Source organism: Aeromicrobium panaciterrae (assembly GCF_031457275.1).
In the GTDB taxonomy this organism is placed as follows: Bacteria; Actinomycetota; Actinomycetes; order Propionibacteriales; family Nocardioidaceae; genus Aeromicrobium; species Aeromicrobium panaciterrae_A.
Genome location: NZ_JAVDWH010000001.1, coordinates 1,066,965 through 1,179,947, shown reverse-complemented (window position 1 = coordinate 1,179,947; position 112,983 = coordinate 1,066,965). Strand labels below are relative to the sequence as shown.

Sequence of the window (112,983 nt, the reverse complement as noted above, 5' to 3'; positions counted from 1 at the left end):
ATCGGCGACGTGCCGGTGGTCTACAAGCCTGTCGCCGGCGAACGCCCGTTGTGGGACTTCCCGGACGGCAACCTCGCCCGGCGCGAGACGGCTGCCTATGTCGTGTCGGAAGCGTTCGGCTGGAATATCGTCCCCCGCACCTGGCTCCGCGAGGGTCCGATGGGCGTCGGCATGGTTCAGTTGTGGCAGGACGTCGACCCAGACCAGAACGCAGTCGATCTCGTTCCCGCGGACGCGGTAAGGGAAGGCTGGCACCACGTACTGGACGGGCTCGATGCCCGTGATGTGCCCGTATCGCTCATCCACGAGGACTCCGCCGCACTACGGCGAATGGCCGTCTTCGACATCGTGGTCAACAACGCCGACCGCAAAGGCGGCCACGTACTCGAGATGGTCGATGGTCACCGATACGGCATCGACCACGGACTGACGTTCCACGCCGAGCACAAGCTCCGCACCGTCCTGTGGGGATGGATCGATGCACAGCTCGAGGCCGACGAACTCACGGGCGTGCAGCGCGTCCGCACGGCACTCGACGGAGATCTCGGCGCAGATTTGGCGGAACTGCTCACGGGCCAGGAGCTGGCGTCACTGGGTGCTCGCTGCGACCGGCTCATCAAGAACGCGACGTTCCCCGGCCCGTCGGGAGACATGCCCGCGGTGCCCTGGCCGCCATTCTGAGCGTCAGGCTCGCTGCTCTACGAAGTCGATGATCCAGTTCAGGGCCGTCAGGTCGTCGACCGCGCCAGCGCTGAGCACCTTCGCCGAATCGCCGCCAAGGAGCAGTCGCTTGACCGGCACTTCGAGCTTCTTGCCCGTACGCGTGTGCGGTAGCGCGGGAGCGATGATGATTTCATCGGGCACGTGGCGAGGTGACGTCTGCTCACGGATGCGCGCCTTGATCCGGTCAGGCAGCCCTTCAAGATCGCTACCTTCTGCCGCCACGACGAACATCGGCATCCAGTAGCCACCATCGGGTTGCTCGACACCGACGACGAGCGAGTCCAGCACATCGGGAAGCGACTCGGCCGCAGCGTAGATCTCAGCGCTCCCAAGCCTGACGCCCTGCCGGTTCAGCGTCGAGTCGGAACGGCCGTGGATCACCACCGTCCCGCGCTCGGTGACGGTGATGGAGTCGCCATGTCGCCATACGCCCGGGAAGGTCTCGAAGTAGGCACCCTCGTACGCGCTGCGGTCAGGGTCGTTCCAGAACGACACAGGCATCGACGGCATGGGGCGGGTGATGACCATTTCACCGGCAACACCCGGCTCGACCGGCTTGCCGTCGTCGTCCCAGACCTGGAGCGAGACGCCAAGCGCGATCGCGCTGATCTCTCCGTCGTAGACAGGAGTGGTTGGCGCACTGGCAACGAAGATCCCGACGATGTCCGTGCCACCGCTCAGCGATGCCACCTGGATGTCGGGGCTGATGTGTTCGCGGACCCACCGGTTGCCCGACGGTGGAAGAACGGACCCGGTGATGCCGACGGTCCTGATCCTCGAAAGGTCCACTTCCTTGCCCGGATCGACGCCCTCGCGTTCGCACAGCTGCAGGTAACCCGGGCTTGCGCCGAACACGGTGACCTGCAGTTCCGCAGCGACGCGCCAGAGCGCATCGGAGGTCGGGACGGCGGGGCTGCCGTCGTACAACACGATGGTTGACCCCACGAGGAGTCCGCCGACCTGTGCGTTCCACATCATCCAATTGGGTGAGGTGAACCAGAAGAACACATCGTCGTCGCGCAGACCCACGTGCAATCCAGCCAGGACGAGCTGCTCCAGCAGCGCACCGCCATGACCGTGCACGATGCCCTTGGGCTTGCCCGTCGTGCCGGAGCTGAACAGCACCCACAGCGGGTGGTCGAAGGAGACGGGTACGGGCTCCATCGACCGAGGACCGGAGACCAAGTCAGCCCACGTCGAGGTGTCAGCCATCGCGGGCTCGAGGCCAGCAGTCGGGACGGTGATGACGTGGCGGGCGGTTGGGAGCAATGCTCGCAAGGCTGCGGCCTCTTCGCGCCGGTCGATGACCTGCCCCTTGAACGTATGACCGGTGCCGACGATGAATACGGTCGGCTCGAGCTGGGCAAGGCGATCTGCCGCCGCGGGCGCCGCATAGTCCATTGCTGTCTGCGCCCAGGTGGCCCCAACGGATGCGGTGGCGAGGAACGCCACGACACCCTCAATGCTGCTGGGCAGGTATGCGACCACACGATGCCCGGTTCCGACACCAAGATCAGCCAGCCCCGCTGCGACCACGCCCACCTGGCGTCGCAGCTCCCGGAACGTGATCGACTCTCGCGTGCCGTCGTCGCGCACCAGCACGATCGCGGTCGCCTCGTCGTCACGGCGAAGGAAGTGTTCAGCAATGTTGAGCGTGGACCCGGGGAACCACTCCGCTCCAGGCATTGACTCGTCACCGAGCGAGACGGTGGGCGGCGTCTCGAACGCGACGTTGAAGAACGCCGCAACAGCACCCCAGAAGTCGCCGGGGTTGGCCGCCGACCATGCCTGGAGCTCACCGAAGTCGGTCGGATCGAGGAAGTACGCCTTGCCCTCTGCCTCAAGCCACCGGGCGAACTGCACCACGCGCGAGCTCTCGATGGAGGCACTCGACGGCACCCATGACGGGGCAACGGAGGAAGACTGAGGCGCCATGTCCCACACAATCCCATACGGGCAGTTCTCTGGGCCCGGAGCAGGACTTGACAGATTCGATGATTTGTAACACCGTTCTGACATGACAGAGACTGTGTCCGATAACGCCGCCTATGTCGCTCGCTCCGAGGCAACGTGGCGAGACCCGTGGCCGATGTACGCCGCCCTGCGCGACCACGACCCTGTGCACCACGTCGTGCCTGAATGCGCACCGGAGAACGACTACTGGGTGCTGACCCGCCATGCTCAGGTCCACGAGGCGGCACGCGACTTCACCACGTTCTCGTCAGCCAACGGCCTCACGATCGAATACGACGAGCTCGAGAAGACCGGCATGGCCGACAACCCGCCGATGGTCATGCAGGACCCTCCGGCGCACACCGAGTTCCGTCGTCTCGTGTCACGCGGATTCACCCCGCGCCAGGTCGAGGCGGTCGAGCCTGCCGTACGAGAGTTCGTTCGAGAGCGCCTGCAGCGACTCGCAGATGCTGGCGAGGGAGACATCGTCGAGGAGCTGTTCAAGCCTCTGCCAAGCATGGTCGTCGCCTACTACCTCGGCGTGCCCGAAGAGGACCGTGGCCAGTTCGACGTCTGGACCGAAGCCATCTTCGAGGCATCCGCCGGCGAGGGATTCGCCGCAGGCGGCGATGCCATCGCCGACCTGATGGTCTACTTCACCGATCTGATCGCGCGCCGACGTACCGATCCAGAGGACGACACCATTTCGCACCTCGTCTCCAGCGGTATGGGGGTGGAGGGCGACGACGAGGGCCTGATGTCGATCCTTGGTTTCGCCTTCACCATGGTCGCCGGCGGCAACGACACCACCACCGGAATGCTCGGCGGCGCCGTTCAGCTGTTGACCCAGAACCCGGACCAGCGCGCCCTCCTGCTTGAGGATCCGAGCCGGGTGCCCGACAGCGTCGACGAGTTCCTCCGGCTGACCTCCCCCGTGCAGGCGCTGGCTCGTACCGCCACCAAGGACGTCGAGCTGGACGACAAGGTCATACCAGCCGGACGCAAGGTGCTGCTGTTGTACGGAGCGGCCAACCGCGACGAGCGTGCCTACGGACCCGACGCTGGCGCCCTCGATGTGCTCCGCCGTCCGCAGCAGATCATGACGTTCTCGCACGGCGCCCATCACTGCCTCGGTGCTGCTGCGGCCCGAATGCAGGCACGAGTCGCCCTCGAGGAACTGCTCGCGTTCTGTCCCACCTTCGAGGTCGACATCGACGCCGTCACCTGGGCGCCGGGGAGCTACGTACGGCGACCGACCTCCGTGCCGTTCCGGAGCGCGTCATGACATGGCTGCGTGAAGAGCACTCGGCGATGGCTGCACAGAACATCCTCGACGCCGCCACGACGTTATTTGTCGAACGCGGCGTCAACGTCGTCGGCATGGCCGATGTCGCGAAGGCCGCCGGATGTTCGCGACAGACGCTCTATCGCTACTTCGACAGTCGCCAGGATCTGCACCTCGCATTCGCACAGCGCGAAGCCGTACGCCTGATCGGGCTGGTCTCGGACGAGGTCAAGTCGATTACCGATCCCCCCGACCGATTGGTGGCGATGATCGTCGCGCTGCTGCGCGAAGTCAGGACCACCGATTACCTGGCGGCTTGGTTCCGCAGCGGAGAGCCGGCCTTGGCGGCGGAGATCGCCAACTCCTCCCCCATGATCGAGTCGCTGGCCCTGACGTTCTTCGCGTCGGACCACCCGAGCGAGCACGCAGTCCAGCTGACACGTTGGTGCATACGGGTGACCATGTCGCTACTCATCACGCCGGGCGCCGACGATACTGATGAGCGACGACTGCTCGAGCAGTTCGTCGCCCCGCTAGCGAAGACCGGAGTGAATGTATGACAGCCACGGACGCCGAGCGCATCGCGATCGCAGATTCGTACCTTCAAGCTCTGCTGTCGCGGGATGGTGCATCGGTCCCGTTCCACCCGAAGGCTGTACGCAAGGAAGCCGGGCTGAAGACCGGGTTCTCCGGAGCTCACCTCACGCGAAGTCTGACGTCAGGGCCGCAGTACAAGCTGGTCAAGGGCATCAGCGAAAAGAACTTCTCCGTGGATGGAGACAACGTCCTCGTCGACTTCCTTCTGGATTCGCGTGGCGTACCGAAGCCTCTGCACGTCTACGAAACGTTTCACATCCCCGCTGACGATCCGCGCATTCGACGTATCGACGTGAAGTTCAGGCGCCCGCGCTAGAACGCGTTGGGGCCGAACCGGAAGATCGCGACGACCGCGGCAACGACCACGATCACCACGTTGAAGGTGACCTCAGACCATTCCGACTTGCGGATATGAAAGATCGCCGCCAGCAGCATCAACAGCCCGAGTCCCGCGGCTGCCAGTGGCGACAGCCACACCGCCTTGTCGACGAGCGCCGGAACGACCACGCCGATGGCGCCGAGTACCTCCGCAACGCCCACGAACCGCACGACCGGAGTCGAGAAGTCCTTGACCCACGGCATAAACGACTCGAGCTTGGCACGCGGCTGAGTGAGCTTCAGCGTTCCAGCAGTCAGGAACATCGCAGCGAGAAAGCCCTGGAGGACCCACAAGAAGATGTTCATGCTGTGGGCTCCAATACGGTGCAGCGAGTGCCGCTGTAGATCGTCGGCATGCACTGGTTGCAATGGATGCAGATGCCCTGTGTGGTCTCGCCTGCTTGCATACGGTTGATCAAGTCAGGCTCACGCAACAGCGCACGACCCATCGCGACGAACTCGAAACCTTCTTCCATGGCCCGATCCATCGTCGCCTTGTCGTTGATGCCACCAAGCATGATCAACGGCATCGAAAGGCCCTCGCGGAAGGCCAGTGCCTTCTCCCGCAGGTAGGCCTCCTCAAACGGGTAGGACTTGAAGAAGCTCTTGCCCATTGGCGTCTTGAGCCCGAACCGTACGAACGCCGGCATGTTGGCCGCGAACTCCTTGAGCGGAACGTCGCCACGGAACAGGTACATCGGGTTGAGCAGCGAGCTTCCGGCGCTGAGCTCGAGGGCGTCGAGGTGACCGTCGGCTTCCAGCATCTGCGCGAACTCGAGCGTCTCGGGCATTGAGAAGCCGGCCGGAGAGCCCTCGGTCATGCCGATCTTGGCGGTCACGGCGGCGGCGTCACCGACCTCCTCGCGGACGACGCGGGCAACATCGCGCGCGAACTTTGCCCGGTTCTCCAGCGAGCCGCCCCAACCGTCCTTGCGACGGTTCTGCTTCGGTGCGAGGAAGGAGCTGAGCAGGTAGCCGTGCGCCATGTGGATCTCGAGTACGTCGAAGCCGGCGTCAACCATGATCCGTGCGGTGCGTACGTAGTCCTTTGTGACCCGAGTGATGTCTGCCGCTGTCGCCGACTTGATCATCTGCATGCTCAGCGGGGACGGCATCTTCGAGGCTGCGATCGCGTGCACGCCGTTGGATCGGCCATTGGCGACCGGCCCAGCGTGACCGAGTTGGCCCGCGATCTTGGCGCCAGTTTCGTGGATCGCATCGGTGAGCCGTTGCAGGCCGGGAGCCGACTTCTCGTTGACGACGATGACTTCCTTCTGCGTACGACCCTCCGGTGCGATGGCGAGGTACGCCACCGTCGTGAGACCGACGCCCCCGCGCGCGGGAGCCAAGTGATAGTCGATGAGCTCATCGGTGACGAGGCTGTCTGGAGTGCGCCCTTCGAAGGTCGCGGCTTTCACCGTACGGTTGCGCAACTGGATCGGTCCCAGGGTTGCCGGCTCGAAGACGTTGTTGACCACGGCGTGAGCCTAGCGGTGGCAGAGGCAGATTTCGGTCCGTTCGACACTGTCGGTGAACGGTTCGGGCTACATTCAGGCATGAGCCTGTGGGGCCGCATATTTGCGGCCGGGTACGACCGGATGATGGCTGCGCCCGAAAAAGCCGTTCTGAGCGGACATCGAAAAGAACTGCTGAAGGACGTCACCGGTTCGGTGTTGGAACTCGGCGGCGGGACAGGCGCCAACCTCCCCTTCTACGGCTCGAAGGTCACGAAGCTCGTGGTCACCGAGCCCGAGGAGCCGATGGCTCGCAGACTTGAGAAGAAGCTCGAGAGCTTCTCACTGCCCGCGACGGTCCTGCAGGTTCCCGCAGAAGATTTGCCGTTCGAGGCAGGCAGCTTTGACTTCGTCGTCTCGACGCTCGTTCTGTGCACCGTCGATGATCCCGCCAAGGCCCTCGCAGAAGCTCACCGAGTCCTCAAACCCGGCGGACAGCTCGTCTTTCTGGAGCACGTACGTTCCGACGACCCCAAACTGGCTCGCTGGCAGGATCGCCTTCACGGCGTATGGAAGCGGGCCGGGTACGGCTGTCGCTGCAACCGGCCGACCGAGGACAACATCGTGAACGCCGGATTCTCGGTCGTGGACCTCGAACACGACCGCCTGCTCAAGGCGTTCCCAATCATCCGTCCGTTGATCGCCGGAGCGGCGGTGCGCAGCTGATGCCCACAGCAACGGTCAACGGCGTCGAGCTGTACTACGAGGAGCGAGGGAGCGGCCCTCCCCTGCTGTTGATGCACGGTACGGGCGCCTATGCGGACCTGTGGAATCCGGTGCTCGATGGTCTCGCTCGCACCTACCGGGTGATCGCGTACGACCGGCGTGGATTTGGTCGCTCGTCATCCGCACCCCGTCAAGGCTTGGCGGCTCAGGCCAAGGATGCGGTCGCACTCCTCAAGGCACTGGGTGCGGCTCCCGCGGCCGTGGTCGGATGGAGCGGCGGCGGTGTGGTCGCGCTGGATCTTGCCGCTTCGGCTCCAGAATGTGTCTCGGAGTTGTTCCTTGCCGAACCGGCCGCGCACATGTCGACGCACCTGACCCGCTCCGCGTTCGCGATGCAGACCCGTGCGAGCGTCCAGCGGTATCTGCGACGAAGTCCCGGAGCCGCGGCGCAAACCATGTATCGATGGGCCAGTGGATCCACAAGCGGGGGAAATACGTTCGACACCCTCCCTGAGGCGTGGCGTGACCAGATGACTGAGAATGGTCCGAGCACCGTGCGTGAGATGGATCAGTTGCTGCGACCCTTCCCTTCGCGCAAGGCGATCCGCTCGATTGCCTGCCCGGTCACCATCCTGGAAGGCGAACTCAGCGATCCGGCGTTCAAGATTGCCGACGCCTTCGTCAAGCGATTGATCCCTCACGCCAAGGTGATCTCGCTGCCGGGAGCAGCCCACTTCTTGCACATCGACCAGCCTCAGCTGTGGGTCGACGCCATCACGCCCGCCTCGACCTAGGCCTTGGCCTTCTTGGGTGGTTTCGGCGACTCCGACATCGCGAATGCCACCGCCTCGGTCACCCAGGACTCGACGACCTCGTCCCGGCAGTCCTCGTTCGGCACCAGAACCATGCCGCGCATGGGGCGCCCGGTGAAGCCCATTTCGTGCGCGCCCTTGGTTATCGCCGCCGCATGACCGTCCCTGCCGACGCGGATCATGAGCCCGTCCTGCATCATTCCGCAGGCCATGTGGGTGTTGACCATGAACGCAAGCCCGCCGAACATCTTCTTCTCTTCGTACGGCGCCAACTCGCCCACCCGGTCACGCACCCTTGCCGCGATTTCCTCGTCGTAGGCCATTCACCGATCTTGGAGCGGACTCAGGGCGTTGTCCAGCGTCAGTCGACAGCGCGCAGAGCTGGCGCGACCCAGCGGCGAAGGTACGAGCGCAGCTCCTGACCGTCACGGGCAGGATCACCGGGATCCAGGAAGAACGACTGCAACATGCGGAGCAGATGTTCGACCAGCTCGACCTGCTCGTCCTCGGCGAGACCGAACGCGGACCAGTCGACTCCGAAATCACTCAGGATCTTCACGCCGAGGGCGATCGACGACGGGAGGGTCAGACCAGACAGCGTGCTGCTGATCTGTCCTGGTGCGACCAGACGGCTGAGTACGGGGTCATCCCGCAGATGCTCGTACACATACGCCACGACTTCGACGATGGCTTCCGCAGGATCCCCGGAACCCTGCAGGTGTTTGACCATATGTTCGACGAGATTGTTCTGCAGGTCACCGACGGCGTACAACGACGCGGCATTGAGCAGATCGTTCGTCGTCGGGAAGTAGCGGTAGACGGTTTGGCGGGTGACTCCGAGCAAATCGGCTATCTCGGAGGTGCTGGTGGTGCCGACCTCAGCGATGCGAGCGACCGTCGCGACCAAGATTCGAGCGCGAGCTTCTTCGGCGTCGCACGGGGGCCGGCCGCCCCATCCGTGTGATCTCACTTGACGACCATACACTTTCGTGTTTGTGTACATCCAGTCTTAAAAAAATGTATGCCCAGTCACACTGGCCAACAAGGGAGCACCATGACCGTCGACATCCTGCCCACAGGCTTCGATTTGACCGACCCAGACGTGAATCTCGCCGGCGTCCCGCACGAGCAGTTTGCGCTGCTGCGCAAGGCTGCGCCGATCCACTGGGTCGAGCAGGCCGACAACGCCAGGGCAGGAATGCACACCGACGCCGGAACCGGTTACTGGGCCGTGACGAGGCACGAGGACATTTCTGAGGTGTCCAAGAACAGCAAGGTCTTCTCCAGCCAGGTCAACGGAGCCATCATCCGCTTGCCGGAGACCGCGACCCGCGAGTCGTTGGAGATGACACAGGTCGTGGTCCTCAACCAGGACGCTCCTGTCCACACCGCGCTGCGCTCGATCATTGCCCGTGGCTTCACACCTCGCGCCATCGGCGCGCTGGATGAGGTACTCGAGGAGCAGGCGCGACGCATCGTGACCGAGGCAGCGGCCGCGGGATCTGGCGACTTCGTCGACCAGGTCGCCTCGCAGTTCCCACTCGAGGTCATCGGCGACATGCTCGGCATCCCGGCCGAAGATCGGCAGAAGATCTTCGACTGGACCAACCAAATGACCGGCGCCGAAGACGAAGACATGGCAAGGGAGGACAACGACCCGGAGGCTGCCGCCGCCGAGGTGCTGATGTACTCGATGGGCCTTGCAGCTGAGCGCAAGGCCAACCCGCGCGATGACATCGTCACCAAGCTGGTGCAGTCCGGCGAGGACGGCGGCCGCGGCCTGACGGACGATGAGTTCGGCTTCTTCGTGATCACCCTCGCCGTCGCCGGCAACGAGACCACCCGCAACGCGACGACCCACGGCATGAAGGCGTTCTTCGACAACCCGGACCAGTGGGACCTCTGGGTACGCGAACGGCCCGCCACGATGATCGACGAGGTCATTCGCTGGGCCACCCCGGTCACGTCCTTCCAGCGGACAGCGCTCGAGGACATCGAGCTCGGTGGTGTACAGATCAAGGCCGGCCAGCGAGTCGGGTTGTTCTACGCCAGCGCCAACTATGACGAAGAGGTGTTCGACGACGCGTTCACGTTCGACATCACGCGCGAGAACAACCCGCACCTCGCCTTCGGCGGCCGCGGAGCTCACTACTGCATCGGCGCGAACCTGGCCCGATCCGAGATCAAGCTGATCTTTGATGCACTCGCCGACATCGCTCCCAACATCCGCCCGACGGGTGATGTTGCCCGCTTGCGTTCCGGTTGGCTCAACGGCATCAAGAGCCTGCCCGTCGCGTACAACGCCTGACCACCCCGAGGACCCCTCAGGGTCTGGGTGGGGGTGAGTTCGGCGTTGACCCCGATGTGGTGACATGCCCGTAGCCACGAGGCTACGGAGCATGATCACCATAGATTCCCTCACGAAGAGGTACGGCGGGTTCACCGCCGTTGACGACGTCTCGTTCACCGCCCGCTCCGGACGAGTCACCGGATTCCTCGGCCCCAACGGCGCCGGCAAATCCACCAGCATGCGCGTCATGGTTGGCCTTACCGTGCCGACGTCAGGTCAGGCTCTGATCGATGGCCGACCCTTCGCCGAGCTCCCCAACCCCGGACGAAAAGTCGGCGTTCTACTGGACGCTTCGGCCCAGCACGCCGGGCGAACCGGCCGAGAGATCCTGACGATCGCCCAGCGCACCATGGGACTGCCCAAGCTCAGCGTCGACCACATGCTGCACAAGGTCAGCCTGACCGACGAGGAAGCCGACCGCCGCGTACGCAACTACTCACTCGGTATGCGCCAGCGTCTCGGCATCGCGACCGCACTCATCGGCGATCCCGAGGTACTGATCCTCGACGAGCCTGCCAACGGACTCGACCCGGCCGGCATCCGCTGGATGCGCGATCTGCTGCGCGAGTACGCCAACAAGGGCGGCACCGTGTTGCTGTCCTCGCACCTGCTTCACGAGATCGAGGTCATCGCCGATGACATCGTCGTGATCGGCAACGGCCGCATCGTTGCCCAGGGCACCAAGTCCGAGCTGCTCGAAGCCGCAGGCACGGTCGTACGGGCCGAGTCGCCAGCCGACCTGACCCGCGCTCTGACTGCCGCTGGCATCACCAGCACTGCATCAACAGACGGCGCAATCCGTACCGACGCCGAACCCGCCCTGGTCGGCAAGGTCGCACTCGCGGCCAGCGTCGCCCTGACCGAACTCAAGTCGGCCGACACGGCCGGCCTCGAGGAAATGTTCCTTGAGCTCACGGCCGAAACCCAGCGAGAAGGAGTAGCAGCATGAGCACCGCAACCCTTGAGGCGAAGGCGCCATCTGTTGCGCGTATCGCTGCCGTCGACCAGCCGATCCCGATGACGCGACTTGTCTCGGTCGAACTGCGCAAGATGTTCAACACTCGATCGGGCTTCTGGCTCATGGCGAGCATCGGCATCGCTGCCGTGCTGGCGACCGGAGCGACGATCCTCTTCGCGCCGGACAGCGAGCTGAATCAGAACAACTTCTCGGCGGCGATCGGCGTCCCGATGACGATCATCCTTCCGATGATCGCGATCCTCTCGGTCACCAGCGAGTGGTCTCAACGCAGCGGACTCACCACGTTCACCCTGGTGCCACGTCGCGGACGAGCGATCGGCGCCAAAGTGATCGCAACCGTCGGCGTCGGCGTGGTCTCAATGGTGATCGCACTCGCCGTAGGGGCTCTCGGCAACGTGCTTGGCTCTGCGATTGCAGGTGTCGACACTGTGTGGAACCTGTCGTTCCAGGAGTTCCTGCTGATCGTCCTCGCGAATGTCCTCGGCATGATGCTCGGTTTCATGCTCGGCCTTGTACTCCGCAACTCATCGGCGGCGATCGTGGGCTACTTCGTGGTTGCGTTCGTACTCGCCGGGATCTTCGCGGCGCTGGCCAACTTCCAGGACTGGTTCAAGGACGCGTGGCCGTGGGTCGACTTCAACTACGCCCAAGGGGCTCTGTACAACGGCGACATGGGCGGCGCCGAGTGGGCGCACCTCGGAGTCACCAGCCTGACCTGGCTGATCATCCCGACAGCCATCGGTCTCCGCCTGGTGATGCGCTCAGAGGTCAAGTAGCACCATTCCCGCGGTGGGCGGTGAGCTAGTTGCCTGTACGACGATTGATAAGGCGACTAACCCACCGCCCATTTCGCTGCCGTTTGGTAGCGTCTCAGGACGTTAGTCCTCACGCCCCAGGAGTTTGCCGTGCCGAGTGCAGAGAACACCCAGCGGATCACCGCACCGTTCGAACTGCATGAAGCGGTCAACGCGACGCTGCCGGATGTGAACCAGGATGTTGCACTCCTCCACTTGACCCTGCTCCACCTCGGACGCATCGTCGAGTCCTCGGTCCAGGCCGTGCTGGCGCCGGAAGGGCTCGAGCTGTCCGAGCACTCAGTGCTGTCGGCGCTGTGGTTTGCCGGACCGCCCCACACGATGTCGCCCACCCAGCTCAGCCAGGTGATTCTTCAGACCACGAGCGGGATGTCCAAGACCTTGCGACGGATCGAGCGGCTGGGCCTGATCGAGCGAGTCGCAGATCCCAACGATGGTCGAGCGAGGCTCGTCGTATTGACCAGTAAGGGTCGCGAGACGGCCGAGCGGCCACTGCGGCAACTCGTAGGCCAATGGACAAGCCAGCTGGACGGCGTCAGCGCCGCGGACCTCAGCAGGGTCTCCGATGCCCTTTGGAAGCTGGTTCCTCACATGGACCCGCGCGTCACCGACTAGGGCGCGACTGACATGTAGTCAGCGAAGCCGGTCGGATCGTGTCGACCGACGCTCGCATGCTCGAACAGCCCGTAGCCGACCTGCCCGTTGCACGTCGCCCGCGCGGAGTGATCGATCACGCCCCACGGGAAGCGGCCGATCATGTCCGGCTGGGTGAGGTCGTACGTTCCGGTGTCGACCCAGTCCTTGCCCTTCCACACGCCGTGGTTCCACTCGGGATCTCCGCCGTAGCCGCAACCAATGTGCAGCGGAACGAAGGAGAGGGTCTCCACCTCGATGAGTAGAGCTTCGCCCTGCGGAGTCGTCAGGTGGATCCGAGCACCGGTCGGGATACGCGTTCCCGACGTGTAGTCGATCTCGAACCGCGGCCAGCCCAGCTGTTCAACCCGCCCGTCAGGAAAGATGCGAACGGCGTCATTGAGGCTACGGAAACCGTTCGGCTGCTCCTGCACGATGACGACAACAGCGAAGTCGTCGAACTGCAGCGGTGCGTACAGCCACCAGAATCCCTCGAGCGCCTGCTCGGCCGCGCGTCCGGCCGGCTCTGCCTCGCCGATCGGTCGGATCCCCCAAGAACGGTCACGCGTACCGGTCCAGTCGCTGACCTCGTACGTCGCGCCCCCGACCTGCAGCGAGCCTTCCCACGTGCCGACCTGCGCGAAACGCTGGGCGTCCAGCGTCGGGCGGTCGTTGGCGTCCAGCATGATGTGCCGCTGCTCCAACACCGCCGGGAACGAGCCAGTCCAGGTCAGGTCAAACCCGACATGGTCGTTGTCGCAGGTCAGGCGCAACTTGTTGAGCGGTTCGAGCACCTCGAGTCGCATCGGCCCGACCTGCTGATCGAGCGACCTGGCCTCGAGTGCGTCTGAGAGCCGCAACGAGAACTGCTGGTCCTTGACTCGTACGGTCGCGAACGCGTCGCGCACACCAAGGTTCGGGTACGTGCCGATACCGGCGATCAGGAAGACCTCGCCCAACTTGTCGTGGGCATTGAGGTAGCAGCGGTCGTAGAAGTTGCGGTCGCTGCTGTCGGCCCGTGCGATGGGCAACGGCGCCTGGTGGATCGGGAACTCGTCGAGCTCAGTCGGCATCAGGCCCATTCGTACGTACCTTCCAGGAGTCGCTTGATCAGGTCAGCGTGCATGACGAAGCCATCGGGATCGTCGGGCTGCTGCTCCTCGCCGAAATGGATCATCCGGCGCTTGACCTGGCTCATCACGACGGCGTGGCGAAGCGACGAGTAGACGATGTACCAATCGAAGTCGCGGACTGTGTGTCCGCTGAGCTCCTCGTACGTCGCGATCACGTCTTCGCGACGACAGAAGTCCGGGATGCCGGGCATCTCGAACACGTTGGCAATGTCCTGGAAGAACACGTGCAGGAACACGACCCACGCGACGTCGAGCTCACGCGGGGCGATCGCAGCCATCTCCCAGTCGATGACGGCAGCTGGCTCGAAGCCATCAAAGATGATGTTGCCGGGGCGCGCGTCGCCCCAACTGAGGACACCAGTGCCGGGGTCGGCAGGCCAGTTGGCCTCCAGCCACTCGAACGTCTCCTCAATGATCGGGATGCGCAGCCCATCGGTGGCGCGAGTCCACTCGTAGTAGGTACGCAGGGCGTCAACGTGGGCGCGCAGGGGCTCGCCCTCGGGTGCCAGCGACGAGAACACCGTTGATGCGTCAGCGATGCCATGGATGCCGGCGAGCGCCTTGACGGTCCCATCCTGGAGCTGCCGACGCTCTTCAGGCGTGGCATCCATGAGCCAGCCACCAAACACGTACGGCGGGTTGTCTGTCGGCGTACGGCCGACTACGGCCCTCATCACGCCGAACGGAGCTCCGACGACATCGCCGGTCTCCTCGACGCCGACGATCGGCGGGACGGGCACATCGCTGTGCTCAGCGACGAGCTTCATGATCTCGAACTGCTGGACGATGTCGTACGACGGGAACACCGGGAACGATGTGTCCTCCGGAGGCATCCGAGCGACGAGTGGCTCGGAGTTGGCGTCAAAGAGCAGCGTCACGCTGGACATACCGCCACCTTGCGGCGCGTGCAGGTCGGAGATCGTGACCGGCTCTCCGCCGGTCTCCCCCAGCCACGCTGCGATGGGCTCAGCCAAAGTCGCGAAGTCGCGCTCGTGCACGGTCATTTTTGTTTCGGCGTGCACGTCGTGATCTGACGCAGTCATGTATTCTCCCTAGAAGTAGCGTCCTAGGACGGCAGTAGATCAGCATCCCGTATCGAAGGTCAAGCATTCGAGTAACTGGACACTTGTCTAGTCACTCTTCCAGAAAATGAGAACATGTTCTACCCTCGGCTCATACTTGTGTTGACCCACAGCTCACGAACAGAAGGCAGTTACCGATGACCTCCACGCAACCCGTCTCAGCTCCGGTCACGTCCGGACAGTTCGATGTGGTCAACCCGGGAACAAGCGCCGTCGTCGGCACCTACCCGATTCATACGGCTGACGACATCGCCGACCGACTCGACCAGGCACGCGAGGCGCAGATCTGGTGGGCCGCTCAAGGGTTCAGCGGGCGCAAGCGCATCCTGACCAGCTGGGTGCGTTGGCTGGCTGCCCATGCGGAGGAGATCTATGAGCTGGGCAACGCCGAGACCGCTCGACCTGTCGGTGACATTCAGATGGAATTCATCGCCGGCCTCGAGGACATTCGGTGGACAGCGGCCCACGCCGAGCGCGTACTGAAGCGTCGCAAGGTCGCACCCGGCATCGCCTTCCCCAACTTCGCCGCAGACGTGGTTCACGAGCCCCTCGGCGTCGTCGGCATCATCACTCCGTGGAACGTCCCGATCTACACCGTTCTGAGCGGCGCCGCATGCGCCCTGGCTGCAGGCAACACCGTGATCGTGAAGCCCAGCGAGCTCAGCGCGGGCGCTGGCGCCTTCGTCATCGAGGGCTTCTACAAGGCAAACCCCGACGTGCCGGTGGGCATCATCAGTTACGTGCACGGCCTCGGCGAGACCGGCGCTGCGCTGTGCAAGTCAGGCGTCGACAAGCTGGCCTTCACCGGCTCGGTCCCCACAGGCCGTCGAGTGATGGCTGCGTGCGCCGAGAAGCTCACTCCGGTGGTTCTGGAGCTTGGCGGCAAGGACGCGACCATCGTCGCCGAAGATGCAGATCTCGAAGCGGCCGCCACAGCGGTCGTCTGGGGCGCCTTCTTCAACGGCGGTCAGGCCTGTGTCGGCGTGGAGCGCGTGTACGTCGTCAAAGAGGTCCGCGACGCGTTCTTGGAGCTCGTACGTACGAAGGCCGAGAAGGTCACCGCAGGACTGGAAAGCGGCGCCAGCTACGGCCCGATGATCACCCCGGGTCAGATCGAGATCGTGCGTCGCCACATCGATGCAGCGATCGCTGGGGGCGCAACGGTGCTGATCGGCGGGCCCGAATCAGTAAGGCCGCCGTTCGTGCACCCCGTCGTGCTGGTCGACGTACCCGAAGACAACGCAGCAGTGTGCGAAGAGACCTTCGGTCCGGTCGTCGTGATCAACACGGTCGAGGACATCGACGACGCGATTCGACGTACGAATGGCACGTCATTCGGACTCGGCGCCTCCGTGTTCTCGAAGCGACGTGGCGCAGAGATCGCGAGTCGGATGCGGTCAGGCGGCGTCACGGTCAACGCCGTGCTGTCGTTCGTCGGTATGCCGTCAGTGCCGTTCGGCGGCGTCGGCGACTCAGGCTTCGGCCGCTTCCACGGCGATGCCGGCCTGCGCGAGTTCACGTTCGCCAAGAGCACGGTCCGCAAGAAGTTCAGCATGGGCCCGAACGTGCAGGAGTTCCCCCGCACGGAGGAGCAGTACGACGTCATCCGCAAGACGATCAAGATGCGGTACGAACGGAAGTTCCGCAGCTAAAAAGCCATGAAGAGGATCATGTCTCGGTCGTACTCGCGACCGGGATGATCCGCTTCGAGATGCTCCTGAACCTTCGCTACGAGGTCGTCTTCATCAGTTCCGACGATCTGCAATGAGCACGGGCAGTTCAAGCGTGTCTTCATCCGACTATCCCTTCTGCGCCACCGCAGACGCGGCATGGATACCAGCGCGCCTGCCGAAGAACGAGCCCTCGCCGAGCTGGGTGCCCGAGCAGTAGCCGTTGCCGTCTTGAGCAATGTTGGACGCACACGCGCCCGCTGCATAGAGCCCGCGAACGACTGAGCCGTCCTCACGCTTGGCCTGACCATCGACCGTCGTTGAAATGCCACCGATCGTGAATCCCGCGTAAAGCGCGACGCCGAGAGTGAGGTCGAGGACTGCCCACGGTGCCGTCGTCTGCGGCGCCAGCCAGTCGGGGTGCTTGTGGAAGTCCGGATCCTCGCCGTTCGCGGCGTGGGAGTTGTAGCGATCGAGGGTCCCGCGGAGAACCTCAACGGGGATGTCGAGTCCTTCAGCCATCTCCTCGACCGTCTCGTAGCCGTCCTTGAGCGGTACGAGCGGCATGAGCTGCTCCGCGTAGTGCTCAGCGTCGACGATCAGGTAAGCAGCCGAATCGGGCTGCTTCATCACGTGGTACGAGCTGCGTGCGTGATAGCTGTCCTCGGCGACGAACCGCTTGCCCAGTTTGTTGATGACCAGGCCCTTGACGAGTTGCGACGGCGGATAGAACGGGGCCGTGATGAACGGCTCTTCCATGTGCTCCAGAGCGGCTCCCACGGACTGTCCAAGGCGAATGCCCAGACCGTCGTCGTACGTCGAGCCAAGGGTGAACAGCTTTTCGCCGAGTGCGGGGGTGTACTTCGCTACCATGTCGGGGTTCATGACGAACCCGCCAGCAGCCAGGACGACCGACGAGGATGCGACCGTGCCTGTCTTGTCGAACGACTTCCACGCGACACCCACGACGTCGTCGCCCTCGACCAGGAGGTTGCTCACGCCGGTCTCGTAGCGAACGTCGACTCCGGCTTCCTCGACCCTTGTACGCAGGAGGTCCATCACGATCCTGGTGCCTTCGGTGTCGCCGGGTACGGGAACCTTGTGACCGCGCGGCGCGGGCTTGATCTTGTCGCGGTACGGGTAGACCTTCTCGTTACCCGTGAACATGAGTCCCTGGGTGCCGGGCTGGATGACGGCCTTGTCGGCAAAGAACGAGCGCTCGAATTGGAAGCCGAGGGCTTCGAGCCAATCGAACAGCTCGACGGATCCTTCGCAGTAGGCGCGGATCTTCTCTTCGTCCGGGTCCTTCGTGCTCGCCATCAGATAGGCGGTCATCGCCTCGACGGAGTCCTCGTGGCCTGTCGCCTGCTGCACTGCTGTCCCGCCGCCGAGGTAGAAGTGGCCGCCGGACATCGACGACGTACCTCCGTGAACGGCCGACTTCTCCAGCAGCAGCACGCGCGCCCCTGCGCGCGCGGCCTCGAGCGCAGCGCAACCGCCAGCGATGCCGAAGCCCACGACGACGACGTCAAACGTCTCGTCAGGCTGAACGTCGGAGATAACAGGAGGTACCGCGAGCCCTGCGGGGGTGTTCGATGACATGGTTCTTCTCTCAGAGCTTGGTGGGGATCATTGAAACGGTGCCGCCGTCCACGACGAACTCAGCGCCCGTGGAGAACGACGACTCGTCACTGGCGAGGAACAGCACGAATGTCGCGACTTCCTCGGGCTTGCCCGGGCGACCCAGTGGAATCGGGATCATGTCCTCGGGCATTGCGTCCGTAGCAGGCGTACTGATGCGACCTGGGTGGATCGAGTTCACTCGGATGCCGTGCGGAGCAAGCTCAAGTGCGACTGACTTGGTCAGGCCGCGCAGCCCCCACTTGGAGGCGACGTAGCCGTGGGCCCACGGCGTGCCGCGGAGACCTTCAATCGACGAGGTGTTGATGATCGAGCCACCGCCAGCGGCAATCAACGCGTCAGTTGCGGCGCGCATACCGAGGAAGGCGCCGGTCAGGTTGACGTCGAGCATCTGGTGCCAGAGATCAGCCTTGTAGCGATTGATCGGGCCGCCATTGAAGATGCCGGCGTTGTTGAACAGAACGTCGAGCTTGCCGAACTCCGAGACGGTGAGCTCAACGGCCTTGCGCCAGTCATCGTCGCTGGTCACGTCGAGGTGCACGTAGCGTGCCGCGTCGCCCAACTCCTTCGCGAGCGCTTCGCCTTCGTCGTCCAGGAGGTCACCGATGACCACCTTGGCGCCCTCGGCGACCAGCAACCGGGCACTCGCGCCACCGATGTTGCGCGCACCTCCGCTGATCAGGACTACCTTGCCGTCAACACGTCCCATGGTGGTTCCTTCTTCCGTCTGAGCTAGTTAGCCAGCGTGGTCGCGAAGACGCCACGGGCGGTGTTGAACGGCAGGTCGAGCATCGTTTTGAATCCCGGACCTGCGGCGATGACATCAGGGATGGCGTTGACCATGCGCCCGGCTGCGGTGGCGATCGCCGCGTAGTTGTGGTCGCCGCGCTCGCTCGTCGGGCAGACGTCGACGACGTACGACGGCTCACCGATGATCTCGACGCGGTAGGAGCCGCCCTCCTGGGCCGGCTGGGGCCAGTCGGGGCGGATGCCGTCCATGATGCGTGTCGTGTGGTCGATGACCAGGACTTCCTTGCCGTTGACGACGCCCGCGATCTGGAAGTTCACAGCCGCAACCGTGCCCTTCTTGATGTGACCGACCGCGATGTCGAGCGCTTCTGGCGCGGGCTCCTGCTCGAACCGCTCGACGATCTCGTCGAGCTCGAAGCCGAAGCCCTTGGCCATCAGGCGCAGGCTGACTCCCCAGGCAGCGGTGAGCGTTCCCGGCTGGAACAGCATCGGCAGCTCGCCGATTTCGTTGCCGAAGCCCATCACGTCGAACATCACGGGTGCGCCGTCGTAGGTGGCGTAGTCGGCGATCTCCGAACAGGTGATCTTTTCGACCTTCTGGCAGGTCGACGCGATGGCGAACGGCAGCAGGTCGTTGGCCCAACCCGGGTCGACGCCCGTCACGAAAAGGCTCACGTTGCCGGCCTTGCAGGCGTCCTCGAGTGGATCGATCATGCTGTCGGGCAACAGTCCGTACGGATAGACGAGTGTTGCCGGTGAAGAGCTGACCACGTTGATGCCGGCGGCAAGGATCTTCTGCAGGTCGGCAAGCGACTCGAAGAACCGGACCTCGGCGAGTGCACAGTAGACCGCGCAGTCAGGCTTCAGCGCGATCGCTGCGTCCAGGTCGTCGATCGCCGTGATGCCGGTGACGACATCGATCCGCGCGAGCGCCCCTGCGTCCTGGCCCACCTTCTCCGGATCAGAGACGACGAGGCCGACCAGCTCGAAACGCGGGTCCTCGATCACCTGGGACAACGCGATGCGGCCGACATTGCCAGTTGCAATATGGATCACTCGGATGGGCATGACGCTCTCCTCGGTGGTCAATGCTCGGCCCCGATACGGATCTGCTCTTCGAGATCAGAGATCTTCAGACGCGGCCTGCCGAGAGCTTTGCCCTCTGCGCGCTCGTGGCTGTCGAGCCTCTTCCACGCGACCAGGTCGACGATGGCGACGCCACGTCCAGTGAGCAGCGCGTCGAAGGTCTCCTGGTTGCCACCGGGCTCGGGCAAGCGCCCTTCGTAGTAGTCGTCGAGCAGCGCAGTGGCGGTCTCGACGGCACACGTACGGTTGGTGCCGATCACGCCGGTCGGGCCACGCTTGACCCAGCCAGTCGCGTACGTCGCAGCTACCAACGAACCTGTCGCGGGGTCGGTGACACGGCCCTCGTCGTGGGCCAATCGGCCGGCCTGCTCGTCGAACGGCACACCCTCAATGGCGGTCGAGCGGTAGCCCGTGGCTCGCAGGACGAGACCCGCGTCGATGGTCTCGACCTTCGAGGGGTCGCTCGTATGCGCGAGGGCAATTCCGGCGACTCGGTCCTCCCCCAACACTTCTTGAGACAGCAGAGCCTGAGGAGTGAGGCCGAACTTGAGAACCAGTCGCTTGCCACCACTGGGTGTCGACTCGGCCACTCGTCGCAGCAGGGCCGCCTTTTGGCTGGTGGCGTACGTACCGGCAGTGCGTTCGCTGTCGTCGACGTCAGACAGTGTGGCGAGATCAGCCGGATCGACGATGACGTCGATGCCCGGGTTGTTGACGAGTGCCATGAGCTCGGGCGTGGTGAACGCTGCGTGCTCAGGCCCGCGTCGTCCGACAAGGACAACTTCCTGGATCCCGGAAGCCGCCAGTGCCTCGATGGCGTGAGGTGCCATGTCGGAGGAGCTGTGCAGGTCATCAGTGTTGACCAGGAGCAGACGCGCCATGTCGAGGGCGACGTTGCCGTTGCCGATGATGACGGCACGCTCGTGATCGAGTGCAGGTGCGAGGTCGACGTAGTCCGGCTGACCGTTGTACCAAGTGACGAACTCTGCAGCTGAGTAGCTGCCCGGCAGGTCCTCACCGGGGATGCCCAGCGTGCGACCGATGGCCGCGCCAGTCGCGTAGACCACGGCGTGGTGGTGCTCAAGGAGCTCCTCGTGAGTGACATCGCTGCCGACATTGACGTTGAGTCGTACGGTCGTGCTCTTGTGGCGGGCGATCGTGTCGAACATGACCGACGAGTCTTTGGTGCCCAAGTGATCGGGTGCGACGCCATGGCGTACGAGGCCGTGCGGCGTAGCCAGACGATCAATGACGGTGATCTCGACGTCAGCGCGCCTCGTGGCGGCAAGCTCTTCAGCAACAAACCAACCCGACGGGCCGGAACCGACGACGGCAACGCGCAGCGGCGCGGCCTGGTCCTGAACCTTCGGTCCAGCCGGCGGCGGAGCTGCGGGGAACGGGATGTCCCCTACCCAGGTGAAGTAGTCGGCGTTGATCTGGGCGTAGTCGCTGAGGTGCTCCGGCAGCTCAGAATCTGCGTGTACGGCGCTCACCGGGCATGCGGGAACGCACGCGCCGCAGTCGATGCACTCGTCCGGATTGATGTAGAGCATCTCCGCCGTGGCGAAGTCCGGATCGTCCGGTGCGGGGTGAATGCAGTCGACTGGGCAGACGGCCACACACGATGCATCGTTGCAACACGACTGGGTGATGATGAAGGTCAAGGACCCGAATCCTTTTCGCGCTGTGCTCGGGCGGCCTTGGCGATCGTGTCTTCCACAATGGAGTTGAGACGGGCACCTTGGGGCCAACCGGCGTAATGACTGAGGAAGACAACAATCTCACGAAGCGCTTCGTCGTCGAGATCCCCTGCCCCATATGCAGCCGGAACCTGGATTCCGAGTACATCCGCCGCACCCTGTCCGGCGAGCATTCCGATGAGCAGAAGGCGACGATCCCGGTCGCTCAGACCCGGTCGGCTCCAGATGTCGGCGAACAGGTGATCCGCGGTGTACGCGAAGAAGTCGCCGCCACCGTCGCTCATGTCGAAGCCGTAGACCTGCTCCATCTTGCGCAGACCTTTGGCTCGCAGCTCGGGTAGGTCATCAAACTTCTCAGCCATCGTGATCTCCTTGCAGGCCGAGGGCCGGCCCTAGCCGGTCCGCAGCGAGGCGGGCCAAAGGTACGTCGACGTCGAGCTTCTCGGCCAACTGAATCGCGAAGCCCAGATCCTTCTCGCCCAATGCTCGTACATGGGAGAAGACGCCTTCCCAGAAGTCGCCCTCCGGGATCGGTGCTGTCGTGTCCCGGTGCATGACCGCACCCGGTCCACCAGTGATGGCATCGGTGTGTCGTACGACGTCGCCGAGCACCTTGATGTCGAGCCCCGCGGCCTCGGCGAGACGCGCGGCCTCGGCGGTTGCCGTGAACGAAACGAAATGCAGGAGGTTGCGGGCCAGCTTGAATTTGGTGCCGCTGCCCAGTTCTCCGGCGTGGATGACTTTGGTGCCCATAACCGAGAGCACCGGCTCCACGGCCTTGAACGCCTCCGAGCTTGCGCCGACCATGATCGCCAGCGAACCATCGGCCGCGCCCATCGGACCGCCGGAGACCGGAGCGTCGACGATCTCGACAGCAAATCCGCAGACGCCCATGACCTGATTGACCAGTTCTGCGGGTGTCTCGGGTGCCACGGTCGAGTGGATGACGAACGACACCGGGATGAAGTCGTTGCGGGTCTGGAGGTCCTTGAGGACCTCCCCCAGCACACTGCGTACCTGGTCATCGTCGCGAACCATCACGCAGATGACGTCAGCCCAGTTGCCCAAAGCGCCGATCGACTCGGCCTCCGTGGCACCGGCAGCGACCAGTTCGGCAACGGGCTCGGGAGCGACATCGAAGACCCGAAGGTCGATCGATTCGTCCGCAGCAAGCCTCAGCGCCATCGGCTTGCCGATGTTGCCAAGGCCGATGAAGCCGGTGCGTTTTGGTTTCACGACCGCCACGTCTGGCCACCATCGACTGCAAGGATCTGCCCGGTCACCCAGGACGACTCATCGGACAGCAGGAACAGCGTCGCGCCGACCATGTCTTCGGGCTGGCCCATGCGCTTGAGCGCCATGGTCTTGATGATGTCCTTCGTCGCGTCGCCCGCCTGCACGCGAGTGGCCTCGGTGTCGACGGGACCCGGAGCAACCGCGTTGACGCGGATGTTCATACCGCCAACCTCGTGCGCGAGCTGCTGAGTGAGTCCGTTGACTCCGACTTTCGCCAAACCGTAGAAGCCGGAGTAAAGGTAGGCCGCGGTGCTCGACTGGTTGACGATCGAGCCACCACCGCGCTTCTGCATCGACGGGTAGAGCGCACGGGTCATGACCAGCGCACCATCCATGTTGACGCTCATGAACTTGCGGTAGTAGTCCCAGTCGACCGTGATCAGCAGGTCGAACTCCATGGCGCCGTAGATGGCGGCGTTGTTGACCAGTCCGTCGACGCCACCCCATTCGCCCTCAACCGTTGCAGCGAGCGCAGCGGCGGAGTCTGCCGACGAGACGTCGCACGACACGAACATGGCCGTCCCGCCATCTGCCTCGATGGACTTGGCAACCTGCTCGCCCGACTCCGCGTTGAGGTCAGCGACGACAACCTTGGCGCCTTCAGCTGCCAACGCGCGTGCGTAGGCCTCGCCGATGCCCTGTGCGGCGCCGGTGACGACGATGACTTTGTCTTTGAAACGCACGTTTTGATTAGACACAGTGCTCCTTGAAGTGGTGGTCATGCTGGCTCGGCAATGGTCTTGGTCTCGAGGTACTCCTCGAAGCCTGCGACGCCCATCTCGCGTCCCAGGCCTGACTGCTTGTAGCCACCGAAGGGTGCGTCGGGGCTGAACCAGACGCCACCGTTGACGGCCATGGTTCCGGTACGGATGCGACGAGCAACGGACTTCGCCCGCTCCAGGTCACCTGACTCGATCGAGCCCGAAAGCCCAAAGTCGGAGTCGTTGGCGATGCGTACGGCGTCATCGTCGCCGTCGTGCGGGATGACGACGAGCACCGGGCCGAAGATCTCCTCCTGCGCAAGCCGCGAGTCGTTGCCGAGGTCAGCGACAACCGTCGGCTCGATCCAGAAACCGGGCTGATCGATCACCTTGCCGCCGGTGACGATGCGGCCACCTTCTTCTTCAGCGATCTTGAAGTAGCTCTCGACCCGGTCGCGCTGGAGCTGGGAGATCACCGGACCGCAGATGGCACCGGGATCGGCTGGATCCTTGGCGCCGATCGACTCCATCACCGATGCAGCGGTTGCGACGGCCTCTTCGTACTTCTCGCGCGGCACGATGAGCCGAGTCGTCAGCGCGCAGCCCTGCCCCGCATGAATGGTGGCGGCGAATGCCGTGGCACCGGCCGCGGCTGAGACATCTGCGTCGTCGAGGACGATGGCGGCGGACTTGCCGCCCAGCTCGAGGAACACCTTCTTCAAAGTCGGCGCCGCAGCCGCCATGATCGCCCGGCCGGTCGCAGTAGAACCGGTGAAGGAGACCATGTCGATCCGCGGATCGCTGGTGAGCTGTGCCGCGACTTCGTTCGAAAGCGGTGTCACCACGTTGAAGACACCAGCCGGGATGTCGGTGTGCTCGGCCACGATGCGGGCGAGCTCGCACGCCACCCACGGAGTGTCCGGAGCAGGCTTGAGCACCACGGTGCAGCCAGCCGCAAGTGCGGGGCCGATCTTCGCGAGGTTGATCTGAGTCGGGACGTTCCACGGAGTGATCGCCGCGACCACACCGATCGGCTCGCGTACGACCGTCCGCTTCGAGGTGATGCCCATCGGCGATGCGACGCCGAGATCGGACTCCCACTCGTACGACTCGAGCAGGTCAGTGACCCACTTGAGCCCTTCAACCGGTACATCGAAGCCAGCAGCGCCCATCATGAAGCCGGGCATTCCGACCTCAGCCGTGGTGAGCGCCCGGAACTCGTCAGCGTTGTCGAGCAGCGCCTGATGAAGCTGCCTGAGGCAGCGCACCCGCAGCTCGACGTCCGTCGACCACTCGGACTCGTCAAAGGCACGCCGCGCTGCAGCAATGGCAGCCTCGACGTCAGCCGCCGAGCTGTCAGGTGCCTGACCGATCTCCTCCCCCGTTGCCGGGTTGAGGATCGGATAGGTCTCACCTGTCGATGCAGGGCTGAGCTTGCCGTCGACGTACTGCTGGGCCGGTGCCGAGGTGATGGCGGTCATCAGAGGGCCTTCTGTTCGATGTAGTCGCCGCGCTCGACCGGAGGCGGCCAGACGGTCGAGGGGATGTCCTTGTAGTGATAGTGACCCGGTACGCCGTGGCCTGCGACCGACATCCGCTTCAGGAGGGTGTCGGGAGCCTTGTTGGCCTCGAGGATCTGCATGAAGGTGTGGGCGGTTGACGGCATGTCGAACCAGTCACGCTGCCAGGCGATCATGACCTCGCCGTTTGCCTGACGCTCGACTCCGAACCACGAGCCACCGAGGCCGAGGATCTCGTACTCACTGCCCTCGTCGTCGAGGATGCCGGACTTCTGTTTCCAGAAACCGACGATCATCGCCTTCTGCTCGTCGATGACTGCAGCCTGGTAGTCGTAGTGCCACCCGTCGAGGCCATCCATCTCGATACCGATGGCCCAGTCGCGGATCTGGTCGCGGCCGACCGCCATGAAGTGCTCGTCAGGCGAATACATCCAGCCGTACGTCGCGTCCTCCGCGTAGTGGTCGGCCAACGTACGCCAGTCGCCGGTGCGCTCAGCTTCCCGGTTGGTGGCGAGCCAGGCGTCCCAGAACTCCTGGATCTCGGCACGCGTCAGATCAGACATCTACTTCCTCTTCCTTGGACAGAGTCTCTTCGATTGATAGGGCGAACGCCGGGCAGTACTTGACGGCGGCGGTCACGTCAGCACGACGCGACTCTTCGGGATGCTGCTCGAGGACCACGACAACGTCGGCGTCCTCATCGAAACCAAAAACATCGGGTGCTTCGCCCTGGCACAGCTGGTGCCCCTGACAAACGCTGGTGTCGGCGACAACTTTCATGACGCACGCCGCTTGTAGGTGACGCGACACGGCTGCTCGAGCTGGATCACCATCTTGGTGAAGTCATCGCGGTAGCTGTCGACCGGCTGGGCCGGGGTGAACTCGAAATCGCGGAGGATGACCGAGAAAATCGCCTTCATCTGCATCATCGCGAACGCGTTGCCGACACAGCGGTGTTTGCCTGCGCCGAACGGGATCCAGGTCCACTTGTTCTGCAGGTCTTCCTGGCGGGGGTCGATGTAGCGGCTCGGGTCGAACTCCTCCGCGTTGGGGAAGTCCTCCTCGATCCGGTTGGAGACACGCGGAGAGGCTGCGATCAGCGTTCCGGCCGGGATGGTGTGGCCGAGCAGCTCGAAGTCCTGCTGCACGAGGCGCATCAGGATGATGAGCGGCGGGTGAAGTCGCAGCGTCTCCTTGAGAACTGCCTCAAGCGTCGGGATCTCGCGAAGCGCCTGGAACGACACCTCAGATCCGTCGGCGTACAACTCATCGAGCTCGGCGACGACGGACTCCATGGCCTCGGGGTGCCGCATCAGCTCGATCATGGCCCAGGAGGCCGTACCGCTGCTGGTGTGGTGGCCGGCGAACATCATCGAGATGAAGATGCCGGTGACGAGGTCGGCCGTGAACTGATCCGTGCCGTCCTCGTTCTTCAGGCTGATCAGAACGTCGAGCAGATCGCGATCCTCGCGGGCAACCTTGCCTCGAAGGACTCGCTTGTCGATGATCTGCTGCACCAGGTCGACGAGCTTCAGACGAGCGGCGTCGCGCATCTTGAAGTTCTCGATGTCTGCGTAGGGATCGACGTACGCGATGGCGTCGGTTCCGTGCTCTAGCTCGTGATAGTGGTGAGCGAACGATGCGTCGAGCTCCTCACGGAACGGCTTGCCAATCAGGCATGAGCTCGTCGTATAGATCGTGAGCTCAGCAAAGAAGTCGAGCAGGTCGATCTCACCCTCGTCGCCCCAGTCGGCAACCATGCGGCGAATCTCCGCCTCGATGGTCTGAGCATGCCCGCGCATCATGTCTCCGCGCAGGGCCTGGTTCTTGAGCATCTGTTGGCGCTCTTCGGGGCTCGCGTCGAAGACGACGCCTTTGCCGAAGATCGGGGTCATAAATGGGTAGGCGGCTGCCTGGTCGAGCACTTCCTCCGGTGCGCGGAAGAACTCCTCGTTCGCCTCAGCACCGGTAACGAGCACGACTTCCTTGTCGGCGAGCCGGAAGCGACCGACATCGCCGCACTCCTCGCGCACACGGGAGAACAGGCCGATCGGATCGACGCGCATCTCCGGCAGGTGGCCGGTGCCACGGATAATCTCCGGAACCGAAGGATCCTGATCGTCCAGGCGCGTGGAGACCTCAGGTACGTCGGCCAGCAGGTCTGTTGCTGTCACGGTCATTTCGCTTGCTCCTGAGTCGTCACGGGTGCTTCGGGATTGACTTCGATCAAGTTGAGGTGGACTCCTCGAGGAGCGCTCACCACGGTTGCGATGGCATCGGCCTGGGCCTTGGCCTTCAGGAAATGCGGGTGGCGGGCCAAACCGAAGCGCACCCATTCGTTGAGCACGAAGGCGGCATCTTCCGGGTCCCATTCATTGCCGATGTCGGACCAGGTGGGGCCGGGGCGCACGACAGACGCGCGTACGCCGGTGCCCTCGAGCTCCATCTGCAGTGCACCGACCATGCCCTCGAGCCCCCACTTGCCGGCTGAATAGCCCGCCATAAAGGGCCGAGGACGTACGACGACGTCGGACGACACGAAGACGATGTCTCCGCGCTGGCGCTCGATCATGCCGGGTACGAACGTTCGAATGAGCCTGTGGGCGCCGACCAGGTTGAGATCCAACTCGCTGGTGAGTCGCTCGGAGCTGATCTCGGCAAGCTTGCCTGGAGCGAGGGCTCCGGCGTTACTGATGACCACTTCGATGTCGCCGAGATCGGCTGCGACCTTGGCACTGAAGTCTTCAACAGACGCGTCATCCGTCATGTCGAGCTGATGGGCGACGGCCTCACCGCCGCCGTTCCGGATCTCGGCGGCAAGCGCTTCGCAGACCTCCAGGCGTCGCGCGCCGAGGGCGACGGGATGGCCTGCCGCTGCCAGTGCCTTGACTGTCTCGGCACCAATGCCTGACGAGGCGCCGGTGACGACTGCAGGGCGACGATCAGGGTGCGCGTACTTGGGCATCAGGAGCTCACCCCGGAGAACGTCACGGGCAGGTTGCGGAAACCGCGCACGCTCGTGGAGTGCACACGCACTGCACGATCGGAATGCACCTGGAAGCTCGATGTACGACGGATCATCTCGTCGAGGACGACCTTGGCTTCCAGCCGTGCAAGGTGGGCGCCGAGGCAGAAGTGGCGCCCGGTGCCGAAGCTGAGGCTCTGTCCCAGCTCATCCTTCGCCCGATGGATGTCGAAGACATCGGGATTGCTGAACACCTCTTCGTCGCGGTTGGCCGAGCCGAGCAGGACGAGCAGCTTCGATCCGGCCGGCACCAGCTGACCTCCGACCTCGACGTCGTCGAGGACATAGCGAGCCAACATCTGGCTCGAGGTGTCGTGGCGCAGGGTTTCTTCGATCCAGTCCGAGACGAGGTCTTCCGGTGCGGCGTAGACCTCCTTCTGCTGCTCGGGGCTGGCTGACAGATGGAACAGTGCATTGCCCAGCAGCTTGGTCGTGGTCTCGTTGCCGGCCACCACCATCAAGAACAAGAAGGCGTTGATCTCCTCGTCGGTGAGCCGGTCACCGTTGCTCTCGATCATCGTGAGCGCCGAGGTGAGGTCGTCCAAGGGGTTCTTGCGGCGCTGCTTCACCAGGTCAGCGAAGTAATCGATGAGCTCGAAAGCGGCCAGCATGCCGTCCTCGGGCACGTCGCGTACGCCGTCCTCGCGGTGAACCGTGAGGTCAGCGAGTCGGCGAGCCTCGTCGCGCTCCCCCTCGGGCACACCGAGGAGCTCAGAGATGACATCCATGGGGAGCCGACCCGCGAACTCGGTGATCCAGTCGACTTCGCCGTGCTCGGCATTCGCCGCAAAGGTCAGGTCGAGGTAGTGCTTGGTGAGTCGCTCGATCTGCGGCTCGAGATCACGCACGCGTCGCGGAGTGAAGGCGCCTGAGACTAGCTTGCGCAGCCGGGTCTGCTCATCACCGTCGAGAGCCAGGAATGACATGACCCGGTGGGCTTCGGTCGTCCAGGCGCTGGCGTCGAGCGAGACGCCCATCTGGTTGGAGTAGCTCCGGTCATCACGGAGCACTTCGCGTACGTCCGCATGGCTGGCGACAACCCACAGATCGTCGGCAGGCGCGTGGAAGACCGGAGACTCCGCACGGAGACGTGCATACAACGGGTACGGGTCCTCGTGGAACGCGTAGTCGTACGGATCAAACACCAGCGGGGACGAAACGGCGGTCATACGTTGCCTCTCAGGATCACGGCGAAAGCGGATTCGAGGCGCTCGGCCATCTGGTCGTAGCTCATGGTGTCCATGCCGACCTGGAGAAGCGCACCGAAGAAGGTCAGGATCAGCACTTCGAGAACTGCTGGGTCAACGGGCTCAGCCGGCTGTGCAGGATCGCGCAGGGCAGCTTCGAAGCGCGACACGAACTCACTGCCGATGCGCAGCCGCAGTCGTACGACATCCTCGTCACTTCCAAGGAGTGCCGGAGTGACCGCGGCCGTGAGCTCGGGTTCGGCCACGAGGAGGGAGACGACGCCCTGTGACACGTTCTGGACGCGCTCAGTGACGGTCGCGCCTTCGACTGGCGCGTCATGATCCTGGGCGATGTGACGCAGGAACAGCTCGGCGAAGAGATGGTGCTTCGAAGCAAGGTACGTGTAGGCCGTCGCCGGTGAAACACCAGCGCGCACAGCGACGGTTCGAATGGTCAATGCTTCGTGACCAACCTCCCGCAGCTCCTCCTGACCTGCCGCCAGCAACCGCTCAACGGTCGAGCGCTGACGGGCATTGAGCCTGCGTCGTGGCGATTCGCTGGTCAACTGACTGGACATGTGTCCAGTCTAAGCGCGACGCACGCTCAAGGCAAGGGTTTGTGCGAACTCACCAGCCAGCGGGGAGGTTGGCGAAGTCCGGTGCCCGTCCCTCAGCGAACGCCGTCAGCGCCTCGGTGTTGGCTGGCCCACCCATGAGGTCGGCGAAGCACTGATTCTCGCGAAGTCGAGCTGCTGCGATCCCCTCGCGCAGTGGCTCCATCATCGTGCGCTTGATGGCTCGCAGACTCGAGATCGGCAGCGCGGCCAACGTCGTGGCGTGCTTCCGGGCGGCGTCCAGGAGCTCATCCGGTTCGCACACCCGCCAGACCAGACCCGCCTCCAGCGCCTCGGGAGCGTGGATCCACTCCGAGGACATCAGGATCCACGCCGCATTCTGTCGGCCGACCAGCTGCGGCAGCAGATAGCTGGACGCTGCCTCCGGAGCGACGCCGAGACTGGCGAACGGGCACTTGAGCTTTGAGGCGGTCGACATGAAAGCCAGGTCAGCGAAGCCGATGATCGTCACGCCGATTCCCAAGCCCAACCCGTTGAGCGCCAGGATCAGCGGCTTGTCGAACTCCTCGAGAGCGTCGACCAGCCCAGTGAACCCGTGCTTGCCCGGCACGAAGTCGGGGTTGCTCACGCGTGCTGCCATCTCGGCAAGATCCGTGCCGGCGCTGAACGCCCTGCCTGCACCGGTAAGGAGAACGACGGCCACCGAGTCATCGGCCGCCGCCGCACGCAACGCCTCGGTCAGCGCGTCATACAACGCCTCGTTGAACGCGTTGAGTGCGTCCGGACGGTTCAGGGTCACGGTGCGTACGCGGTCGCAGTCCTCGACGAGAAGGATCGTCATTTCGCGTCCTCCTCAGCAACGGTGTGCGCCCAGCGATAATCGGCTTTGCCTGACGGCGAACGCACGATCTTGGGTACGTAGACCCAGCCCTTCGGGATCTTGTAGCGCGCGATCCGCTCACCGGCATGCTCCGCCAGCTCGTCATCGGAGATCTCCGCACCTTCCTCGAGCTCGATCACCGCGACAACCTCCTTGCCCCATCGCTCGTGCGGACGGCCGACGACCAGGACGTCACGCACATCAGCGTGGCTGGTGATGGCGGCTTCGACCTCTTCGGCGAAAACCTTCTCGCCACCCGTGTTGATCGTGGCGGACTCGCGGCCGAGCACCTCGACCTCGCCGTTCGCGAGGAGACGCGCACGGTCGCCCGGCACCGCGTAGCGGGTGCCGTTGATCATCGGGAACGTTTTGGCGGTCTTCTCGGCGTCGCCGAAGTAACCGAGCGGAACCCACCCCGCCTGTCCGAGCCAGCCGATGCCGTCGTGCCCGGGTTCGAGCAGTGCAGTCAGGTCCTCGTTGACGACGACAGCACCAGGACCGACGGCGAATTTGCCGGTCGAGACGTTGCCCTTCGCCGAGAGATGCGAGGCCTGAGCGCCGGTCTCGGAAGCACCCATCGAGTCGTTGATGAAGATGTTGGGCAGCTCTTCGAGCACCTGCTCCTTGAGTTCCGGAGACAGGGCCGCGCTTCCGTTGCCGATGATGACCAGCGACGAGAGGTCGTACCGGCCCGTCTTGATCTCGTCGAGCAGTGGGCGTACGACCGCGTCGCCCACGACTGTGATGGTTGCTGCGCTCTCGCGATCGATCGTGCGGAGGATGTCTGCCGCGTCCATGTGGGTGTTCTCGTTCGGAATCACGATCTTCGTGCCGCCAGCCATCATGATGAACGACGACCACTGCGCAGCACCGTGCATGAACGGCGGGACCATCACCATCGTGCCGTTCGAGGCCGCACCCGCGACTGCACGCTCGACGAACTCGTCGTACGTGGAGATCGCGTCCCACACGCCAGGAACCTGGCCGCCCATCGCCGACATGAAGATGTCGTGCTGGCGCCAGAGCACGCCCTTCGGCATTCCGGTGGTGCCACCCGTGTAAAGGATGAACAAGTCGTCCGGCGAGTGCTGGACGTCAGGCATTTCGTCAGGCACTGAGGCCAGCGCCTCTTCGTAGTCGACCGCACCCGGCAGCAGCTCGTTGCCTGAGCCGTCATCGACCTGGAGCAACACCTCGAGGTTCGGCAGCGCGTCGAGTACGGCGGCGAGCTTAGGAGCGAACGTGCCGTGATAGATCACGGCCCTCGCATTGGCGTTGCCGAACAGGTAGCGCAGCTCCTCGCCGACATAGCGATAGTTGACGTTGATCGAGGCGCAGCGGCTCTTGAAGCAGCCGAGCATGCCTTCGAGGTACTCGGTGCCGTTGTGAAGGTAGAGCGCGACGTGGTCCTGGCCCGACTCGTGATTGGCGAGGTCGGCCCGCTCGGTGTGGGCGCCGAGGCCCGCGCGATGGAGATAAGTCGCAAGTCGACGGCTACGAGAAGCGAGGTCTGCGTACGTCAGACGGCGATCGCGAAAGACGAGCACCTCGTTGTCCGCCAGCGCCTCTCCCAGCAGCTCGTGCGCGAGACCGATGTTGAACTCTGTGGTCATACCTGGTCCTTGTTCAGAATGAGATCAGCGCAGCGTTCGCCGATCATGATGGAAGGAGCGTTGGTGTTGCCGCCCGTGACCGTCGGCATGATCGAAGCATCTGCGACCCGCAGCCCTTCGATGCCGCGAACCTTCAGGTCAGGATCAACCACGGCGCGGCCATCTGAACCCATCCGGCAGGTGCCGACCGGGTGATAGACGCTGTGCACGATGTTCGGCAGCAGCTTCCGCAGAGCGTCCGGGTCGAAGTAGTCCGGACCGGGCACGATCTCGCCCTGGCTGTCGCCTACGCCGACCATCAGCTCGCGAACCATCGCAATGCCCTCGAGCAGCACCTCGGTGTCCTGTTCGGCCGACAGGTACGCAGGGTCGATCAGCGGCGCGAGCGTCGGGTCAGAACCAGCGAGTCGTACGGTCCCTCGGCTCTCGGGGTAGATCAGGGTGGGGAGAACACAGATGCCCGGCTTGGTCGTGGGCGGACGCACGGCCTTGTCGCCATCCTGGTTGGGGAACGGGTAGATCCAGTAGAGGCCGTGCAGCTGCAAGTTGGGAGCCGCCCCTGAGTGGGAAGTTCGTACGAATCCAAGGGTCTCGAACTGTGCGCCGGCGGCCCAGCCGGACCGGCGGAAGCGGGCCTTGGCCAGACCCCGCAGGAAGTACAAGGGGGTCGGGCGGCGAACAGCCGAGTCCATCCGGAACGAGATCGGGACGAACAGGTGATCCTGGAGGTTCTCTCCCACCGGCAGGTCAGCGACCGCCGTGATCCCGTGATCCTTGAGGTGATCTGCGGGTCCGATCCCGGAGAGCATGAGGAGCTTCGGGGAGTCGAACGTGCCGGCGGACACGATGACCTCACGGCCGGCGTGAATCGTCTCGACCGTTCCGTCAGCTGCGATGATCTCGACACCCGTGGCGCGCGAGCCGTCGAGGACGATCTTGGTCGCCCGCGAGTGGGTGAGCACGACGAGGTTGTCCGGCGGATCGGTACGAAGGTAGCCACGCGCTGCGGAGTAGCGGACGCCGCGATCAGCGCTGAGCTGAACGAGTCCGATGCCTTCCTGCTCGCCGCCGTTGTAGTCCTCGAGGAACGGCACGCCGAGTCGATCGACGGCCGCTTTCAGGTACGACTTCGCCGCCTCGGTCATGCCGGTGTGGCGACGCACCTTGATCGGTCCGCCGGAGCCGCGGGCCGCGCTGGCGCCGTCCTCCCAGTCCTCCATCTTCTTGAAGAAGGGAAGGACGTCGTCGTACGACCACCCCGGGCAGCCATCCGCTGCCCAGTCGTCGAAGTTCTGCCGATTGCCGCGCACGAAGAGCATGCCGTTGACCGAGCTCGAGCCGCCGACGACTTTGCCGCGAGTCATCGGGATAACCCTGTTCAGGGCGTTCGTCTGCGGGACGGACTTGTAACCCCAGTCGACGCGCTTCTTGAGCTGCGGTGTGGAAAGCAAGGCTGCAACCGCGCCGGGGATCTCGATCAGGTTCTTGAGTCCACGAGCGGTGTCGCTTCCGCCAGCTTCGAGGAGGACGACGCTGGCCCCGCTCTCCGCCAACCGCCGGGCCAGGGCGCACCCTGCACTACCGGCACCCACGACGACATAGTCAGCCTGAATCACCGGCACACCTCTCTCGAACCTTCCAAACTAGACAAGTGTCCAGCCGGTATTCCGAGATAGTAGAACAGGTTCTACAGTGAGTCCATGCGCAACGGAATTGTTCTCTTCACCTCTGACCGCGGCATCAGGCCGGCCGATCTCGCCAAGGCTGCCGAGGAGCGTGGCTTCGACACGATCTACGTGCCTGAGCACACTCATATCCCGGTGAAGCGCGAGGCGCTGCATCCGACCGGCGGCGAGGAGCTTCCCGACGATCGCTACATGCGCACCCTCGATCCGTGGACGACACTCGCCACCTGCGCTGCTGTGACGACGAAGATCGGCCTGTCGACCGCCGTCGCACTCCCCGTCGAGTCTGACCCGATCACGCTCGCCAAGACGCTGGCCACGCTCGACTTCCTGTCCGACGGACGCCTCACGATCGGCGCCGGCTTCGGATGGAACACCGACGAGCTGACCGACCACAACGTGCCGGCCAACAAGCGCCGCACCGTGCTCAAGGAGTACCTCGAGGCCATGCGTGCGCTGTGGACCGAGGAAGAGGCATCGTACGACGGCCAGTTCGTGTCATTCGGCAAGAGCTGGGCCTACCCGAAGCCCCCGCAGGGTCGCATTCCCGTGATCATCGGCGCAGGTGGCGGCCCCAAAACCATGAAGTGGATCGCGCAGAACGCCGAAGGCTGGATGACCACGCCGATCGAGACCGACACCGCTGCCAAGGCCGAGCTGCTGCGCAAGGAATGGGCTGATGCTGGTCGCGAGGGCGAGCCGGACGTACGCATCCTCGTCGCCAAGAAGCCTGAGCCCGAAGACTTCGCCGACTGGATGGCGGCTGGCGCCACGGAACTCATCTGGGGCGTCCCCGACTCGGATGAGGACAAGGTCTTGGCCTACCTCGACAAGCTGTCATCGCGCATGGGTCTGACTGCATGACTCCCCCGGCGAGCCGCTACGCCGACCTGAGTCACGCTGATCTCGCGATCCTGGTTCCGGAGCTGTTGCTGTCAGGACACCTGATCGACCGGTCCGGTATGGCGTGGTGCATCAGCGCCTTTGGTCGCGACGCAATGCTGCAGATCGCGATCGCAGAGTGGGCCGGCGCCAGCCCGATCTACACCCGCAGAATGCAGCGGGCACTCGGGTTCGCGCCCGCCGTCGACGGCCAGGGCGACGTCGTGACGATCTTCAAGGGCATCCAGATGGAGATCGGTGCCCCGCCACAGTTCCTCGACTTCCGCTACACCGTGGACGACCCACACCACGGTGCGTTCCATCTCGACCACTGCGGCGCACTGATGGACGTAGAGCCGATGGGCGAGGACTACGTGCAGGGCATGTGCCACGACATCGAGGACCCGACCTTTGATGCCACAGCCGTCGCATCCAACCCCAGGGCCCAGGTACGGCCGATCCACCGGCCGCCTCGGGTTCCGGCCGGACGTACGCCGGCTTGCGCGTGGACCGTCATCATCGACGAGTCCTACCCCGAAGCCCAGCCGATCCCGGCGGTCGCGATCAATGCCAAGACACAAGCTGCCTTGGTTGAGCTGACCCCGATCGACCAGACCGACGAAGGTCTGTGCGATTACTCCGGCCCTCTGCTGTCCGACCTCGACTTCGCCGCGTTCTCGCGATCGGCGCTGATCCGCATCGCCGACGAGGTGTGCCTCCAAATGGCGCTGCTCGACAACAGCTTCGTCCTCGCGCTCGCCGAGCAAAGTGATGCGGCCGAGCAGATCCTCGATATCCGCCGCAAGCAAACCACCGGCTCAGCTGCCATGTCGGCCTACCGCATCGCCCGCGCCCTCGACATCCCCAAGGACGAGCAGGGGGCCCTGCAGTTGCTCGCGCTGCACCCGATCCTCAACCCGAGCGCGTACGTCTCGGCTGAGATCGGTACGGACTCGATCGTCGTACGCCGCTCGCCTGCCCATGACGATGCTGCCTGGATCTCGCTGTGCGGGCCCGAGTGGTTCGACCCATTGCAGGCAGTCGTACGCGTGCTCGACCCGCATCTCGATGTCGAGATCGAGGCGTTCGCCGACGACGAGTGGGTCGTCACCGCGGTCCGGCGAGACGAGCCAGCTCCCGAGGCTCAGGAGCTCGTGATCGCCAAGTTCAGCACTGGCACGGACTTCGCGTTCGAAGGCCGCCGCTCAATTCCCATCACACCGGTCTAGGAGCCTGACGAGTGTCCAGCCTTTCATCGATGTCCTTCTCGGAATCGCCTCTCTCGACTGCTGAAGTCGAAGCAGCGGAGCGGTTGTACGGCGACCTGGCGCAAGACATTCGCGACGTCCGCGACCTGACCATCCGCACCCGGGTCGACGCGGATCGAGTCGCTGCTGCCCGCGCGCTCGTACAGCAGGCGTCGCAGATCCTCGCTGAGGATGCCCCTCCCGAGCCCGCCGGAATCCACTACAACTCAGACGGCAAGTCCTGGAACTGGGGCAATGCCGTCGTCGGCGTCCGCAATGCCATCGCACCGCCCGTCGTGCTGAGCTGGGATGACAACGACGTGGTGAGCTCAGAACTCGATCTCGGTGTCGCGTACGAGGGCCCTCCAGGCTGTGTTCACGGAGGTGTCTCGTCTCTTCTGCTTGATCACCTCATGGGCGAGACCGCGAGCGATCGCCACACTCGGCTGATCGTCACGGGCACGCTGACTCTTCGGTACGTGCTTCCATTGCCGCTCGGACGCGTGCGGATGAAGGGCTGGATCTCGAAGGAGAACGGCCGCAAGATCACCGTCACAGCGCACATCGGACCGGCAGACAGCGACGTGCCCGCCGTTGAGGCTTCAGGCCTGTTCATCGTTCCGCGCTGGGCGCAATCTGTCTCTGATTCAGCCAACGTCGGGTCGCTCGACTAACACGATTCGAGGGCACTGAACCCCTCTCGTGCAAGCATCAGAACTGAACACGTGGGAAGTTTCGCGCCAATTCGTTGACGCGTGTCTGAACAGTGTTTAGATTCAACGTCGAGTGGCCTAGGTCACTTTGCGCCGGTTCGAGGGAGCCGGAGGGAGCCTGGTTGCCATTCGGCGACCGGAGTAGCGCAAGAGGGAGACCATGAACATCACGACACGTCGCGGCCGCATTGCCGCGCTCACCATTGGTGTCAGCCTTGCGCTGACGCTCACCGGCTGCGCAGGCAGCTCCGACTCAGATGGCAACGAGACCGCGAATGTGGATCTTGGTGCCGTCAACAAGGCCACCGGCTCACCCGTCAAGGTGGGCTTCATCGGTGACGCCGAGGCTGGATCCGGCGCCCTGGGCAACGGCATCGGTGCAGCACAGGCATCGGCCGACTACGCGAACGAGTATCTCGGCGGCCTCGGCGGCAACAAGATCGAGCTCGTCACCTGCTCCACGGAGGCCACCCCGGCAACCGCCACCGCGTGTGCGGTCAAGCTCGCCAAGGAAGGCGTCGTCGCTGTCACCACCGGCGTCACCGGCCAGGATCACGCGATCTTCGAAGCCCTTGAGGGCACGGGCGTCCCGTTCATCGTCTCGCTGACAGCTGACGAGGCGATCATGTCCAGCAAGACCGGCTTTGTCTTCCAGAACCCGCTCGCCATCGCCTCGGCGAGCGCCGCCTTGATCAAGAAGGCCGGCGCCAAGACAGGCGGCTTCATCGTCGTCGACGCACCGGCCGCCACAGGCCCGGTGGAAGCACTGACCAAGCCCCTCTTTGCAGCTCAGGGCATCGGTTTCGAAATGGTGCCACTGTCGCTGCAGGTTGCTGACCCGACATCTGCGATCCAGCAGTCGATCAACAACGGCTCGGACGCCTTCACGATCCTCGGCGACAACGCGTTCGTCACGAGGGCCATCAAGTCGCTCAACCAGCTGGGATTCGACGGCCCGATGATCACCAACATCTCGGCCTTCCAGCAGGACCAGATCGACAGCATGCCCAACGGACTCAAAGGCGTGACGACCATGTCGTCCATCACCCGCATCCCAGAGCGTGAGGGTCTGTCGGAGTTCGGGACGATCATGGACAAGTTCGGCGACGACATCGACACGGGCGCCGACAGCGGCCAGGTCGCCTACCAGACCTTCCTGGGCTTCGTGGAGTCAGTGAACCTGACTCCCGGCGCCGGAACGTCGGCCAAGGACGTAGTCGCTGCACTGAAGCACATGCCCAAGGCAGTGCCGCTCCGACTCGCACCGGGCCTGACGCTCAACTGTGACGGAAAGGCCGTGGCCGTCCTTCAGGGAGTGTGCAACTCGAAGACCATCGCCGCCACGCTCAACGCAAAGGGCTTCGCCACCACGGAGGCCTTGCTCTGATGCAGCGGGTGGACCGGACTTCGGTCCGGTCCACCCTTGCTCAGGGGAGGGAGCCCCAATGGATCAGCACATTCTTTTCTTGTTGTTCGGCCTTGCCAACGGCGCGATCTACGCAGCCCTAGCCCTGACCCTGGTGGTGACCTACCGCTCCAGCGGCGTCATCAACTTCAGTTCCGGAACACTCGCACTGCTGGGCGCGTACACGTACGCGTTCCTCCGTCGCGGGGAGTTCTTGATACCCGTCCCGGGCTTCCCGAAGAGCGTGGACCTGGGCACCGAGCTGGGCTTCGTGCCTGCCGCGGCCATCTCCGTGGCAATCTGTGCCTTCACGGGCTTGCTGATTTACCTGCTCGTCTTCCGCCCACTGCGCGATGTGCCGCCCGTCGGCAAGGCCGTCGCCTCCATCGGCGTGATGCTTGTGCTTTCCGGCATGTTCACACTCCGAATCGGCGTTGACGGCGTACAGACACAGCCCATCCTTCCGGTGGATTCCTGGAAGGTCGCCGGCGTCAACGTCACGAGTGACCGCGTCTGGTTCGCGCTCATCGTCGTGGCGATCGCGGCTGCCCTTGCCGCCGCATACCGGTTCACACGCTTCGGGCTGCTGACTAGAGCAGCAGCCAACACCGAGAAGGGCGCGTACGTCAGCGGCATCAAGCCTGACCGGATCGCCGCCGCCAACTGGATGATCTCCGGTGCCGTCGCGGCACTGGCCGGCATCCTGATCTCGCCGATCCTGCCGCTCACCCCCAACTCGTTCACCCTGCTGATCGTCCCCGCACTTGCCGCGGCCGTCGTAGCGGGATTCGACCGCATCCTGCCTGCCGTCGTGGCCGGTATCGCGATCGGAATGGTGCAGTCGGACCTGACCTACCTCGCCGGTACGTGGACCTGGCTCCCAACCTCAGGTCGCAGTGAGCTGGTAGTCCTCCTCCTGATCCTGTTTGTTCTCGTCGCCCGCGCGAAGCCACTGCCGAGCCGAGGCCTCAACCTGCGGGCATCCCTTGGCCGCGCTCCACGTCCGCAGTCGATCGCGCTGCCAACTCTGGTCAGTTCGGTCGTCGGAGTCGCAGCGATATTCCTCTTCAGCGGCGACTGGCTCGTCGCCCTGATCACCAGCTTGATCTTCGCGATCATCTCGCTGTCTCTCGTCGTGGTCACCGGCTATGCCGGCCAGGTGTCCTTTGCGCAGCTCACGCTCGCTGGAGTCGCAGGGTTCTCGCTCGCAACGCTCACGGACAGTTGGGGAGTTCCATTTCCCCTCGCCCCGCTCATCGCAGCCGTCGTTGCGTCGGTCGTCGGCGTGATCGTGGGTCTTCCGGCACTTCGCGTACGAGGTCTTCCCGTCGCCATCGTCACCCTCGCGACCGCCGTCGCACTCGAAGCATTCTGGTTTGCCAACTCCGACTTCGTCGGCAGCTCCGGCAAGGACGTCACGGGACCCACGCTCTTCGGACTCGATCTCCGATCCCGCGTTGGTCTCGACTACCCACGCGTGCAGTTCGGCCTGCTGGTCCTCACCGTTCTTGTGCTGGTCGGAGTGGCTGTCGCCAAGCTGCGTATGTCACGTCTCGGGTCGCAGATGCTCGCCGTACGCGCCAACGAACGATCGGCAGCCGGTGCGGGTGTGGCCGTCGTACGGGTCAAGCTCATCGCGTTTGCGATCGGCTCGTTCATTGCCGGCCTTGGCGGATCGATGCTGGCCTACTTCCAGGGCAACGTCACGTTCGTCAGCTTCTCCACGTTCATCGGCCTGACATTGTTTGCGACGGCCTACCTCGCGGGCATCACCAGCATTTCGGGTGGCGTCACGGCCGGTCTCATCGGCATCGGCGGCATGGTTCCGCTGATCCTCAACAAGGTCGGCGGACTCAGCGGCGAGTGGTTCGCGGTCATCGCAGGCCTCGGTCTGATCCTCACCTTGATCGGCAATCCCGAGGGTGTCGTCGGGCCAATTCATGAGCGACTGCAGAAACGGCGCCGCGACAAGGCTCCGATCACTGCTGCCTCCGAGCCCCTGGATGGGGACTTGATTGCGCTCGAGCCCGTCCGCGGCGGAGAGGTCGTACTGGAGGCTCGCAACCTGGGCGTTCGATACGGCGGCGTCGTCGCCGTCAGCGGTGTCGACCTTGACGTTCGAGAGGGAACGATCGTCGGACTGATCGGACCCAACGGCGCAGGCAAGACAACCCTGCTCGACGCGTTGTCGGGGTTCACTCCGAGCACCGGCACCATCAAGCTCGACGGAACGGACCTCAAGGGTCAGGCACCGCACCAGCGCGTGCGCAACGCCTTGGGGCGCACGTTCCAGCACGCCGAACTGTACGAAGACCTGTCGGTCCACGAGAACGTCATCGTCGGCGCATCAGCGGCGCACGGGAGAACTGCTCGTACGGTCGATGAGACTCTCGAGCTTCTCGGCCTGGCCGAGGTCGCCGATCTGCCGGTCGCCGAGTTGTCGCAGGGACGTCGTCAGCTTGTCTCGATTGCACGAGCACTGATCGGCAACCCGAAGGTCCTCATGCTCGATGAACCCGCAGGTGGCCTCGACAGCCGAGAGAGCCAGTGGCTGGGAGTGCGACTCCGCAAGATCCGCGACAGCGGCGTGACGATCCTGCTGATCGACCACGACATGCACCTGGTTCTCAACTTGTGCGACGACATCTACGTCCTCAACTTCGGAGAGGTCATCGCGCACGCCATCCCGTCAGAGATTCGCGCTGACTCCCGGGTCGCCGAGGCATACCTCGGATCAGCCCACGCCGAGCAGGAGGTTGTCTCATGACGACGATCGCCGAGAATCAGACAGGCCACACATCTGGGTCGGCTGAAGACCTGCTGGTGTGCACCGGGGTCAAGGCTGGCTACGGCAACATCGAAGTGGTCCGCCAGTTCGATCTCGCCGCGCCTGGCGGTTCGGTTGTCGCAGTGCTCGGTCCGAACGGAGCAGGCAAGACAACCCTGCTCAACACACTCTCCGGCCTGCTGCCCGCTCAGTCGGGAAGTGTCAGCGTTGGCGGTCTCACGGTCAAGAACGGCCGGCCGGCCGACGCGTCCGACGCCGGGATCGTCCTGGTGCCCGATGACCGCGCACTGTTCACCGCACTCACGGTCGAGGAGAACCTCCTCGCCGCACGCGGACGCCATCGCACCACAGTCGACGGCGCATTCGATCGCTTCCCCGCCTTGGCTGTCCGCCGCAAGCTGGCGGCTGGTCACCTGTCGGGCGGTGAGCAGCAGATGCTCGCAGTTGCTCGTGCGCTCATGCAGGAGCCCCGCGTACTGCTCCTGGACGAGATGTCGATGGGACTCGCGCCGATCATTGTCGAAGAACTGATGCCGATGGTTCGACGAGTCGCAAAAGACACCGGTGCCGTCGTGGTGCTGGTCGAGCAGCACGTGCATCTCGCGCTCGAGGTGGCCGATCGCGCCATCGTGCTCGTTCACGGCGAAGTCGTCCTGGATCGCACAGCGGCGGAGCTCGCCGCGGATCCGACGCTGTTGGAGTCGGCTTATCTGGGCGGCTCGATCTCATGACGGGCCGCAGCTTCGTATGACCAACCGTCCCGTCTCGGTTCCACGTCGCGGTCTGAACGACAAACAGGCCGCAACGGTCGAGCGGCTCTACTCCGAGGCCATGGCTTTGCTGAGGGAGGTCGGGCACGAAGACCTCGCGATGCGCGCCGTCGGCCAACGTGCTGGAGTCTCGCCCGCGACCGTCTACACGTACTTCTCATCGAAGGATCACCTGTTCGCGGAGCTCTTCTGGCGCGTGATCGAGCAGCAGGGCGTCATCGGGCTGAAGTCGCCGACTCCGACGGGCCGTCTGCAGGAGCTCGTACGACATCTGTCCGATGTCGTCGCTGGGGTTCCCGAGCTCACCGCGGCCGTACACAAGGCCCTGTTGGCTGGAGACCCCGAAGTTCACCGCATACGAGCAGATATCGGCCTGTGGTGCGTTGGTCAGTTCCACAACGCCGTCGGGCCCGATGCGCGGCTTCCCGCGCAGGTCGTGATGACGCTGTCGTTTGCCATGACCGGCGCGCTGATGCAATCGGGGATGGGGGTCTTCGGCTACGACAAGCTCGGCGACCACCTCGTCGACACGGTTGCGGTCATCATGCGCAACGTCGCGTGAGCCTCTAGCTCTCGTTCAGTGCTACGGCGCTCTTGATGAGCTCGCCGAACGCAGTCTCATCGAGCATGTCGCTCTCGGAGATGTCGATGGCTCGACGCGTGCCTGCATCCATGCTGGCATTGAAGAGCCCGGCGGGATCAGGGAGTGACGCGCCCTTGGCGAACGTCACCTTGACCTTGTCCTTGTAGGTCTCGACCGTGCAGATCAGCCCCGACAGTGAGAACGTCGGCACTCCGTCTGGGTTCGATGCTTTGACCCACTTGACCTCTTCGGTCACGCCCGGAGCCGCCTCGTGGATCAGGTGACGCAGGGAGTCAACGGTCGTACTTCGCCAATCAGCCATGGACCAACTCTAGCCACCGAGAGCGGCGAGCATCTTCTTGCCGATGTCGCTCAGGTTCCCGTGGGCGTCAGCCACGCGGCACCAGTCGCGCGTCATGTCGGCAAACTTCTGCGGGTTGTAGATGTCCTCTTCGCGGATCAGGTTGCCGTCGTCATCGAACGTCAGGATCGTGATGTTCGAGGCTTCGTGCACCGAGCCGTCGCCGGGATCGCGCATGATGTTGCGGATGTCGCAGATGACCCGGTTGGTCGGCACATCAAGCACTGACCACGCCGTCGGAAAGCCGATCATCTCGCTACCCGGGAACGTCGTCATCGTCTTGATGATCCACGGCCGGATCTCCTCACGGCCGTTGAAGTCGCCGTAGGCGTGCTCGCAGTAGGTGGCGTCCTCCGTGAACATGTCGGCGAAGGCCGACCAGTCCTTGGTCTCGCAGATTTCCTCGACCTTGGTGAGATAGCGATCAAAGGCGGACTGCAACATGTTCTCGTTTTCCACGACGACAGCAAACCACATCAGCCGTTCAGTCGTAGATGACCGCCGTACCCTCACGCTGCATCCTGGCCAGGCCGTCCCGCATTCCCTGAATCTGTTCGGGCGTATGTCCCTCCCAGTCGAGGAGCTCGCCGACGATTTTCACGGGCTGGCGGCTCCGGTAGGACCGGGTCGGATTGCCGGGGAGCTTCTTGTCGGTCACGTTCGGATCGTCCTCGAGCTCGCCAGTGGCCTCGACGATGTAGATCCGGCCCGGACCTTCGCCCGCCGCCATCTCAGCACCCCACGCCGCCGCGTCCAGCGTCTCGGTCACGTAAATGTGGTTCATGATCCGCCCGGATTCGAAATTCGATTCGCGCCCAGGCACCAGCAGATCCCCGACCGTGAGGTCCGCCTTCGTCCCGTGAAGCAGCGCGCCGGACTCATGGACTTCAAATGGCGTTGGCATACGCACCCCCTGGACTAGGTCTCGAGACTATCCGGGCACGTACACACGGGTGGTCGCGTGATCTGATGGCTCAATGAAGTTGGATCTGCGTACGTTGCTCTTCCACTCGGTCCTTCGGCGGAGGATCGCCAAGGGCGGTCGCATCGAAACCGTCGCCGAGTACATCAGAGTCAAGCAGCAGCACCCCGATCCGTACGAACCTCCGACCGACAAAGTGTCCAGCGGGATCGACATCTCCACGCAGTACGTCGGAGCCACCCTCGTCTACCGCCTGACACCTCAGCAGAACCCTGCTCCGCGGAGCTTTGTGTACGTGCACGGCGGCTCCTTCATCAGCGAGATCGGCTCCGGCCAATGGCGGCTCGTGATGGAGCTCGTACGGCGCAGCGGCAGCACCTGCCTTGTTCCGATTTACGCCCTCGCGCCCCAAGCCACCGCAGTAACGACTGTCGCCAGCGCATGCGACGTCATTCGCAACGCCGTCGAGGAGTTCGGCGCTGCGAATGTCAGCGTCCTCGGCGACTCGGCGGGAGGCACCATCGCAGTCGCCGCCGCCCAAAACCTGCGCGATGCAGGCGACGTACTGCCCGCTCGGCTGATCCTGTTGGCGCCATGGCTCGACCTCGCAATGACCCACCCGGACCAGGCCACGATTGCGCCGCACGACCTCATGATGCGTCGCGACTACCTCCTGGCTGCGGCACAGGTCTACGCGGGCGATCTCCCACTCGAAAACCCACGGGTGAGTCCGCTATTCGGCGACTTCTCCGGGTTGCCCCCGATGCACGTCTTCACGGGCTCACACGATGTCGTGGCCACAGACTCACGCCAGCTCGTCGAACGCGTTCGTGCCGCCGGAGGAGAAATCACGTACGTCGAGGCACCCGGGATGCAACACGTGTACCCGATCTTCCGGCTGATCCCCGAGGCAACCAAAGCCAGGAAGGCCATCGCAAAGCTGCTGGCCTAAGAGCTAGTTCGGAGGCCCGGCCGCCAGCACTCCTCGTACGGCTTGCTCGATCGCGTAGCGGGCCAGCGGATCATTGCCGGCGCTCATGAAGATTCGCGCCGGAATGTCGACCACGCAATTGCGCATCAACTTTTGCGCGACTTCGTCGCTTCGATCCCATACCTCCGCTGCGAGGTCGCCAACCAACCCATCGGTGAGCGCACGGTGACGGCTCAACTCCTTGACCAGCTGACTCGGAACACCATCCGAACTCACCGCGTCCGGACGACTGGCCACCAGCACCCGCGCGGCCGCGCCATCGACGTCGGCATAGCCTCCTGTCGCCAGAGAGGCAGCGACGGCTGCATCCTCGCGGTTCCCACTTCGACGCGCGGCCTCGATCTGATCAGCTCGAAATGCTCTGAACGCCGTAGCCTCCGCGGCCCAGACCTGGGCGAGGAGATCGTCCCGTGACGCGAAGTGATAGTAGATCGCACCGTTGGAGACACCCGACCGCTCGCTCAGCGCGCGGATCGTCACTGCCGACATTCCACCCTTGACCCAGATTGCGCGCGCATGGGCAAGCAGTGCGTCGACATCTACCTCCTGCGGTCGGCCCATACCCCTCCTTTGGCGCGCCAATGGTCATCGGCGCATGTACGACACGGACTCTACGGCCCGCCGTACTCGCGATTTACTTAGTCTTCCGAATGGCCTCGGCTCAGCCTGCGATAGGCCATCGGGCAGGGGTCATCAGCTCGAGCAACTCCGCCGATTTGAGCGGGAACCGGGACCGGGTACGACGACCACCCTGCCGAGAGATCGAAGGTGGCCAGGAGCCTGGTCATCGTCAAGGTCGTGGCCGCGAGCGAGAAGGGTTGTGCCGGGCACGAGTGCTTGCCGTGCCCGAATGACGTCACCAGTTGAGCGCTTCCCAGCCCACCGGTGTCGGTGAATCGATGCCGGTCCCAGCGCTCGGGATCCCATATGTCGTGACCAAGCTCGGGCGTCCGATTGGTCAGGGGAAGCAGAGTCGCAATGGTGGTGCCATGGCCCACTTCGTACGTCATCTCGCCGTCGTCGAACACGACCGGCGAAAGCACCGTGCGTGCCATGATCGAGCGTTGCGCCAACCGTATGGACTCGAGCGCGCACCGGCTGGCATGTTCCTGGTCTCCGGCGCGAACACGCTGAGCCGCGGATGGATTCTCAACGAGGTCGACCAAGGCCCACCCCAAGGCCGACGCGAGGTTGGACATCGACGCGATGTGAATCAACACCACGTCGTGGGCAATACCCGTACGCCTGACCGAATCTGGTTCGTCGGCCCAAGCCAACGCAATCCGATCGAACAGCACGTGACCGTTCCCCTCAGTGACGACATCGCTCAACAGATCCACGATCTCCGCCAAAGCAGCGCGCTCGTTGGCATAGCCCGACGCTGCGACCGCCTGCATCGCATCGGGGTGGACGAACGAGTCGGCACCGTCCAGCGCATCGAAGGCGCGGACCAGAGCCTCAAACGTTTCGCCTTCTGCGGCACCAGGTCCCGCCCACGAGGCCAGCCCCATACGGTGTCCAAGTCTGCGAGTCAGTCCGAACACGTCAACGCTGCCGGACTCCCGTAGCTCCGCAATCTCAACCTCTAGAGCAGACTCCAGATTGATCAGGTATGACGCCACGTCGCCTTTGCGGAACAGCGTCCCGGGCAGCGTCCTACGTCCGTCGAAGATCTCATCGGGCAGTTTGCGACGCAGCATCAGATAGTCCGCGACACCCTTGCTGGCATCGGCCTCAGGCAACGCGTAGAACGACTCCACACCGGTTGGCGTGAACGTGAACAGGTAGCGATCGCGGCCACTGTCCACGACGAACGTGTCACCGAATGCTGACCTGGCCGCCGCCAGTTCAGCGACAGCATCGGCCACCGGAACGTCCCAAGGGAGTCCAACGCCCTCAGCGACGGGCGGCATGGGCGAGATCTGGTTCCTCGGCATCAGCGCAGCCCCGGGTGACCTTTCGACAGGACTGGTAGCAGCAGCGTCCTGGGTGTCACTTGGGACAGAGCGGCTGCGACGCGGTTGACCTTGCCCGGGATGACCACGAGTCGCCCCTTGGCCATGCCGTCTATCGCACTTTTCGCCACGTCTTCGGCGGACACCCACATCACCGATGGAAGCGCAGCCTCGGCGTCCTCCTTGGAGAAGCCAGCGCGTTCGCCAAACCCCGTGTGGACGGGTCCGGGACAGAGTGTCGTTGCCGTGACGCCGGTGCCGCGCAGCTCACCGGCGAGGCTCTGCGTGTACGAGAGGACAAACGCTTTGCCTGCGCCGTACCCGGCCTGTCCGGGCAGCGGTTGGAACGCAGCCGTCGATGCAACGTTGAGGATTGCGCCCCGTCCTCGCTCGACCATGCCCGGAAGGACTCGGCTGCAGAGATCGGCGACGGCGACGACGTCGACCTCGATCATGTTCATCTCTGCCGTCGGGTCGGACTTGCTGACAGCGCCGAGGGTGGACAGACCTGCATTGTTGACCAGGATGTCGATGTCTCGGCCCTGCTTGCCGACGATCTCGGGCAGCGTGGCACGGCTGGATCGATCGGACAGGTCCATCGCGATCACATCGGCATCGCCCAGCTCCGTTGAAAGGGCTTCGAGCTTGTCGGCAGATCGGGCAACAAGCGTGACGTGATGCCCACGTCGCGACAACTCTCGAGCGATCATGGCGCCGATCCCGGACGACGCTCCGGTGACCACCGCCGTACGGTCTGGGCCCGGCTCAGGAAGAGACATGGCGTCACCCTAGTGCGGACGCTCGTCGTCCCATACGATCTTCACTAGACACCTGTCCAGTTTCAAGCGTTGACGTCGATTCGAGGAGACTCCCCCGTGCCCAAGCCGCCGCTCTCGATGAAGCCCACGGGCTGGTTCCAGGTCGCCTGGGCAGCCGAGGTGGCGGTCGGTCAGGTCCACCGCGTCCAGGCGTTTGGCGAGGAACTGATCGCGTGGCGCGGACACTCCGGCGAGGTGACGGTCATGGATTCGTACTGCCAGCACCTCGGCGCCAACCTTGGGTTCGGCGGCACGGTCATCGACGACACGATCCAGTGCCCCTTTCACGGCTGGCAGTGGAATCTCGCCGGCAAGAACGTGTGCATCCCGTATGAGGACCGGCCGAACATCGGCAAGAAGATCCGGACCTATCCGACGGTCGAGCTCAACGAAGCGATCTACATCTGGCACGACGTCGAGAAGCGAGCGCCCTTCTTCGAGGTGCCGGACATCTTCAACAGCTGGCCTGACGGTCGCAGCGCTGACGACTACCACCAGCCCTACCCAGACTCGATCTTGTTCAACGAGCGCCTCTCACTGCATCCGCAATACGTCATCGAGAACGGCGTCGACTTCGCCCACTTCAAGTACGTACACAAGGTCCCGCTGATCCCGCAGTTCACTCGCCAGGAGTTCGACGCTCCCATCTCGTACGTCGACTTCACCGTCGCGTTCGAAGGCGAGCCGGGCACGATCGAGGAAGTCGACAGTGGCGTCGAGGCGATCAACTGCGGACTAGGACTCGCCATCACCCGCAGCCACGGGATGATCGACAACCGCACCGCGACTGCAGTGACACCGGTCGACGACGAAACCTGCGACGTACGGTTCTCGGTCTGGATCGGACGCGAGCCAGGCCTCAGCGAGGACGAGTCCCGCGCCCGGGCGATCAAGTACGCACGAGGTGTTATCGAGCAGTTCGAGGCTGACATCTACATCTGGTCACACCAGAAGTACGCAGATCCCGCGGCACTCGCCCGAGGCGAGTACGCCGGCTTCACCGCGCTCCGCCACTGGGCGCAGCAGTTCTACCCCGAAAACGAGCGCATCCCTGTCGGCCTCACGCCGCCCACCTGACCAGCCCTTTCGAAAGGCACGACATGACCACCACCCCCATCCGGGTCTTCCAGGTCGCCACCGGCAACGTCGGCAGCGAAATGATCAAGCGGATCGGCACCCAGCCCGACCTCGAGCTGGTCGGCGTCCACGTCTACACGCCCGACAAGATCGGCCGCGATGTCGGCGAGCTCGTCGGCATCGGTCCGATCAACGTCATCGCCACCGGCACAGTTGACGAGATCATCGCCGCCAAGCCCGACGTACTGACCTTCCACGGAGTCTTCCCTGACGAGGACCTGTACCTCCAGGTGTTGGAAGCCGGCATCAACATCGTCACCACGGCGGACTGGATCACAGGGCACCACCGCAACGAGAACCACGCGCATCCATCTGGTCGCCCGTGGACCGAGATCATCGATGAAGCCGCGAAGAAGGGCGGAGTCACCTTCTACGGAACGGGCATGAACCCCGGTCTCAACCAGATCCTTGGTGTGGTCGTCTCAGCCGACGTCGCCAATATCGAGAACGTGACGACCATCGAGTCGGTCGACGTCTCCTGCCACCACTCCGCAGACACGTGGACCGAGGTCGGGTACGGCCTTCCGATCGACGACCCAGAGCTGCCCGGCAAGTTGAAGAAGTACACCGAAGTCTTCGCAGATTCCGTATGGATGATGGCCGACGCCTTTGGTCTCGAGCTCGACTCCGTCGAGTTCTCGTACGAGATGGGCGCGTGCACGAAGGACATCGACCTCGGTTGGTACAAGCTCCCCAAGGGATCTCTCGGTGCCAACTACATCAAGTACCAGGGCATGGTCGACGGCGTATCCCGCGTCGAAACCCACCTCGAGTGGCAGATGACTCCCCACACCGAACCGAGCTGGGACATCAAGGGTTGCTACGTCACCCAGATCAAGGGCGATCCCCAGATCTACAACAAGCACATGATCTTCCCGGCCGAGGGCGTCGACCTGTCAAACCCCGAAGACTTCGCCTCGATCGGCATGACCGTCACCGGAATGCCGGCCCTGAACTCGATCAAGTCCGTCGTAGCGGCTCGACCCGGTGTGATCACCAGCGCCGACCTGCCGCTACGAGGCTTCGCTGGTCGCTTCAAGCCCTGAGCAGCGTCAGCCCATCACTCGCATTTGGTAGTAGCCGCGCGTACGGGCGACGACTGTCCCGGCTTCATCAGTGACCTCGCACGTCAGCTCATAGTTCGACTTGCCGTTTGCGGTCGCTTCCGCCTGCACTCGATCGAACTCTTCCTCCGACAGCGTCGTTCGCGCGGTCACTGCCGTCAGCGCCGGACGGGTGAAGTCGATCTCGACCCGCTTGACCAGCGGCAATGCACCAGGAACATTCATGAACCCAGCCATCAGACCTCCGAGCACCTCGGCCACCGTGAACAGGCAGCCTGCGTACATCGCGCCGAAGTGATTGACGTTCGGCTCGGCCGGGATCCGCGCCGTCGCGCTGTGCGGAGTCACCTCAAGCACCTCCAGTTCCATGGCACCCAGGATCGGGATCAGCGCACGGGCTTGGGCTGTGGGCTCAGGAAGGGCTGCAGGTTCAGTCATGGTCGAAAACTAGCGTCAGAACCAGCGATCAGTTGCATGGGGCAGTGAGGAATGGCGCGTTGTGCTTCCGCATCGCGCCAAAACTTGCTCTGATGTCTCCATGACAACCCATGACATCCTCGGCCAAACCGTCACGATGCCTGTTGAGGTGAGAGACGGCACCAACGCGACCGTGATGTACGACGTGTCCCTCGAAGCCGCTCAAGCGCTCGCGCCGACGGGGTTCGAAGTGATCGAGACCGAGCCGGGTCGGGCTCAATTCGCGCTGGCGCTCGTCGACTACAAGGACAACGACCTCGGTGCCTACCTCGAGATCGGCACCATCTTCTTCGTCCGTCCCGAAGGCGGCGGTCCTGACGGGAACATCATCACCCACCTTCCAGTGACCGAGCACTTCACCTGCGTGGCCGGCAACCAGATCTGGGGCTTCCCCAAGAGCGTCGAGAAGATCGAGGCCACCAACGACGAGTCGACCTCGCGGTGGACCCTCGAGATAGACGGCGAGCTCGTACTGGACATCACCCTCCCGCGTGGCGGGACCGAGGAGATGCCTCCTATGGAACTGGTGTCGTACACACTCATCGACGGACGCCCGCACCGTACGCCGTTCACCCAGGGCGGTTCGGGTACCGGGTTGTTCTTCGGCGCCGACGTAACCCTGTCGCTCGGCAGCCACCCGATCGCGAAGGAGCTGGCAAGCCTCGGCCTTCCCGACGCACCAGTCGTCCTCACCACCTGGACCGAGCAGATGCGCGCTACCTTCGGCGACCCTGAGCCGCTGTGATCGGAGCCGCGCGCTAGCGTCCTCCCATGGATATTTCTGGAGCATCAGCCATTGTCACTGGAGGTGCGTCGGGCATCGGCGCCGCCGTCAGCCGCCAACTCGCAGCCAAAGGCGCGGTCGTCGTCGTGGCCGACCTGAAGGAAGAGGACGGCCAAGCCCTCGCGAGCGAGATCGGTGGCGTGTTCATCCGGGTCGACGTGACTGACACCGAACAGATCAAGACGGCGATCGCCGCTGCGGAGGAGCTCGCTCCACTGCGGGTCCTCGTCAACTCAGCCGGAATCGGCTGGGCTCAGCGCACGATTGGCCGCGACGGCAACTACGACTCCGCACACGACCTGGATGCCTACAAGAAGGTCATCCAGATCAACCTCATCGGCACGTTCGATGCACTCCGCCTAGCGGCCACGGCAATCAGCCGTACCGAGCCGATGGAGTCAGGCGAACGCGGCGCCATCTGCAACCTTGCCTCGGTGGCGGCTTTCGACGGTCAGATCGGCCAGGCGGCCTATTCGTCGTCCAAGGGCGGCGTGGTCGGGATGACCCTGCCGATCGCCCGAGATCTGGCTGCCTCCGGTATCCGTGTCAACACTGTCGCACCGGGCCTGATTGACACCCCGATCTATGGAGAGGGCGAAGCCTCGGAAGCGTTCAAGGCCAAGCTCGGCGAATCAGTCAACTTCCCCAAGCGCCTCGGATTCCCTGACGAGCTTGCCAGCATGGTCGTCGAATGCGTCACCAACTCGTACATGAACGGTGAGACGGTCCGCGTCGACGGCGCAATCCGCATGCCTCCCAAGTAGGCGAGTGCACGACGAAGGCCCGGACCTGTTGGTCCGGGCCTTCTTTGGTAGCGGGGACAGGATTTGAACCTGTGACCTCTGGGTTTTGAGCCCAGCGACTCCGGGCGTACGAGATCTGCGGAACGGGAACTTCGTGGTTTCTGCAGATCGGTACGGGCCGTCGACGATCCTCAGCCGGCCTTGCCGACGGTCAGCAGCACCACGGAGTCCTCCACGGCCTCGAGGGAGTGGCGCGAGTCCGGGATGGTGATCAGGTCGCCCGGCGACCCGTTCCATCTGTTCTCTTCGGCCACGAGGGTCACCCGGCCGTGCAGCACCTGGAGGGTGGCCTCGCCCGGATTCTCGTGCTCGTCGAGGTTTATCCCCGCTTGGAGCGCGATCAGGGTCTGGCGCAGGACGTGCTCGTGACCGCCGTACACGGTGTGGGCGCTTCGACCGCTCGATGTCTTCTTGGCCGTCTCCAAGTGATGGCGGGCAAGCGCGGTCAGTGACTCCTTCTGCATGGGACTCCCTCTTGATACATGGATATGAAGCGATTCCGTGAAGAATCGAGCTGCAGTACCTCAGCCGACCCGATCCCAGCCGCGGCGTGGGCTGTGACTGCCGAGCTGATCGTCACGGCTGCGGTAGACGATGTAGGGGCGAGTCAGGTAGCCCAAGGGTGCGCTGAATACGTGCACCAATCGGGTGAACGGCCACAGCGCGAACAGCCCGAAAGCGACGAGTGCGTGCAGCTGGAAGCCCAGCGGCGCGTTCGCCATCAGCGAGGCGTCGGGCTGGAACGCGAGGAACGAGCGATACCAGACCGAGACGCCCTCGCGGTAGTTGTACTCGCCACCGATCGTCATGATCGAGCCGGCGATCGTGTTCCACATGCCGAGCACGATGACCACTGCCAGGAACGCGTACATCACCTTGTCCATGACGGTCGTCGCGGAGAACACCGGTCCGGTCGTGCGGCGGCGATAGATCAGGATCGCCATGCCAACCACCGTCATCACACCTGCGGCCAGCCCGCCGCCGACCGCCGCGACGTGGTACATGTGCTCGTTGACACCCACCGCATCGGTCCATGACTGCGGCACAAGCAGGCCAATCACATGGCCCCCCACCACGCCGAGCATTCCGAAGTGAAACAGCGGGCTGCCGATCCGGAGCAGCCGGTTCTCATAAAGCTGAGACGACCGGGTCGTCCAGCCGAACTTGTCGTAGCGATAGCGCCACAGATGCCCGGCTACGAACACCGTCAGGCAGACGTACGGGACGACAACGAACAGGAAGACACTCATGAACGCGCCCCCGGGAAGGATGGCATCGGCAAGAGTGTGGATTCAGAGGCAGCACCCGGGCTGAACTCAGGGCTCGCGAACGGAGCAAGGCCTACTTCCTCCTCGGGAGGCCCTTCGGCGGCGAGGCGTCGTACGGCGTCGCGCTCCTCACCTCGCAGCGGGGGAAGGGTCGCGGTGACCGCATCGATCAGCGACGACCATGGCGATGCCATGCCCCGAAGCGACAACCGCAGCAGCTCCAGTCCAGCGCGATGATCGAGCATCAGGTCACGGCCAAGATCGTGATCGATCGTGGCGGCAAACTCGAGCACCACGCACAGGTGGTCGGGCAGCTCCGAATCATCGAGATCGAACCCGGCCTGGATGTAGGTCTGCTTGAAGCGCAGCAGTGCCATCCCTCGCTTGCGCGTGTCTCCGTGCGCGAAGTAGGTCAGGAACAGGTTGCAACGGCGGCGATTGTCAAACGTCTCGACGTAGTCAGCTTGCAGCTCCGGCAGTGGCGTCGACTCCAGGTGGTCGAGGAAATCTCGGATCGACTCGGCGATCACCGGTGACAATTGTTGAGTGGCCTCCCTGATCAGCCCAGCTCGTCCGAGCATCTGCTCATCGGGATAGTCGAGTAGGAGCGATACCGACTGCCACGCGATCGTCAGCTGCGTGGCCGGCATCGTCGCCTTGGCGCGCCGCGCGCTCACGAGTCGTCTCCCCTTGGCGGGAAGATGCCGCTCGGTGAGCCTTTGCCATCCCAGTTGAGCAAATTGACGCGACCCTTCTTGCCGTCGGGACCGGCCATCGAGTCCGAGGTCTGCCGATCCTGCAACATCTGGAAGTTCTCGACCGCAATGGGCGTGGGTGTGCCCGAGCCCTCACCGAAGAGGTCGTTCTGCCCGCCGCCATATTCCGAAACCGCGCACTCGGTGGCCAGCTCCTCCAGCGAGTGAGCTTGTTCTGCGTGTGCAGGAGGGATGACATATCGCTCTTCGTACTTGGCGATGGCGAGGAGCCGGTACATGTCGTACATCTCCTCCTCGGTCATCCCGACCGAAGCCGGGATGGACCCATCTGGTTCGCGACCCATGTTGATGTCACGCATGTACGAACGCATGGCCGCGAGCTTCTTGAGCACGGCGTCGACAGGAACAACGTCGCCGGCCGTGAAGAGCTCGGCGAGGTACTCGATCGGAATTCTCAGGGCGTCGATGGCCGCGAAGAGGTTCCCCTTGTCCTCGGCGTCCTCCCCTGTATCGGCGACCACCTCGACGACCGGCGAGAGCGGCGGGATGTACCAGACCATCGGCATGGTCCGGTATTCCGGGTGAAGCGGCAGCGCGACCTTGAACGTGTTGATCAGCGCGTAGATCGGGGAACGCTGCGCAGCGTCTATCCAGTCGCGGGCAATGCCCGCCTTCTCGGCCTCGCGGATGACCTCAGGGTCGAACGGGTCCAGGAATACGTCACGCTGCGCTTCGTACAGACCGTGCTCATCGGTCGTGGAGGCCGCCGCAAGCACCTTGTCCGCGTCGTAGAGCATCAGGCCGATGTAGCGCAGGCGTCCCACGCACGTCTCAGAGCAGACCGTTGGGAGTCCGACCTCGATGCGCGGGAAGCAGAAGGTGCACTTCTCTGCCTTGCCCGTGCGGTGGTTGAAGTAGATCTTCTTGTACGGACAGCCAGACACGCACATCCGCCAACCGCGGCAGGCGTCCTGATCGACCAGAACAATCCCGTCCTCTTCGCGCTTGTAGATGGCGCCACTCGGACAGGATGCGGCACACGAGGGGTTGAGGCAGTGCTCGCAGATGCGAGGAAGGTAGAACATGAACGTCTGCTCGAACTCGAACTTCACCTTGTCCGCGATCTTCTTCAGCATCGGGTCACGGTGCGTGTTGGCCGTTGAGCCGCCCAGATCGTCGTCCCAGTTGGCCGACCATTCGATCTTCATGTTCTTGCCCGAGATGAGCGACTTGGGGCGCGCGACAGGAGTGTGCTCCTGCGCCGGCGCATCGGTCAGCGTGGCGTAGTCGTACGTCCACGGCTCGTAGTACTCACCGATCGAGGGCAGCTTCGGGTTCGAGAAGATCGTCATCAGCTTCCTGAACCGACCTCCAGCCTTGAGCTTCATGCGGCCCCGCTTGTTCAGCTCCCAGCCGCCCTGCCACTTGTCCTGGTCCTCATAGGTGCGGGGGTAGCCGAGACCGGGTCGGGTCTCGACATTGTTGAACCAGATGTACTCGGTGCCGGATCGGTTGGTCCACGCCTGCTTGCAGGTCACCGAACACGTATGGCAACCGATGCACTTGTCGAGATTCATGACCATTGCCATCTGCGCCATGACCCTCATCAGTACGTCACGTCCTGACTGCGCTTGCGGATGATGGTGACCTCGTCACGTTGGTTGCCGGTCGGGCCGAGGTAGTTGAAGGCAAAGGCAAGCTGGGCATAGCCACCGATCAGATGTGACGGCTTCACCAGCAGCCGGGTGAGCGAGTTGTGGATGCCGCCGCGCTTGCCTGACGTCTCCGCGATCGGTACGTCGATCAGCCGATCCTGCGCGTGATACATGTACACCGTCCCCTCAGGCATGCGATGCGAAACGATCGCCCGCGCGACGACAACGCCATTGCGGTTGACCGCCTCGATCCAGTCGTTGTCGACGATGCCGACCTTGGCCGCGTCCCGATCACTCATCCAGATGTTCTGACCACCGCGCGAGAGTGACAACATGAACAGGTTGTCCTGGTATTCGGAGTGGATCGACCACTTGTTGTGCGGAGTCAGGTAGCGAACCGTCAGACCCTCCACCTCGGTGCCGCCTGCCCCGTCCGAGATGTTGCCGAGCGCCGGCTCGGCAAACAATGCCGCCATGTTCAGGGGCGGTCGGTAGACCGGGAGTCCCTCGCCGAGCTCAGTCATCCAGTCGTGGTCGAGGTAGAAGTGCATTCGACCGGTCAGGGTGTGCCACGGCTTCTTGCGTTCGACGTTGATCGTGAACGGTGAGTAGCGGCGGCCGCCGGTCTCTGAGCCCGACCACTCAGGTGAGGTGATCACCGGCACAGGCGGACCTTGCGTGTCCGCGAAGGCGATCTGCTTGCCTTCGTGTTCCGCGGCCAAGTCAGCGAGCTTCACGCCCGTCCGCTTCTCCAGCGTCTTGAAGCCCTGGGTGGCCAGCGCCCCGTTGGTTGTCCCCGACAGAGCGAGGATCGCCTCGCACACGTTCACGTCCCGCTTCAATGAAGGTCGGCCGTCAGCCACGCCACCGCGTACGGCACCGTTCTTGCGCCGCAGATACTCGACCTGTGCGCCCAGCTCGAAGGTGACGCCTTTGGTGGTCGCACCGAGCGTGTCCACCAACGGACCGAGCGCGTTCATCTTCTCCGCGACCGCCCCATAGTCGCGCTCCACCTCGACGAGCTTGGGCATGGTGACTCCCGGGATGGGCTCGCACTCGCCCTTCTTCCAGTCGCGCACGACGCCGTGTGGGTTGGCCATCGCGTCAGGCGTGTCATGGGTGAGTGCCACTGCGACCACGTCCTTGCGGACACCGAGGTGGCTCGCCGCCAGCTCGCTGAACTTCTCGGCAATCGTCTGCCAGGCGTCCCAGTCGGTACGGGTCTGCCACGGCGGGGCGATGGCCGGGTTGAACGAGTGCACGAACGGATGCATGTCGGTGGTGTTGAGGTCGTGCTTCTCATACCAAGTTGCCGCAGGCAGCACGACGTCGGAAAAGATCGTGGTGCTCGTCTGCCGAAAGTCGATTGTCATGAGCAGGTCGAGCTTGCCCTCGGGCGCCTCGTCCCTCCATCTCACGTCCAGGGGCCGTTGATCTTCGGGCGTCTCAGTGGCTCGGACAGACGAGTCTGTGCCGAGGAGGTGCTTCAGGAAGTACTCATTGCCTTTGCCCGACGACCCGAGCAGGTTCGCCCTCCAGATCGACAGAACTCGCGGATAGTTGCCCGGCGCGTCCGGATCTTCGCCGGCAAACTCCAGATCGCCGGACTTCAACTGTTCGACGACATACTCCCCCACCGGTTTGCCAGCAGCAGCGGCGTCATCGCTGAGGTCGAGCGGATTGCGATCGAAGGTCGGGTATGACGGCATCCAACCCATGCGGGCGCTTTGCGCAATGATGTCGGCCGTCGACTTGCCTGCCAACTGGCCCTTCCCCGTGGTCGCGGAGAGCGTGTCGGCTCCGAACTGGTCGTAGCGGAATTGGTTGGTGTGCAGGTACCAGAAGGCAGTCTGGATCATGTTGCGCGGCGGTCGGTTCCAGTCCAGCGCATTCGCGATCTGCGTGTAGCCAGTGATCGGGCGGACCTTCTCCTGACCGACATAGTGCGCCCAGCCTCCGCCGTTGACGCCTTGGCACCCGGTCAGGTTGGTCAGCGTCAGGAACGCCCGATAGATCGTGTCGGAGTGGAACCAGTGGTTCGTTCCCGCCCCCATCACGATCATCGACCGGCCACGTGACTCCTCGGCATTCTGGGCAAACTCCCGACCAATGCGGGTGGCGGCGTCAGCGGAGACGCCGGTGATCGTCTCCTGCCATGCGGGTGTGTACGGCGCCGTCGCGTCGTCGTATCCGGTGGGCCACTGCCCCGGAAGTCCTTCTCGGCCAACTCCGTACTGGGCGAGCAGCAAGTCGAAGACCGTGGTGACGAGATGCCCCTCGACCCGACGTACCGGCACCCCGCGCGGGAGGTCGGCGGCAGCGCCATCGGCGGTATCGAACCGCGGCATGCGAACCGTGACCCGATCCTCCGCGGTGCCCATCAGCGACAAGGTCGGGTCGACGCTGCCGAGCTCGAGGTTCCAGGAGCCGACGCCAGCTTCGCCGTAGCGGTGACCGAGCGAACCGTTCGGGACGACCGGGTTGCCTGTGTTCGCGTCGATCAACACTGTCTTGAAAGCGGCATTCTCGTCGCCGGCGTGACCCGCCAGGTCTGCGGCGGTCAGGAACTTCCCCGCGGTGTAGGCGCCATCAGCCCCTTCCTCAAGTCTCACCAGGTGTGGGAGGTCCGTGTAGGACTTCACATACTCGGTGAAGTAGGGCGTTGTGCGATCGACGAAGAACTCCTTCAGCACGACATGGCCCATTGCCATCGCGAGTGCGGCGTCGGTGCCCGGCTTTGCTGGCAGCCACTCGTCGGCGAACTTCACGTTGTCGGCGTAGTCGGGGGCAACAGCAATGACCTTCTGACCCCGGTAGCGCGCTTCGGTCATCCAGTGCGCATCGGGCGTACGGGTCACCGGGAGGTTCGAGCCCCACATGATCAGATAACCGGCATTCCACCAGTCACCCGACTCGGGGACATCTGTCTGGTCGCCGAACACCTGGGGCGACGCAACCGGCAGATCGGCGTACCAGTCATAGAAGCTCAGCATCGAACCGCCGATGAGATTGACGAATCGGGCGCCCGAGGCGTGCGAGACCATAGACATCGCCGGAATCGGCGAGAACCCGGCGACCCGGTCCGGTCCGTACTTCTTGATCGTGTGCACATGGGCCGCCGCGACGATCTCGCTGGCCTCCTCCCATGTGGCTCTCACCAGCCCACCCTTGCCACGAGCTGACTTGTAGGCCTTGGCACGCTGCGGGTTCTCCACGATGTGCGCCCAAGCTCGTACCGGGTCTCCATCGTGCTGGGCCTTGGCCTCCCGGAACATCTGAAGCAGGACACCGCGAACGTACGGATAGCGCACCCTGGTCGGCGAATAGGTGTACCAGGAGAACGCCGCACCACGGGGGCACCCGCGTGGCTCGTACTCAGGAGAATCCGGGCCGACCGACGGGTAGTCGGTTTGCTGTGTCTCCCACGTGATGATCCCGTCCTTGACGTAGACCTTCCACGAGCACGATCCCGTGCAGTTGACGCCGTGGGTGGACCGCACAACCTTGTCGTGGCTCCACCTGTCGCGATAGAAGTCGTCCGCGCCCCGGCCCCCCTTCTTGGTCAAGGTCCGCAGGTCTGCTGAGACGGTTCCCTTGGTGAAGAATCGTCGGCTCCGAACCAGCGCATCGGACAGGGCGCCGTCCATCCCTGGGTCGAGGATCGACTTCTTGGAAGGTGGGGTCAACGGGCTACCTGCCCTTGGATGGCGGTACGGCGAACGATGGTGACACTGAGAAGCAGCGCAAGCACGGCTGTGGCGGAGAGCATCCAGAGTCCGATCGCGTACGAGTCGGTGCGGCCGTAGACGTAGCCCATGATCAGCGGCGGGACAAACCCACCCAAACCGCCGGCGGCACCGACAAGGCCGGTGACCCCACCGACCCTCGATGGGTCCGTGACCTTCGCGATCAGGGCGAAGGTAGCTCCGCTGCCAGAACCAAGCGCGGCCGCCATGGCGAGGAACGCCACAGTGCCGATCCCCTCCAGCGGCGGGGTTCCCGCAGAGATGCCAGCACATACAACCACGACGCCGAAGCCGGTTGCCAGCACCGGGATCGCACCGAGCTTGTCAGCAAGCCATCCTCCGACTGGCCGCATGACGACCGCGACGAGCACGAATCCAGCCATTCGGTTGGCCGCATCAGCCGGGGTGAGCTGGTGCGCCGCCTTCAGATAGGCCGGCAGATAGACCGAGAATGCAACATAGCCACCGAAGGCAACCGCATAGAGGAGGCTTGCCTGCCAGGTGATCGGTAGCCGCGCGTTGGCCGAGATCCGCGACATCAAGGACGTGGTGGGCACGACGCGACCGGGGACGTCGCGCATGATCAACCAGGCTGCGATGGCATAACTCGCCAGCACACCGGCGGTGATCAGGAACGGCGACTTGGCGCCCAGGTTGTCGGTCAGCTTGACGGTCGTCAACGCGCTGATCGCGGTGCCGCCCATGCCTGCGCCGAAGATTCCGATGGCGAGTCCGCGCTTCTCCGGCGGGAACCACGCATTGACGAAGGGAACACCGACGGCGAACGCCGTACCGGCGATGCCGAGGAAGAATCCGCCGACCAGAAGCAAGTTGTAGGAGTCCAAAGCGAAAAAGGAGATGAAGAGGACCGGGACGATCGTCACACCCGTGACGACCGGAAACATCACGCGCCCGCCGTAACGATCGGTGAGCCCGCCGACGATGATGCGACCAAGCGATCCGACGACCACTGGAACCGCGACGAGCAGCGCAACGTCGGACTCGCTCAGCGCGCCAATGCTGCCGGTGGTGCGGAAGAGCGGTCCGAGCGGACTGATGAGTGCCCACGCCCAAAAGTTGACCGCAAAGCCGATGGTCGCCATGGCCAACATCAGCCATGGTGATCGCGTCTGGGCGCCGGTGTCAGGCTCGGAGACCGACCGAGTCGTCACGTTCGTGCCCATCGCTTTGGCTGCACAGTCCCACCATGCAACCTCTCGGGTGGTTCTGCCACCGCTCGATCAATAGAGCCACTCACGGCGACACCGCTATTCCTGCTCCTACCGCGACACCAACGAAGCCGGCGAGCTCGAGAAGCCCTATGCGGGCGGGGCGCCACCCATCCCAGTCCGTCTTCAGCGATCGTGCGGTAAGGAACACGAACGGCACCACCAGACCGATGCCGGCCGGCCACCCCCACATCCGCCCGAGATCCACGACCACGACCAGCGAGGCGACCGCGACGACCCGGGACGCAAGAGCGAAGGCTGGGCGACGACGCTCGCGAAGGAGCGACTTCACATGCATCGTTGACCCGACAAGGACCAGCGCACACACCAGGGTGAGCAGCCACACCCGCTCTGGGATGAGACCACCCGGGTGCGCCAGGAGCCACGTCAGCGGCACGAGCGCGACGACCTGAACGATCAGGACGGCGTCATTGATCAGGTCACGCTCGTTGTTTCGGCGAGCGAACCCCACGTTGACCGCGAACAGCGCGGCGTAGCCCAGCCCCACCCAGATCAGCCACGGGTTCGACAGGAGCAGCATCCCGGCCGGGATCGCAGCAGCCAGCGCCCAAAAGAGCAGCGGCCGGCGGAACCGGGCACCCCGCCGAGCACGAGCCAAGCTCAGTGCAAAGTATGACGCCGGATAGCACGTGAAGGCAGCCCACACCAACAAGGGCGTCGACCAAGACGCCGGGGTGACGAGCGCGCCAAGGATCAGCGGAAGTCCGACGAAGGCCCACGCGCCGTGCTGAGGGGGGACGAGAGACGCCCTGCTCCGACCAACACGCGCGTCGCGACTGACCTGCATCAAGGATGGCCCCGTCGACGACAACACACCCTCATCATCTGAGGAGTCGGATCCCCGTCCCTAGGGTCAAAGGTCCCGACAACTCTTCTTCCGTGGATACGGCGTGCAACCGTGATCTGCGAGAGTGGACAGCATGGGAAGCCCGATCACGCGCCCGTGCCAGACCGTGGCTGGAGCCATGCTCACAACCCCGAAGACCCACGGTCTCGAGATCACGGTTTCCGATGCTGAGACAGCCTTCACTGATGCCCATGTCCACATGTTGCTGCTGACGCGCCGAGGCGTTCTGCACGGAACCTTGTTGCGGGCTGACCTCGACCCCCGCCTGGACCCTCGACATCCCGCCCTCGAGTTGGCCGCGCTCGCCGAGCGGACCATTGGGCCAGACCAGCCCATCGACGAGGCCTTACGACTGTTGAGCCGTGGCCAAACGCGTCGTCTCGCGGTCACCGACAGCGACAGCCGGTTGCTCGGACTTCTCTGCTTCAAGCGAGCTTCCAACGGTTTCTGTTCTGAGTCAGACGTCCTTGCTCGAATGGATGAACAGCCTCGCTGACCGCAATCAATCCAACGCCGAATCCACGCACATCGCATGACAAAGGCCCCGGACCATTGGTCCGGGGCCTTCTTTGGTAGCGGGGACAGGATTTGAACCTGTGACCTCTGGGTTATGAGCCCAGCGAGCTACCGAGCTGCTCCACCCCGCGTCGCTCTCGCTACTTTACGGGGCGGCGACCCGCGGATCAAATCCGGGGTCGCCGGGTTTCGATATGCTCCTCGTTCCTCGGAGCTACTCAACCACCGGCTGGCTACTTCTTCGAAGCGTCAACGATCTTCTGGGCTTCTTCCAGCGAATCAGCCATTTGTTCAATTCGACGCTGGTATGTCGCCAAGTTGCCGTCCTTGAGCGCGTCCTGCGCCTGCTCGTAATAGTCGGACGCGTCCGCGAGCAGTTGGGAAGCCGTCTTGGAGTCATCCGGCTTTGACGGAGTTTCGCCTTCGTCAGGCGCGCTGCCTTCCGCCAAACCGAGTGCAACACGCAACGCCTCGTCGAGCGTCGTGCCGAACCCGACGTCCTTGCCGAACGACGCGATGACGAACTGGAGAACCGGGTAGGAGCCCTCGACCGCTGTGCGCTGGATGTAGACCGGCTGGACGTACAGCAGACCGTTGCCGACCGGGAGGGTCAGCAGGTTGCCGTACTTGATCGTCGTGGTCTTGGACTGCTGGTACTGCAGCAAGGCCTGCGAGACGCCCTTGTCCGCTTGGAAGTCGTTCGCGATCTGGCTTGGGCCGGAGATCTGCGTCTCGCTCGGCAACTGCAGGATCTGCATCTTCCCGTAGTTGGCCGTGTCGGTCGCCTCGGAGTTGACCGAGACGAACGCCGCGAGGTTCTGCCGGCTGTTGGGCAGGTAGACGCTCGTCACCGAGAACTTGGGATCGTCCTCGCCTGGCCGTGCCGTCGACAGGTAGTAGGGCGGCTGAAGCGCGTCGGAGCCCGTCGGCGCCGTCGGATCTTCTGGGACCTTCCAGCGCTGGTCGTCGTTGTAGAACGCCTGAGCGTCGGTCACGTGGTAGCGCTGCAGCACATCGCGCTGCACCTTGAACAGGTCCACGGGGTAGCGCAGGTGCTCCAGCAGTGCCGTGCTGATCTTCGACTTCGGCTCGACCACATCCGGGAAGACCTTCATCCATGTCTTGAGCACCGGATCCTGGGTGTCCCATTGGTAGAGCTTCACGCTGCCGTCGTACGCATCGACGACGGCCTTGACCGAGTTGCGAATGTAGTTGACCTGGTCGGTCGGCAGCGCCTGCTGCGAGTCGCCCGTCTCGGTCAGAGTGTCAGCGGTGGCGTCCTTGAGCGAGCGATGCTGCGAGTACGGGTACGAGTTGCTCGTTGTGTAGCCGTCCACGATCCAGACGACCCGGCCGTCAACGACGGCGGGATACGAGTCGCCGTCGACAGTCAGCCACGGCGCAACCTTCTTGACCCGATCGCGGGGCTCACGGTCGTAGAGGATCTTGGACTCGGAGTTGACGCGGCTCGAGAGCACGATGTTGGGCTCGGCGAACTTGAACGCGTACAGAGCCTTGTTGAAGAGGTTGCCGATCGGCACTCCGCCGGTTCCGTCGTACGTGTTCTGGGTGGCGTTGTCCTTCGTCGCCTTGCTCGTCGCGGACGCGCCACCACGTGGCGTGTCGACCTCGATCGGCTCGGCACCCTTGGGCCGGCCGACGATCGAGTAGGTCGGCGACTGCTCACCGAAGTAGATGCGCGGCGGAGTCTTGGTCGTGAGCTCACCGATCTGCGGAATGTCCCTGGCGACAAAGACGGGTTCGCCGTTGGGACCACGCTTGTTGCCGCGAGCGGCGACGACGCCGTAGCCATGCGTATAAACGGTGTGGTCGTTGGCCCAGTTGCGCTGACTGGGCTGGAGGCCCGACAGCTTGAGCTCACGGGCCGCAATGATGACGTCCTGCGGCTGGGCATCGTCACCGAGCTTGTAGCGATCGACGTCGAGCGTCTGCGGCACGGCGTAGTAGCCGCGTACCTGCTGAAGCTGCTCGAACGCGTCGGAGATCAGGGTTGGGTCGAGGAGTCGTGTGCTGACGCGCGACTCGGCAGAGGAGGCCAGCTCAGCGGGTGTGAGCGACGTTGTCGCCGAGTAGGACTCGGCCTTCACGTCGGCGACGTCGTAGGCCTGTCGCGTCGCTTCAATATTTCGGGAGATGTACGGGCCTTCTTTGTCGGGCTCTGACGGCTTGACCTGGAAGCCCTGCATCACGGCAGGCCAGATGGCGCCGATCAGGATCGAGGAGATGCCGAGGAGTCCGAGGCTCATGGCGGGAAGCGCCCACGAACGGATGAAGATCGAGGCGAAGAACAGGATCGCGCACAGGATGGCGACGTAGATCAGGATGTTCTTGCTCGGGATCCGGGCGTTGATGTCGGTGAACGTACCGCCGTCGACAACGCCGCCTGATCCGATGATGAGCCCGAAACGATCCAGGTAGTACGACGCGACCCGAACCAGGATGGCCAGGCCAACGAGGATCGACAGGTGCACCTGAGCGGCGCGACTCAGCCTGGGTCCACGGCCGGAGATGCTGATGCCGCCATAGACGTAGTTGACGAACACCACGGCCAGGATCGTGATGACGATCATCGCGAACGAGAACGAGGTGATGAACCGCAGCCACGGGTACTCGAAGACGAAGAAGCTGACGTCCTTGCCGAATTGCGGATCCTTGATGCCGAACGAGGTGCTGTTGCTCCACATCTTGAATGTGTCCCAGTGGCTCGCGGCCACGGAACCGGCGAATCCGGTGAGCACGACGCCGACGACGATCAGGACTGGGCGAAGGATCGGGGTCAACGCAAGGCGATAGCGGTAGGCCGGATCGTCACGGCGAACCGGTACGGATTCGGGCCGAGAGCGATAGGCGATGTAGAGGTTCGCCACGACGAACAGACCGAAGATCAGGCCCATGACGAGGAACAGCAGGATGCGGGTCGACAGAACGCTTTGGAACACGCCGCTGTAGCCAACCGACTTGAACCACAGGCGATCGGTCCACACGCTCGTGAAGATCGAGCCGAGGAACAGCAGCACGGCGAGGGCGACCAGCGTGGGCACCAAGACACGGCGTCGGCCGTCAGGTGGACGCGGCGCAGATCGCGGTCGGGGTGTTCCGAAGATGTCGCTCACGGTGCTCCTGAGTAGGGGTGGATTAAGACTCTATGCCAGTGTTTGCCGGAGCTGCTCGATCAGCCCAGGAACGAGATCGGGGCCCTCGAGCAACACGGCATCGTCGGGTTCGCGAGCGCGTACGGCGCTATGTGCAGCACCATCGCGAGTGACAGCCGCAATCAGCCGCACCTCTTGCCGATCCGGGTGCGCGGCGGCAGCCATGAACATCTCGTCAGGATCCTCGGGCAACGCCGCCTCGGCCTCCGGCGGAAGCATGATCCGCTCGAGTACGGCAGCGCATCCCAGCACACTGTCGGGCCACGCGATCTCGATCAGCAAGTCCTCGATCGGCCGGTCGACCGGTACGCCGTCCTGCTCGACCAGCGTGATCTCGCCAGAGTCGGCCGACAGCTGATCAGCCAGGTCGGGTTGCTTGGAGACGAGGTCAGCGGTTGCCACCAGTGCAAACAGCCGGGGCGCCTGGTCCCAGCCATCGGCCGCGACGTACGCCTCCATCTCCAGCGCCGCCCTGCGCAGCGGCGAGTCGGGCATCAGCTGCACGACGGCACCTTCGCCTTGGGATCCTTGGCCAGCGCTTCGAGCGAGCTGATCGCGTCCTCGAGCTTGGTGATCTTGATGAGCTTCATACCGAAGTTGTCGCCGTCAGCCGCCTCGGCACAGTTGGCTGCGGGGACCAAGAAGATCGCGGTGTCGTGCTGCGCTGCACCAGCCATCTTCTGGCGTACGCCGCCGATCGGTCCGACCGTTCCATCGGGCGCCATCTCGCCGGTGCCGGCGATCTTCTTGCCACCGGTCAGTGCGCCGGGGGTCAGCTTGTCGTAGATCGCCAGGGCGAACATCGTGCCGGCGCTCGGTCCGCCGATGGATCGGCCAACGTTGTTGTTGACCGTGAAGGGGTACTTGTACTTCGTGCCCAGCGTGACGCCGATGCGCGGGAGCTTGGGGTTGTCGGCCGCCGGTTTGGTCGTGATCGGAATGTCTTGGGCCTTGCCCTTGCGGATGATTGACACGATCACCACGTCGCCAGGCTTGTGCTCGCCAACGACCTTCACCAGCTGCTCGGCGGAGTCGACCTTCGCGCCATCAACTCCTGTGACAATGTCACCAGCCTTGAGCTTGCCGTCCGCAGCACCGTCCTTGACGATGCCGGCGACCTGCGGCGTACCGGTCACCGTGTATCCAGCGGCACGAAGTGCCGCGACGCGTGAGGAGTCCTTGGAGCTGTCGAGCTGAGCGGCGCCCTGCTTCGAGGACTGCTCGGCTGTCTCCTCTTCGGGATAGATCAGTGACTTGGGCACCACGGCATTGTCGGAGCCAAAGTAGGCCCAGACGGCATCTCCCAGCGACACATTGCGGTCAGCGCGAGTGACAGAGACGGTGGTGAAGTCAAGTGAGCCCTCGGTCGGATAGGTCTTCACGCTCTTGTCGAACGTGAACATCGCCTTGCCCTCGAACTCGCCGAGCGTGTCAAAAGCGGGGCCCGGACGCATCATCACGTAAGGAACAGGCACGAGCATCGCAACACAGGTGAGGGCAATGAGTGAGAGCACCGCGACGAGCATCGTCGTATAGCGGCGACTCAACGTTGATGCGTCGGACACAAGCCGAGCCTAGTCAGTGACGGCAAGCCATATTGACGAGGCGTACCGATTCCTCGCAGGGCGAACACGGATTCTGTGGAGTCCCACGAACGGGTGGCTACTGTTGAGATATGTCCGAGGACGATAAAGACGACGCAGCGAACGATCCGCAGAACCCCTTTGCCGGTACGCCGATGGAGCAGATCTTCGGCGCGTTCGCCGGCGGTCAGCTCGACATGACCCAAATCATGGGGCAAATGCAGAAGATGTTCGCCCCGCACGAGGGCAGCGTCAACTTCGATCTCGCAAAGGACGTTGCGCGTCATGCGGCTGCGGCCGCCGGACCCGATCCCACGCCGAACGCTGCGCAGCAGGGTGCCGTGGACGATGCCGTCCGTCTCGCCGAGTCCTGGCTCGATACCGCGACGACCATCCCGGCTGGAGCCACGACCAGCACGGCGTGGAGCCGCGCCGAGTGGATCGAGTCCACGTCCGGCACGTGGCAGACCCTCGTTGAGCCAATCGCCCAGCACGTCGTGAAGGCGATGGGCGACGCACTGCCCGAAGAAGCCAAGGCAATGGCGGGTCCCCTGATGGGCATGCTGAATCAAGCTGGCGGAGCGATGTTCGGTCAGCAGGTCGGCCAAGCGCTAGGCGGTCTCGCTGGCGAGGTCCTCTCGTCGACCGACATCGGCCTGCCGCTCGGTCCCGAGAAGGTCGCCGCCGTACTTCCCGAGGGCGTCAAGGCGTTCGGCGAAGGTCTTGAGCACTCGGCTTCCGACGTCCTCTTGTACGTCGTACTCCGCGAGTGCGCTCATCACCGGCTGTTCCAGCACGCTCCATGGCTCCGCCCCGCGTTGGTCGGAGCGGTCGAGGAATTCGGCCGCGGCACCCGTATCGACGTCTCAGCCATCGAGTCCCAGATCCGCGATATCGACCCTTCTCGCCCCGAGGCGATCCAGGAGGCGATGAGCGGCGGACTGTTCGAGCCCGAAAGCACACCCGAACAGCTCAAGGCGCTTGAGCGGCTCGAGACTCTGCTCGCGTTGATCGAAGGCTGGGTCGACGAGGTCGTCGCCCAGGCCACCAAGGACCGTATGCCCGCCGCTGCCCCGCTCGCTGAGGCGATGCGACGTCGTCGTGGCGCAGGTGGACCCGCCGAGCAGACGTTCGCTTCGCTCGTCGGCCTCGAGTTGCGACCGCGCAAGCTTCGCGAGGCAGCGACCCTGTGGGCCGCGCTGCGTGATCGCCAAGGTGCCGACGAGCGCGATGCGCCGTGGAGCCACCCGGATCTGATGCCATCCTCGGCGGACCTCGACGATCCTCTGGGCTTTGCTCAGGGCGAGAGCAGCACGTCGGGTGGCGACGACTGGGATGCCGCCATTGGCGAGCTCCTCGATGGCGACACTGGGTCCGACTCAAACGGCGACGAGTGACGCTTCACTCCGATGCGCACGGCGTGCTGACACGCTGGGCGGCACCAGACGACGAGCAGGAACGACTGCGAGTCACCTATCTCGCCCACCTCGACGGGCACGCTGACGCGACGAGTCGCGACTGCCATCCAGATCACCTGACAGCCAGCGCACTGATCGTCTCAGCGGACCACCAGCGGGTGCTGCTCACGCTGCATCACGTCATCAAGCGCTGGCTGCAGACTGGCGGGCACATCGACCCTGAAGACGAGTCGCTGGCTGAGGCAGCTCTGCGTGAGGCGCACGAGGAGAGCGGGATCGCGGGCCTCACGATCGATCCCGTACCCGTGGTGCTGTCGCTTCACGAGGTGCCCAAATGCGGGCCGATCCGGCCGTCGCATCACCTCGACGTGCAGTTCGTCGCCGTTGCCCCGCCTGACGCGCAGCACGTCATCAGCGATGAATCGGATGAGCTGGAGTGGTTTGCGGTCGACAACCTTCCGACCGAAACCGATCAGTCGGTGCGAGAGCTCATCGCTGCGTCCATGAGACGCCTTCGAGGAAACCCTTAGCCTTCGTCGCCTCGGGGAACGCGTCGACGAGCGCCCAGAACCGCTTGCTGTGGTTGGGTTCGATCAGGTGCGCGAGCTCGTGTACGAGCACGTAGTCGACAACGTATGAAGGCATGCCCTTGAGCCGATCGGACAGTCGAATGCTGCGATCGGCACTGCTGCAGGAGCCCCACCGCGCGTTCTGGTTGGACACCCAGCGCACGGTCAGCGGCTGCGCTTTGCCGTCGAACCAGGCCTGAGAGAGCTGGCTGGCGCGCGCCATGAGCTCGTCATCACTGGGCCGCGAGCGCTGCTCGCGGCGGTCAAGACGATCGACGAGACTGCGTACGGCTTTGTCTTCTTCCGCCTGGGAGAGGTGCGCAGGCACGAGCACGATGGTCTTGTCACCTTCGCGGTGCGCACTGATCGTCCGCTTGCGCCGACGGCTCCGCCGGATCTCCACCTCACCCATGCCGTAAATCTATCCGTCGGGCTCGACATTTTTTTCTTCCACAGCGGGTCGAGGACGTTTTTGCAGGTCATCACGGCTTGCCCCTGCACACGTCAAACTCGCCGCCCACAGGTTGTGCACGACCTTCCCCACGGTGTCCACACGAAGGGCTGGCTTTCCCCACAACTTGTCCCCACTGTTATCCACAGGCGTGGACAACAGTCTCCCGATTTTGCTTGACGGTAGGTGCACCCAGACCTAGCGTTTCGGGCAATCGAGGCTCTCGGCAGAGTGCGCAGGGGAAGGCACACTCAGCCGGGAGCCTCTTTTTGCGCGAAATTGGCCATTTTGCTCCCCCGCAACTCGCCGGAGAGTTTTACGCTCAGCTGAGCGTGAAACACGCCTGTCACGCGTACGCTCATGGTGACTAGCAACACAACGGCAAGGAGGCCGCAATGTCAGAAACATGGAGTGGCGATTTCTACTGCGTCAAGTGCAAGGAAAAGCGCGAGACGTCAGGTGAGGTCCACGTCAGTGACAAGGGCACTCGTATGGCCAAGGGCATCTGCCCGGTCTGCGGCACGAAGCTGAACCGGATCCTCGGCAAGGCCTGAGTCCCGCACCTTCCCCGAATTTCAATAAAGGCGACCCGCATCCCGCGGGTCGTCTTTATTGTGTTCCAGGACTGTGGACGCTCGGCTGGTCGTCTGCGGGAGTCGGCGTCACGCTGGCCGCATGACATTCCGTCCCGCGCTTCGCCCTGGTGCCCCACTGCTTCGCCGCGACCGAGTGAGCCTGCAGGTCGGCACCTCACCTGGCGTCGTCATCGCTGACCGTCCCGGCCTCATGGCATTGCTTCGGTTGGCCGACGGGACGCGAGATGTCGCGCGACTCCAGACGTACGCGAAGGCCAACATCCCTGAGCTCGCCTGCGACGTCCCGGCACTGATACGCGAGCTGTGTGCCCTAGGGGTCGTCTTCGACGCCTCACGCTGGAGTGCACCGCATCGACGTGGGCTCGACGCCGAGGCTCGGCATACCGATCTCTCAGGCGGCGAGCTGGGACGACTCACTCGTCGGCCCCAGTTCCGCGTGGCATTCCACGCTGACGCGGCGTCCGAGCCGATCGCGGCCGCCGCAAGGACTGTTCTCGCAGATGCGGGCATACGCGATCTCGGCTCGAACGATCCAGATCTGCTGATCATCGCCTCGAGCGGTGAGCCCGCGCGGACGGTGTTCGAGCGACCCACGTTCGCCGCACTCGATCACCTAGTCGTGATGATCGATGAAGACCGCGTACGCATTGGGCCGCTCGTGCGACCTGGACGGACTCCGTGCATGTCCTGCTACGACCGGCACCGAGCCGATTGGGATCACGCCTGGAGTGCGCTGCTCCCCCAATTCGGACGGCACACCGGCATCCTCACCCCCGCGGCACTCGATGCGGTGACCGTGCACGCGGCTGCGCTTGAGGTCGCGATCGAAGTGTTGGCGCATTGCGACGGGCGTCCGCCGCGAACAATCGGGCAGTTCCTCGCGGTCGGGCCCGGGCACGACGAGCGAAACGTCTGGCCCCTGACGTTCCATCACGGCTGCGCCTGCGACCTCCTCAGTGCGGCCTGACGTCAGGCGCTGGCGCCGCCATCGATGACGAGGTCGTGTCCGACCACGTAGGCCGACCGATCAGAGCAGAGCCACAACACCCCATCGACGATCTCGTCGAGAGTGGCAGCGCGCCCCGACGGATTGGTGTCCTTGAGCCGCTCTGACCGGTCTGCTTCCGTCTCACCTGGTCGGAGCGACATCGTGGTCTCGGAGGGCCCTGGGCTGATCGCGTTGATCCGAACACCCTCGCCAATGTGGTCCAAAGCCGCCCCGCGGGTCAGCGTGCTGACGGCAGCCTTTGTCGCGGCGTACGCGGCCATACCTGCACGACGCTGGTGGGCGCCGATGTTGGAGGCAGTGTTGACGATGACACCTCCGCCAGCGGTGCGCATGTGGCTGATCTCGTGCTTCATCGTCAGAAAAACGCCGGTCAGGTTGACGGAGACGAGACGGTTCCAGTCCTCGTCAGTGGTGTCGACCAACGCTCGACCGACTGCGACACCAGCGTTGTTGAACGCGATGTGTAGTCCGCCATGGGTGGCGACTGTTCGGGTAATGAGGTCCTCGACCTCATCTGCCACCGTCACATCAGCCGAATGGGCGGCGGCTCTCCCGCCCCTCTCCTCGATCATGGCGACGGTCTCGTCCAGCGGTCCGGCGCTCCGCCCAGCCACAACGACGGTCGCACCCTCCTTGGCGAATGCCAGCGCGGCAGCACGCCCAATGCCCGAGCCACCGCCCGTGACCAGGGCAATCCGATCGGCAAACTCCTGTGACATGACTCCCCCTCGACGTGATCGAATGCAGAACCTGATCATGCTCGCACAGCCACGTCGGGTCGCCGCGACTATCCTGACTCGGTGGTAGACGACAAGCCCGAAGGACGGCCGCTGAGCGGCAGCGCGTTCGCGCGCACTGCCAGGCTCGCGTCGCTGCCAGTCGGCTTTGCCGGACGTACGACGCTCGGCGTCGGCAAGCGCATCGTCGGTGCGCCGGCACAGGCGGTGATCGACGAGGTGCAACGTCGTACGGCCGATCAGATCTTCACGGTGCTCGGGCAGCTCAAGGGCGGCGCAATGAAGTTCGGCCAGGCCATGAGCATCTTCGAGGCAGCGCTGCCCGATGAGCTGATCGGCCCGTACCGAGAGACGCTGACCAAGCTGCAGGACTCCGCCCCACCGATGCCGCCTGGTGTTGTGCATCGGGTGATGGTCGAGGAGTTCGGCGAAAACTGGCGAGACCAGTTCCCAACCTTCGGTGATGTTCCGGCCGCCTCGGCGTCGATCGGGCAGGTTCATCGGGCGACCTGGCTGGATGGAACTGAGGTGGCGGTCAAGATCCAGTACCCAGGTGCCGCCAAGGCGTTGACCGCAGACCTGCGCCAAATCGCTCGGATGGCTCGACTGTTCGGCATCCTCGCCCCGGCACTGGATGTCAAGCCACTCATCGCTGAGCTGCAGGACCGCGTTGCCGAGGAACTGGACTACTCGCTCGAAGCTGGCGCGCAGAGCGTGTTTGCCGGCGCATTCGCCGACGATCCCGAGGTTGTGATCCCCGAGCCGCTCGCTCACACCGAGCGAGCCCTGGTGTCGGAGTGGCTCGAGGCCGACTCTTCGCTGGCGCAAATCATCGCCACCGGCACACAGGAGGAGCGCGATCGCTACGGCGAGGCCTACGTACGGTTCCTGTTCGCCGGTCCCGAGCGGGCCGGGATGCTGCACGCTGATCCGCATCCGGGCAACTTCCGGATCATGCCGGACGGCCGGCTCGGAGTGGTCGACTTCGGCGCTGTGGCGCGCCTCCCTGACGGACTTCCTGAGTCGATGGGACGTCTACTGCGTCTGGTCGTCGACGGAGACTTCGAGGCCGTCGTCGCTGGATTGCACGATGAGGGCTTCCTCAAGCGCGGTGTCGAACTCGATCCCGACACGATCGCGCGCTATCTCGGACCGTTCGCCGAGCCTGCCCGAGTCGAGCGGTTCACGTTCAGCCGCGAATGGATGCGCGAGCAGATGCAGCGGGTGAGCGCACCGACGGCCGAAGGCATGGGCACCGCAATGAAGCTCAACCTCCCGCCGCAGTACCTGCTGATCCACCGCGTGTGGTTCGGCGGTATCGGCGTACTCAGCCAGCTCGGCGCAACGGCGCCGTTCCGCTCGATCGTCGAGGAATCGCTACCCGGGTTTGCCGAGGCTTGAGGCCGCCTGCGGCCGAACGGCCGAGGCAGGTTGAGCGTGCCGCGCCGTAGGCGCCAGGAAGGTCGAAACCCGGTGACCCGACAGCTCAGCCCTTAACCAGAGCTAGTACGGACTCGGCGTACTTCTCGAGCTTGGCCGGCCCAATGCCTGGGACCGCAGCGAGCGCGGCTTCGTTGGTCGGCTTGACCTCCGCGATCGACTGCAGCGTCGCGTCGGTGAAGATCACGTATGCGGGCTTCGCCTGCTGGGTGGCCTCGGTCGAGCGCCAGGCACGAAGGCGCTCGTAAAGCCCCTCGTCGTAGCTGGGTGGGCAGTCGGCGCACCTACCGAGCTTTCGGTCGGCAACCGCGAGGACGGTGTTGCAGACCCGGCACGTTTTGGATGAGCGCAGTGCGACCTTGCGATCGCGCGGCTGCTTGGTCGTCTGCCGCGCTTCGTGATTGCTCGGGAGCAGGGTGTCGAGGAATCGCGTGGGTCCGCGGTTGCCGCGGCCACCGCGGCGGCGGGTGGTGGCCCACGAGATCATCAGGTCGTTGCGAGCGCGCGTCAGGCCCACGTAGAAGAGCCTGCGCTCCTCCTCGATCGCCACCGGGGTGTCGGCGTGAACGCTCGGCATCATGCCCTCGTGCATACCGACGCAGAAAACGGCGTCCCACTCGAGCCCCTTGGCTGAGTGCAGCGTCGCCAACGTGACGCCGTCGGCGGCCGGGGCGTGCGCCTGATCAGCTCTGCGAGCCAGATCGGCCACCAGCGCATCAATGTCTGCTGCGGGATCAGCCTCCACCAGATCGGCGGCCATCGACACGATCGCGTGCAGCGACTCCCACCGATCACGTACAGCTCCAGCACCGCTCGGCGGCTTGTCGGTGTGTCCCATGCTCGACAGGACCGCGCGTACCTCGTCGACCAGCTCGCCTCCACCCTCGCCGCCTCGGGCCGCTCCACGCAGCAAGGCGACGGCCTGCCGCACCTCGGCGCGGTGGAAGAACCCCTCAACCCCGCGGAGGACGTAGGGAATGCCGTGCTCGCCGAGCGCCTCCTCGAAGGTCTCGGACTGAGCGTTGATGCGGAACAGGATGGCCATCTCCTTGAACGGCACCCCTCGGCGGTTCATCAATGCGATCTCGCTCGCTACGGCCGCGGCTTCGGCCTGCTCGTCGGGAAAGCCCGCGTAGGTCACTGGATTGCCCGGCTCCTGCTGCGACTGGAGGCGTACGCCCTGGTTGACGTCAGTCACCTTGCTGAACACGGCGTTGGCTGCGTCCACGATCTGCGGGGTCGATCGGTAGTTGCGTACGAGTTCGTAGCGCTCGGCACCCTCGTGCTTGCGAGCGAAGGACGCCAGGATCTGCGGCGAGGCGCCCGCGAAAGAGTAGATCGTCTGGCGCGGGTCGCCGACGACGCAGATGTCGTTGCGGCCACCGAGCCAGAGGTCGAGCAGGGTCGACTGGAGTGGGTTGACGTCCTGGAACTCGTCGACGACGAACCAACGGTATTGGCTGCGAACCTGCGCCGCGATGCGCTCGTCATCGGCGAGGATCGCCGCGGTCACGAGCAGGATGTCTTCCATGTCGATGCGCCCACGCTCGCGCTTGACGTCTTCGTAAGCGGTCAGAACGTTGGCCACGTCGTCGTGGTCGAGGTCGGCGACTTCTCGCCGCGCAGCTGCCGCCCTCTCGGCATAAGTCGACGGCGGAATGTTGCTGACCTTGGCCCATTCGATCTCCGACGAAAGGTCTCGGAGCAAGGGTGTGTCACCACGGCGTCCGAGCCGCCGGAGCGCGTCGGCGACCAGCGGGAACTTGGACTTCACGATCTCGGGGAACGGGCCGCCGTAGACATGGGGCCAGAAGTATTGCGCCTGACGCAGCGCCGCCGAGTGGAACGTGCGGGCCTGTACTCCATCGGCGCCGAGGGTGCGCAAGCGTGTGCGCATCTCGCCGGCCGCACGGGTCGTGAACGTGACCGCAAGAACCTCGGTTGGCTTGTAGACGCCGGTCGCCACTCCGTACGCGATCCGGTGCGTGATCGCCCGGGTCTTGCCGGTGCCTGCACCCGCGACGACACTGACCGGTCCGCGCAGCGCCCGAGCGACATCAGCCTGCTCGGGGTCGAGACCCGTCAGCAGGTCGTCGGCATCAGGCACACGGGCTCCTCAGGGGAATGCGGTGGATCGGTCAGGTGTTGAGACAATGAAGACTAGTCGTCAAAGGAGACAGTTCATGTCGAGCACGTTCACCCTCTACTCCACCCCGTGGTGTGGCTACTGCCATCGCCTCAAGGGGCAGCTGAAGCGAGAGGGCATCGAGTTCGACGAGGTCGACATCGAGGCTGTTCCTGACGCGGCTTTCGTCGTTGAGCAGGCCAACAACGGCAACCAGACTGTCCCGACGCTCGTCTTCACTGACGGCACGGCACTGACCAACCCGTCAGTCGCTCAGGTCAAGGCTCAGCTCGCTAGCTAAGCCCACTTCCCGTGGATCACGCCGCCGTGCCACGTCTGCAGGAGCCAGCGGGAGATTGAGACGTTCGGCGGCAGCAGCAAGTCGCTCGACGCTGTCATCTCGGTAACTTCTTCGCGGGTGAACCAGCGCGCTTCGGCGATCTCGTTCTGGTCGACCTTGATGTCGGTGCTGAGCGCCTCGCCGAAGAATCCCAGCATCAGACTCGACGGGAAGGGCCAGGGCTGGCTGCCGGCGTACGTAACCTTGCCGACCTCGATGCCGACTTCTTCCATGACCTCACGGCGTACAGCGTCATCGAGGGTCTCCCCTGGCTCCACAAAGCCAGCCAGGGTTGAGAAGCGCCCCTCGGGCCAGATCGGCTGACGACCCAGCAGCGCCCGGTCGTCGCCGTCGGTGATGAGCATGATGACGGCTGGATCCGTGCGCGGGAAATGATGTGTGCCGCAGGCCGGGCAGATGCGCGTGTGGCCTGCCTCTGCCTGCTCGGAGGGCGATCCACACTTGGCGCAGAACTGGTGGGTTTCGTGCCAGCGTGAGAGCCCGATGGCGTGCACCGCGAGCGACGCCTCGTCCGGGGCCACGGAAGGACCGAGGATGCGCAGGCTCACCGGCTCGAGCTCCTTGGGTACGCGGCCGCTCACCACCACTGCGGCGTGGTGGACGCCGTCCTTCGTGCCGAGGTAGATCCAGTCACCGTCCGGAGCTTCGTCGATGCTGATCCAGCGGATACCTTTGCCGCCCTCGGTGGCTACGTGTTCGCCGCCGATCACCATGACGCGCAGCGGCTCGGCCGTGCGCCAGGCATCGTCCTTGCGAAGGTGTGCGGTTCGGTCGTGCTGGGCGTGATCGAAGGCGTAGTCCACCCGATCAGGCTAGTTGCCGCTGAGAAGCGCCTCCAGCGCCGGGCGGTCGAGCAGGTCGTCGGCGCCATATCGCACGGTCTGACCCAGACGTACGTAGTAGAACGCGCCGGTCACGTCGGCGGGGTCGACGCCACTGAGCTCAGCCCACGCCAGCCGGTAGATCGACAACTGCAAAGGGTCAGCGGTCGCCTTCTTGTTGGTCTTCCAGTCGACGACCTCGAATCCGCTCCGGCCGTCGTCGAGGCTGGTGGCGAAGACCGCGTCGATACGCCCGATCACTTGCTGTCCCGCCAACACGATCGAGAAGGGTGCCTCAATCGCATGTGGGTTGCGCTGGCCGTACTCGCCATCGCTGAACATCTGGATGACCTCGTCCAGCTCGGCGTCCGAGTTGAGATCGACATCGCCTTGGCCCGGAAGTTCTGCCGGGTCTAGCAACACCTGTTGGCCGTAGTGCGCCTCGACCCAGGCGTGGAACCTGGTGCCGAAACGGGCGGCAGGAGAAGGCTGGCGCGGCATCGGGCGGGCAAGCTCGCGCGCGAACTTCGCCTCATCCTCGGCAAGCCCGAGCATCGACGTGGTCGACACCGAGCCGGGCAGCGTCACGACTCGCTCCTTGGCAGCCACTGCGTCCGCTTCCGCAAGCAAGAGATCGACATCTGCGCTCAATTGGTCGAGTCGATCTACAGGGATCAGTGGCACATCATGTGCTGGCTGATCGGGCCGGTCAAGAATCTCGCGTACCGCGGCAGCAAGAGCATGGCGACGAGCGAGGACCGGCGGGGCTGCCGGCCATTCGGCACGCCGCACAGTGTCGAGGTGGGGGTTGGTCGCACCATCAACGGGCGCTTCAGCCCACACGGTCGCGTGATGGCCGGCGTCGATCAGCCACTTGCGAGTCTCAAGGAGGAACTCCGAAGGGCCGCGCGGCTTGATCTGGGTACGGCCCCACCAGTGACCTGACAGAACGAGTCGCTCCTCGGCACGGGTGTAGGCGACGTACGCCAAACGGCGCTCCTCCATCTGCCCAAGTTCCTTGATCCGTCCGTCATGGACGCCGCGTGAGTCGTCAGTCCAGTCCTCGGGAGCGTCCGCCATTTGAGGCAGGCTCGACCGGTCACCGCGCAGGGCCGTGGGGACCGCGTTCGCGTATGTGATCCAGTTGGCGCGGCCCTGCCCCGTGGGAAAGACCGTCGCTGACATGAAGGGCACGAAGACGGTGTTCCACTCCAGCCCCTTGGCGCGGTGGACGGTCAGGAGTTTGACCGATTCTGCCTCGGATGGGGTGAACACCTCCATCCCTTGGTTGTAAACCTCTTCGGCGTTGAAGTACGAAAGCAGACCCGCCAGCGACGCGTAGCGATCGCTCTCTGCATAGGTCGCCACAGCATCCAGGAACAGCGCGAGGTTGTCACCAGCTCCCTCGACATCACCCGCTTCGAGTTCGATGTCGAGGTCGAGCGCTCTAACCGCGCGGCGGGTGAGGTCAATCAAAGGCTCACTGCTGTGGCGACGTACCGACGAGATGAGGCTTGCCAGCTCACCGAACCGTTCGCGGGCGGCGTCGGAGTAGTTGAAGTCTCCTAGATCCTCAAGGGCATCGGCCAACGCGACAATTTCGGTCGGGTCGGTTCCTTCGACAGCATGAGCGAGGTCGGCCGCCAACGATGACTCCGACTCGGCGCCACCCACCGATCGGCTGAGCTGCGAGGCCCTTCGGCCAAGCAAGGCAAGGTCACGTGGCCCGATGTTCCAGCGGGGTCCGGTGAGCAGGCGCAGAGTAGCCGGATTGGCGGTGACGTCGTCGACGACTTCGAGAAGGGAGACGACGTCCTGAACCTCGGGCTGTGCCAGCAGTCCCTGGAGGCCGACAATCTCGAACGGTATGTGTGAGTCACGGAGCGCCTTGACGATCTCTCCGTTCTCGGCGGCCACTCGTACGAGGATCGCCACGCTGCGCAGGGGTACGACGCCCTCATCACGAATCTCCTCGATCTCGCGCACCATCGCGCTGATCTCCTGCGACACGGTCGAGTGCAGCGAGACCTCGACCTTGCCGCCTGCTTCCTTGCCCGAGGTCAGGGGTTCGACGCTGCGAGTCACCTTCGCGTCGTCGTAGAACGCCGAGATGATGCTGTTGGCTGCGCCGATGATCTCGGGGCGGCACCGGTAGGTCTGCCGGAGCGTCAGCCTCTCCCCTGGGACACCGTCGATCGCAAAGTCATCGAGGAAGTCCTCGAGGTTGCCGGTCGCGGCACCGCGCCACCCGTAGATGCCTTGAGCAGGATCGCCGACCGCCGTGACCGGGAGTCCCTTGAACAGGCCAACGAGCAGATCGCGCTGAGCCACCGAGGTGTCCTGGTATTCATCGAGCAGTACGACGTCGTACTTCTCAAGCATCGACTCGCGAACCTCTGGAAGCATCGCAAGTTGTGCGCCCCACGCCATCTGATCGGAGAAGTCCATGACGCCGTCAGCGAGCTTGGCGAGCCGGTACGCGTCGACCAGCATGCTCAGCTCGGTGCGCTTGCGGGCTGTCGCCGATGACGCTGCGATGACCTTCTGGTCGGAGATTGCCGCGATCACCTGAGCGTCGTAGTCACGGAGAGCCTCCGGAGTGACCAGGTGTTCGGACAGCTCGGAGTCGAGCTTCATCGCATCCGGCACGAGGCGCGGAACGTATGTGGTGACGAGGTCCAGCGTCCCTTCGTATGACTCGACGGCTCGGGCGAAACGCTGGAAGCGCGAAGCGTCCGTGACGACCCGCAGGTCGGGCTCCACTCCGAGTCGGAGACCGTGCTCAGCGATTAGCGAGCCCGCGAACGCGTGATAGGTCGAGGCCGTGACCTCGCCCCAGCCGGCTTCAGCATGGTCGACGCCGAGCGTTTCGAGGCTGGCGCGGATGCGCTGCCCGAGCTCGGCCGCGGCTTTGTTGGTGAACGTCAGGCCGAGGATGCGTTCCGGAGGGATGCCCAGGTGTCCCACCAGCCAGACGACACGCGCCGCCATGACTGTGGTCTTGCCTGATCCAGCGCCCGCGATGATCGCGCTCGGAGCGTCGAGGCCAAGGGTAATCGCATCGAGTTGAGCCCGCGAGAACTGCCGATCCAGCCGTTCGATGAGATCCTGCTCGTTCGGGACGAGCGGGCCGTTCACGACTTCTCCTCGATCAGGATCGACGAGCCATCGTCATGCGCCGGGCAGATGCGCTTGAACGCGCAGTAGCCGCACGCATCGCCCACGGTCGCCGCGAACTCCTCGGCACCGATGAGGCGAACGGCTTCCTGCACCTGCTCGCGTGCGGTCGTGGTCCCCTCCGGAGCGCCCTGTTGATTGCGGATCGTGGCCGACTTGGTGTCAGTGCGTAGGTAGACGAGCTCGGCTCCCGCCGCACCAGCGCCCGCCGACAGAGTCTCCGTGCCGCCCGCCTCAACCACCAACTGGTAAACACCCAGCTGCGGGTTGACCTCGGCGTCCTTGGCCTTCATTGCCTTCTTGGACGTCTTGAAATCGACAACATGGATGCCATCGTCGGCGAGCTCCACCCGGTCCATCGACCCGGTGAACTGTGTCGCTCGGCCATCAACGTCGATCGTGACATCGAAGTCATGCTCGACCGCGAGTACCTCCCGCGGGTTCTTGCGATGCCACAGCACGAATTTCTCCAGCGCTTCCACGGCTTCGCCACGCTCGCGCAGGCTGATCCAGGGAGCCAACCCGAGGGCGCCCCACACCGCATCGATGTGGGACGAAAGCTCGGCTACCTCGGGCTCGACCCCGCTTCGTACGGCTTCTGCGGCAAGAGCGTGAACGATTGAGCCAAAGCCCTGAGCAGCTGATGTGCCGCGGTCTCCCTTGGCTTCGTGACCGGCGAACCATTGAAGGGCGCACTTGGCGAGCGTGTTCATCTGACTTCCGGAGAGCCGGAGTGGCACCTCAGGGTCACGTACGGGGGTGTCGGTCGCCGTGCGCTCAACCAGGCCCCACCAGCGATCCGGGTGGGCTGGGCGACCCGAGGAATGCTGAGCCAATCGAGCGAGCTGGATCGCCACACGTTCCCGCACAGCCGGATCATCGGTGGACTCGCCGATGCGGCGGAGTTCGGCAATGGCGCCGCGCAATGACAGCGAGCGCTGAGGTCGGGGCTGGGCGTCGGGAAGCGTACGGCTCACCGCACCAGACAGGTGTGCGTGCAACTCACCTACGAATCGCGACGGCTGATCTCCTTCATCTGAGCCACTGGCAACTGCAGTGACCACAAGGCGAGATCTGGCACGACTGCACGCGACATAGAAGAGGCGGCGCTCCTCGGCCGCCGCAGCCCACGGCGATGGCGGGGGCAGCACACCGTCTGGCGAGAGCCGGTCTCCCTGCAGGAGGCTCCCGCGAGCGCGCACATCCGGCCATTCGCCGTCCTGGACGCTAGCAACAACGACGAGTTGCCATTCGAGCCCCTTGGCTCGATGAGTTGTCATCAGCTGAACGGCTTCCCCTGAGTCGCCGCTCTGGGCGATCGAGTCGGCTGGGATCTGCTGCGCCTCGAGAGCTCGAGCAACCTCAGCGACCGAGCGATGGGCCTCGCGCTCCTCAGCGCGAGCGGCCTCGGCGAACAAGGCGCAGATGGCATCAAGGTCATGATTGGCGCGAGCACTGCCGTCGCCATCGCCTTCAGCTTCAGCCTGGAGCCTGGTCGGCCAGCGCGTACCGTCCCAGACGGTCCAGAGCACCTGCTCGGCTGGCGCCCCGCTCTTGATCTGGTCGGCGGCTTTGCGAAGAAGCTCACTGAGCTTGGCGGCCGCCTCGGCAGCTCGCGCGGGTGGGCCGACCACTTCGAGTGTCGAGAGAAGTACGGGATCACCGAGCGCCTCTGCGATGAGAAGTCGTGACGCTCGCGGAGTCTCGCCATCTGCGGCATCGAACTTTCGAAGAGTCCGGCCGAGGCGGCGTACACCCGCAGCGTCGAGGTGCCCCAGCGGGCCGGTGAGCAGGGAGTGCGCCACATCCGGCGTCATCTTCTCGCCACGACTCATCGAATCGGCGGCATGAAGGGCAGACAACAAGGTCCGTACCGCAGGCTCGACGGCCAGCGGTAGTTCGTCGCCCGCGACCTCGACCGGCACGCCCGCTGCGACCATCGAACGCTGCAGCCTCATGAGGTGGACACCGGATCGTACGAGTACCGCCATGTCGCGCCACGCGACGTGATCGTGCAAATGGGCCTCCCGAAGCATCAGGGCAATGTGCTCGGCCTCGGCTGTCGGCGTGGAGTACGTGTGCACGACGACAGAGCCCGGATCGTCGACCTTGCTCGTGGGATTGCGCAGGGCGTCGTAAGCCGATCCATCAACAGCGCCGAGAGCACCCTTGTTGTCGACGATCGATCTGACCGCGGAGGCGATGACGGCGCCATAACGGTTGGTGTAGCCGAGAGTAATGCGTGGAGCAGGACCGGCCGACGTGGCGAATCGATCCGGGAAGTCGACTATGCCGCGCACATCAGCCCCTCGGAAGCCGTAAATCGACTGATAGGGATCGCCGACGACGACCAGGTCGCGTCCGTCTCCCGCCAGAGCGCTCAACAGCTCGACCTGCAACGGATCGGAGTCTTGGTACTCGTCCACCACGATCAGGGCAAGCTTGGATCGCCATCGGTCACGAACTTCGGGATCCTTGAGCGCATTGACGACCGCGAAGATCAGGTCGGTGTGATCAATCGTGTTGGCCAGGGCCGCGACCGCTGTCACCTCGTCAAAGAATGTGGCCGCGGATTTCCAGTCATCACGGTCTACGCGTGCCGCCACCTGTGCAAGGTCGGCGTCGTCCATGCCCAACGCGCGGGCAGACGCGATCAGCGAGCGCAGCTCTGATGCGAGTCCACGCGTCCGCAAAGCGGGACGCAGCACCGCCGGCCATTTCTCCGCATCGACGCCAGCCAGGACCTCGGCGATCATGGCGTCATTCTCGGGAGCGCTCAACAATCGGATCGGACTGGCAAAGTCTGTCGGTGACTGCTCCGCGCGCAACAACGCGTAACAGAACGCGTGGAAGGTCATCGCCGGCGTCGTGCTCGTCGTGCGGGCCAGTCGGCGAGCGATACGCGACCGAATCTCTTGAGCCGCTTTGCGGCTGAAGGTCAGAACAAGGATCTGATCAGGACTGAGTCCGCCGTTCTCGACGCGATCGACGACCAGCTCGACGAGTGCCGTGGTCTTGCCCGCCCCCGGCCCAGCCAGCACCTGCAACGGGCCACCGGGTCCCGACGCGAAGTGGTCAAGCACAGCCTGTTGGCTGTCGTCGAGCACCGGTGGGGTGATCGACGCAGCGGTCGGCCGCTGCAAGACGTACTCGGGCATGAGCCCCATCTCATCAGACAGGTGTGACACTCAGGCTTCGAATCGCCAGAGTGCTTCCGTCATGTCCACGGCCGATCCGTTGCCCTTCATCGGCGTGCCCTCTTCGACGTAGTGCACCTGGGCATCAATCCCATGCGATGGCGGCAGGCTGCCATCGGCTCGGACGACTCGCCACCAGGGCACGCCACCGCCTTCGAGAGCCATGACGCGACCCACCTGACGCGGTCCGCCTTCTTGCAGGATCTCGGCGATCAGGCCGTACGCAAGGACCTTCCCCGGCGGGATCTGCTCAACCAGCTGCAGAACCCGCTCGGTGAAGTCCGCCTCAGAAGACGGTGCAGTCATGACCTCAGTATGTGGGCTGGCTCGGGTCGATCTGGTTGACCCACGCGACGACGCCGCCTCCAACGTGTACCGAGTTCTCGTAGCCAGCGCCCTTGAGCACCGCGAGCGCCTCGGCAGAACGTACGCCGGACTTGCAGTGCAGCACGATCTGCTTGTCGCCGGGCAACTGCTCGAGAGCTTTGCCGTTGAGGAATTCGCCCTTGGGGATCAGGATCGAGCCCGGGATCTTGTTGATCTCGAACTCGCCCGGCTCGCGTACGTCGACGAGCACGAAGTCGCGGCCGCCGTCGTTGCGCTCCTTGAGCCAACCTTCGAGGGTCGTGACCGAGATCGTCGAGTCAGCGGCCGCGTCGGCAGCTTCGTCGCTGATCGCGCCACAGAACGCTTCGTAGTCGCTCATGAGCGCGGTGATCGGCTCGCCATTCGGATCGCGGCGGATGTTGAGCGTCGAGTAACGCATCTCGAGTGCGTCATAGACCATCAGGCGGCCGATGAGCGGATCGCCAATTCCAGTGATGAGCTTGATCGCTTCGGTGACCATGATCGAGCCGATCGACGCGCACAGCACGCCCAGCACTCCACCCTCGGCGCAGGACGGGACCATGCCGGGCGGCGGCGGCTCGGGGTAGAGGTCGCGATACTGCGGACCTTCCTGGGCCCAGAAGACGCTGACCTGGCCTTCGAAGCGGTAGATCGAGCCCCACACGTACGGCTTGCCGAGCAGGACCGCCGCGTCGTTGACGAGGTAGCGGGTTGCGAAGTTGTCGGTGCCGTCGACGATCAGGTCGTAGCCCGAGAAGATCTCGAGCACGTTGTCGGTGTCGAGGCGTACGTGATGCAAGATCGTCTTCACGTACGGGTTGATCTCGGCGACCGAGCGGGCGGCGGACTCGACCTTGGGCAGGTCGATGTCGGACTGTCCGTGGATGACCTGGCGCTGCAGGTTGGACTCGTCGACGACGTCATCATCGATGATGCCGAGGGTGCCGACGCCAGCTGCGGCCAGGTAGAGGAGTGCGGGGCTGCCGAGTCCGCCGGCACCGATCACGAGGACCTTGGCGTTCTTAAGACGCTTCTGCCCGGTCATGCCGACGTCGGGGATGATGAGGTGTCGGCTGTAGCGACGGACCTCGTCGATCGTGAGCTCGTCAGCGGGTTCGACTAGTGGGGCAACCACGGTGTTCTCCTCATTGCTTGTGCTGGTGGTGGCATAACGCCACGACCGCCCTCCATTGTTCCGCGAAGCGCCCACATGACACGACTGGCGTCCGGATCGTGGGCGAACAGGGGTCGACTACGCTGAGCGATGTGAGTGAAGTCATTCCGCTGCGGCCTCGTACGAGTCGCCTGCCCCGGACCGCGCGTCGTGCCCAGCTCCTTGAGGTTGCCCTCAAGGTATTCGTCGAACAGGGCTATCACTCGGCCTCCATGGACGAGATTGCCGAGCGCGCTGGCGTCTCCAAGCCGGTCCTCTATCAACACTTCCCTGGCAAGCTCGACCTCTACCTCGCATTGCTCGAGACGTCGTGCGACACCGTCATCGACGGCGTCAAGACGGCTCTCGCCTCGACAACCGACAACCGCAAGCGCGTGAAAGCGACGATGGAGCTCTGGTACGACTACGTCGCCGGCCAGGGTGAAGCGTTCCGTCTCGTATTCGAGTCCGATCTGACCAACGACCCGTCCGTACGTGAGCAGGTCGACCGCGTCATCGAGGAGTCGGCTGCCGCCATCGCCGAGGTAATCCACGAAGACACCGGCCTGCCTGGCGCCGCCTCGCATCTGCTCGCCGTCAGCCTTGTAGGCATGGGCCACGTCGGAGCTCGCAACTGGTTGTCCGCAGACTCAAGCCTCACCCGCGATGAAGCGGTGCAGCTCGCCGCCGGCCTCGCATGGCGCGGCATCGGCGGGTTCCCCCGCAATGAAGACGACACGAACCAAGGAGATGAGTGACCGTGGAGGTCAAGATCGGCGTCCAGTACGCCGCCCGCGAGCTGTCAGTTGCAACCGAGTCCGAGCCGCAGGCGGTGCTCGACGCACTCAGCAAGGCGATCGCTGACGACTCGGTGTTCGTCCTGACCGACGACAAGGGTCGGACAGTTGCCGTACCCGCAGCACGCGTTGCCTACCTCGACTTCACGTCAGACGTCGGCCGCAAGGTCGGATTCGGCCTCACCGCCGTCCCCGCCTCGAAGAAGTAACTAGGCTGCGAGGCCCAGCTTTTCCATCCGGGCTGCGTGGCCTTCGGTGAGCCGCGTGAACATGCGGCCGATACCGGCGAGGTCCATGCCCGGATGGTCGACGCCACCCACGAGGACGGCGCTGAGCGCATCGCGCTCGGCAACGACCATCTGTGCCTGACTGAGCGCTTCGCCCATGAGGCGGCGACCCCAGAGTGCAAGTCGACCGCCAACCTTCGGATCGTCTTCGATCGCACCGCGTACGGCGTCGATCACGAACTCCGAGTGGCCCGTGCCGCTCAATGTTTCGAGCACCAAAGCACGAGTCTCTGCATCGAGGTACGCCGCGATCTCGCGGTAGAAATCGGCGGCAAGACCGTCACCGACGTACGCCTTGACGAGGCCTTCGAGCCAGTCGGCGGGCGCAGTCTGCTTGTGGAACCGGTCGAACGTGTCGGTGAACGTCGCCATGATCTCGTACGGATCCTCGCCGAGCTCGACGAGACGATCACGCAGCTGCGCGAAGTGATCGAATTCCGCCGCTTCCATCGCCATGATCTCGGCCCTGGTCTTGAGGTCCGGCGCCATCTTCGCGTCCTCGGCGAGCCGCTCGCAGGCGGTGATCTCGCCGTACGCGAGCACGCCGAGCAGCTCGATCATGCCTTGGCGGTAGACCGGATCGTCGATCTCATTGGGCGATGGGGAGTCCTCAGAAGCCATAACTCCGCAGCGTAGCGCGGGCTCCGGCGCAACGGACGATAGAATGGCTGCTACTTGACCTTGAGAACTCGTCTGAGAATCTCATGCATCCGAAGAATTCGAGAAGACAATCACTACGTTTAGAGATCTGGGCGTCATGCCCGAGATCGCCGACGCTCTCAAAGAGGTCGGCATCGAAGAAGCTTTCCCCATCCAGGAGATGACCCTTTCGGTCGCACTGATGGGCACCGACTTGATCGGACAGGCGCGTACCGGAACCGGCAAGACGCTGGCGTTCGGCATCCCCGTCATCCAGCGCACCGTTGCACCCCACGACGCCGACTACGACCAGGTCGTTGCTGGCAAGCCGCAGGCCCTGATCGTTGCTCCCACGCGTGAGCTCGCCATCCAGGTCGCCAGCGACATCGCCGTGGCCTCCAAGCTGCGCGGTACGCGCAACCTCACGATCTACGGCGGCGTCCCGTACGAGACACAGCTCGACGCTCTCGAGTCCGGCGTCGACATCGTCGTTGGTACGCCGGGTCGACTCCTCGACCTCGCCAACCGCGGCGCACTCGACCTGTCGCACGTGAAGTCGCTCGTCCTCGACGAGGCCGACGAGATGCTCGACCTGGGCTTCCTGCCTGACGTCGAGTCGCTGCTGGCTCGCACACCCGAGACCCGCCAGACGATGCTGTTCTCGGCGACCATGCCGGGCGCGATCGTTGGTCTGGCCCGCAAGCACATGCGTCACCCCATGAACATTCGCGCCGAGTCCGGCGACGATGACAGCCAGATGGTGCCCGCAACGGCACAGTTCGTCTGGCAGGCGCACGACATGGACAAGCCCGAGATCGTTGGCCGCATCCTGCAGGCCGACGACGTGGGTCGCGTCATCATCTTCACCCGCACCAAGCGCACAGCGCAGCGTGTGGCTGATGAGCTCATCGACCGCGGCTTCCCGGCTTCGCCGCTGCACGGCGACATGGCTCAGCCCGCTCGCGAGAAGGCGCTGACCCGCTTCCGCGAGGGCAAGATCGACATCCTCGTCGCGACCGACGTTGCCGCTCGTGGCATCGACGTCGCCGGCATCACGCACGTCATCAACTACAACTGCCCCGAGGACGACAAGACGTACGTCCACCGCATCGGCCGTACGGGTCGCGCTGGCGCATCCGGCATCGCTGTGACGTTTGTCGACTGGGCTGACCTGACGCGCTGGAAGCTCATCAACTCAGCTCTCGGACTGCCGTTCGACGAGCCGCAGGAGACCTACTCGACGTCAGATCACCTGTTCCACGATCTCGGCATCGACCGCGGAGTCAAGGGTCGCCTGAAGGCAGCCTCGCCCCGTGAGCCCAAGAAGGACGACGACCGCGGTGGCCGTGGTCGCAGCGGCGGCGGCGGAGGCCAGCGTTCCGGTGGTGGTCAGCGCGGCGGTGGTGGCGAGCAGAAGCAGGCCGCAACTGCGTCGGCATCGACTAGCTCGGGCGACGGCGCACCTCGCACGCCTCGCAAGCGCAACCGCAACCGTTCACGCGGTGGCGCACCGGTCGCCAAGCAGGACTAGCTCAGGCTGTTACGACGACGCGGGTGCCGATGGGGGCGAAGTCCCACAAGGCAATCGCGTCGGGCAGCCACTGACGTACGCATCCGGCTGACAAGCGAGTGCCGAGCTGCTCTTTGGTCTGCTCAAGCTGGCCGGAGTGGTCCTTCGGCACACTGTGGAAGCCGATCGGCTCGCTGAACCCGGTGGCGAAGCGTACGAAGTACTCCATCGTGCCGCTGCCATCGAACGCGTTGGCCGTACGGGACTTCGACTGCACCTGGTACGAACCGGGCTGCAGGTTGTTGAACTTGCTGCCCGACACGAGGTACGTACGTTCGACCGATCCGTCACTCTCGACGAGCCAGACGCGCTGATCGCTCTGGTCGAAGACGATCCGATAGCCGGTGCCGGATCCAGCCGGCAGCGTCGCCGCATCGGGCGCTGCCTCCACCGTCTGGGCCGCTGGGGTCACCTTGGGCTTCGGGATCTCGAGCTTTTCGAGTGACGCTGTCTCGATCGCCGCAGGTGCGAGCGCATCCGATGCCGTGGCCGGTTCAGGGGTTTGCAGCTGTGGGATCACGCCCATCGCCGCGGCGCTTCCCGCGCCTGCCGTCAGTCCAAGTGCGAGCACGACGGCAGCGATACGCCCCTTGCGGCGGGGCGCACGATGCTGAGCACGGTGCTTGGACATGACCCCAATCTTATCGCGGGGGCCTACTGGCCGGGCTCGGTTCAGCCTTGTGCGGCGAGCATCGCCGCAGCGACCTGGCGGTAGGCGTCCGCGCCTTTGTGCGTGGTCGCCGTATCCAGGATCGACCGACCGTACGCAGGCGCCTCGGCAAACCGAATCGTCCGCGGGATCGGCGGGGTGATGACCGGCAATTCGTACGTCTCGCCGATGGCTCGTACGACGTTCTGTGCGTGCGTCGTACGACCGTCATACATCGTCGGCAGCACACCCATCACGGTCAGCTTGGAATTGATGAACTGGCGGACGTCGTGGATGGTGTCGAGCAGTTGGCCGACGCCGCGGTGCGCAAGGGTTTCGGCCTGAATCGGGATGAGCACTGAGTCTGCGGCCGACAGAGCACCGACCGTGAGAACGCCCAGCGCTGGCGGGCAGTCGAGCAGGATCCAGTCGTAGTCGGCGGCGACCTTGTCCAGAGCCACCCGGAGCCGCTGCTCACGACCTGTACGTCCGACGAGCTGCTCCTCAGCACTGCCGAGCGAGAGGTTCGACGGCAGCAAGTGGAGACCATCGTCGGTGATGACGATCGCGTCCTCGGCCAGCGAGGTGCCCAGCAGGACGTCTGCGACGGTGACGTCGAGGTCCTCGGGATCGATGCCGAGCGAGAACGTGAGACTTCCCTGGGGGTCGAGGTCGACCAGCAGGACTCGCTGCTTGAGCTCACCAAGTGCGGTCCCCAAGGACGCCACAGTCGTCGTCTTGGCGACCCCGCCCTTCTGGTTCGCCACCGCAATCGTTGTCGTCACGCCCGCCATTGTGTCACCGCCACTCTCGACCAGACGGCGGCTCACCGTAGGGGTTTGGCATGCTTGGCTCCATGACACGTCGCGCGCTGATCACTGGGCCCACTGCAGGCATCGGCAACGCGTACGCCCGGGAGCTCGCCCGGCGCGGATATGACCTCGTGCTGGTCGCCCGCAACACCGAGCGACTCGAGGCGATCGCGGCGCAACTCAGCACCAAACACCGCATCGATGTCGACGTCATCACGGCAGACCTCGCGACCGAAGAGGGTCTCGCCCGCACCGTCAACGCGCTGACGGACACGACGACTCCGATCGACCTGCTGGTCAACAACGCCGGCTCGTCCCTCGCAGGCTGGTTCGGTACGACGTCCATCGCTGACGAGGACAATCAGCTCGACCTACTCGTACGCGCTCCGATGCACCTCATGGACGCAGCGATCAAGGTCATGGCGGGTCGCCGCGGCGGGCAGATCATCAATGTCTCGAGTGTCGCCGCCTACACACCGCGGGGCGTCTACTCAGCCCACAAAGCGTGGCTGCTCAACATCTCCGAATGGGCCAACGTGCACTACGCCGACGTCAACATCTCGGTGATGGCGTTGTGTCCGGGCTTCGTACGTACGGAGTTCCACCAGCGCGGCAAGATGGATGTCTCGGGCGTACCCAAGTGGATGTGGCTCAAGGCCGACAAGGTCGTCAAGACCTCACTCAAGGACCTCGAAAAGGGCAAGTCGGTGTCGATCCCGTCGGTCCGCTACAAGGTGCTCAGCGTGCTGGCGCGCTACCTGCCGAAGGGTCTCGTGACCCGCGTCGCCAAGCGCGGCCGCTGAGACAAGCATGAGCATTCCCAAGACGCTGGAGATCCCTTCCGGTGTGGAGGCCGTGACGATCCACGCCGAGGGAACCAACTTCGCGGCGCACATCGCGCGCATCGACAACCCGCGCGGCCACATCCTCCTCGTACCGGGCTGGACGGGCAGCAAGGAGGACTTCACCCAAGTCCTTCCACTTCTCGCCGCAGCTGGCTTCGATGTCACGGCGTATGACCAGCGCGGCCAGTACGAGACTGTCGCGCGGCCCGACGACGACTTCACCCTTGCCGGATTCGCGCGTGACGCGATCGCCGTCGCAAAGGCGGCCTCACCTGCACCGACGCATCTCCTGGGTCACTCGTTCGGCGGACTCGTCGCACAGCGGGCAGCCGTCGACAGCCCTGCGTCATGGCGTTCCCTCAGCCTGCTCGGCACGGGACCCGGCGCTCTCGGCGAAAGCCCGCACCGACCACTGAAGATGCTGTTGCAAGCACTTGGCAAGGTGCCGCTGCTCCAAATCCACGAAGTGCGCGAGCAGGGCGTACGGCGTCCCGCTCAGATCACGCGCTTCCTCGCCAAACGGTTCACGAGCAACTCGGTGCCGTCACTGAAGGCCATCACCCAACTTCTGCTCGATGCGCCCGACATCATCGATCAGGTCAAAGCGCTGGACCTGCCGATCTGGGTTGGTCGCGGTCAGGACGACGACGCGTGGGGCCACGACGTACAGGCGTCGATGGCCGAACGCCTTGGCACCGCTGTCCACGTCATTGGCAACAGCGTGCACTCCCCAGGCGTCGAGAACCCCGAGGGACTTGTCGAAGCCTGGCTACCCTTCTTGAACAGCCACAGTTAGAGGAGCACTGCTGATGGGCGTGACCCGTGGGTTCACTGGCCGGGAAAGGAAAGGCGCCGACGAGCGTCTACCTCCGGGCCAGTATGACACCGGCTCCAGCTGGCCAGTCCTGACAGCCGAGCTTGCCCCGCATATCGATCTCACTACGTGGGAGCTCGCGATCGGTGGCCTCGTCGAGCAGCCGACTAACTGGACCTGGGACGAGCTCCGCGCTCTCCCGGCGTCCTCGTACAACGGCGACATCCACTGCGTGACGACCTGGTCGAAGTTCGACACACATTTTGGCGGCGTCAGCCTCGACACCCTGCTTGAGGTCGCACGACCGAAGCCCGAAGCGACGCACATCGTCGCCACAGCAACGACGGGATACACGACCAACCTGCCGATCGACGATGTCCTCGACGGCAAATCCTGGATTGTCTGGGAGTTTGATGGGAAGCCGCTCGCTCAGGAGCACGGCGGGCCCGTACGCATGCTGGTGCCGCATCTCTACTTCTGGAAGTCGACCAAGTGGATCACCCGTATCGACTTCCTTGACCACGATGAGCCGGGCTTTTGGGAACGTAACGGCTACCACGATCGCGGCGACCCCTGGCTTGAACAGCGCTACCAAGGTGATGCATGACCTCGGTCCCCGTCGGCCGATCGTGGACCACGGGCATCGTGCGCGAGATCGAGCGACCCACCGACCAACTCGTGAAGATCCGGTTCGAAGTCGCCGATCGCACGCCGCACCGTCCGGGCCAGCACTACGTCGTACGGCTGCGCGCGCCCGATGACTACACAGCCCAGCGCTCGTACTCGATCGCCTCTGATCCCGACGATCCGCTCGTCGAGATCATGGTCGAGGTTCTGCCGCGGGGTGAGGTCTCGCCGTTCCTCCACGAGATTGCCGAGGTCGGCGACGAGTTCGAACTGCGCGGGCCGATCGGACGCTGGTTCGTCTGGAATGACGACGTCCCGTCGATCTGCATTGGCGGAGGTTCTGGTGTCGTACCGTTCGTCTCGATGATGCGATACGCCCAACGCACTGGCATCGACCCGCGGCTCAGAGTCATCGCGTCGGCACAGACCCGTGAGCGACTCCCGTATGTCGACGAGCTCGAGTCGTACGGGGCGCTCGTCGCCCTGACCAGGGAGAACCATCACGATCGGGTGGCCGCGCACATCTATCCCGATGAGGTCAAAGCCCTCGCCTTCGGCGCCCAGCGCGCGTATGTCTGCGGCTCCGTCGGGTTCGTCAGCTTTGCCGGTCGCATCCTGGGCGACGCTGGCATCTCCGACGAGAACGTCCGCGTCGAACAGTTCGGCCCCTCCGCCTAACCCTTGAGGCTCAGCTGAAGAGGCGGTGGAACTCGTCGTATGCGGTGGTGTTGCAGCCGAGATCGAAGCCGACCTTGCCGGTGCCGTGATAGTCGCTGGACCCCGTACGTACGAGGTCGAGCTCACGCACGATCTGACCCAGATGCGCTCGATCTTCCTCGCCATGATCGTTGTGGTCGACCTCGAGGCCGTCGAGGCCGATCTCCTTGAGGGAAGCGATGCGGGACTTGGTGAGGACCCGCTTGCTCCCCCGCGACCACGGGTGAGCCAGCACGGTCTTGCCTCCCGCGGCATTGATCAGGGCAATCGCATGGTCCAAGGGGGCGGCATAGCGGTCGACGTAAGCCGGCTTGCCTGGCGTCAAGTAGTGCGCAAAGGCCTCGTCGCGACTGGAGACCACACCTAGCTCGACCATTGCATCTGCGACATGCGGTCGGCCCGAAGCGGCCGCATTGGTGGAGTGCCGACGGACGTCCTTGACGTCAATGTCGATGCCGAGCCCCCGGAGCCGTTCGAGTATCGCGGGAAGGCGTGAGTTGCGGCCATCGAGCACCTTGCCGAGCTCGGTGAGCAGCGGCTTGTTCTTGGGATCGAAGTCATAGCCGAGCAGGTGGACGCTGACGCCGTCACAGCGTGTGGACACCTCAATGCCCTTGACCAGCTGGATGCCTGCGCGCTTTGCAGCGCTCTGCGCCTCAACCCAACCCTCGGTCGAGTCGTGGTCAGTGAGTGCCACGATCTCAAGCCCAGCGGCCACTGCGTTGTTGATCAACTCTGTCGGCGAATCCGTGCCATCGGACTTGCTGGAATGCGTATGCAGATCGATGGTCACAAGCTCAGGCTATCCGCCGGGTGAGACATTCCAGCTGCGGACGACCTGAGTGCCACGGTCTACGCCCAAGACCGACACCGTCGACGTGTCCAGGACGAACCGCTGACCCTCGGCGATGTCGAGGCCGAGCCACCGAACGGCGAGCGCCCGCAGCGAGTGACCGTGTGCGAATACCAGCGTCTTGCCTTCGACGGCACGTGCTTTGGCGATAACCCGGTCGAGCCGTTCCGAGACCTGTTCGCCGGTTTCACCGCCGGGACTGGGGTGAGTCCAGATCGTCCAGTCGGGCACGGTCTCGCGGATCTGGACCGTGGTCAGACCCTCGTAGTCGCCGTAGGCCCACTCCACCAGATCGTCGTCGACCTCGGCATCGGGGAACCCCGCAAGCTCAGCCGTATGAACGGCGCGCTGTCGCGGGCTCGTCAGCACCTGCTCGAACTCGATTCCGCTCAGCGCGTCAACCAACTTCAGCGCAGCGGCTTCGCCATTCGCGGTCAGAGGCAGGTCCGTCGTCGACGTGTGACGACCGTTGGCGCTCCACTCAGTCTCGCCGTGGCGTACGAGCCACAGCTGATCCTCAACTTCTGCGTCAGCGTGGGACAAGAGCCCAGTAGTCCAAGTCGAGGAGTACTCCGGCGGCGTACTTGCCATCGTCTCCGCGCAGGGTCATCGACTCATCGCGACCCTTGGTGGCGACCAGTCGCAGCCTCAGTGCGCCAACACCCGGTGCGCTGGTCTCGGCCTTGTCGAGCACCTCAGACCACGCGTAGACCGTGTCACCGGCGAGAGCAGGCGCCGTGTGTGCGCCGGCGTTGATCGCCGCGATGAGCTGAGCATTGGCGAGGCCGTTGAACGACAGGGCACGCGCAAGAGAGATCACGTGACCGCCGTAGACCAGACGCGTGCCGTCGGGTCGAGCCTCAGTGTTGAAGTGCACCTTCGCGGTGTTCTGCCAGAGGCGAGTAGCCAGCATGTGCTCGGGATCGGTGATCGTCACGCCATCGACGTGGTCAATCTTCTCGCCGACCTCGTAGTCGGCAAAGCGGTGCGGCTCCCCCGCGGCGACATCGTCGTACGAGGTGAAGTCGAGTCCCGCAGGAATCAGCAGGTCGTCAGCCGCCACAGCATCGGCGAGGTCGGGCACGACCGTCTCAGGAGCCGGAGCGTCCTGATCCCGCTTGTGGACCATGACCCAACGCGCCCAATCGAGAACGACCTCGTCGCGCTGGTTGGTTGCGGTCGACCGTACGTAGACGACGCCGCTCTTGCCGTTGGAGTTCTGCTTGAGTCCGATGACCTCGGACTGCGTCGAGATCGTGTCGCCGGGGACGACCGGCTGGTGGAAGCGGCACTCGGCATAGCCGAGGTTGGCGATCGCGTTGAGCGAGATGTCGGGGACGGTCTTGCCGAACGCGATGTGGAACGCGATGAGGTCCTCGACTGGAGCCGGGCTCAGCCCGACCGACGCGGCGAAGGCCGCCGACGAAGGCACCGCGAAGCGAGTCGGGTAGACCGCGCCATAGAGAGCGCGGTCGCCCTCAGTCACTGTGCGGGGCGTCGCGTGGCGAAGCACCTGCCCGATCGCGAAGTCCTCAAAGAAGTTGCCAGGATTGGTCTTCGACATTCTTAGAGATCAACCTTCTTGCCGGGCATCTTGGCGAGGAGCTCCTGGCCCGCCGCAAGGTGCTTGTGTTCGACGAGAACCTCGTACTTGGTGGCAACGACCTTCTGGACCGAGCTGAAGTCGCGCTGACCACGCGTTGCGGCATAACCCATGGCGCCGGAGACGATGCCGAAGATGACACCGAAGCTAAGGCCGAAGAGCACTGTCGCTGCGAACGACTTGCTATCGGTGAAGATGCTGAGCAGAAGGCCGATCAACAGGCCCAGCCACGCACCTGACGCGGCGCCAGCCAGAAGAACGCGGCTCCAGGTCAGTCGACCCGTCACGCGCTCGACCTGACGCAGCTCGGTGCCGACGATCAGGCAGTTCTGCACCGGAAACTCGTTGTCCGAGAGGTAGTCCACAGCCTTCTGCGCATCGGCGTACTTGTCGTAGATACCGAGCGACTGCGGATATTCGAGGGAGAAGAGCTCAGGCATGGCAGGCCACCTTCATAGGTCAGCTGGGTGAGTCAGAGTTTGTAGTCTTCCAGCAACCGGCGACCGATGATCATCCGCTGGATGTCTGCGGTGCCTTCGCCGATCAGAAGCATCGGCGCCTCGCGGTAGAGGCGCTCGATCTCGTACTCCTTGCTGAAGCCGTAGCCGCCATGAATGCGGAACGAATCTTCGACGACCTGCGAGCAGTACTCGCTGGCGAGGTACTTCGCCATACCCGCCTCGAGGTCGTTGCGCTCGCCCGAATCCTTCTTGCGAGCGGCGGTGACGACCATGCCGTGAGCGGCCTCGATCTTGGTGCCCATCTCCGCGAGACGGAACAGCACTGCCTGGTGCTCGGCGATCTTCTTGCCGAACGTCACGCGCTGCTGGGCGTAGGAGACGCCAAGCTCGAAGGCACGGTTGGCAACGCCGACAGCGCGGGCGGCGACGTTGACGCGGCCGACCTCGACACCGTCCATCATTTGGTAGAAGCCCTTGCCGGGCTCGCCACCGAGGATCTGGTCCGCCGAGATCTTGTGACCTTCGAAGATCATCTCGGTGGTGTCGACGCCCTTGTAGCCCATCTTCTCGATCTTGCCCGGGACGGTGACGCCCTGAGCAGTCTCGCCGAAGCCCGGCTCCTTCTCGACGAGGAACGTCGTCATGTTCTTGTAGACCGAGTCGCTGCCCTCGTCGGTCTTGACCAGCACGGCGACCAGGTTGGACGAGCCACCGTTGGTCAGCCACATCTTCTGGCCGTCGATTGTGTAGTTGCCGTCGTCGCCCTTGACCGCCTTGGAGGTGATCGCCGCGACGTCCGATCCGCAGCCCGGCTCCGACATCGAGAATGCGCCGCGTACTTCGCCGGTCGCCATCTTGGGGAGGTACTTCTGCTTCTGCTCTTCGGTGCCGTGCTGCATGAGCATGTAGGCAACGATGAAGTGGGTGTTGATGACGCCGGAGACGCTCATCCAGCCGCGGGCGATTTCTTCAACCACCAGCGCGTATGTCAGCAGCGACTCGCCGAGTCCGTCGTACTCCTCGGGGATCATCAAGCCGAAGATGCCGAGCTCCTTGAGACCCTCGACGATTGCCGTCGGGTACTCATCCTTGTGCTCGAGCTCCGTCGCAACAGGAATGATCTCCTTCTCGACGAACTGCCGGACGACCTTGAGGATCTCCTGCTGTTCTTCGGTGAGACCTTCGGTCTGGACGAGACGACCCATCATGGGCTCCTATGCGTTGCTTGGCGGTGACCAGCCGACTCTACCGGCAAGTAACTTTCTTTGCCTGTCCTGCGGCGGGTGACCTTGACCACCAAACTACTCCGCGAGGACGACTGAGGGTGCTGGGCGACGGAGCACGACGAGAACCAGCCCACCGAGGATCAGCGCGAGGCCGACGTACACACCGATCGGCGGCGTCTGATCGAGGAAGATCCCCGCAAGGATTGCCGCCCCCGGAACCTCCAGGAGCAGCAGCAACGAGATGAGCGCCGGGCTCATGACAGCCAGCAAGTGATTGAGCACCGAGTGCCCGAGCAGCTGGGCGCAGATTGTCACGCCGATGATCGCGAGCCACGTGTTGCGCGAGAAGTCGACCATCTCGACCTGCGCCACGAGACACCCTGCGAGCAGCAGCACGGCACAGATGCCATAACAAACCACCGTGTACGACGTCGTGCTCACGCGCTCCCGTACGCGACTGCCTGCCATTAGGTAGATCGCCGCAGTGAGCCCGCCGAGCAGGGCGAGCAGGTCACCGGAGAGAGCCCGGGCCGATAGTGAGAAGTCGACACCCGTGATGACCAGCACGCCTGCGACCGCGATGGACACTCCGCCGATCACGGCGGCCGGCGTGGGCTCGCCCCTCAACCGATCGATGATGACGACGAACACGACCTGCATGCTGACCATGGCCGTCGCCGCAGCGACCGATGTCATCTTGAGCGCCGTGATCCAGGTGGCAAAGTGCAGAGCCAGCATGAGGCCGGCGAGTGCCACGTCACGCCATCCCGCGCGGTCCAGCAGCCTGAGCTCGGAGCGAACCGTACGAGCCGCGAACGGCGCGACCGCGAGCGTTCCCAGCGCATTGCGCCAGAACCCAATTGCCAGCGCTGGCGCGACCGCTCCAGCCATCAACGGCCCCGAGGCGGACACGCCGAGGATCGCAACAATGGCGAGGAACGCGTTCACCCAGACAGTGTGCCGGTTTGCCCGCCCACCACGTTTGCCGCGTGCCACGATGACGCCATGGACCTGCTCACCGCTTGCCTCCTCATAGTTGGCATCAGCATGTCGGCAGCCGGGTCCTATCGGCTGATCACCTCCGGACGATCGCCGCGGGCCGAAGGGGAAGTCACCAGCTGGTCAGGCGGCACGAGCTGGCTCGACCGCTACAAGCACGCGTCGTTCCGATTCACGACAGCCGACGGCACGACCCTTGACGTCACCTCGCCAGACGGCTCGACGATGAGCCCAGAGGTGGGCAAGAAGGTACGGGTCGCATACGACCCACAGATGCCGACGAACGCCCGCATCGACTCGCTGATGGGCCGCGGCATCCTGCTCATCGTCCTCGGCGACCTCATTCTGGCCATCGCCATCTTGCGCATCGTGCTCTAGATCCGGCACCGACGTCGCCGCAAATATGCAGCACCCACCGACTTGAGGCCAGACACGACCCACACACGAATCTAGAACAGGTTCTTGTTTTGGGCGGTGCTCGCTGCGATGCTTCGGGGATGGACCTGGAATCGCTCGAAGAAATCCGCCGCCTCAAGTACCGCTACTTCCGGACGCTCGACCTGAAGCTCTGGGATGAGTTCGGTGACACGTTCACCGACGACGTCGTCGGTCGCTACGGCACCAAGGTGTACGGCGACCTGGACGCCCTCGTGGGTCGCGACGCGATCGTCGGATTCATGAGCGAGAAGCTCGGCAACGACATCATCACGGCGCACTTCGCGCATCACCCGGAGATCGACATCGACGGCGACACTGCGGAGGCCTCGTGGGGCTTCGAGGACACTGTGATGGCGACCGACTTCAAGGTGCTGATCCGTGGCGCCGGTTACTACAGCGACCGCTACCGCCGTGTTGACGGCAAGTGGCTCATCGCTGAGACCTCGTACCAACGCATCTACGAGTCGATGGAGTCGCTCGAGGACACCCCGAGCCACCAGCTCCTGGCCAACCGGTGGGCCAAGGCTCCTGCCGAGTAGTTAGCCCCAGGCCTTTTCGAGCTCTTCGAGAGACGTCTCGAGGTGCGTCAGCAGTCGCTGCAGGTGCGGGACTGATTTGCGGCAGCCGATGAGTCCGAAGTCGAGGAAGCCCTTGCGACTGGTCAGCGTGATGTTGAGCGCCTGACCGTCGAGGACGATCGACACGGGGTACATGCCGTCGAGTCGCGCGCCGTTGAAATACATCTCCTCGGTCGGACCGGGGACGTTGGACACGATCACGTTGAACGGCGGATGCGCGTACTTCACGAAGCCGGGGATCGGCGTCATCGCCAACGGAAGTACCTGCGCGGCTGACAGCGCAAGGATCTGCAGAGGCGTGAGATCGCCCATGATCTTCTTCGCCTGGCGCGATGAGGTGGCGATCTCCTCGAGCCGGGTTGGACCATGCTGACGGTTCGTGGCGAGGTTGACGATGATCGCGCCCACTGCGTTGCCGTCGCCGCTCTCCTTGCCAGCCGACTCGGCCCGCAGGGCGAGTGACACCGGGACCATCGCGGTCATCGGCTCGTCGGGCAGGGCGTTCTGCTCCAGCAGGTACTCGCGAAGGGCGCCCGACACCATGGCCAGCACGACATCGTTGAGTGTGGTGCCGGACTGCTTCGCAACGCCCTGGATGCGCTCGATCGCCCAGGACTGAGCGGCGAAGCGGCGCGCGCCTCCGACCTGACCGTTGAGCATTGTCTTGGGTGCTCGCGGCAAGGTGACGTCACCGTCACGGAAGACTTGGTTGGCGATCTTGACGCCGGTCGGCACGAGACCGGCAAGCTCCCCGGCGACACCGCCAGCCGCACGCAGAATGCCCCACGGGTCGAAGCTCTTGCCCTCGCCACTACCGGCACGAGTACGAGGCGGAAGGCTCCACGGCGGGATGCAGTCCTGCGCCTTGGGGTCGGTGCTCAATGACCGCTGCATCAACTTGAGCGCAGATACGCCGTCGACCATCGAGTGGTGGATCTTGCTGTAGACCGCGATACGTCCGTCGGAGAGACCCTCGACGAGGTGCGCCTCCCACAGAGGGCGGTGCCGGTCGAGCAGCGCTCCGTGCCAACGCGACGTTAGCTGGAGGAGTTCGCGGATGCGTCCCGGCTGCGGAACTGCCGAGTGTCGTACGTGGTAGTCGTAGTCGATCGTCTCGTCGACCGACCACCAGGTGTTGCCGAGGGAGCTGACCGGTTCGGCCGGTCGCTTGCGGAAAAGTGCCGAAACGTTGTCGGTGCCGCGGAACGAATCGAGCAGATCCCGAGCGAACTCTGGGCCCGCGCCCTCGGGCGGCACGAACAGCTGGAGGCCACCGACGTGCATCGGGTGCTCACGCGACTCGGCCAGCAGGAACATCGAGTCCGTAGGTGGCATAAACGACATTTGTTGATCCTCCCGCGGAATTAGGAACGCTCGCAGTACGCTAACGATCGCGGATGACGCAAGTCACACAGCGTAAACGTTCGGTAAACGGTTGTTTGCAAACTGTCGAAGGGACACCTACGGGAATGGCACATCTGAGTCTGGCCGCCGAGCCGCAGTTCTTCCGGGGAGCAAGTGTTCAATCACGCGCTCTCGGCTTCGGCGTTCGCCACACTGTCCGCCCGCTGCTCGGCCTATGGGCACGACTGCCATTCGATCTGTTCCCGCCGAACGTCGTCGACCACATCGCTCGTCTGTTGCCCGTCCACGCCGGTACGAAGTGGCGCACGGTCGAGCTCAGCGACTGCAATAGCGAATGGCTCCAGGCCAAGGGTGTCGAAGACGTCGCCCACGGCAATCCCGGAGCGATCCTCTACTTCCACGGCGGCGCCTTCCTGACCTGCGGCCTCAACACCCATCGCCGCCTCGTCTCCCGCATCTCCTACGCGTCCGACCAGCCCGTGCTCAACGTCGGCTACCGGCAGATGCCGTACGAACCGATCACCGAGTCGATCGCCGATGGCGTCGAGGGTTTCCGCTGGCTGATGGAACAGGGCTACAAGCCTGAGAACATCACGATCGCTGGCGACTCGGCTGGCGGCTACCTCGCGTTCAGCGTTGCCCGAGTCGTGATGGATGAGGGCTGGGGCCGCCCGGCGGGTGTTGTTGCCATCTCACCGCTGCTCGACTTCGACCCCACAGGCAAGAAGAACCACCGCAACGCCAACCGCTGCCAGCTGTTCCCGGTCCACGCCGTGGCCAAGCTCAGCGACGTCGCCCTGCGTATGGATACTCGCCGCGGGATCGAGGGCACGCGCACCTGCCCCGTAGACATGCCCCTCGGCGACATGCCGCCCGCGCTGATCCACATCGGCTCACGCGAAGTCCTCATGGCGGATGCCGAGCTGATGGCCAATCGCCTCGTGTCTGCTGGCGTGCCGTGCGATCTGCAGGTGTGGGATCGCCAGATTCACGTCTTCCAGGCAGCAGCTTCATGGCTGCCCGAGGCGCGTACCGCGATCAACGAGATCGGCGCCTTCGTGCAGCGTCTCGCTGAGCAGGAAGCAGCAATGACTCCTTCCGTGCGCGTCGAGACCCGCAGGTCTCGTGGCGCCAAGACCGCCGCCGTACGCTGACCCGGCTCTACAGTTGACCTGTGCAGCCAACTGACCTGATCGCTGACCTCGCGAAGAAGTCCGGACTGGTCTGGGTCGGGTACGCCAACCACACGCACGCCATCTGGCATGAGTGGGTCGGCGACGCCGTCTGCGCTGTCACCGGCGGCGGCGAACAACCGCTCCCCAACATCGACAAGCACCAGACCGTCACGCTGTCGTTGCGGAGCAAAGCGACCCGGGCTCTGGTCGCTCAGGCCGAGGCACGGGTCGAGGTCATCACTCCCGAGTCCGAGCACTGGGAAGCGGTCACCGAAGCACTGAAGTCCGGCCGACTCAACGTTGTCGATGCCGACAACGCGATCGAGCGATGGGGTCGCGAGTCGGTCGTCGTACGCCTGGTTCCCACCGGGAAGGTCACGCTCGCCGATGACGTCTCATCGTCGCTCAAGAGGACGTCGCCGCACCTCTCGCGCAGCTAAATCGTTTCGGAGACCAGCGCTCGCACGGCCCCAACGATGTCGGCCTCGGACAGCAATACGTGATCTGCCGCCGGACCGAGCGGAATGAAGCTGTCGACGCTGGTTACTCGGCGAGCGGTGCCGTCATATCCCCCATCGACCAGAGCCGTGATCACGGATTCGGACACGCCGCCGCTCTCGCGGGTCTCGTCGACGACCAGCACCCGCGCGAACCGCGCCGCGACTCGCAGCAACTCTTCTCGAGGCAGCGGTGACAGCCACTGAAGGTCCAGAACAGTGCTGCTGATTCCCTCGTCCGCAAGCACGGTGGACGCGCGGAGGCTCATGGGTACGCCATTGCCAAACGTCACCAAGAGGACGTCGGTGCCATCGCCTATCGTCAGCACCTGACCCGGCGCCGAGGTGGTGTCCTGAGTCCACTCCTCGGGCGGTGCATACGGAGCGAGCCACGCGCCATCGCCTTCGTGCAGGTCACGGCGGTGATAGAGCGCGATGGGCTCGAGGTACACGCACACACGGCCCTCGGCAGCGAGGGCGAGACATTCGCGGAACAGTCCGGCGGCATTTCCGGGGTGGCTGGGCACGGCGAGCACGACTCCCGGGATGTCACGCAGCACCGCGACCGAGTTGTCGTTGTGGAAGTGCCCGCCGAAGCCCTTTTGGTAGGCCAGTCCGGCGACGCGTACGACCATGCCGTTCGTGTATTGACCATTGGAGAAGAAGCGCAACGTTGCCGCTTCGCCGCGGAGCTGGTCCTCGGCGTTGTGGAGGTAGGCGAGGTACTGGATCTCCGGAATCGGCACGAACCCAGCGAGTGCCGCACCAAGCGCGGTGCCGAGGATCGTCTGCTCGTCGAGCAACGTGTCGAACACCTGAGTGCCACCGAACGACTTGCGCAGACCGCGAGTGACGCCGTAGACGCCGCCCTTCTTGGCGACATCCTCACCGAACACGAGGGCCTCGGGACGTGCGGCTAGCGCATCCTTCAGCGATGCGTTGATCGTCTGTGCGAGCGTGAGGTCGCCCTCGAGCTCCGGCGGCTTGGCGCCAAAGGCCAGCGCCCGGCGCTCGACCGACGCGGTCGGAGCCACTACTGCTGCTCGGGCGGTGATCGGCGTGGTGATGGCTCGCGATGAACTGAGACGCCGTACTCCGGAGATGCTCTTGGCTCGTTCCATGACGGTCTGGCGGACATCTTCATAGCGAGCCAGCGCATCGGCGGCGCTGAGGACACCGGCCTCGATAAGCTCCCTGGCGGTTGCCAGCAGCGGGTCGAGCGCGTATTCGTCCTCGATCTCGCGCGTCGTCCGATAGGCGATCTCGGCGTCGGACCCTGCGTGACCCATAAAGCGCACAGTCTTGAGATGCAGCACCGCGGGCCGCCGTTCGGTGCGTACGAGCTCGGCCAAGTGCTTCGCAGTCGCGAGGAGCTCGCCTGGCTTCGTACCGTCAGCGGCGGCGTACTCGATGGCAGGCATTGACTGCAAAGACCGTTCAACCCAGCCAGCCGGCGACTTGGTGCTGATGCCGATGCCGTTGTCCTCGCAGACATACAGGATCGGAAGCGGTACGCCTTGGTGCGCGCAATAGGCCGAGGCGTTGAGCGCGCCCACCGCGGTGGAGTGATTGGCAGATGCGTCGCCAAAGCTGCACACCACGACAGAGTCGAGTGGCCAGTTCGGCGTCATGTCTGCGCCAGCTGCACGACCGAGAGCGAAGGCGAGCCCGAACGCGCGCGGCAGGTGCGAACCGATCGTGGAGGTCTGGGGAATGACGTTGAGGCTGACGCTGCCGAAGACCTTGTGCCGACCACCGGAGATCGGGTCGAGCACCGATGCGGTGGCGCTGTTGAGCACGTCCTCGATCGGCGTGGAGCCATCGACCTGGCGCGCACGTGCGGAGAAGAATCCGCCCGATCGGTAGTGAAGCAACGCAGGATCGGTGGGACGCAAAGCCATCGCAACAGCAGCATTGCTCTCGTGGCCGGCAGAGCCGATCGTGTAGTACGCGTGCCCCTGTGTCTGCAACCAGCGCAGTGCAAAGTCGAGGTGACGGCTCTCAAGCTGGGCGTCGAAATACGTCAGCAGGGCCGTCGGATCAGCGACTCCACCGACAGGTTGATCGGTGACCGGGCGTTCACGAAGCACTCTGGAGAAGTGATCGTCGACAGATTCCAGCGCCATCACCCCAGTTTGGCATGTCAGCGGGGCCGCACCCAGTGGTGTGCTCGACGGTAGGGTTTGGGCGAACCCACGAAGCGACGGAGGTATCGGCATGAGCACCACACCAGGCCGCGTCTTCCTTTCCCGCATCGTCGGGCAGGCAGTTTTTGACCCCGCTGGCGATCAGGTCGGCAAGCTTCGCGACGTCGTGGTCGCCGTTCGCTCGGCAAAGCAGCGCCCGCGTGTGCTCGGCATCGTCGTCGAGGTGCTGGGCCGGCGTCGGGTTTTCCTGCCGATCACCCGCGTCACCTCGGTCAACTCCGGTCAGATCATCACGACTGGCGTCCTCAACGTCCGCCGCTTCGAGCAGCGCCGCACAGAGACACTCGCCATCCATGAGCTGTTTGACCGCACCGTGACGCTCCCCGACGGCACATCCGCGACGGTCTACGACCTCGCGATGGAGCAGGACTCGCGCCGCGATTGGCACATCAGCGACATCGCTGTGCAGGCCGGTGGCAAGCGGTTCGGCCGCCGTGGCGCCCAGCAGGTTCTCGAGTGGGACGAAGTCAAAGGCCTCGGCGGCGAAGAAGCAGGCCAGGGTGCAACGCACCTCCTCGCCACGATGGACGAGATGCGACCTGCCGACCTTGCCAACGCCCTGCGCGACCTCAACCCGAAGCGCCGCATGGAAGTTGTCGCCGAGCTCGACGACGAACGCCTCGCCGATGTCCTCGAAGAAATGCCCGAGAAGGACCAGGTTGAGATCCTCGGCGTACTCGATCCCGATCGCGCTGCCGACGTCCTCGAAGAGATGAACCCCGACGACGCGGCCGACCTCCTCGGAGAGCTGTCACCGCAGGGCGCAGAGCACCTCCTCGGACTGATGCAGCCCGAAGACGCCGAAGACGTACGCCGACTGCTCAAGTACGAAGAGCGCACGGCCGGCGGAATGATGACGACCGAACCGGTCGTACTCCCGCCCGATGCAACCCTCGCCGAGGCGCTCGCTCGACTCCGCGAGCCCGAGATCATCCCCGCACTCGCAGCGATGATCTACGTGTGCCGTTCGCCGCTCGAGACTCCGACCGGTCGCTTCCTCGGTGTCGTGCACTTCCAGGCCCTGCTGCGTGAGCCACCATCCACGCTCGTCGGCGCGATCATGGACAACGACATCGACTGGCCACGTCCCGACGCATCGCTCGAGCACGTTGCCAACCTGCTCGCTGCCTACAACCTTGTTGCGCTTCCCGTTGTCGACGAGAACGCACATCTGCTCGGGGCGGTGACCATCGACGACGTGCTCGACCACTTGCTGCCCGAAGGCTGGCGCGAGCAGGACGACGCCGCACAGACCGAGTCGGAGGTGGTCACACATGGCTGACCGCGCACGCCTCGACCAGCCCCGCGAGAACCGGCGAGCGTTCCGGCGACGCCGCGACGCCGATCCGGAGCGCTTTGGTCGTTTCGCCGAGACCTTCGCCCGATTCCTGGGCACGGCCCGCTTCCTCACCTACATGACGATCTTCGTGGTCATCTGGATCGCCTGGAACGTCCCCTATGGGCCTGACAGAGGGCGCTGGGATGCGTACCCGTTCATCTTCCTGACCCTGATCCTGTCGCTGCAGGCGTCGTACGCGGCGCCGCTGATCCTTCTGGCGCAGAACCGCCAGGAGGCTCGTGACCGGGTTACGCAGGAGCAGGATCGCGAGTCCAACGCCCAGTCGCACGCTGATATGGAGTTCCTCGCCCGCGAGGTCGCCAGCCTGCGCCTCGGCCTCGGCGAAGTTGCCACCCGAGACTTCCTCCGCAGCGAGCTGCGTGGGTTGCTCTCCGATCTCGAGGACAAGCCGGAGCCAGAAGCCGAGCCGGTCGAAGAGCCAGCAAAGCCCAAGAAGGCCGCCAAGAAGGCCCCGCCCAAGAACTAGCGGTTGCGATCCAGGCGGTTAGGCCACACTCATCCTCCGGTCCGCGACCTCCCACGTACGATGGGGGCATGGCAGCCGTCACTGAAGAACAGGTCCGCGAGGCCCTGAGCACCGTCAACGACCCTGAGATCAAGCGTCCGATCACCGACCTCGGCATGGTCGACGGCATCACCATTGGTGACAACGAGATCACCGTGCGACTCCTCCTGACGGTCTCCGGATGCCCGCTCAAGGACACGCTCAACCGCGACATCACGGCAGCCGTGCTCACGGTTGCGCCGGACGTCAACGTCGTCGTCGACATGGGTGTCATGAACGACGAGCAGCGCAAGAGCATGCAGCAGATGCTGCGTGGCGGCCACACCGAGCGTGAAGTTCCGTTCGCCCAGGTCGGCTCGCTCACCAAGGTTTTCGCCATTGCCTCGGGCAAGGGTGGCGTCGGCAAGTCGACGGTCACCGTCAACCTCGGTCTCGCCATGGCGAACCGCGGCCTCAAGGTCGGCATCATCGACGCCGACATCTACGGCCATTCGATCCCCGACATGCTCGGCGTCGGAGACCTTCGCCCGACCCAGGTCGAAGACATGATCATGCCCGTACCGGTCAAGGGCATGAAGGTCATCAGCATCGGCATGCTCAAGCCCAACAAGAACCAGGTTGTGGCTTGGCGCGGCCCGATGCTCGACCGTGCTCTGCTGCAGATGCTCAGCGACGTCTACTGGGGCGACCTCGACGTACTTCTCCTCGACCTCCCGCCAGGCACGGGCGACGTGGCGATCAGCCTCGGTCAGCACCTGCCCAACGCCGAGGTTCTCGTCGTCACGACGCCGCAGCCCGCTGCCGCCTCGGTCGCTGAGCGTGCCGGAACGATGGCGTCGATGATGCATCAGCGTGTAGTCGGCATCGTCGAGAACATGTCCTACTTCCAGCTCCCCAGCGGTGAGCGTATGGAAATCTTCGGCTCTGGCGGCGCTGCCGCGGTCGCGGAGACGTTGACCGCGCGCTTCGGCTACGACGTGCCGGTGCTCGGCCAGGTGCCGCTCGAGGAGAAGCTGCGTGAAGGCGGCGACTCAGGCGAGCCGATCATCGCGACCAACCCGGACTCCGAGGCCGCCAAGATCCTGCAGGGCATCGCCGACCAGCTCAGCGGTCGCTCACGCGGTCTCGCCGGTATGCAGCTCGGCTTGGCACCCGCCGGTCGGCTCTAAGGCTTCACATGTTCGGCATCGGCGTACCGGAGATGCTCGTCATCGCCATGGTCGCGATGCTGGTGTTCGGTCCGGACAAACTGCCTGACCTCGCGCGTCAGTTCGGCGGATTCGTCCGTACGGTCAAGCAGATGGCCGAGAACGCCAAGAACGACCTCGGTCGGGAGATGGGCGAGGACTTCTCAGGTCTGAGCCTCAAGGACCTCGATCCCCGCGAAGTCGTGCGCAAGAACTTCCTCGAGGACGGCGGCCTCGGCGATACGACACCCGCCGTCGTGAAGGAGACGCGCATCCTGCGTCCCAACGAGGCTCCCCCGTACGACCCGGAGTCGACCTAAGCCGCTGCCATCCAGGCGGTCATCCGGTTCAGTCCGTCACCGACCCGGTCCACCGGGCCTTCGGAACCGGAACCTCGGGGCAGCTCGTTCACCGCTCGCACAACCCGACCGTGATCGGCGTCCGTGACGATCGTGTAGACGACGCCGTCGTAATCCCACGTCACAAGCATGGGCGATCCGTCACGGATCCAGACGTCTGACTTGCCCAGCGTTGACGCCTCGAAGCCGTCCAGGCTGGTGTGGTCAAGTACGCCGGTCTGCTCAAACAGATTGAGCTTGGACGTGCCGTTGGAATAGCTCAGCGCCACAGCGTCATCAGCCCAGCTGCCAGACGTACGGTCGAGGTCACCACCGAGCGTCTCCTTGCACGGCCAGCCGTCGTGATCGAGATCCTGAAGCTTGGTGTCGCTGATCGTTGCACCAACCTGGACGGCAGCTGCACCGTAGAAGTCCGCGGCATAGCGATCGAATGGCGGAGCGACCTTGTCGCCCACCGTGTTGTCGTCAGCGCCACCCACCGCGTACGCGGCAACCATGACCGCGATCGATGCGCCGGCGACGACGATGCTGGCGCGGAACGGAACCGAGTGACGCAGTCGCTCCCACCACGTCTGGTGATGGGGAGGTTGAGCCGCAAGTCCGGCGAGCGAAGCAAGTAGCTCGGCGGGGGGCTCGGGAGCGGTCACCGTGCTCATACGGGACTTCAGGAGTCGTTGCTGGCGTACGGCTTTGTCGCAGGCCCTGCAATCCTCAAGGTGTCGCGAAGCCGCGCGCATGGCGTCTGGGGACAGCTGTGCGTCCACATACGCTGCGACGTCGGCTCCGAGGTGTGCCATTAGACGCCGAGGGGCCCTACGAAACGAGTGCGGCCCTTGCGCGGAGCACGGTGTGCGAGGGCAGCTCGCAGCTGCGTACGGCCACGGTGGATGCGCGAACGTACGGTGCCGAGCTTGATGCCGAGGACGTCGGAGATCTCCTCGTACGACAGACCCTCGACATCGCACAGCACAACGGCCACTCGGAACTCGTCGGACAGCGACGCCAGTGCGGCCTCGATGTCCGGGTCGAAGTTGGCATCGTGCACGGCCGACTCAGGCAGGACCTCGGCGCTGAGGAGTCGATCCTCGGCACCTTCGCCGAAGCCATCCATGCGCAGACGCGATTTGCGGCGTACGCGGTCGAGGAACAAGTTGGTCGTGATGCGGTGCAACCAGCCGGGGAAGTTGCCGGGCTCGTACGTGTCGAGCGAGCGGAAGACCCGGATGAACACGTCCTGCGTGAGGTCCTCAGCGTCCTGACGATTGCCGGTCAGGCGGTAGGCAAGCCGGTAGACGCGCGCGGAGTGTTCCGCCACGATGTCGTCCCACTCAAGCGTTGCCGTTGTCACTTCATTCTCTTCCCCGTGAAGCACAGTCATGCATTGATCGTTGACCCTTCACCTGAGAGAACGCACAGAACCACCTGACTGTTCCCCACAAGTCTCATGGGCAGCCTCCCCGTACCTCGGGCTTCACGCGACTACGCTGGTCCCAACCACCACCCAAGGAGCCGACCATCACCACCGCAGCAAGCCTGGCCTACGCCGAGGACTTCAACCCCGAGGACGATCACCTCGCGGCAGCCCGAGGCCGTGCGGAAGAGGTTGGTGTCTCACCGATCGGCTCAGGTGGCGGAGCGGCGCTGACGTTCCTCGCATCGGCAATCAATGCCAAGTCGATCGTCGAGATCGGCACCGGCACCGGTGTTTCTGGGTTGTGCCTCCTACGCGGGATGCAGGCAGACGGCGTTCTGACCTCTGTCGATCTCGAAGCCGAGAACCAGCGACTCGCTCGCGAGACCTTCACCGAGGCGGGCTTTGCGCCGCAGCGGTTCCGGTTGATCGCTGGCGCCGGGCTCGAGGTCATGCCTCGACTGACCGATGCTGGCTACGACCTGGTGTTCCTCGACGGCGACAAGGTCGAGTACGGCGAGTACCTCGACCAGGCGATCCGCCTCGTACGTCCTGGTGGCGTCATCGTGTTCGACAACGCACTCTGGCACGACCGCGTCGCCGATCCCGCGCAGCGCGACCCCGAGACGACCGCGATCCGCGAGCTGCTCCAGCGCGTTGCGAACGACGAGAACCTGCGCAGTGTCCTCCTTCCCCTCGGCGACGGACTGCTGGCAGCTCAGCTCATCTGACTCTGCCGAGACGCACGTTGTGACCGCCGGACGATTCGCCCCGTCCCCCTCGGGTGACCTGCATGTTGGCAACCTGCGCACAGCGGTTCTTGCCTGGTTGCACGCTCGTCGAACCGATCGCGAGTTCTTGGTCCGAATCGAGGATCTCGACCGCGTACAGCCCGGAGCTGAAGAACGACAGCTCGCCGACCTCGCGGCGCTGGGTCTCGACTGGGATGGCGCGGTGGTCCGCCAGTCCGAGCGAGCACGGCTGTACGACGCGGCGCTCGCTTCGCTGGCAGGGCGTGGTCTCGTCTACGAGTGCTACTGCACCCGGCGCGAGATCCTCGAGGCTCCGTCAGCGCCGCACGAACCACCCGGCATCTATCGCGGGACCTGCCGCAACCTGAGCGATGCCGAGCGACTGGCCCAGGCTGCCGTTCGACCAGCGGCGCTTCGTCTTCGGAGCGAGCTCCCGGATTTCACGATCCAGGACGAGCTGCACGGTACGTACGAAGGCGTGGTCGACGACTTCGTACTGCGCCGCGGAGACGGTGTGGTCGCGTACAACCTCGCCGTCGTGGTCGACGACGCTCAGCAAGGCGTCGATCAGGTGGTGCGAGGGGAGGACCTGCTGCCCTCCGCTCCGCGCCAGGCGTATCTCGCGACTCTGCTCGGCAACCAGCCGCCGACGTACGTCCATGTGCCTGTTGCGCTCAACACGGACGGGCAGCGCCTCGCGAAGCGCGACGGCGCGGTGACCTATCAGCAGCTACGGGAACTTGGCGTCGATGCCATGGCGCTCATCGCTCAGTCACTCGGACTCGCGGGATCCACGATGGCCGAACTACTCGAGGAGTACGACCCGGCTTCGCTGCCGCGAGACCCGTGGGTGTTCGTTCCGCCACCGGGTTAGAAATAGTGCTGGGTTAGTCGTCGTCCCTGGCGTGCTCGAAATGTGAGGACGAACGGAAGCCGGCCGGACCTCGTACGACTGCAACGATCTCGCAGGCTTCGATCGAGATCGGTGCAGAACCGACGATCTTGGAACCGGGCGACTCAGCTGCTCGCTGCTCGAAGTCCTCCTGGAACTTCTCGCGGGCTTCTTCGGAGACAAACACGTAGGAGCCCTCAAACCATTCGCCCTTGCGAGCGCGCCACGTCTTGACCCGAAGGCCTTCGAGACCGGCGAACTTGGCGTACGACTCGTCCTCCACGTACGCACGGAGAGCTTTGAGTGTGCCCTTGGGGGCGTCCTGCAATGACCAACGAACGGTCAGCCCGAACATCAGACAGCTTTGAGTGCGTCGCCGAGGGTTTCAGCCTCTTCATTGTTGAGCTCGACGACGAGGCGTCCGCCGCCTTCGAGTGGAACGCGCATGACGATGCAGCGTCCCTCCTTGGTGACCTCCATCGGGCCGTCTCCGGTCCGTGGCTTCATGGCGGCCATCAGTTCCCCTCTCGTCGCGATGCGTCCGGCTGAAACTGCTGGACGCGTGCCTCCTATTATCGCCTATGGTTCGATCTCCTTCGACCGCAGTCCCACAGGAGGCCCTTCGTGAGTGAGTCCAGCACCCCGCCGGTGACGTACGAGGTGGCCGACGGCGTCGCCACCGTGACGTTCAATCGGCCCGACACCATGAACAGCCTGACGACCGATACGAAGGTCGCGCTGAGGGACGCGCTGCATCAGGCGGCGGCCGACAGCGAGGCCCGCTGCGTCGTGCTGACCGGCACCGGGCGGGCGTTCTGCGTCGGCCAGGACCTCAAGGAACACGTCGCGGGACTGACATCCGACGACCCTGGTCAGCTCTCCGACACGGTCCAGGAGCACTACAACCCGGCGGTCACCGCGATCGCCACCATGCCAAAGCCCGTGATCGCTGCCGTCAACGGCATCGCCGCAGGTGCAGGGGCATCTTTGGCCTTCGCCGCCGACTTCCGACTGTTGCGTCGCTCGGCCGGATTCAACCTCGCTTTCGCCGGTATCGCGCTGTCGTGTGACACCGGTGCGTCGTGGACGCTCCCCCGCCTGGTCGGCTTTGGTCGCGCCACGCAACTGCTGCTGCAGCCTCGTACGATCCCCGCCGACGAAGCCCTCGAGCTCGGTATGGCCACGACGGTCGTCGACGATGACGCCTTCGACGCTGAGGTTGCGGCTCTGGCTCGTTCACTCGCTGACGGGCCAACGCTGGCGTACGCGTCGATCAAGCGTTCGCTGGCGTTCTCGGCGACGAATGATTTCCCGGCGTCACTCGACCAGGAGGCTCAGAAGATGGCGCTGACCGGCGCATCCGAGGATCACCTCGCAGCGGTCAAGGCATTCCTCGCCAAGGAGAAGCCAAGCTTCACCGGTCGCTAGTCAGGCTGGACGTTGGTGCTGACGACGCTGGTCGTCGGTCGCTGACTGTTCCCAGGCGACAACTTCGGCGCGAGCCTGGATCTCCGCGGCTTCACTCGCCGCGAGTGCATCGTTGGCCTTCATCAGGTCGGAGCGAGCGGACTCGACATCCGACTGGGCAGAGCTGAGGTCGGCGGTCAATGCGTCCACACGGGCGCGTTCGGCTGAGACGCGTTCGCGAGTCTTGGCCAGGTCGATCTCAGCGGTGACGAGCGAGTCGCGAAGAGTCTCAATCTGCGCATCCTTGTGCTTGATGCGCGAGCTCATCTGCTCGGCGAAGGCCGTGTGCTCCTTCGAGCGAGCCACTGCCTGCAACCGATTGTGGTTGGCGATGTCGGCTCGGTCCTTCGCCCAATCGCGGCGCATCTGACCGAGATCGTTGGCGATGAGTCGCGAAGACACGATGCCTGCGACGACGCCGTAGATCGTGGCGCCGACGAGTACGGGAACCGTCGAGACGGCAATGGCGCCAGCTGCGACGAGCACCGCTGTGATGAGCAGCGCGGTCGCCGCGAGGACTCTGCGTGACCGTGCCGACTTGCGGGAGTTGCTCATGCTCCGATGGTAGGTATTTTCGCCGAAATTGCCGGGAGCCACGCCTCAGCGAGCGATGCAGTCCTCAAGGTGGTCATTGACCATGCCGGTGGCCTGCATCAGCGCATACGCAGTGGTGGGCCCGAAGAACCGAAAGCCCTTCTTCTTGAGCGCCTTGGCCATCGCCATCGATTCAGGGGTTGTTGCGTCGACTTCCGCGTACGACGTGGGGGCCGGTCGAGGCGGTGGGGCGAACGACCAGAGCAGGTCGCTGAAGGACTCGTCGAGTTCGAGCAGAGTGCGGGCGTTGCTGATCGTCGCTTCGATCTTCATGCGGTTGCGGACGATTCCGGCATCCTGCAGCAATCGCTCGACGTCGGAGTCTCCAAAGGTCGCCACGACCTCCGGATCGAAGTTCGCGAACGCTTCGCGGAATCCCTCACGCTTGCGCAGGATGATCAGCCACGAGAGCCCCGACTGGAAGGCCTCGAGCGACATCCGCTCGAACAGCTCACGATCGCCGCGGAGCTCCTTGCCCCACTCGGTGTCGTGATATTCGATCATCGCGGGATCGTCGCCCCACGGACAACGGACCACGTCTAGGCTCATGAACGTGATCGTGCCACGCAGAGAGGACAGTCTCCGACTGGGCTCTCGAGAGTTCGCGCCTGGCGAGTTCGCGCTGATGGCGATCATCAACCGCACGCCCGACTCGTTCTACGACAACGGCGCGACGTTTGATCTCGAGCCGGCGCTTGAGCATCTGGCTCGGGCCGTCTCGGAGGGTGCGGACATCGTCGACGTTGGCGGCGTACGCGCTGGCTACGGTCCTGAAGTCGACGCGACTGAGGAGCTCCGGCGTACGTCCGACTTCGTCGCCGAGGCACGGTCGCGATTCCCTGAACTGGTGATCAGCATCGACACCTGGCGCAGCGAGGTCGCGGACGAGCTCTGCAAACTCGGCGCCGATCTCGTCAACGACACGTGGTCAGGCCACGACCCTGAGTTGGCATCAGTCGCCGCCCAACACGGCGCGGGCCTCGTCTGCAGCCACACGGGCGGAATCGGCCCTCGTACGGACCCCCACCGCGCTGCGTACGCAGATGTTGTCGCCGACGTCATCAACACGGTCACAGAGCTGGCTGGCAAGGCCGTGGAGGCCGGTGTGCGGGCCGACGGCATCCTGATCGACCCGACGCACGACTTTGGCAAGAACACGCGTCACAGCCTCGAGTTGACCCGACGACTCGAT

116 protein-coding genes and 1 tRNA gene (2 of these 117 running past the window's edge) are annotated in these 112,983 nt (G+C 64.3%); 49 read left to right on the top strand and 68 right to left on the bottom strand.

Annotated features, from left to right (window positions below):
* On the top strand, positions 1-681 hold the 3' portion of the coding sequence (locus J2X11_RS06170; RefSeq protein ID WP_309968034.1) for an SCO1664 family protein. Its footprint begins 78 nt before the window's first position; 681 of the gene's 759 nt are visible here — the last part of the coding sequence; its start codon lies beyond the left edge, outside the window; the stop codon is at positions 679-681.
* A gap of 3 nt (positions 682-684) precedes the next feature.
* Here J2X11_RS06170 and J2X11_RS06165 read toward each other — a convergent pair whose 3' ends face one another.
* Positions 685-2,658 (bottom strand): acetoacetate--CoA ligase, encoded by a 1,974-nt coding sequence (locus J2X11_RS06165; protein ID WP_309968030.1) that lies wholly within the window; start codon positions 2,656-2,658, stop codon positions 685-687.
* 82 nt (positions 2,659-2,740) lie between these two features.
* Between J2X11_RS06165 and J2X11_RS06160 the strand changes: the two genes are divergently transcribed.
* From J2X11_RS06160 to J2X11_RS06150, 3 genes are read left to right on the top strand one after another with little or no spacing between them, the layout of a single operon-like run.
* Positions 2,741-3,961 (top strand): cytochrome P450, encoded by a 1,221-nt coding sequence (locus tag J2X11_RS06160; RefSeq protein ID WP_309968027.1) that lies wholly within the window; start codon positions 2,741-2,743, stop codon positions 3,959-3,961.
* Positions 3,958-4,521, top strand: a complete 564-nt coding sequence (locus tag J2X11_RS06155) for a TetR/AcrR family transcriptional regulator (RefSeq protein WP_309968024.1) — start codon at positions 3,958-3,960, stop codon at positions 4,519-4,521. Before J2X11_RS06160 ends, J2X11_RS06155 begins: the two co-directional genes overlap by 4 nt.
* Positions 4,518-4,874, top strand: a complete 357-nt coding sequence (locus J2X11_RS06150; RefSeq protein ID WP_309968021.1) for a hypothetical protein — start codon at positions 4,518-4,520, stop codon at positions 4,872-4,874. The genes J2X11_RS06155 and J2X11_RS06150 overlap by 4 nt, the downstream gene beginning before the upstream one ends.
* Here the strand turns inward: J2X11_RS06150 and J2X11_RS06145 are convergent.
* Positions 4,871-5,242 (bottom strand): DoxX family protein, encoded by a 372-nt coding sequence (locus tag J2X11_RS06145; protein ID WP_309968018.1) that lies wholly within the window; start codon positions 5,240-5,242, stop codon positions 4,871-4,873. The two genes, J2X11_RS06150 and J2X11_RS06145, sit on opposite strands and share 4 nt — an antisense overlap.
* Entirely contained in the window at positions 5,239-6,414 is a 1,176-nt protein-coding gene (locus J2X11_RS06140) for an NADH:flavin oxidoreductase (protein ID WP_309968014.1), read from the bottom strand. The genes J2X11_RS06145 and J2X11_RS06140 overlap by 4 nt, the downstream gene beginning before the upstream one ends.
* Before the next feature lie 15 nt (positions 6,415-6,429).
* Between J2X11_RS06140 and J2X11_RS06135 the strand changes: the two genes are divergently transcribed.
* Positions 6,430-7,116, top strand: coding sequence for a class I SAM-dependent methyltransferase (locus J2X11_RS06135; protein ID WP_309968011.1), 687 nt, complete (start codon positions 6,430-6,432; stop codon positions 7,114-7,116).
* Positions 7,116-7,910, top strand: a complete 795-nt coding sequence (locus J2X11_RS06130) for an alpha/beta fold hydrolase (RefSeq protein ID WP_309968008.1) — start codon at positions 7,116-7,118, stop codon at positions 7,908-7,910. Before J2X11_RS06135 ends, J2X11_RS06130 begins: the two co-directional genes overlap by 1 nt.
* Here the strand turns inward: J2X11_RS06130 and J2X11_RS06125 are convergent.
* Together J2X11_RS06125 and J2X11_RS06120 are read right to left on the bottom strand one after the other, a co-directional pair.
* Positions 7,907-8,251, bottom strand: a complete 345-nt coding sequence (locus J2X11_RS06125; protein WP_309968004.1) for a TfoX/Sxy family protein — start codon at positions 8,249-8,251, stop codon at positions 7,907-7,909. The genes J2X11_RS06130 and J2X11_RS06125 overlap by 4 nt on opposite strands.
* A 38-nt stretch (positions 8,252-8,289) precedes the next feature.
* Positions 8,290-8,898: a TetR/AcrR family transcriptional regulator gene (locus J2X11_RS06120; protein ID WP_309968002.1), complete on the bottom strand. Its 609-nt coding sequence runs from the start codon at positions 8,896-8,898 to the stop codon at positions 8,290-8,292.
* 84 nt (positions 8,899-8,982) lie between these two features.
* Here J2X11_RS06120 and J2X11_RS06115 point away from each other — a divergent pair, with 84 nt between their 5' ends.
* The 4 genes from J2X11_RS06115 (at position 8,983) to J2X11_RS06100 (ending at position 12,687) form a co-directional block, all read left to right on the top strand.
* A complete protein-coding gene (locus J2X11_RS06115; RefSeq protein ID WP_309967999.1) occupies positions 8,983-10,236 on the top strand; it encodes a cytochrome P450 in 1,254 nt (417 codons plus the stop codon).
* Between the two features lie 91 nt (positions 10,237-10,327).
* Complete coding sequence (locus tag J2X11_RS06110) at positions 10,328-11,227, top strand: ABC transporter ATP-binding protein (protein ID WP_309967996.1); 900 nt, start codon at positions 10,328-10,330, stop codon at positions 11,225-11,227.
* Positions 11,224-12,033: an ABC transporter permease gene (locus tag J2X11_RS06105; protein WP_309967993.1), complete on the top strand. Its 810-nt coding sequence runs from the start codon at positions 11,224-11,226 to the stop codon at positions 12,031-12,033. Before J2X11_RS06110 ends, J2X11_RS06105 begins: the two co-directional genes overlap by 4 nt.
* Positions 12,034-12,162: 129 nt before the next feature.
* On the top strand, positions 12,163-12,687 hold the full coding sequence (locus tag J2X11_RS06100) for a MarR family winged helix-turn-helix transcriptional regulator (protein WP_309967990.1): 525 nt from the start codon (positions 12,163-12,165) through the stop codon (positions 12,685-12,687).
* On the opposite strand, the gene J2X11_RS06095 is transcribed toward J2X11_RS06100, so the two are convergent.
* Positions 12,684-13,787, bottom strand: coding sequence for an Rv3169 family protein (locus tag J2X11_RS06095; RefSeq protein WP_309967987.1), 1,104 nt, complete (start codon positions 13,785-13,787; stop codon positions 12,684-12,686). The two genes, J2X11_RS06100 and J2X11_RS06095, sit on opposite strands and share 4 nt — an antisense overlap.
* Positions 13,778-14,881 (bottom strand): phosphotransferase family protein, encoded by a 1,104-nt coding sequence (locus J2X11_RS06090; RefSeq protein ID WP_309967984.1) that lies wholly within the window; start codon positions 14,879-14,881, stop codon positions 13,778-13,780. Before J2X11_RS06090 ends, J2X11_RS06095 begins: the two co-directional genes overlap by 10 nt.
* 176 nt (positions 14,882-15,057) lie before the next feature.
* Between J2X11_RS06090 and J2X11_RS06085 the strand changes: the two genes are divergently transcribed.
* A complete protein-coding gene (locus J2X11_RS06085; RefSeq protein WP_309967981.1) occupies positions 15,058-16,572 on the top strand; it encodes an aldehyde dehydrogenase family protein in 1,515 nt (504 codons plus the stop codon).
* Here the strand turns inward: J2X11_RS06085 and J2X11_RS06080 are convergent.
* The 18 genes from J2X11_RS06080 to J2X11_RS05995 are packed head-to-tail and all read right to left on the bottom strand — an operon-like array spanning position 16,569 to position 34,180.
* Entirely contained in the window at positions 16,569-16,715 is a 147-nt protein-coding gene (locus tag J2X11_RS06080; RefSeq protein WP_309967979.1) for a DUF1059 domain-containing protein, read from the bottom strand. The genes J2X11_RS06085 and J2X11_RS06080 overlap by 4 nt on opposite strands.
* Positions 16,716-16,719: 4 nt before the next feature.
* Positions 16,720-18,192: an FAD-binding protein gene (locus tag J2X11_RS06075; protein WP_309967977.1), complete on the bottom strand. Its 1,473-nt coding sequence runs from the start codon at positions 18,190-18,192 to the stop codon at positions 16,720-16,722.
* A 10-nt stretch (positions 18,193-18,202) separates the two neighbouring features.
* On the bottom strand, positions 18,203-18,940 hold the full coding sequence (locus J2X11_RS06070) for a glucose 1-dehydrogenase (protein ID WP_309967973.1): 738 nt from the start codon (positions 18,938-18,940) through the stop codon (positions 18,203-18,205).
* A gap of 23 nt (positions 18,941-18,963) precedes the next feature.
* Entirely contained in the window at positions 18,964-20,049 is a 1,086-nt protein-coding gene (locus J2X11_RS06065) for an NAD(P)H-dependent amine dehydrogenase family protein (protein ID WP_309967970.1), read from the bottom strand.
* A 17-nt stretch (positions 20,050-20,066) separates the two neighbouring features.
* Complete coding sequence (locus J2X11_RS06060; protein ID WP_309967967.1) at positions 20,067-21,731, bottom strand: FAD-dependent oxidoreductase; 1,665 nt, start codon at positions 21,729-21,731, stop codon at positions 20,067-20,069.
* Complete coding sequence (locus J2X11_RS06055) at positions 21,728-22,129, bottom strand: carboxymuconolactone decarboxylase family protein (RefSeq protein ID WP_309967964.1); 402 nt, start codon at positions 22,127-22,129, stop codon at positions 21,728-21,730. The genes J2X11_RS06060 and J2X11_RS06055 overlap by 4 nt, the downstream gene beginning before the upstream one ends.
* Complete coding sequence (locus J2X11_RS06050) at positions 22,122-23,003, bottom strand: NAD(P)-dependent oxidoreductase (RefSeq protein WP_309967961.1); 882 nt, start codon at positions 23,001-23,003, stop codon at positions 22,122-22,124. Before J2X11_RS06050 ends, J2X11_RS06055 begins: the two co-directional genes overlap by 8 nt.
* Positions 23,000-23,746 (bottom strand): SDR family oxidoreductase, encoded by a 747-nt coding sequence (locus J2X11_RS06045; protein WP_309967957.1) that lies wholly within the window; start codon positions 23,744-23,746, stop codon positions 23,000-23,002. The genes J2X11_RS06050 and J2X11_RS06045 overlap by 4 nt, the downstream gene beginning before the upstream one ends.
* Before the next feature lie 35 nt (positions 23,747-23,781).
* Complete coding sequence (locus tag J2X11_RS06040; protein ID WP_309967955.1) at positions 23,782-25,245, bottom strand: aldehyde dehydrogenase; 1,464 nt, start codon at positions 25,243-25,245, stop codon at positions 23,782-23,784.
* Positions 25,245-25,847, bottom strand: coding sequence for a nuclear transport factor 2-like protein (locus J2X11_RS06035; protein WP_309967952.1), 603 nt, complete (start codon positions 25,845-25,847; stop codon positions 25,245-25,247). The genes J2X11_RS06040 and J2X11_RS06035 overlap by 1 nt, the downstream gene beginning before the upstream one ends.
* Complete coding sequence (locus tag J2X11_RS06030) at positions 25,840-26,064, bottom strand: ferredoxin (RefSeq protein ID WP_309967949.1); 225 nt, start codon at positions 26,062-26,064, stop codon at positions 25,840-25,842. Before J2X11_RS06030 ends, J2X11_RS06035 begins: the two co-directional genes overlap by 8 nt.
* Complete coding sequence (locus J2X11_RS06025) at positions 26,061-27,464, bottom strand: cytochrome P450 (protein ID WP_309967946.1); 1,404 nt, start codon at positions 27,462-27,464, stop codon at positions 26,061-26,063. Before J2X11_RS06025 ends, J2X11_RS06030 begins: the two co-directional genes overlap by 4 nt.
* On the bottom strand, positions 27,461-28,249 hold the full coding sequence (locus J2X11_RS06020; RefSeq protein WP_309967944.1) for an SDR family oxidoreductase: 789 nt from the start codon (positions 28,247-28,249) through the stop codon (positions 27,461-27,463). Before J2X11_RS06020 ends, J2X11_RS06025 begins: the two co-directional genes overlap by 4 nt.
* A complete protein-coding gene (locus J2X11_RS06015; protein WP_309967941.1) occupies positions 28,249-29,478 on the bottom strand; it encodes a cytochrome P450 in 1,230 nt (409 codons plus the stop codon). Before J2X11_RS06015 ends, J2X11_RS06020 begins: the two co-directional genes overlap by 1 nt.
* Positions 29,475-30,074 (bottom strand): TetR/AcrR family transcriptional regulator, encoded by a 600-nt coding sequence (locus J2X11_RS06010; RefSeq protein ID WP_309967939.1) that lies wholly within the window; start codon positions 30,072-30,074, stop codon positions 29,475-29,477. The genes J2X11_RS06015 and J2X11_RS06010 overlap by 4 nt, the downstream gene beginning before the upstream one ends.
* Before the next feature lie 49 nt (positions 30,075-30,123).
* A complete protein-coding gene (locus tag J2X11_RS06005) occupies positions 30,124-30,912 on the bottom strand; it encodes an enoyl-CoA hydratase/isomerase family protein (RefSeq protein WP_309967936.1) in 789 nt (262 codons plus the stop codon).
* Positions 30,909-32,564, bottom strand: coding sequence for an acyl-CoA synthetase (locus J2X11_RS06000; RefSeq protein ID WP_309967935.1), 1,656 nt, complete (start codon positions 32,562-32,564; stop codon positions 30,909-30,911). The genes J2X11_RS06005 and J2X11_RS06000 overlap by 4 nt, the downstream gene beginning before the upstream one ends.
* The gene (locus J2X11_RS05995) at positions 32,561-34,180 is read right to left on the bottom strand and encodes a GMC family oxidoreductase (protein WP_309967932.1); all 1,620 of its coding nucleotides are present in this window, start codon (positions 34,178-34,180) and stop codon (positions 32,561-32,563) included. The genes J2X11_RS06000 and J2X11_RS05995 overlap by 4 nt, the downstream gene beginning before the upstream one ends.
* An 84-nt stretch (positions 34,181-34,264) precedes the next feature.
* On the opposite strand from J2X11_RS05995, the gene J2X11_RS05990 reads away from it, so the two are divergent.
* The 7 genes from J2X11_RS05990 to J2X11_RS05960 all read left to right on the top strand — a co-directional run bounded on the left by J2X11_RS05990 (position 34,265) and on the right by J2X11_RS05960 (position 42,616).
* Positions 34,265-35,113 (top strand): LLM class F420-dependent oxidoreductase, encoded by an 849-nt coding sequence (locus J2X11_RS05990; protein WP_309967930.1) that lies wholly within the window; start codon positions 34,265-34,267, stop codon positions 35,111-35,113.
* Positions 35,110-36,360: a hypothetical protein gene (locus J2X11_RS05985; RefSeq protein WP_309967928.1), complete on the top strand. Its 1,251-nt coding sequence runs from the start codon at positions 35,110-35,112 to the stop codon at positions 36,358-36,360. Before J2X11_RS05990 ends, J2X11_RS05985 begins: the two co-directional genes overlap by 4 nt.
* A 29-nt stretch (positions 36,361-36,389) precedes the next feature.
* On the top strand, positions 36,390-37,052 hold the full coding sequence (locus J2X11_RS05980) for a PaaI family thioesterase (protein WP_309967927.1): 663 nt from the start codon (positions 36,390-36,392) through the stop codon (positions 37,050-37,052).
* 199 nt (positions 37,053-37,251) lie between these two features.
* On the top strand, positions 37,252-38,478 hold the full coding sequence (locus tag J2X11_RS05975) for an ABC transporter substrate-binding protein (RefSeq protein ID WP_309967923.1): 1,227 nt from the start codon (positions 37,252-37,254) through the stop codon (positions 38,476-38,478).
* Between the two features lie 58 nt (positions 38,479-38,536).
* Positions 38,537-41,263, top strand: a complete 2,727-nt coding sequence (locus J2X11_RS05970) for a branched-chain amino acid ABC transporter permease/ATP-binding protein (protein ID WP_309967918.1) — start codon at positions 38,537-38,539, stop codon at positions 41,261-41,263.
* A complete protein-coding gene (locus J2X11_RS05965; protein ID WP_309967915.1) occupies positions 41,260-42,015 on the top strand; it encodes an ABC transporter ATP-binding protein in 756 nt (251 codons plus the stop codon). Before J2X11_RS05970 ends, J2X11_RS05965 begins: the two co-directional genes overlap by 4 nt.
* 16 nt (positions 42,016-42,031) lie before the next feature.
* Complete coding sequence (locus J2X11_RS05960) at positions 42,032-42,616, top strand: TetR/AcrR family transcriptional regulator (RefSeq protein WP_309967912.1); 585 nt, start codon at positions 42,032-42,034, stop codon at positions 42,614-42,616.
* Positions 42,617-42,620: 4 nt separating this feature from the next.
* Here J2X11_RS05960 and J2X11_RS05955 read toward each other — a convergent pair whose 3' ends face one another.
* From J2X11_RS05955 to arr, 3 genes are read right to left on the bottom strand one after another with little or no spacing between them, the layout of a single operon-like run.
* The gene (locus J2X11_RS05955; RefSeq protein ID WP_309967909.1) at positions 42,621-42,959 is read right to left on the bottom strand and encodes a DUF1801 domain-containing protein; all 339 of its coding nucleotides are present in this window, start codon (positions 42,957-42,959) and stop codon (positions 42,621-42,623) included.
* Between the two features lie 9 nt (positions 42,960-42,968).
* A complete protein-coding gene (locus J2X11_RS05950) occupies positions 42,969-43,457 on the bottom strand; it encodes a nuclear transport factor 2 family protein (protein ID WP_309967907.1) in 489 nt (162 codons plus the stop codon).
* Positions 43,458-43,482: 25 nt separating this feature from the next.
* The gene (gene arr, locus J2X11_RS05945) at positions 43,483-43,902 is read right to left on the bottom strand and encodes an NAD(+)--rifampin ADP-ribosyltransferase (protein WP_309967905.1); all 420 of its coding nucleotides are present in this window, start codon (positions 43,900-43,902) and stop codon (positions 43,483-43,485) included.
* 73 nt (positions 43,903-43,975) lie between these two features.
* Here arr and J2X11_RS05940 point away from each other — a divergent pair, with 73 nt between their 5' ends.
* Positions 43,976-44,872: an alpha/beta hydrolase gene (locus J2X11_RS05940; protein ID WP_309967903.1), complete on the top strand. Its 897-nt coding sequence runs from the start codon at positions 43,976-43,978 to the stop codon at positions 44,870-44,872.
* Between the two features lie 3 nt (positions 44,873-44,875).
* Here J2X11_RS05940 and J2X11_RS05935 read toward each other — a convergent pair whose 3' ends face one another.
* From J2X11_RS05935 to J2X11_RS05925, 3 genes are all read right to left on the bottom strand, one after another.
* On the bottom strand, positions 44,876-45,472 hold the full coding sequence (locus J2X11_RS05935; protein WP_309967900.1) for a TetR/AcrR family transcriptional regulator: 597 nt from the start codon (positions 45,470-45,472) through the stop codon (positions 44,876-44,878).
* Between the two features lie 77 nt (positions 45,473-45,549).
* Positions 45,550-46,848, bottom strand: a complete 1,299-nt coding sequence (locus tag J2X11_RS05930) for a cytochrome P450 (protein WP_309967897.1) — start codon at positions 46,846-46,848, stop codon at positions 45,550-45,552.
* On the bottom strand, positions 46,848-47,645 hold the full coding sequence (locus tag J2X11_RS05925; protein ID WP_309967894.1) for an SDR family NAD(P)-dependent oxidoreductase: 798 nt from the start codon (positions 47,643-47,645) through the stop codon (positions 46,848-46,850). Before J2X11_RS05925 ends, J2X11_RS05930 begins: the two co-directional genes overlap by 1 nt.
* Before the next feature lie 96 nt (positions 47,646-47,741).
* Between J2X11_RS05925 and J2X11_RS05920 the strand changes: the two genes are divergently transcribed.
* The gene (locus J2X11_RS05920; RefSeq protein WP_309967892.1) at positions 47,742-48,761 is read left to right on the top strand and encodes a Rieske 2Fe-2S domain-containing protein; all 1,020 of its coding nucleotides are present in this window, start codon (positions 47,742-47,744) and stop codon (positions 48,759-48,761) included.
* A gap of 23 nt (positions 48,762-48,784) precedes the next feature.
* Entirely contained in the window at positions 48,785-49,867 is a 1,083-nt protein-coding gene (locus J2X11_RS05915) for an NAD(P)H-dependent amine dehydrogenase family protein (protein ID WP_309967888.1), read from the top strand.
* A 6-nt stretch (positions 49,868-49,873) separates the two neighbouring features.
* Here J2X11_RS05915 and J2X11_RS05910 read toward each other — a convergent pair whose 3' ends face one another.
* Complete coding sequence (locus J2X11_RS05910) at positions 49,874-50,323, bottom strand: PaaI family thioesterase (RefSeq protein WP_309967885.1); 450 nt, start codon at positions 50,321-50,323, stop codon at positions 49,874-49,876.
* A 100-nt stretch (positions 50,324-50,423) separates the two neighbouring features.
* Between J2X11_RS05910 and J2X11_RS05905 the strand changes: the two genes are divergently transcribed.
* Together J2X11_RS05905 and J2X11_RS05900 are read left to right on the top strand one after the other, a co-directional pair.
* Positions 50,424-51,107: an acetoacetate decarboxylase family protein gene (locus tag J2X11_RS05905; RefSeq protein WP_309967882.1), complete on the top strand. Its 684-nt coding sequence runs from the start codon at positions 50,424-50,426 to the stop codon at positions 51,105-51,107.
* A 26-nt stretch (positions 51,108-51,133) separates the two neighbouring features.
* Positions 51,134-51,910 carry an SDR family NAD(P)-dependent oxidoreductase gene (locus J2X11_RS05900; protein WP_309967879.1) on the top strand — a complete coding sequence of 259 codons (777 nt, stop codon included), beginning with the start codon at positions 51,134-51,136 and terminating at the stop codon, positions 51,908-51,910.
* Between the two features lie 170 nt (positions 51,911-52,080).
* Here J2X11_RS05900 and J2X11_RS05895 read toward each other — a convergent pair whose 3' ends face one another.
* The 7 genes from J2X11_RS05895 to J2X11_RS05865 all read right to left on the bottom strand — a co-directional run bounded on the left by J2X11_RS05895 (position 52,081) and on the right by J2X11_RS05865 (position 61,371).
* Entirely contained in the window at positions 52,081-52,413 is a 333-nt protein-coding gene (locus J2X11_RS05895; protein ID WP_309967875.1) for a cupin domain-containing protein, read from the bottom strand.
* A 60-nt stretch (positions 52,414-52,473) separates the two neighbouring features.
* Positions 52,474-53,199 carry a respiratory nitrate reductase subunit gamma gene (gene narI / locus J2X11_RS05890; protein ID WP_309967872.1) on the bottom strand — a complete coding sequence of 242 codons (726 nt, stop codon included), beginning with the start codon at positions 53,197-53,199 and terminating at the stop codon, positions 52,474-52,476.
* Entirely contained in the window at positions 53,196-53,894 is a 699-nt protein-coding gene (narJ, locus tag J2X11_RS05885) for a nitrate reductase molybdenum cofactor assembly chaperone (protein WP_309967869.1), read from the bottom strand. Before narJ ends, narI begins: the two co-directional genes overlap by 4 nt.
* Positions 53,891-55,540 (bottom strand): nitrate reductase subunit beta, encoded by a 1,650-nt coding sequence (gene narH / locus J2X11_RS05880; RefSeq protein ID WP_309967865.1) that lies wholly within the window; start codon positions 55,538-55,540, stop codon positions 53,891-53,893. Before narH ends, narJ begins: the two co-directional genes overlap by 4 nt.
* On the bottom strand, positions 55,540-59,235 hold the full coding sequence (locus J2X11_RS05875) for a nitrate reductase subunit alpha (protein WP_309972292.1): 3,696 nt from the start codon (positions 59,233-59,235) through the stop codon (positions 55,540-55,542). The genes narH and J2X11_RS05875 overlap by 1 nt, the downstream gene beginning before the upstream one ends.
* A 35-nt stretch (positions 59,236-59,270) precedes the next feature.
* Positions 59,271-60,506, bottom strand: a complete 1,236-nt coding sequence (locus J2X11_RS05870; protein WP_309967862.1) for an MFS transporter — start codon at positions 60,504-60,506, stop codon at positions 59,271-59,273.
* 82 nt (positions 60,507-60,588) lie between these two features.
* A complete protein-coding gene (locus tag J2X11_RS05865; RefSeq protein WP_309967859.1) occupies positions 60,589-61,371 on the bottom strand; it encodes a YwiC-like family protein in 783 nt (260 codons plus the stop codon).
* A gap of 133 nt (positions 61,372-61,504) precedes the next feature.
* On the opposite strand from J2X11_RS05865, the gene J2X11_RS05860 reads away from it, so the two are divergent.
* Positions 61,505-61,927: a CBS domain-containing protein gene (locus tag J2X11_RS05860; RefSeq protein ID WP_309967856.1), complete on the top strand. Its 423-nt coding sequence runs from the start codon at positions 61,505-61,507 to the stop codon at positions 61,925-61,927.
* 74 nt (positions 61,928-62,001) lie between these two features.
* On the opposite strand, the gene J2X11_RS05855 is transcribed toward J2X11_RS05860, so the two are convergent.
* The 4 genes from J2X11_RS05855 to J2X11_RS05840 form a co-directional block, all read right to left on the bottom strand.
* Positions 62,002-62,078 (bottom strand) — tRNA-Met (locus J2X11_RS05855).
* A gap of 102 nt (positions 62,079-62,180) precedes the next feature.
* Positions 62,181-65,081, bottom strand: a complete 2,901-nt coding sequence (locus tag J2X11_RS05850) for a UPF0182 family membrane protein (RefSeq protein ID WP_309967853.1) — start codon at positions 65,079-65,081, stop codon at positions 62,181-62,183.
* Positions 65,082-65,111: 30 nt separating this feature from the next.
* A complete protein-coding gene (locus J2X11_RS05845; RefSeq protein ID WP_309972290.1) occupies positions 65,112-65,615 on the bottom strand; it encodes a PPA1309 family protein in 504 nt (167 codons plus the stop codon).
* Positions 65,615-66,685: a YlbL family protein gene (locus J2X11_RS05840; RefSeq protein ID WP_309967850.1), complete on the bottom strand. Its 1,071-nt coding sequence runs from the start codon at positions 66,683-66,685 to the stop codon at positions 65,615-65,617. The genes J2X11_RS05845 and J2X11_RS05840 overlap by 1 nt, the downstream gene beginning before the upstream one ends.
* A gap of 110 nt (positions 66,686-66,795) precedes the next feature.
* On the opposite strand from J2X11_RS05840, the gene J2X11_RS05835 reads away from it, so the two are divergent.
* The gene (locus J2X11_RS05835; RefSeq protein WP_309967847.1) at positions 66,796-68,100 is read left to right on the top strand and encodes a zinc-dependent metalloprotease; all 1,305 of its coding nucleotides are present in this window, start codon (positions 66,796-66,798) and stop codon (positions 68,098-68,100) included.
* A gap of 23 nt (positions 68,101-68,123) precedes the next feature.
* Entirely contained in the window at positions 68,124-68,651 is a 528-nt protein-coding gene (locus tag J2X11_RS05830) for an NUDIX hydrolase (RefSeq protein ID WP_309967844.1), read from the top strand.
* Here J2X11_RS05830 and J2X11_RS05825 read toward each other — a convergent pair.
* Positions 68,611-69,102, bottom strand: a complete 492-nt coding sequence (locus tag J2X11_RS05825; RefSeq protein ID WP_309967841.1) for a M48 metallopeptidase family protein — start codon at positions 69,100-69,102, stop codon at positions 68,611-68,613. The genes J2X11_RS05830 and J2X11_RS05825 overlap by 41 nt on opposite strands.
* Positions 69,103-69,536: 434 nt before the next feature.
* On the opposite strand from J2X11_RS05825, the gene J2X11_RS05820 reads away from it, so the two are divergent.
* Together J2X11_RS05820 and J2X11_RS05815 are read left to right on the top strand one after the other, a co-directional pair.
* Complete coding sequence (locus tag J2X11_RS05820; RefSeq protein WP_309967837.1) at positions 69,537-69,695, top strand: DUF5679 domain-containing protein; 159 nt, start codon at positions 69,537-69,539, stop codon at positions 69,693-69,695.
* A 121-nt stretch (positions 69,696-69,816) separates the two neighbouring features.
* Positions 69,817-70,704: a hypothetical protein gene (locus J2X11_RS05815; protein WP_309967835.1), complete on the top strand. Its 888-nt coding sequence runs from the start codon at positions 69,817-69,819 to the stop codon at positions 70,702-70,704.
* A 2-nt stretch (positions 70,705-70,706) separates the two neighbouring features.
* On the opposite strand, the gene J2X11_RS05810 is transcribed toward J2X11_RS05815, so the two are convergent.
* Positions 70,707-71,465, bottom strand: a complete 759-nt coding sequence (locus tag J2X11_RS05810; RefSeq protein ID WP_309967832.1) for an SDR family NAD(P)-dependent oxidoreductase — start codon at positions 71,463-71,465, stop codon at positions 70,707-70,709.
* A gap of 81 nt (positions 71,466-71,546) precedes the next feature.
* Here J2X11_RS05810 and J2X11_RS05805 point away from each other — a divergent pair, with 81 nt between their 5' ends.
* On the top strand, positions 71,547-72,884 hold the full coding sequence (locus tag J2X11_RS05805) for an ABC1 kinase family protein (protein WP_309967829.1): 1,338 nt from the start codon (positions 71,547-71,549) through the stop codon (positions 72,882-72,884).
* An 85-nt stretch (positions 72,885-72,969) separates the two neighbouring features.
* On the opposite strand, the gene J2X11_RS05800 is transcribed toward J2X11_RS05805, so the two are convergent.
* Entirely contained in the window at positions 72,970-75,030 is a 2,061-nt protein-coding gene (locus J2X11_RS05800; protein ID WP_309967826.1) for an ATP-dependent DNA helicase UvrD2, read from the bottom strand.
* Between the two features lie 76 nt (positions 75,031-75,106).
* Between J2X11_RS05800 and J2X11_RS05795 the strand changes: the two genes are divergently transcribed.
* Complete coding sequence (locus J2X11_RS05795; protein ID WP_309967824.1) at positions 75,107-75,349, top strand: mycoredoxin; 243 nt, start codon at positions 75,107-75,109, stop codon at positions 75,347-75,349.
* On the opposite strand, the gene nudC is transcribed toward J2X11_RS05795, so the two are convergent.
* Genes nudC through moeZ form a run of 5 tightly spaced genes read right to left on the bottom strand, consistent with a single transcriptional unit; the run spans position 75,346 to position 84,087 of the window.
* Entirely contained in the window at positions 75,346-76,212 is an 867-nt protein-coding gene (gene nudC / locus J2X11_RS05790; RefSeq protein ID WP_309967822.1) for an NAD(+) diphosphatase, read from the bottom strand. The genes J2X11_RS05795 and nudC overlap by 4 nt on opposite strands.
* 9 nt (positions 76,213-76,221) lie before the next feature.
* Positions 76,222-79,368 (bottom strand): ATP-dependent DNA helicase, encoded by a 3,147-nt coding sequence (locus tag J2X11_RS05785; protein WP_309967819.1) that lies wholly within the window; start codon positions 79,366-79,368, stop codon positions 76,222-76,224.
* The gene (locus J2X11_RS05780; protein WP_309967816.1) at positions 79,365-82,565 is read right to left on the bottom strand and encodes an ATP-dependent helicase; all 3,201 of its coding nucleotides are present in this window, start codon (positions 82,563-82,565) and stop codon (positions 79,365-79,367) included. Before J2X11_RS05780 ends, J2X11_RS05785 begins: the two co-directional genes overlap by 4 nt.
* A gap of 30 nt (positions 82,566-82,595) precedes the next feature.
* Positions 82,596-82,910 (bottom strand): MGMT family protein, encoded by a 315-nt coding sequence (locus J2X11_RS05775; RefSeq protein WP_309967812.1) that lies wholly within the window; start codon positions 82,908-82,910, stop codon positions 82,596-82,598.
* 4 nt (positions 82,911-82,914) lie between these two features.
* Positions 82,915-84,087 (bottom strand): adenylyltransferase/sulfurtransferase MoeZ, encoded by a 1,173-nt coding sequence (gene moeZ, locus J2X11_RS05770; RefSeq protein ID WP_309967809.1) that lies wholly within the window; start codon positions 84,085-84,087, stop codon positions 82,915-82,917.
* A 131-nt stretch (positions 84,088-84,218) separates the two neighbouring features.
* On the opposite strand from moeZ, the gene J2X11_RS05765 reads away from it, so the two are divergent.
* Together J2X11_RS05765 and J2X11_RS05760 are read left to right on the top strand one after the other, a co-directional pair.
* Entirely contained in the window at positions 84,219-84,863 is a 645-nt protein-coding gene (locus tag J2X11_RS05765; RefSeq protein ID WP_309967806.1) for a TetR/AcrR family transcriptional regulator, read from the top strand.
* Positions 84,860-85,111, top strand: a complete 252-nt coding sequence (locus J2X11_RS05760) for a DUF3107 domain-containing protein (protein WP_309967804.1) — start codon at positions 84,860-84,862, stop codon at positions 85,109-85,111. Before J2X11_RS05765 ends, J2X11_RS05760 begins: the two co-directional genes overlap by 4 nt.
* Here J2X11_RS05760 and J2X11_RS05755 read toward each other — a convergent pair whose 3' ends face one another.
* A complete protein-coding gene (locus tag J2X11_RS05755; protein WP_309967801.1) occupies positions 85,112-85,810 on the bottom strand; it encodes a ferritin-like fold-containing protein in 699 nt (232 codons plus the stop codon).
* A gap of 136 nt (positions 85,811-85,946) precedes the next feature.
* On the opposite strand from J2X11_RS05755, the gene J2X11_RS05750 reads away from it, so the two are divergent.
* Positions 85,947-87,359 carry a DEAD/DEAH box helicase gene (locus tag J2X11_RS05750; protein WP_309967798.1) on the top strand — a complete coding sequence of 471 codons (1,413 nt, stop codon included), beginning with the start codon at positions 85,947-85,949 and terminating at the stop codon, positions 87,357-87,359.
* Between the two features lies 1 nt (position 87,360).
* Here the strand turns inward: J2X11_RS05750 and J2X11_RS05745 are convergent, their stop codons facing one another.
* Both J2X11_RS05745 and J2X11_RS05740 read right to left on the bottom strand, forming a co-directional pair.
* Entirely contained in the window at positions 87,361-88,029 is a 669-nt protein-coding gene (locus tag J2X11_RS05745) for a L,D-transpeptidase (RefSeq protein WP_309967795.1), read from the bottom strand.
* A gap of 41 nt (positions 88,030-88,070) precedes the next feature.
* Positions 88,071-88,841, bottom strand: a complete 771-nt coding sequence (locus J2X11_RS05740; RefSeq protein ID WP_309972288.1) for a ParA family protein — start codon at positions 88,839-88,841, stop codon at positions 88,071-88,073.
* 62 nt (positions 88,842-88,903) lie between these two features.
* On the opposite strand from J2X11_RS05740, the gene J2X11_RS05735 reads away from it, so the two are divergent.
* The 4 genes from J2X11_RS05735 to J2X11_RS05720 are packed head-to-tail and all read left to right on the top strand — an operon-like array spanning position 88,904 to position 91,823.
* The gene (locus J2X11_RS05735; protein ID WP_309967791.1) at positions 88,904-89,662 is read left to right on the top strand and encodes an SDR family NAD(P)-dependent oxidoreductase; all 759 of its coding nucleotides are present in this window, start codon (positions 88,904-88,906) and stop codon (positions 89,660-89,662) included.
* A 7-nt stretch (positions 89,663-89,669) separates the two neighbouring features.
* Positions 89,670-90,500, top strand: coding sequence for an alpha/beta fold hydrolase (locus J2X11_RS05730; RefSeq protein ID WP_309967787.1), 831 nt, complete (start codon positions 89,670-89,672; stop codon positions 90,498-90,500).
* Positions 90,501-90,513: 13 nt separating this feature from the next.
* A complete protein-coding gene (locus J2X11_RS05725) occupies positions 90,514-91,125 on the top strand; it encodes a sulfite oxidase-like oxidoreductase (RefSeq protein WP_309967784.1) in 612 nt (203 codons plus the stop codon).
* Positions 91,122-91,823: an FAD-binding oxidoreductase gene (locus J2X11_RS05720; protein ID WP_309967782.1), complete on the top strand. Its 702-nt coding sequence runs from the start codon at positions 91,122-91,124 to the stop codon at positions 91,821-91,823. The genes J2X11_RS05725 and J2X11_RS05720 overlap by 4 nt, the downstream gene beginning before the upstream one ends.
* Before the next feature lie 10 nt (positions 91,824-91,833).
* On the opposite strand, the gene J2X11_RS05715 is transcribed toward J2X11_RS05720, so the two are convergent.
* The 6 genes from J2X11_RS05715 to J2X11_RS05690 form a co-directional block, all read right to left on the bottom strand.
* Positions 91,834-92,655 (bottom strand): PHP domain-containing protein, encoded by an 822-nt coding sequence (locus J2X11_RS05715; protein WP_309967779.1) that lies wholly within the window; start codon positions 92,653-92,655, stop codon positions 91,834-91,836.
* A 9-nt stretch (positions 92,656-92,664) separates the two neighbouring features.
* Positions 92,665-93,258 carry a histidine phosphatase family protein gene (locus J2X11_RS05710; protein ID WP_309967776.1) on the bottom strand — a complete coding sequence of 198 codons (594 nt, stop codon included), beginning with the start codon at positions 93,256-93,258 and terminating at the stop codon, positions 92,665-92,667.
* A complete protein-coding gene (locus J2X11_RS05705) occupies positions 93,245-94,279 on the bottom strand; it encodes a MaoC family dehydratase (protein WP_309967772.1) in 1,035 nt (344 codons plus the stop codon). Before J2X11_RS05705 ends, J2X11_RS05710 begins: the two co-directional genes overlap by 14 nt.
* Positions 94,280-94,281: 2 nt before the next feature.
* The gene (locus tag J2X11_RS05700) at positions 94,282-94,758 is read right to left on the bottom strand and encodes a YflT domain-containing protein (RefSeq protein ID WP_309967769.1); all 477 of its coding nucleotides are present in this window, start codon (positions 94,756-94,758) and stop codon (positions 94,282-94,284) included.
* A 32-nt stretch (positions 94,759-94,790) separates the two neighbouring features.
* Positions 94,791-95,984: an acyl-CoA dehydrogenase family protein gene (locus J2X11_RS05695; protein WP_309967766.1), complete on the bottom strand. Its 1,194-nt coding sequence runs from the start codon at positions 95,982-95,984 to the stop codon at positions 94,791-94,793.
* A gap of 96 nt (positions 95,985-96,080) precedes the next feature.
* Entirely contained in the window at positions 96,081-96,953 is an 873-nt protein-coding gene (locus J2X11_RS05690; protein WP_309967764.1) for a DMT family transporter, read from the bottom strand.
* 57 nt (positions 96,954-97,010) lie between these two features.
* Here J2X11_RS05690 and J2X11_RS05685 point away from each other — a divergent pair, with 57 nt between their 5' ends.
* Together J2X11_RS05685 and J2X11_RS05680 are read left to right on the top strand one after the other, a co-directional pair.
* Positions 97,011-97,382, top strand: a complete 372-nt coding sequence (locus J2X11_RS05685; protein ID WP_309967761.1) for a DUF3592 domain-containing protein — start codon at positions 97,011-97,013, stop codon at positions 97,380-97,382.
* A 119-nt stretch (positions 97,383-97,501) separates the two neighbouring features.
* Positions 97,502-97,981 (top strand): nuclear transport factor 2 family protein, encoded by a 480-nt coding sequence (locus J2X11_RS05680; RefSeq protein ID WP_309967757.1) that lies wholly within the window; start codon positions 97,502-97,504, stop codon positions 97,979-97,981.
* Here J2X11_RS05680 and J2X11_RS05675 read toward each other — a convergent pair whose 3' ends face one another.
* On the bottom strand, positions 97,982-99,364 hold the full coding sequence (locus tag J2X11_RS05675) for a WS/DGAT/MGAT family O-acyltransferase (protein ID WP_309967755.1): 1,383 nt from the start codon (positions 99,362-99,364) through the stop codon (positions 97,982-97,984).
* A gap of 125 nt (positions 99,365-99,489) precedes the next feature.
* Between J2X11_RS05675 and J2X11_RS05670 the strand changes: the two genes are divergently transcribed.
* Both J2X11_RS05670 and J2X11_RS05665 read left to right on the top strand, forming a co-directional pair.
* Positions 99,490-100,539, top strand: coding sequence for an alpha/beta hydrolase (locus J2X11_RS05670; RefSeq protein ID WP_309967753.1), 1,050 nt, complete (start codon positions 99,490-99,492; stop codon positions 100,537-100,539).
* 20 nt (positions 100,540-100,559) lie between these two features.
* Complete coding sequence (locus tag J2X11_RS05665; RefSeq protein ID WP_309967750.1) at positions 100,560-101,000, top strand: hypothetical protein; 441 nt, start codon at positions 100,560-100,562, stop codon at positions 100,998-101,000.
* On the opposite strand, the gene J2X11_RS05660 is transcribed toward J2X11_RS05665, so the two are convergent.
* The gene (locus tag J2X11_RS05660; protein WP_309967747.1) at positions 100,997-103,183 is read right to left on the bottom strand and encodes a thiamine pyrophosphate-dependent enzyme; all 2,187 of its coding nucleotides are present in this window, start codon (positions 103,181-103,183) and stop codon (positions 100,997-100,999) included. The two genes, J2X11_RS05665 and J2X11_RS05660, sit on opposite strands and share 4 nt — an antisense overlap.
* Positions 103,184-103,274: 91 nt before the next feature.
* On the opposite strand from J2X11_RS05660, the gene J2X11_RS05655 reads away from it, so the two are divergent.
* The 4 genes from J2X11_RS05655 to J2X11_RS05640 all read left to right on the top strand — a co-directional run bounded on the left by J2X11_RS05655 (position 103,275) and on the right by J2X11_RS05640 (position 106,636).
* Positions 103,275-104,546: a magnesium transporter MgtE N-terminal domain-containing protein gene (locus J2X11_RS05655; protein ID WP_309967744.1), complete on the top strand. Its 1,272-nt coding sequence runs from the start codon at positions 103,275-103,277 to the stop codon at positions 104,544-104,546.
* Positions 104,539-105,090 carry a DUF1003 domain-containing protein gene (locus J2X11_RS05650; protein ID WP_309967742.1) on the top strand — a complete coding sequence of 184 codons (552 nt, stop codon included), beginning with the start codon at positions 104,539-104,541 and terminating at the stop codon, positions 105,088-105,090. Before J2X11_RS05655 ends, J2X11_RS05650 begins: the two co-directional genes overlap by 8 nt.
* Before the next feature lie 68 nt (positions 105,091-105,158).
* Positions 105,159-106,298, top strand: coding sequence for an Mrp/NBP35 family ATP-binding protein (locus tag J2X11_RS05645; RefSeq protein WP_309967739.1), 1,140 nt, complete (start codon positions 105,159-105,161; stop codon positions 106,296-106,298).
* An 8-nt stretch (positions 106,299-106,306) separates the two neighbouring features.
* Positions 106,307-106,636, top strand: a complete 330-nt coding sequence (locus J2X11_RS05640; protein WP_309967736.1) for a sec-independent translocase — start codon at positions 106,307-106,309, stop codon at positions 106,634-106,636.
* Here J2X11_RS05640 and J2X11_RS05635 read toward each other — a convergent pair.
* Together J2X11_RS05635 and sigE are read right to left on the bottom strand one after the other, a co-directional pair.
* Positions 106,633-107,472: an anti-sigma factor family protein gene (locus J2X11_RS05635; RefSeq protein WP_309967733.1), complete on the bottom strand. Its 840-nt coding sequence runs from the start codon at positions 107,470-107,472 to the stop codon at positions 106,633-106,635. The genes J2X11_RS05640 and J2X11_RS05635 overlap by 4 nt on opposite strands.
* Positions 107,472-108,053: an RNA polymerase sigma factor SigE gene (gene sigE / locus J2X11_RS05630; protein ID WP_309967730.1), complete on the bottom strand. Its 582-nt coding sequence runs from the start codon at positions 108,051-108,053 to the stop codon at positions 107,472-107,474. The genes J2X11_RS05635 and sigE overlap by 1 nt, the downstream gene beginning before the upstream one ends.
* Positions 108,054-108,097: 44 nt before the next feature.
* On the opposite strand from sigE, the gene J2X11_RS05625 reads away from it, so the two are divergent.
* Both J2X11_RS05625 and gluQRS read left to right on the top strand, forming a co-directional pair.
* Entirely contained in the window at positions 108,098-108,817 is a 720-nt protein-coding gene (locus J2X11_RS05625) for an O-methyltransferase (protein ID WP_396127870.1), read from the top strand.
* A 19-nt stretch (positions 108,818-108,836) separates the two neighbouring features.
* Positions 108,837-109,712: a tRNA glutamyl-Q(34) synthetase GluQRS gene (gene gluQRS, locus J2X11_RS05620; RefSeq protein ID WP_309967727.1), complete on the top strand. Its 876-nt coding sequence runs from the start codon at positions 108,837-108,839 to the stop codon at positions 109,710-109,712.
* Positions 109,713-109,725: 13 nt separating this feature from the next.
* On the opposite strand, the gene J2X11_RS05615 is transcribed toward gluQRS, so the two are convergent.
* Both J2X11_RS05615 and J2X11_RS05610 read right to left on the bottom strand, forming a co-directional pair.
* Entirely contained in the window at positions 109,726-110,085 is a 360-nt protein-coding gene (locus J2X11_RS05615; RefSeq protein WP_309967724.1) for a hypothetical protein, read from the bottom strand.
* Entirely contained in the window at positions 110,085-110,246 is a 162-nt protein-coding gene (locus J2X11_RS05610; RefSeq protein ID WP_162237311.1) for a DUF3117 domain-containing protein, read from the bottom strand. The genes J2X11_RS05615 and J2X11_RS05610 overlap by 1 nt, the downstream gene beginning before the upstream one ends.
* Positions 110,247-110,354: 108 nt before the next feature.
* Between J2X11_RS05610 and J2X11_RS05605 the strand changes: the two genes are divergently transcribed.
* Entirely contained in the window at positions 110,355-111,158 is an 804-nt protein-coding gene (locus tag J2X11_RS05605) for an enoyl-CoA hydratase-related protein (protein WP_309967721.1), read from the top strand.
* Here the strand turns inward: J2X11_RS05605 and J2X11_RS05600 are convergent, their stop codons facing one another.
* Entirely contained in the window at positions 111,159-111,752 is a 594-nt protein-coding gene (locus J2X11_RS05600) for a hypothetical protein (RefSeq protein WP_309967719.1), read from the bottom strand.
* 45 nt (positions 111,753-111,797) lie between these two features.
* Positions 111,798-112,340: a DNA-3-methyladenine glycosylase I gene (locus J2X11_RS05595; protein WP_309967716.1), complete on the bottom strand. Its 543-nt coding sequence runs from the start codon at positions 112,338-112,340 to the stop codon at positions 111,798-111,800.
* A 4-nt stretch (positions 112,341-112,344) separates the two neighbouring features.
* Between J2X11_RS05595 and folP the strand changes: the two genes are divergently transcribed.
* Positions 112,345-112,983, top strand: partial view of a dihydropteroate synthase gene (folP, locus tag J2X11_RS05590; protein WP_309967713.1) — the 5' portion only. The gene runs 246 nt beyond the window's last position; the window shows 639 of its 885 coding nt (coding positions 1-639); it begins with the start codon at positions 112,345-112,347; its stop codon lies beyond the right edge, outside the window.

Bases quoted from the DNA above. Each gene is read 5' to 3' on its own strand.
- J2X11_RS06165 (WP_309968030.1), bottom strand. From the start codon at position 2,658: ATGGCGCCTCAGTCTTCCTCCGTTGCCCCGTCATGGGTGCCGTCGAGT.
- J2X11_RS06160 (WP_309968027.1), top strand. From the start codon at position 2,741: ATGACAGAGACTGTGTCCGATAACGCCGCCTATGTCGCTCGCTCCGAG.
- J2X11_RS06155 (WP_309968024.1), top strand. From the start codon at position 3,958: ATGACATGGCTGCGTGAAGAGCACTCGGCGATGGCTGCACAGAACATC.
- J2X11_RS06150 (WP_309968021.1), top strand. From the start codon at position 4,518: ATGACAGCCACGGACGCCGAGCGCATCGCGATCGCAGATTCGTACCTT.
- J2X11_RS06145 (WP_309968018.1), bottom strand. From the start codon at position 5,242: ATGAACATCTTCTTGTGGGTCCTCCAGGGCTTTCTCGCTGCGATGTTC.
- J2X11_RS06130 (WP_309968008.1), top strand. From the start codon at position 7,116: ATGCCCACAGCAACGGTCAACGGCGTCGAGCTGTACTACGAGGAGCGA.
- J2X11_RS06125 (WP_309968004.1), bottom strand. From the start codon at position 8,251: ATGGCCTACGACGAGGAAATCGCGGCAAGGGTGCGTGACCGGGTGGGC.
- J2X11_RS06115 (WP_309967999.1), top strand. From the start codon at position 8,983: ATGACCGTCGACATCCTGCCCACAGGCTTCGATTTGACCGACCCAGAC.
- J2X11_RS06110 (WP_309967996.1), top strand. From the start codon at position 10,328: ATGATCACCATAGATTCCCTCACGAAGAGGTACGGCGGGTTCACCGCC.
- J2X11_RS06105 (WP_309967993.1), top strand. From the start codon at position 11,224: ATGAGCACCGCAACCCTTGAGGCGAAGGCGCCATCTGTTGCGCGTATC.
- J2X11_RS06095 (WP_309967987.1), bottom strand. From the start codon at position 13,787: ATGGGCCTGATGCCGACTGAGCTCGACGAGTTCCCGATCCACCAGGCG.
- J2X11_RS06090 (WP_309967984.1), bottom strand. From the start codon at position 14,881: ATGACTGCGTCAGATCACGACGTGCACGCCGAAACAAAAATGACCGTG.
- J2X11_RS06085 (WP_309967981.1), top strand. From the start codon at position 15,058: ATGACCTCCACGCAACCCGTCTCAGCTCCGGTCACGTCCGGACAGTTC.
- J2X11_RS06080 (WP_309967979.1), bottom strand. From the start codon at position 16,715: ATGAAGACACGCTTGAACTGCCCGTGCTCATTGCAGATCGTCGGAACT.
- J2X11_RS06075 (WP_309967977.1), bottom strand. From the start codon at position 18,192: ATGTCATCGAACACCCCCGCAGGGCTCGCGGTACCTCCTGTTATCTCC.
- J2X11_RS06070 (WP_309967973.1), bottom strand. From the start codon at position 18,940: ATGGGACGTGTTGACGGCAAGGTAGTCCTGATCAGCGGAGGTGCGCGC.
- J2X11_RS06065 (WP_309967970.1), bottom strand. From the start codon at position 20,049: ATGCCCATCCGAGTGATCCATATTGCAACTGGCAATGTCGGCCGCATC.
- J2X11_RS06055 (WP_309967964.1), bottom strand. From the start codon at position 22,129: ATGGCTGAGAAGTTTGATGACCTACCCGAGCTGCGAGCCAAAGGTCTG.
- J2X11_RS06040 (WP_309967955.1), bottom strand. From the start codon at position 25,245: ATGACCGCCATCACCTCGGCACCGGCCCAGCAGTACGTCGACGGCAAG.
- J2X11_RS06035 (WP_309967952.1), bottom strand. From the start codon at position 25,847: ATGTCTGATCTGACGCGTGCCGAGATCCAGGAGTTCTGGGACGCCTGG.
- J2X11_RS06030 (WP_309967949.1), bottom strand. From the start codon at position 26,064: ATGAAAGTTGTCGCCGACACCAGCGTTTGTCAGGGGCACCAGCTGTGC.
- J2X11_RS06025 (WP_309967946.1), bottom strand. From the start codon at position 27,464: ATGACCGTGACAGCAACAGACCTGCTGGCCGACGTACCTGAGGTCTCC.
- J2X11_RS06020 (WP_309967944.1), bottom strand. From the start codon at position 28,249: ATGCCCAAGTACGCGCACCCTGATCGTCGCCCTGCAGTCGTCACCGGC.
- J2X11_RS06015 (WP_309967941.1), bottom strand. From the start codon at position 29,478: ATGACCGCCGTTTCGTCCCCGCTGGTGTTTGATCCGTACGACTACGCG.
- J2X11_RS06010 (WP_309967939.1), bottom strand. From the start codon at position 30,074: ATGTCCAGTCAGTTGACCAGCGAATCGCCACGACGCAGGCTCAATGCC.
- J2X11_RS06005 (WP_309967936.1), bottom strand. From the start codon at position 30,912: ATGACGATCCTTCTCGTCGAGGACTGCGACCGCGTACGCACCGTGACC.
- J2X11_RS06000 (WP_309967935.1), bottom strand. From the start codon at position 32,564: ATGACCACAGAGTTCAACATCGGTCTCGCGCACGAGCTGCTGGGAGAG.
- J2X11_RS05990 (WP_309967930.1), top strand. From the start codon at position 34,265: ATGCGCAACGGAATTGTTCTCTTCACCTCTGACCGCGGCATCAGGCCG.
- J2X11_RS05985 (WP_309967928.1), top strand. From the start codon at position 35,110: ATGACTCCCCCGGCGAGCCGCTACGCCGACCTGAGTCACGCTGATCTC.
- J2X11_RS05980 (WP_309967927.1), top strand. From the start codon at position 36,390: ATGTCCTTCTCGGAATCGCCTCTCTCGACTGCTGAAGTCGAAGCAGCG.
- J2X11_RS05975 (WP_309967923.1), top strand. From the start codon at position 37,252: ATGAACATCACGACACGTCGCGGCCGCATTGCCGCGCTCACCATTGGT.
- J2X11_RS05970 (WP_309967918.1), top strand. From the start codon at position 38,537: ATGGATCAGCACATTCTTTTCTTGTTGTTCGGCCTTGCCAACGGCGCG.
- J2X11_RS05965 (WP_309967915.1), top strand. From the start codon at position 41,260: ATGACGACGATCGCCGAGAATCAGACAGGCCACACATCTGGGTCGGCT.
- J2X11_RS05960 (WP_309967912.1), top strand. From the start codon at position 42,032: ATGACCAACCGTCCCGTCTCGGTTCCACGTCGCGGTCTGAACGACAAA.
- J2X11_RS05955 (WP_309967909.1), bottom strand. From the start codon at position 42,959: ATGGCTGATTGGCGAAGTACGACCGTTGACTCCCTGCGTCACCTGATC.
- arr (WP_309967905.1), bottom strand. From the start codon at position 43,902: ATGCCAACGCCATTTGAAGTCCATGAGTCCGGCGCGCTGCTTCACGGG.
- J2X11_RS05940 (WP_309967903.1), top strand. From the start codon at position 43,976: ATGAAGTTGGATCTGCGTACGTTGCTCTTCCACTCGGTCCTTCGGCGG.
- J2X11_RS05935 (WP_309967900.1), bottom strand. From the start codon at position 45,472: ATGGGCCGACCGCAGGAGGTAGATGTCGACGCACTGCTTGCCCATGCG.
- J2X11_RS05930 (WP_309967897.1), bottom strand. From the start codon at position 46,848: ATGCCGAGGAACCAGATCTCGCCCATGCCGCCCGTCGCTGAGGGCGTT.
- J2X11_RS05925 (WP_309967894.1), bottom strand. From the start codon at position 47,645: ATGTCTCTTCCTGAGCCGGGCCCAGACCGTACGGCGGTGGTCACCGGA.
- J2X11_RS05915 (WP_309967888.1), top strand. From the start codon at position 48,785: ATGACCACCACCCCCATCCGGGTCTTCCAGGTCGCCACCGGCAACGTC.
- J2X11_RS05910 (WP_309967885.1), bottom strand. From the start codon at position 50,323: ATGACTGAACCTGCAGCCCTTCCTGAGCCCACAGCCCAAGCCCGTGCG.
- J2X11_RS05905 (WP_309967882.1), top strand. From the start codon at position 50,424: ATGACAACCCATGACATCCTCGGCCAAACCGTCACGATGCCTGTTGAG.
- J2X11_RS05900 (WP_309967879.1), top strand. From the start codon at position 51,134: ATGGATATTTCTGGAGCATCAGCCATTGTCACTGGAGGTGCGTCGGGC.
- J2X11_RS05895 (WP_309967875.1), bottom strand. From the start codon at position 52,413: ATGCAGAAGGAGTCACTGACCGCGCTTGCCCGCCATCACTTGGAGACG.
- narI (WP_309967872.1), bottom strand. From the start codon at position 53,199: ATGAGTGTCTTCCTGTTCGTTGTCGTCCCGTACGTCTGCCTGACGGTG.
- narH (WP_309967865.1), bottom strand. From the start codon at position 55,540: ATGAGGGTCATGGCGCAGATGGCAATGGTCATGAATCTCGACAAGTGC.
- J2X11_RS05875 (WP_309972292.1), bottom strand. From the start codon at position 59,235: ATGGACGGCGCCCTGTCCGATGCGCTGGTTCGGAGCCGACGATTCTTC.
- J2X11_RS05865 (WP_309967859.1), bottom strand. From the start codon at position 61,371: ATGCAGGTCAGTCGCGACGCGCGTGTTGGTCGGAGCAGGGCGTCTCTC.
- J2X11_RS05860 (WP_309967856.1), top strand. From the start codon at position 61,505: ATGGGAAGCCCGATCACGCGCCCGTGCCAGACCGTGGCTGGAGCCATG.
- J2X11_RS05845 (WP_309972290.1), bottom strand. From the start codon at position 65,615: ATGCCCGACTCGCCGCTGCGCAGGGCGGCGCTGGAGATGGAGGCGTAC.
- J2X11_RS05835 (WP_309967847.1), top strand. From the start codon at position 66,796: ATGTCCGAGGACGATAAAGACGACGCAGCGAACGATCCGCAGAACCCC.
- J2X11_RS05825 (WP_309967841.1), bottom strand. From the start codon at position 69,102: ATGGGTGAGGTGGAGATCCGGCGGAGCCGTCGGCGCAAGCGGACGATC.
- J2X11_RS05820 (WP_309967837.1), top strand. From the start codon at position 69,537: ATGTCAGAAACATGGAGTGGCGATTTCTACTGCGTCAAGTGCAAGGAA.
- J2X11_RS05815 (WP_309967835.1), top strand. From the start codon at position 69,817: ATGACATTCCGTCCCGCGCTTCGCCCTGGTGCCCCACTGCTTCGCCGC.
- J2X11_RS05810 (WP_309967832.1), bottom strand. From the start codon at position 71,465: ATGTCACAGGAGTTTGCCGATCGGATTGCCCTGGTCACGGGCGGTGGC.
- J2X11_RS05795 (WP_309967824.1), top strand. From the start codon at position 75,107: ATGTCGAGCACGTTCACCCTCTACTCCACCCCGTGGTGTGGCTACTGC.
- J2X11_RS05780 (WP_309967816.1), bottom strand. From the start codon at position 82,565: ATGCCCGAGTACGTCTTGCAGCGGCCGACCGCTGCGTCGATCACCCCA.
- J2X11_RS05775 (WP_309967812.1), bottom strand. From the start codon at position 82,910: ATGACTGCACCGTCTTCTGAGGCGGACTTCACCGAGCGGGTTCTGCAG.
- J2X11_RS05755 (WP_309967801.1), bottom strand. From the start codon at position 85,810: ATGGCTTCTGAGGACTCCCCATCGCCCAATGAGATCGACGATCCGGTC.
- J2X11_RS05750 (WP_309967798.1), top strand. From the start codon at position 85,947: ATGCCCGAGATCGCCGACGCTCTCAAAGAGGTCGGCATCGAAGAAGCT.
- J2X11_RS05745 (WP_309967795.1), bottom strand. From the start codon at position 88,029: ATGTCCAAGCACCGTGCTCAGCATCGTGCGCCCCGCCGCAAGGGGCGT.
- J2X11_RS05740 (WP_309972288.1), bottom strand. From the start codon at position 88,841: ATGGCGGGCGTGACGACAACGATTGCGGTGGCGAACCAGAAGGGCGGG.
- J2X11_RS05735 (WP_309967791.1), top strand. From the start codon at position 88,904: ATGACACGTCGCGCGCTGATCACTGGGCCCACTGCAGGCATCGGCAAC.
- J2X11_RS05730 (WP_309967787.1), top strand. From the start codon at position 89,670: ATGAGCATTCCCAAGACGCTGGAGATCCCTTCCGGTGTGGAGGCCGTG.
- J2X11_RS05725 (WP_309967784.1), top strand. From the start codon at position 90,514: ATGGGCGTGACCCGTGGGTTCACTGGCCGGGAAAGGAAAGGCGCCGAC.
- J2X11_RS05720 (WP_309967782.1), top strand. From the start codon at position 91,122: ATGACCTCGGTCCCCGTCGGCCGATCGTGGACCACGGGCATCGTGCGC.
- J2X11_RS05705 (WP_309967772.1), bottom strand. From the start codon at position 94,279: ATGTCGAAGACCAATCCTGGCAACTTCTTTGAGGACTTCGCGATCGGG.
- J2X11_RS05700 (WP_309967769.1), bottom strand. From the start codon at position 94,758: ATGCCTGAGCTCTTCTCCCTCGAATATCCGCAGTCGCTCGGTATCTAC.
- J2X11_RS05695 (WP_309967766.1), bottom strand. From the start codon at position 95,984: ATGGGTCGTCTCGTCCAGACCGAAGGTCTCACCGAAGAACAGCAGGAG.
- J2X11_RS05685 (WP_309967761.1), top strand. From the start codon at position 97,011: ATGGACCTGCTCACCGCTTGCCTCCTCATAGTTGGCATCAGCATGTCG.
- J2X11_RS05680 (WP_309967757.1), top strand. From the start codon at position 97,502: ATGGACCTGGAATCGCTCGAAGAAATCCGCCGCCTCAAGTACCGCTAC.
- J2X11_RS05675 (WP_309967755.1), bottom strand. From the start codon at position 99,364: ATGTCGTTTATGCCACCTACGGACTCGATGTTCCTGCTGGCCGAGTCG.
- J2X11_RS05670 (WP_309967753.1), top strand. From the start codon at position 99,490: ATGGCACATCTGAGTCTGGCCGCCGAGCCGCAGTTCTTCCGGGGAGCA.
- J2X11_RS05660 (WP_309967747.1), bottom strand. From the start codon at position 103,183: ATGGCGCTGGAATCTGTCGACGATCACTTCTCCAGAGTGCTTCGTGAA.
- J2X11_RS05655 (WP_309967744.1), top strand. From the start codon at position 103,275: ATGAGCACCACACCAGGCCGCGTCTTCCTTTCCCGCATCGTCGGGCAG.
- J2X11_RS05650 (WP_309967742.1), top strand. From the start codon at position 104,539: ATGGCTGACCGCGCACGCCTCGACCAGCCCCGCGAGAACCGGCGAGCG.
- J2X11_RS05645 (WP_309967739.1), top strand. From the start codon at position 105,159: ATGGCAGCCGTCACTGAAGAACAGGTCCGCGAGGCCCTGAGCACCGTC.
- J2X11_RS05640 (WP_309967736.1), top strand. From the start codon at position 106,307: ATGTTCGGCATCGGCGTACCGGAGATGCTCGTCATCGCCATGGTCGCG.
- J2X11_RS05635 (WP_309967733.1), bottom strand. From the start codon at position 107,472: ATGGCACACCTCGGAGCCGACGTCGCAGCGTATGTGGACGCACAGCTG.
- sigE (WP_309967730.1), bottom strand. From the start codon at position 108,053: ATGACTGTGCTTCACGGGGAAGAGAATGAAGTGACAACGGCAACGCTT.
- J2X11_RS05615 (WP_309967724.1), bottom strand. From the start codon at position 110,085: ATGTTCGGGCTGACCGTTCGTTGGTCATTGCAGGACGCCCCCAAGGGC.
- J2X11_RS05610 (WP_162237311.1), bottom strand. From the start codon at position 110,246: ATGGCCGCCATGAAGCCACGGACCGGAGACGGCCCGATGGAGGTCACC.
- J2X11_RS05600 (WP_309967719.1), bottom strand. From the start codon at position 111,752: ATGAGCAACTCCCGCAAGTCGGCACGGTCACGCAGAGTCCTCGCGGCG.
- J2X11_RS05595 (WP_309967716.1), bottom strand. From the start codon at position 112,340: ATGAGCCTAGACGTGGTCCGTTGTCCGTGGGGCGACGATCCCGCGATG.